The organism is Haloplanus sp. C73 (assembly GCF_051195115.1).
Lineage (GTDB): Archaea > Halobacteriota > Halobacteria > Halobacteriales > Haloferacaceae > Haloplanus.
Window position 1 is genome coordinate 327,628 of sequence record NZ_JBNTJZ010000001.1, and the last position, 109,032, is coordinate 436,659.

Below are 109,032 nucleotides of genomic sequence, written 5' to 3' on the forward strand. Positions count from 1 at the left end.
GGCGAGTCCGCCTACAGCGTCTCCATCGAACCGATGGGCGAGGTCAGTTTCGACGCCGTGCCGGAGACGTGGGTCGCGAACAACGGCAGTTGGGCGGACATGGGCATCGCGCTCGGCCTCGAACCCCCGTCGGCGCTCTGGCTCCCCGAGCGGTATCACACCCGGTACTACGACTCGATTCCGGGCGTCTCGGTCGATACGAGCGAGATGGTCGCGCTCTATCAGGACGGCGTGAGCAAGGAGCGGTTCTACGAACTGAACGCGGACGTTCACGTCATGGACCCGAATTTCCTCATGAACCGCTTCAGCGGGTGGAAGGAGTCCGACGTCGAGGAAATCGAGACGAACGTCGCGCCGCTGTTCGGCAACTGCATCTACGCCCAGCACTACCCGTGGCACGAGGACTACCGCTACTACACGCTCTTCGAAGGCTTCGAGAAACTCGCGCAGGTGTTCAAACGCACCGACCGGTACGAGGCCTTCGTCGACCTCCACGACACCTTCCAGACCAACCTCTCGGAGGCTGTCCCGTCCGAATCCCCTGAAGTCGCCGTCACGTGGGGCGTCGGCGACCAGCCCGAGTCGTACTACCCCTACGTCATCGGTGGCGGAACGGGCTTCAAACATCTACGTGACCTCGGCGTCGACGACGCCCTCGCGGAGTCGGGCGTGAAAGACTTCCACGGAAGTCGCGCGGCCATCGACCTCGAAACCCTCCTCGAAGTCGACCCCGAGGTGCTGTTGCTCCGCGGCTACGAGGCGAAATCCGCGAGCGAGTTCCAAGACACGGTCGTCTCATTCCTCGAATCACACGAGACGGCGAGTCAACTCACCGCCGTCGAGAACGGCGACGTCTACCGTGCCGGCGGACTGTATCAGGGACCGATAACGAATCTCGTCCTCACCGAGCGCACCGCTCGGAACCTGTACGGCGTCGAGGAGGACCTGTTCGACCGTGACCGCGTCGCGGCCATCGTCGAGGGGGACGTCTGAGATGTCGCCCACCCGACGCACGTATCTGGCGACCGGTGCGGCCACCGTCGGCGGCCTGTTCGCCGGCTGTACGAGCGCCACCGACTCGGACGCCGAGGCCACGACCGGGGTCGACTCGTACTCCGTATCGATGGCGCCGGTCGGCGAGGTGACCTTCGATTCGGTGCCCGAGCGGTGGATGGCGTATTTCAGCACCTACGGCGACATGGGTATCGCGCTCGGCCAACTCGACGGGCTTCAGGGCCTGCTCTACACCGAGAACTGGCCGCTCGCGTTCTACGACCACCTCGGCGTCGACGTCTCCTTCGACGGCGTGCCGCAACTCATGGGCGAGAGCGGCCTCGACAAGGAGGCGTTCTACGAGATGGCGTGTGACGTCCACCTGATGGACCCGTCGTTCATCGGCCTCCTCGCCGACGACTGGGAACCTCAGGACACCGAGGAAATCAGCGCCAACGTCGGCCCCGTCCTCGGCAACTCGATTCGGCGCCGGAACGAGGACTGGCACGACTACCCCTACTACTCGCTGTACGACGCCTTCGAACGCGTCGCCACCGTCTTCCAAGAGCGGGAGCGATACGAGGCGCTCCGGGCGGTCCACGACGACCTGCGCTCGACCATCGAGGCGGAGCGCCCCCGTGGCGACGACCGGCCGACTGTCGGGCTTCTGTCCGTCAACTCGGACTTCGAGAACGGCGCGTTCTACGCCTACCCCGTCCACGACGGCAACGGCCACAAGCAGTACCGTGACCTCGGGATGCGGGGCGCCTTTGACGACGCCATCGACGGGAGCTACGCCGAGTGGGACTACGAGCAGATTCTCGACGTCGACCCCGACGCGCTCCTGTTTCAGTACGGCTTCTCACACGTCTCGACCGAGGAGTTCGAGCGCCGGATGGACGCCATGCGCGACGACCCGGTCGGCTCCCAACTCTCCGCAGTCCAGAACGACCGGCTCTATCGCGGCGGCACCTCCTATCAGGGGCCGATTATCAACCTCTTCCAGACCGAGGCGGCGGCCAAGCAGTTCTACCCCGACACCTTCGGCGAGTGGCGCGGCCTCGAAACGCTGGCAAACGAGGACGAACGGCTCTTCGACTACGACCGCGTCGCGGCCATCGTCGACGGAAGCTTCCAGCAATGACGCACACGACTCACAGCTACGACCGCATCGGGCACGTGACGCCCGCGTCGCCGCTCGGGGGTGACACACGTGGCGAGTGAACCCGCGACCGGTGAGACGGCGACGCGCACTGAGTCGCCGCGGTGGGTCGACTCGTCGCTCCTCTCGCTCTGTCTGGGCAGTCTCGCCGTCATCGTCGCCGGCGGGCTGATACAGGTCAGTTTCGGCGCGTACTCGATGACCGTCGCCGAGGCGTGGAGCGCCGTGTTCAACCCGGCGGTGATTCTCGACCCGCAGGCGTGGCAGGCCTTCCTGCTCGGGGGCGTGCTGCCGTCGATGAACAACCAGAGTCTCATCGTCTGGAACATCCGCCTGCCGCGGGTGTTCGTCGCCATCCTCGTCGGCATGAACCTCTCCGTCTCCGGCGCCATCTTTCAGGCGGTGACGCGGAACGAACTCGCCAGCCCGTTCATCCTCGGCGTCTCCTCGGGCGCGGGGCTGATGATTCTGCTCACGCTGGTCGTGTTCTCCGGGCTGTCGACGCTCCTGCCGCTCATCGCGGCGCTCGGCGGTGCCGTCGCCTTTCTCATCGTCTACGTCATCGCGTGGAAAAACGGCACGTCGCCGGTCCGACTCGTCCTCGCCGGCGTCATCGTCGGCACCGTCTTCGGTAGCCTCCAGACGGCCGTGTTCTTCTTCGCGGACGACATCGGCGTCGTCCAGTCGGCCATCGCGTGGACGACGGGGTCGCTCACGGGGACGGACTGGGAACAGGTTCGGCTCGCGCTCCCGTGGTCCGTGCTCGCGATGGTGCTTGCCCTCGTCAGTTCGCGACAGTTGAACGTACTCCTGCTGGGCGAACGCACCGCGAAGTCGCTGGGGATGAGCGTCGAGAAGGTTCGGTTCGCGCTCTCGGGCGTGGCCGTCCTCGCCGCGGCGACGAGCATCGCCGTCGCCGGCATCGTCGGCTTCGTCGGCCTCGTGGTCCCGCACATGGTCCGCACCGTCGTCGGCAGCGACTACAAGCGCCTCGTCGTCGGCTGCCTCTTCGCCGGCCCGGCGCTGATGGTCGTCGCGGACGTGGGCGCCCGCCTCGGGTTACAGGTCTTGACGGGGTCGAACGCACAGATACCGGTCGGGGTCGTCACCGGCCTCGTCGGCGGCCCGTACTTCCTCTATCTGATGCGCAAGCAGGACCGAATCGGTGATGTCTGATGTCGGGAGACACCCAATCGACGGCTGACCCGGCGCTCACCGGCGACGACCTAGTGCTCGCGTACGGCGACGAGCCGATACTCGACGGGGAGTCGCTCACCGTCGAACCGGGGTCGGTCACGGCGCTGGTCGGCCCCAACGGGTCGGGCAAGAGCACCCTGCTGAAGGGACTCGCCGACCAACTCGACCCCCGAGCCGGGTCGGTGCGTCTCGACGGCCGCGAGATGGACGAGTACGGGACGAAGGCCCTCGCCCGTCGGCTCGGACTGCTCTCGCAGGAGCGCACGTCGCCGGGGACGCTCACCGTCGAGGACCTCGTGTACCACGGCCGCTACCCCCATCGGAGCTTCTTCGAGAGCCCAACGGAGGCGGACCGACAGGCGGTCGAACGGGCCATCGACCTCGCGGGCTGTGGCCACCTCCGCGACCGGGAGGTGGGCAGTCTCAGCGGCGGGCAAAAGCAGTTGGCGTGGATTGCGATGGCGCTCGCTCAGGAGACGGACGTCCTCCTCCTCGACGAACCGACGACGTTTCTCGACCTGCACCACCAACTCGAAGTGCTGGAGATAATCGAGACGCTTCGCGACGAGAGCGACGTGACAATCGTCGTCGTCCTCCACGACCTCGAACAGGCGGCGCGGCTGGCCGACCACGTCGTGGCGCTCAGAGACGGCGAGATTCGCGCCCGTGGCCCGCCCTCCTCGGTCGTCACGGAGGGCCTCCTCGCGGACGTGTTCGCCGTCGACGCCGACGTGACGTGGACGGAGAGCGGCCCGCGAATCACGCCGATTCGCGCCCGACACGACGACGCGGTGGAGCGTCCCGACCTTGCTCCTCCGACGGAGTGAGGTTCAACCGCTAGCAATTTTCAACTCCGTTCAAGTTTTAGGCCGACCTAAAATCAGTAGAACTTTATAATATTTAGGCTAGCCTAAAACTGATGCTACCAACGAACTACAGCGGACGAAGTGGCACGGTGCTATCGGTGTTACTCGCGTGTACGATGCTCGTGGCCGGCGGCGTCGGCGTCGCCTCGGCGGGTCCCGCCGCCGTCACGGTGTCGTCGATGGACGTCTCTGACGACGAACCGGAAACCGGCGACGCGATTACCGTCACACCGACGGTGCAGTTTTCTGACTCCGGAACAGGGACGTTCGAAGTAACCGAGGTGGTACTCAAGGATTCGAGCGGGACGGTCTACTCCGAGGCGGACTCGCTCGGGACGCTGGGTCCGGGCGACAGCATCGACGTCCCGCTCAGCGCGTCGTTCGACACCGCCGGACAGAAGAAACTCATCGTCCACGTCCGCGGGGTGCAGTACGACTCCAACGGCAACCGACGCAGCGTTGTCTCGACGACCCATCCCACCTACGTGAGCGTCTCCGAGCCGGACGAGGAAGCGGACCCGGTCCCGCCGCAGCTTAACGTCGACGCCGGCACGCTGGTCGCCGGGTCCGACTCCACCGTCGCCGTCACCGTCTCCAACGGGGCCGACGAGCAGATAACCGACCTCTCGCTCCGACTCTCGGGGCTCGGCGGCATGGAGAACCAGACCCGCCTCCAGCCCGCGCTCGGCGCTCACAACTCGACGACGTTCACCTTCGACGTCACTCCGCCCGAGTCGGGGACGCACTCGCTCAACGCGACGCTCACCTACGGCGACGAGACGGTCGCTACCTCCAACTCCGTCGAGGTGGAGTCGCTCAACGGTGACGCCGTCGTCTACGCGACGACCGTGACGCAGAACGACTCGCCGCATCTCCGCTATCGCGTCGCGAACCACGGCAACGCGCCGCTCGAAAACGTCGTCGTGTCCGGTGCGGCGGTCGGCGAGTCGCTCCCGACGACGGTCATCGGCTCCGTCGAGCCCGGAACCACCGAAACGGCGACGGTCGAACTCAACGAGCGCCCGACCGGCCCGGCGACGGTTTCGGCCACCTACGACGTCGGCTCGACGACCGGCACGGTCGACCAGTCGGTCCGGTTCGGCAACGCGACCAGTGACTCGGCCGAAGCGAGCCAAGCGACCGATGAGTCAGGGTCGGGCACGACGCCGGCCTCCTTCGGCACGCTTCCGCTTCTCACCGGCGGCGTCGTCGCCGCCGGCTCGATAATCGGCTACCGAAGCTGGCGCGGGCGCTTCGAATAGGGCGAAAACGCTTTGTTGTTTTAGGCTAGCCTAAATGTATGGTCGACACTGAAACCGAGCGGACGACGCGCCGGCGAGTCGCGTCCCCCGCTGGAGGTGACCCATGAGGTCCCCGACACTCGCTGAACTCCGAGAGCACATCGAGCGACTCGGAAGCCCCGGCGGCCCGTACTACCTCGCCTGCGGTCGCACGGGCGAGCGCCCGGTGCCCGCCGTGGGGATGCGCTTCGGGAATCGGACGACGGCCCGCGCGGCCGCCCGCGCCGTCGAAGAGTACCGCGCGACCCTCCGCCGGTACGACTCCCGCTTTCCGTACTACGACGTCATCGTCCGTGAGGACGCGAGTGCCGAGGCCGAGACGAACACTGCGGAGTCGTGGTCTCTCTCCCAACCCGTCGTCAACCGACCCGATGCGTCGCGCTCGACGCTCGTCGAGTTCTGCCACCGCGTCGTCGCCGCCGTCTTCGAGGCCGTGGCCGACGCCGGCCACGACGCCGTCGAGGCGGCGGCCATGGACGCGTACTTCGACCTCGCAGAGACGGTCGTCGACCCGGACGCCTTCTGCCTGCGACTGCTCGAACGCCTCGCGACCGAACTCGACCGCCATCTCTCCACCGGGGAGCAGGTGGCCGTCCTCGACGCCGCCGCCGAACGACTGAACCGGGTCGCGTCGACCGGTCGCCCAGTCTCGGAGACGCTCTCGTCGCTCCGGGCACACGGTCTCCTCGGACAGTTCACGCAGTCCGCGCAGTCGGTCGATTCCGACGCGGGCACACGCTCCGTCGTCGTGGAACTCTCCGACTACGCGCTCTCGCCCCAGCGCGGGCGACTCCCCGTTCTCCCGCTCGTCCTCGACCTGTATCGCCGTCGCCCGGACCGGCCGCCCGCCTCCCTCCGCGCCGTCGAGGACGGCGACGGGTGGGAAGTGACAGTCGTGCTCTCCCGGACCGCCGAGCCGACCAACCTCGTCAGCGCGCCAATCGAGGTGAGCGCCTGATGGCGGTGACTACACATGTCTCGCAGGCACGAACCCGCGTGCGCGCCGAGCGGACGGCCGTCGAGCGCCGCCGCGACGCGTTCGAGACGTTCGCCGACCGGGTCCGGTCGCTGTCTCCGGAGCCCGCGTCGGGCTCCGTCGGCGTCACCGCAATGGCGGGCACCCGCACGCAGTCGCCCGCCGACACGTGTCGGACGGTCCGCACCGCCTTCGCGGAGACGGTCCGCCCCCACAGCGTCGCCGACGCCGAGGACGACGAATCCCTGCTCGCGACCATCCGGGCCGAACTCACCGACAGCATCACCGTCGCGCTCGCGCCGACCACCGACTCGGCCTTTACTCCCACGCTCAAGCGCGCCATCCTCTCCGAAGTCGCGACCCGGACGGCCGAGGCGGACCTCCTCGACCACGCGCTCGACCGAGAGGCGACACGCCTCGCCGCCGCCGCCGAGGACGTCGACCACATCACCGGCTGGATTGCCGAGGCCGACGAGACGCCGCTCTCGACGCTCGACTTCGAGTCGCTCGCCGACCGCCACGCCACGCTCGCCGACCATCGCGACCGGTGTTCGGACGTGGCCCGCAAGCGCCAGCGGTTCCTACGTCAGACGACGCGCCGCGGCGCCGAATCCGGCATCGACCACCAGAAGATCGTGTCGTATCTGTATCAGGATTTCCCGGTCGACCACCCGGTCCTCGCGACCGTCGCACGCCTCGACGACGCGTGTGCGTCGTGTCAGCGCGCCGTTCGCGACCATCTGGTGCGGAGGGCCTGAATGCGGGGAACTCCTCGCCGCCGGCGCGCCCGACTGTGGGCGGGCGTCTACGCCGGCCTGTTCGGCACCGGCGACGACCCAGCGGACGACGAGTCGACGCCCGAAGAGGTGGACGAGTGACCTCCCCACTTGCACTGCATCGCTACCGACACCGACGCCGCCCCATAGCAACCGATGAGTGACACGTCTCGCTACCTGCTCACCCTGTACCGACTGTCGGACCGACACGACGGCCCCGTGCCGCCGGGCGCCATCGCCGACGACATCGGTCGTTCGCCGTCCGCGACGACGGAGATGCTCCAGCGACTCGACGCCCGCGGCCTCGTCGACCACGAACCTTACGAGGGCGCGACGCTGACCGCGGAGGGTCGGGACGCGGCGCGTGACCTCCACGACACGTACGTCACGCTCTCGCGGTTTTTCCGCGACGTGCTCGAACTGGACGACCACGAGGAAGAAGCGCTGGCGATTGCGGGAACCGTGAGTCCGGTCGTTGCCGACCGACTCGCGTCGACGCTGCTCGACGACGCGGACGCGTCACCGACGGCTCGGTGGCTCGAATCCGAGCAGTCGTAGCTTACTTCGTCGACGATTCGAGGACGAGCGTGTCGTCTTCGAGGTAGTGTTCGAGGTGGTGGGCGTGCTCCTCGATGTCGACGAGCTGTTCGCGGAGCATGTGTGCCGTCGTCGGGTCGCCCAGACCCTCCGCGAGTTCGATGTGCTCGCGGTAGCTCTCGATGATGTCGCCGTACATCTCGAGGTCGTTCTGGAGCGAGGTGCGGATGTCGTAGACGTCCTCGTCCTCGGGGTCGACGGTCGACGCCTCGGTGAGCGCCGGCATGCTCGCGTGCGGGACGCCGCCGATGGCCTGCAGGCGCTCCGCGACTTCGTCGGCCGCCGCCTCGACGGCCTCGTAGGCCTCCTGAAGGAAGACGTGGATGTCGCGGAACTCCGCGCCCTCGACGTTCCAGTGGTGCTTGTGAAGCTGGTGGTAGAGTACGTACGCGTCCGCGAGGTCCGTGTTCAGCGCCTCGATAATCTGGGCCGTCTTCTCCTCGTCCAGTCGAACCGGGTTCTCGCCAACCGTGCCTGCCTCCTGCCGGAGGGACTTCTGCGTGTTCATCACACTAGGTACGACGCTCCCCACCCTCTTATAACTTATCAATATTTATACAATTTTTCGTGTGGCCTAAAAGTCGACTAGGCGGGCGGTAGGGGCGTTGTAGGTGCGAAAACACATCGAACGTGTTTGTTCACAGCAACGATTCCGCGGGGTGGCTGCGTCACAGTTTGTGGCGACGCGTTTCGATATCGGTGCCGTCGACCGTGAGGCTCCAGACGGACGGTGCGGCGGGCGAGGGGTTGGTGCTGATGTCTTCCGTCGCCCCAGCGTACAGGAACTCGCCGTTCGCCCAGTCCGGGCGCTCCGGGTCGTGGAGATGCCCCGAGACGACGTACTCGAAGCCGCCCGCGCGACCCGCGATTTCGTTCAGGTCGACATCCGCGTTCGCGCGAAACGGCGCGAGCGTCTGGTGGAGCGCGAGAATAGAAACCGAATTCGGCGTCGTCGCCGGGACTGTCACCTCGTCGACGTCGAACGACGACCCCGGTCGGTAGTCGTACCCGTAGACGGTCACACCATCGGCGACCGCCGTGCCGTCCGTATCGAGGTGGGTCGCGACGCCCAGTCGTTCCCACCGCCGGAGCAATCGTCTGCCGCGGTCGCACTCGTGGTTCCCGAGGATGTAGTGAAACCCGATGCCTGCCTCGCTAAGTCGCTCGAAGGCGGCCTCGATCATCTCGCAGTCGGACTCGGTCACGCTATCGTGAAACACGTCACCGGTGTGGACGATGCAGTCCGCGTCGGCGGTCACGGCGGTTTCGACCGCTTCGCGGAACCTCCCCGCACAGTCGATGGCCCGGTAGGCCTTGCTCGGGTGGTCCGCGCGCCCGACGTGGCTATCACCCATGACCATCACCCGACACTCGTGTGACGCGTCGAGGCGGTCGGCGCTCCACTTTCCGGAGCTGTGGAGTTTCTTCTTCCTGCCGTCGTCCCACACCTGCCCGTACCCACCCCGGATTTCGTACGCTGCGCCCGCCTCCCACTCGGTCAACGGGTCGTGTTTCTGCCAGATATCGAGGTCGAACTCTTTCCCCGTCGAGTCCGCGACGGTGAGCTGCCAATCCAGCCGCTCGCCGTCGTGGTGGGTGGCGTCGACGACGGTCACCTCGATGCGGTCGAGAAACGAACGGTCCCGAATCGCCTGCCACGTGGTCATGGGCCGATGACTGGGCCGACCCGTTTCACGGTTCCGGAGCGCGGCTCGTGACCACGCCGTTCTCGATTCGGATTCTAGCTACTCGGAGACTAGCGACTCATCGAGAGTCTGACTACCGCCCGGGCCACCAGTTTATATTTATTCACAGCGTAACTGGCGTATGGTCATTCTCGTCCCGTTCGACGGGTCGACACTCTCCAGAACGGCACTTCTCCACGCGTCTCGGTCGGCAGGCCTCTATAACGAAGCGCCGCTCGCGGTCACCGCCATTCCGGACGGAAACGCGGACTACGCCCGGCGGAAGGGGTGGCTCACCGAGTCCGAGTCGTTCGATAGGAAGACCATCGTCTCACGCCTCCGCGAACAGGTCGCCGAACTCGCTCCCGACGCCGACTTCGAGTACGTCCTCGTCGACGCCCACGCACCCCCGGTACCATGTCGAATCGCATCCGCCAGCTAGCCCGCGCTCGCGACGCCGCGGCCATCTTCGTCGGGAGCGAGAACGCGGGGTTCAGTCGCCTCGGGACCGAAAGCATCGGCGGCCGCGTCGCTTTCGAGAAGGACCGCGACATCGCGATTATCAGGAATCCGTTGCCGGAAGCCGAGGCTGACACGACCGCGGGGCGGGTTCCGTGAGCGAACGACGTGAGCGAACGGGCCAAGAGCCGACCGAAGGGAGGCTCGCAGGCTTTTAATCGAGCTTTTACAAGCGAGCGAAGCGAGCGCAGTAAAAGCTCGTAGTGCGCCGGCCGGGAGTCCCGCGAACGAACGAAGTGAGCGAGTGGGACTACGGGCGGCGCACGAACGAAGTGAGTGCGCCGGCCGGGATTTGAACCACGGTCGTTTCGCTCGCTCCGCTCGCGTCACTCCCTGATTCAAATCCCTCTGGGCGATTTTCCTCGCTTCGCTCGGAAAATGCGCCGGCCGGGATTTGAACCACGGTCGTTTCGCTCGCTCCGCTCGCGTCACTCCCTGATTCAAATCCCTCTGGGCGATTTTCCTCGCTTCGCTCGGAAAATGCGCCGGCCGGGATTTGAACCACGGTCGTTTCGCTCGCTCCGCTCGCGTCACTCCCTGATTCAAATCCCTCTGGGCGATTTTCCTCGCTTCGCTCGGAAAATGCGCCGGCCGGGATTTGAACCCGGGCCATGAGCTTGGAAGGCTCAGGTCCTACCACTAGACCACCGGCGCGCATCCGTCGATTCAGGGCGGTGGGATAAGGCAGTTACGTTTGTGCCTAGTCGTCGGCCGGCGACTCCACCTCGCCCTCGCGAAACGCTCGCGCCGTCTCGCGGAGCGACTGGGAGACAGCAGGCACCTCGTCGGCGTCGACGGAGCCGTACTGTTCGATGTCCTCGACGCTCCGGGGGAACGGGCGGAGGTCCATGTGGGCGGCGATGCCGGCTTTCGCACCCTGCCCCATCGCCACCGGAATCTGGTTGTGGCCGGGGACGATGTCACCGACGGCGTAGACGCCGTCGACGCTCGTGCGCCCGTGGTCGTCGACGGCGACGGTGCCGTCGTCGTTCACGTCACAGCCGAGGTCGATTGCGAGTTCGTTGTTGTAGTTCGAGCCGTACATCGGGAACCCGCCGCGGTACTCGCGGACGGTGCCGTCCTCGAACTCGAAGCTCTCCAGCCAGCCGTCGTCGCCGCGGGTCATGCCCGTGATGTCCTCGTGAATCACGTCGATAGGGTGGGCGCGGAGCATCCGGTCGGTTTCCTCGCTCCACGTCGGGTCGTCGCCGCGGGTGAGGAGGTCCACCTCGTCGGTGAAGTTGAGCATAATCATGGCGACGTAGGCGGCGCTGTCGCCGTGGCCCATCACGTAGACGGACTCGTCGACGAACATGTAGGCGTCACAGTGGAGACAGTAGTGCAGGCCACGACCCGTCGGCGGGAGCGGCGGGTCGGGCTCGGCATCGCTGAACCCGGTGGCGAGGACGACCTGTTTCGTGGTGAGGGCCTCGTCGTCGACGTGGAGCGTGAAGTGGTCGCCCTCGTCGTCGACGTCGCTCACGAAGCCACGCTGGTAGGTAGCGCCGTAGGCCTCGACCTGCGCTTGGGCGGTCTGGAGGAACTCGACGCCGGAGGTGTCCTCGGTGACGCCGATGACGTTGTGGGTGTCCTGCATCATCGCGGCGCGGCCGCCGCCGCGGTTCACGATGAGCGTATCGAGGCCGAGACGGGTGGTGTAGAGCGCGGCGGTCAGTCCCGCCGGGCCGCCGCCGACGACGGCGACGTCGTAGTCGGTGTCGGGCTGGATGTCGCTGTCGGTCATGGGGGGTACTACTGCTGCCGGGGGGTTAAGTCCTGTACGTCTGTGCGCGCTGTCGACCCAGTCGTCAGGGGCCGACCACCGCGTAGCAGTTTCCGCTCGATTCGAATCGCTCGTGGACGGTGAGCGCGCTCATCGCGAGGTCACGGTCGAACTCGTCGGGGTCGTAGACGTGGTAGTATCGCGGCACCGTCTCGCCACCGGGGAGCGTCCAGTCGACGGTCGTATCGAACCCCTCATCGGCGTCGAAGCGGTCGTGGGTCGTGCTCCAGACGCCGAGGAGCGCCCGTCCGTCGGCGGCGAGGACGCGCGCGAGTTCGTCGAGCGAGTCGACGCGAGTCGACCGCGGGCGGAGATGATGGAGGGTGGCGACGTACACCGCGAGGTCGACGGTTGCGTCTCGAATCGGGAGCGTGGCGGCGTCGCCCTGCACGAGATGGGCGTCGAAGCCGCTGGCGGCCTGTCGGCGGCGGGCAGTCTGCAGGAGTCCCCGACTCACGTCGAGCGCGACGACGCGAGCGGCGCTCGTCGCGAGCACTTCGGCGTGGCGACCGTTGCCACAGCCGATATCGAGCGCCAGTCCGGCCGGCTCCGCGTCGGCGACGAAGGACTCTATCTCCGGCCACGGGTACTCCCGCGTCGCGGCGAAGTGGTCCGCGATGCGGTCGTAGGTGGCCTGCGGGTCGCGCGTCATACCGATGCTCGACCCGGGAGGGATATATACTGTTGGCCGACGCGCTCAGAGGAGGAGAAACGCGAACACGACGAACGTGAGGGCCAACAGGCCGGTGGCGTGTTTGACGCCGTCGGCGATGCCCCCTTCGGCGAGTTGACCGGCGATGAGACCGGAACAGACGGCCTGAATCGCCGAGATGTGGAAAAACAGGATCTCGTACGCGTTGGTGTCCACGGACGACCCGCTGAACGCGCTCGTGACGCCGGTGCCGGTACCGGGAGCGCCCGGCGAGAGCGACCCGGTCGCCCCGCCGCCCGTCTGCTGGACCGCGGGGATGAACGCGACGGTCAGAGCGACGATGATGCCGAGGAAGACGAACACCGAGATGTAGATGACGAGGATGTAGGTGAGCATCTCCTGTCGTCGCTCGCGCTGGAGGCGCTGGGTGGATTTGGCCTCGTCGGCGGCGATGCGAAGGACGGGCGCGATGTCGCCGCTCGCGCGCATGGCGTTCGTGATGAGCGTGACCGACTGCGCGACCATCCGGACGCGGGTTCGGGCGGCAAAGCGGTTCAGGGCGGTGCTGACGTCCGCTCCCCAGCGAACGTCCTGCCACGTGCGGTCTATCTCGTCTTCCAGTCCGCCGAGGTCGGTGTCGGCGATGCGGTGGAGGCTCTCGACGATGCTCATCCCCGCCTCGTTGACACTCGCGAGACGGTCGAGGAAGTCGGGGACCGCCCGCTCGATGGCGCGGACGCGTCGCTTGTGTGTCTCGTGAAGCAGGGCAAACACCGTCATGGCGAGCAGGCTGGCCTCGATGACCGGGCCGTCGAGCGTCTGGAGCGCCGAGGGGCCGAGCGGAATCGGCACCGAGCGATAGAACACCCAGAGGACGCCGAGCGGCACCGTGACGGCGAAACTGACCCACGGCTGTTCGAGGACGGTCCGCAGCGGGTCGTTCGCCCACCGACGCAGCACCCGGAAGCGGTCGTAGGCGGCGAGTCGCTCGGCGTTAGGGAGCCACCCGTCGGCCGTCGCCCCGCCGTCGGACCGCGGAACCGCCGTCGATAGGTTCTCGGGCACCCCCGTCGCCGCCGCGATGTCGCGACCGACCTCTCGCGTACCCGTCTCGTCCTGCGTCAGGCTGTCGATGTAGACGATGAAGCCCGCGCTTGCGAGCGGGATGCCGGCGTAGCCGACGAACCGAACGACGCCGAGCGTATCCTCGATGACGAGCCCGATGACGACGAGGACGGTGATGAAAAAGAGCGGGCCGGCGACGAGGACGGTGACGTATATCTCGGCGAGCGTCGAGACGAGTTCGAGATACTGCTCCTGTTGGGCCTCGGCTTCCTCCTGATACCGCTCGTACTGCCCGCGGAGAAACTCAGAGAGGTTGCGCCCGCTCCCGAGGACGCTCGCGAGGTTGTCGGAGAACTCCGAGAGCCCCTCGCTCGGTGTCCGGTCCGCAGTCCGCCGAATCGCCGTCAGGATGTCCGTCGAGAAGGTGTTCATGTCGCGCACCGCGACGCCAACCTCGCGCGCGGCCTCGCCGTAGATGTCCTCGTTTCGGGAGAGCGTCTCCAGCACCGTCGGGAACGGCATCCCGCTCCGCGAGAGCGCGTAGACGAAGGCGATGGTACGCGGCAGCGTCGCCTCGATTTCGCTCCCCCGAGCGCTCGATAACTGGTCGAGATACGCCCACCGCGCCCAGTACGTGATGGCACCGAGCGTCGACCCGACGGTCGCCCCAAAAAAGAGAAAGAGGACGAACAGGCCGAGCAGCGTCAGGTCTTGGAGGCGGGTGAGGCCGCCGAGAAAGGAGAGCGCCGGGGGGACGGCGGCGAGAATCGACTCGCGGCTGATAGCGAGCAAATCGACCAGCCACGTAGCGACGTAGACGCCGAGAATGGCACCGGCCACCCCCGCGAGGCCGCTGATGAACAGGGTTCGCGAGGCGAAGACGCGGTGGGTGGTTCCGATGTGGGTCGCGTGTAGGCGCTCTTGTTGCCAGTCGCGCCGAGGGCTCTGCTCGACGTAGTCGCCGAAGATGGGGACGGCCAGTCGCGAGATGAACAGGCTCGCTCGCTCGCTGACCGGTGACAGCACGATGGGGAGGACGAGGAGGGCGACGACGAGAAGCGGCGCGAGCGTTCCAATCACGGGCTGGCACCGTCGGCGACGGTTTCGATGCGTTCGAGGACGCGGTCGGCGTCGTCGTAGTACTCGTTGACGAGCGCCGTGAACTGGCGGTAGTCCGTAATGTCGCGGTCCTGCAGGGCGCGGAGGAACCGCCGTCGGTTCTTGAGTTCCTCAAGTAGTTGGGTTCGCGTCCACCCGCGTTCGTCCTGAATCTCGTCGAGGAGGGAGCTGTCCTGTCGGTCGAACGTGTCGGTGTCGGCGTCCCACGTGAAGGCGTTCGAGTAGTCGAGTTCGCCCGTCCGCTGGTCGATGCCACCGATTTCGCTGATGGCGTTGCTCCGGCGGACCCGTTCGCCGTCGAGCCGGGTGAGTCGCTGGACCGAGAGCAAATCGAGCGACTGAATCATCGCTCGGGGGACGTTGATGGGTTCGTTCTCCAGCCGGTTGATGACCGTCTCGATGCTGTCTGCGTGCATCGTCGAGAACGTCGTGTGGCCCGTGTTCATCGCCTGGAAGAGCGTCACCGCCTCGTCGCCCCGCACCTCGCCAACGATGATGTACTCGGGGCGGTGGCGGAGCGCCGAGCGCAACAGGTCGTACATGTCGATGTCGGCGCCCTCGTGGAGTCGCTCCCGCGTCACGCTCGACAGCCAGTTGTCGTGATACAGCGACAGTTCGCGGGTGTCCTCGATGGAGAACACCTTCGAGCGCGGCGGGATGAACATCGACACCGCGTTCATCGAGGTGGTCTTCCCCGACGCCGTCCCGCCGGCGAAGATGAGCGACTTGTTGTGCTCGATGGCGAGCCACAGATACGCCATCTGGTCGACGTTGAAGGTGCCGTAGTTGATGAGGTCGATGGGGGTGAACGGCTCGTCGGCGTACTGCCGGATGGTAAAGGCTGAGCCACGAGGAGTCACCTCCTCGCCGAGGGCGAGTTCGATTCGCGAGCCGTCGGGCAGGGTCGTTCCGACGACGGGGTCACCGACGCTGATGTGGCGGCCCGACTGCTGGGCCAACTGCACCACGTAGTTGTCGAGTTCGTCCGAGTCCTCGAAGACGATGTTCGTCTCGATGTCGGTGTAGTCGTCGTGGTAGACGAAGATGGGGAGGTCGTAGCCGTCACACGAGATGTCCTCGATGTGGGGGTCGTGCATCAGCGGGTCGATGCGGCCAAACCCCTGAAACCCCCGCACGAGGTAGTAAAACAGCTTGTAGTAGGTGTGCATATCCACCTCGACACCGTACTCCTCCAGTAGCGACTCCAGTTCCGTCGCCAGCACCGATTCGTCGGGTTCGTCCTCGCCGTCGCGGTAGAGCAACGGGTCGCGGATGTCGGTCAGCACTCGGTCGCGGAGCCGCGACTCGAAGGGGTTCAGGTCGGGTTCGACCGCGTGATACAGGTTCTTGCTCTCCTCCGTATCGCGCGTGACGACGATGTACGCGAAGGGGGCGTTCACCCAGTAGCGGTCGAGTTCGTCGTGTCCCGGCGGGCACTCGAAGTGCGCGAGCGGGCCGTCTTCGTCGGGGCGAAAGGGGCGGACGTCGAGCGCCGACCCACGGAGCATCTCGTACGTTCGGGTGAGCCGTCGTCGGAGCCCACCGAACCGTCCGTCGGTTCTCGACGCCGCGTCCTCTGACATCGTTCGTCGGCGGTATGCGAGGCGGTCACTTAAACATGCGCCCGCGGGCCGCCGTAGCGACGCGCGGACCGTTGCCCCACAATCATAAAGAGACGGCGACGAAATACTCCATATCGATGGCATACTCGACCCCCGGCGTGGTCCCGGTCGACGAGTTCCCACCGGGCACCTCGATTCTGGTCGCCGGGCCTCCGCTCACACGCAAGCGCGACCTCATGATTGACCTCCTCGGCAACGGCGACGACGAGGGGGCCGTCATGGTGACGACGAAGATGGGCGCCGGGAAACTGCTGGAACTGTTTCGGGAGCGAAACGGCGAGCATCCCGCCGACCGGCTCAACGTCGTCGACTGCGTGACCAAAGAGCGCGGTATCGGGCAAGTTCGCGAGACTGAGACCACCTCCTATCTCTCCTCGTCGCGTGACTTGACCGGTCTCAGCATCGAACTGTCCGGGCTGTTTCAGGACTACCACGCGTCGGGGGACCCGATGCGATTCGGCGTTCACTCTCTCTCGACGTTTCTCATGTATCACAACCTCCAGCGCGTCTATCGGATGGTCCACGTCCTGAGCGGGCAGATAGAGAGCGCGGGCGCACTCGGCGTGTTCGTCGTCGACTACCCGACCGACCGCGAACTCAACATGTTGAGCCAGCTGATAGACGGCGTCATCGAGACGCGAGAAACGGACGACGGCTGTGAACTCCGGCTTCGGGGCCTCGGTGGCCGGGGAGCGGGCTGGCAGCCCTACTGACGCATCGACACTTCGTCCAGCGCGTCGAGGCCGACTTCGACGAGCGTGTCAATCGAGGGTATCGCGTCGCCGTCGAACGTTATCGCGAGACCGGTGAACTCGTCGACCGGGAAGTGGAGGACGACGGCTTGGTCGAACTGCCGGACGACGGCGTTCATCTCGCCGAGCATCCGAAACTGGTCGCGTCCACCGCTGCCCAGCCCCTCGATGACGAGTTCTTTCACCTTCTCCTCGAACTCCTCGGGGGAGTACATCTCTCTCACGTCCGACCGGACGTAGACGAGTTCGTGGTCGTCGCCGCCGTACCACACCGCCAGTCGGAGACCGTCCGGTGTAATCGTCTGATAGCGCTCGACGAGCGACTGGGCGGCGTCTTGCATACGCGACAGGAGACACGGTCGAAACAAATACCTTTGTGCGAGAGTCGCCTGCTCCGACGGACAGGTTGGGAGGGACCCCACCCATCGCGAGCGCATCCGAACTGCTCGACGGTCTAGCCCACCCAGAATCCCGGGATGGCGTCGGTGTCGATATCGCCAATTCTGGCCCGGCACAACATTTAAATATCGGGTTCGCCACGACACTTATAATGGAACGTCCCAGCCGCCAACGTCAGCGGAGCCAAGAGACGGAACAGGAAGCGGACGAGTCCGTCGACTGCCCCGAGTGCGGGTCCGACAACATCGTTACGGACGCGGACCAGGGCGAACTCGTCTGTGACGACTGTGGGCTGGTAATCGACGAGCGACAAATCGACCGTGGCCCGGAGTGGCGGGCGTTCAACCACTCCGAGCGACAGAGCAAATCCCGCGTCGGGGCGCCGATTACGGAGACGATGCACGACCGCGGGCTGACGACGACCATCGACTGGAAGGACAAGGACGCCTACGGTCGCTCCCTCTCCTCGGAAAAACGCTCGCAGATGCACCGCCTGCGGAAGTGGCAGGAGCGAATCCGAACGAAAGACGCGGGCGAGCGCAACCTGCAGTTCGCGCTGAGCGAAATTGACCGGATGGCCTCGGCGCTCGGCGTGCCGCGGTCGGTGCGCGAGGTGGCGTCGGTCATCTATCGACGCGCGCTCAACGAAGACCTGATTCGCGGGCGCTCCATCGAGGGCGTCGCCACCGCCGCGCTCTACGCCGCCTGCCGACAGGAGGGCATTCCCCGCTCGCTCGACGAGGTGGCCGAAGTCTCTCGCGTCCCGCAGAAGGAAATCGGGCGCACCTACCGCTACATCTCACAGGAACTCGGTCTCGAACTCAAGCCAGTCGACCCCAAACAGTTCGTCCCCCGGTTCGCCTCGGCGCTCGAACTCAGCGAGGAGGTACAGGCCAAGGCGACCGAGATTATCGATGTCTCCGCCGAACAGGGCCTGCTCTCGGGCAAATCTCCCACCGGCTTCGCCGCCGCGGCCATCTACGCCGCGTCCCTGCTCTGTAACGAGAAAAAGACCCAGCGCGAAGTCGCCGACGTGGCGCAGGTGACGGAAGTCACCATCCGCAACCGGTATCAGGAGCAAATCGAAGCGATGGGCTTCCGCTAACGCCGGACGAACACGACTACTTCTCGGTTCCACAGCGATAGGCGGTAGGTGCTCGACTCGTAGCCCGTGAGTCGCGCCGAGAGCGCAGAGCGCTCGCTCGCGTCCGCGATGACGACGGGCGGGGTCTCCTCCATCGCATCCAGTTCGCTCATCTCACGAACCCCGCCCGTCTCGGCGCCCATCCGCTCCAGATACCACGGGAGCGGGAGCCGATTCCCCCACGCGTCGCTCACGGGGGGTTGCTCCGGGGTGTCGTCGTACGACGCGACGAACGTCGACCCGTAGAAGAGGACGTCGACGCCGTCGTTGCCCTCGATGGCCGCCGACACGTCGTCAACGAACGGGTTGAGGTCGTCGCCCGGTTGGGCGTGGTGAACCAGCGGGTTCGCCGTCGTCGTCGGGCCGTAGGCCGTCCCCGCGACGGCCGCCCCGAGTTGGCCGGCGAGCGCGAGTGCGAGGAGGGCCGCGACGGCGACGGTCACGGCGTCGTCGCGAGCGAGGCCCTGCGACCCGTAGCGAGCGAGGAGGCCGACGGCCGCGGCCGCGGGCACGACGGCCGGGGCGACCGTGTGGACGGTCAGCCATGCCGCGCTCTCCTCGGTGAGGACGGGAAAGACGAGTAGCGACGCGCCCGCCCAGTAGGCGTGGAAGGCGACGACCGGGCGGGTGTCGCCCGTCCCGTAGCGGTCGACGAGGAAGCCCACCGCCGCGAGGCCGACGACGACGGCCGACGCCCCGAGCAGCGTCTCGGCGTGCGCGCTCAGATAGGGGAGGAGTTCGTGTTCGCCACCTCGTCGCCGCCCGAGTATTCGGACGCCGTAAAACGCCCGCGCCGCGCCGACGAACGCGGCTTCGACGGTGCCGAGGGTCGGCCGAATCGACCCGTTCACGCGCGGCGCGTAGAAAAACAGGTGGACGGCCAGAAAGACGCCGAGCGCGCCGAGTCCCTCGCGAGTCGACCCGCGGAGGCGGCCGAGCAACGCGTCGATTCGGTCGCCGACGCCCTCGCCCTCGCCGACGAGTCGGCGCTGGTCGATGGTCAGCGCCGCCGCGGCCAGCACACAGAGGAGCGTCGCGACGACGAGCGCCGACGACGCGACGGCGAGGGCAAGCGCCGCGGCGCCGAGATAGCGGTAGCGCGCCGTCCGGTCGGCTGGCCCGTCGATAACCCGAATCGCACAGCCGACGACGACGAGCGAGAACACCGCGAGCGGAAGGTCGCCCCGGAGGAAGCGCCCGTAGTAGAGGAGCGCGGGACTGGCGGCGAGCAACCCGCCGAGTGCGACCGTCTCGGCGTCGCTCAAGCGGGGTCGGTAGAGGAGGGCGACGAGCGGCGACAGGCCGCCGACGACGGCGACGACGGCGCGGGCCGTAGCGTCTGTCGCGCCGACGAGGCCGAACACGTGGCGCTCGACGATGTAGAGGAAGGGGCCGCCGGCGATGGGGCGATATTCGAACGAGCCGCTGTCGAGATATCGGAGGCTCCAGTAGCCGACGCGCGCCTCGTCCCAGTGGAACGGGCGTGTCCCGAGGCCGACGAGGCGCGCGGCGAGAGCGAGGACGGTGACGACGGCGAGGGCGACGACGACCCGGTCGATGTCGACACCCGCTGACGAGTCGGCCGCGGACATATCGGTGCATCCCCCGGCCACCCGGTGAACCTTTCGGTACTGCCACCGACCGATACAAGCCGGCGGGGGACAGAGGGCGGGTATGGACCTGTTCGGAACCGCGGGCATCCGCGGGAGCGTGCGGACCGACGTGACGCCGGCCCTCGCGATGGCGGTCGGACGGGCGGTCGCTCGCGACGCCGACGCCGAGGACCCGGCTGTCGTCGTCGGCCGCGACGGGCGAACCTCGGGCGCCGCCCTCGCCGCCGCCGTCGAGGCCGGCGTGCTCTCGGGCGGCGCGACGGTCGAGCGCATCGGCGTCGTGCCCACCCCCGCGTTGGCCTTCGCGTCCCGTGGCCGCCACGGCGTGATGCTCACCGCCTCGCACAACCCGCCCGGCGACAACGGCATCAAGTGCTTCGTCGACGGCGTCGAGTACGACCGCGAGCGAGAGCGCGAGGTCGAGCGCCGAGTCGAGACGGACGCGCCGCCGGTCGAGTGGGACGAGTGGGGCGACACGCAGGCGACGGACGTACTCGACGACTACCGGTCCGCAGTCGTCGACTTCGCCCGCCAGTTCGGCGCGCCGCTCGACGGTCTGTCTGTCGTCGTCGACTGCGGCAACGGCATGGGCGCGCTCGCGACGCCCGCCGTCCTTCGGGCGCTCGGCGCCAGCGTCGAGGCGCTGCACGCGAACGTCGACGGCCACTTCCCCGGACGAGAGAGCAAGCCCACGCCCGAGTCGCTGACGGGCCTGTGTCGGTACGTCGCCGACGGCGACGCCGACCTCGGAATCGGGCACGACGGGGACGCCGACCGCATCGTCGTCGTCGACGGCGAGGGCGAAATCGTCCACGAGGACACCGTCCTCGCCATCCTCGCGGAGCGATACGTCCGCGCGAGCGACGCCGCCGATCCGGTGGTGGTGACGACGCCCAACGCCTCGGCGCGCATCGACGACCGGGTCACCGAGGCCGGGGGCCGGGTCGAGCGCGTCCGTCTCGGCGCGCTCCACGAAGGTATCGCGCAGGCCCGCGAAGCGGGCGGTACGGTCGTCTTCGCGGCCGAACCGTGGAAACACGTCCACCCCGCCTTCGGCGGCTGGATTGACGCCGTCGCCAGCGCGGCGGTGTTCGCCCGCCACGTCGCAAGCGAGGGGCTGTCCGAACTCCGCGCTCCCGTGGCGGAGCGACCCTATCGAAAGGTGAGCGTCGCCTGTCCCGACGACGCCAAAGGCGCGGCCATGGAGCGACTGCGGACGACGCTCCCGGAGGCGTTTCCCGAGGCGGCTGTCGACACCGAACACGGGGTTCGACTCGACCGGCCCGACGGGTCGTGGCTCCTCGTCCGCCCCAGCGGCACCGAGGCCTACGTCCGGCTCTACGCCGAGAGCGAGGCGGTCGACGAACTCGTGGCGACGGCGCGGGCGACAATCGAGCGCGCCGTCGAGGCGGCGACCGAGGGCGCCTGATTTCGTCGACTCCGTGGCGACGAAACGGGAATAAAGAGTTTTCCCACCGCGGGCGCGACACAGCACCAATGACCACCCACGAGTACGACGTCGTCGTCGTCGGGGCGGGCACCGCTGGCTGTTACGCCGCGGCGGCCCTCGCTCGCGCCGGCCTCGACGTCGTCGTCGTCGAGCGGAAAGACGAGGCGGAGGCCGGACACATCGCGTGTGGTGACGCGCTGAAAGGCGCCGACGCCTTCCCCGAGGCCATCCCCAAGTCGAAGATTCAAGACGCCTTCACGAACACGGGCGTCGACCACGGCCGATTCGAACTCCCGCAACACGACACGGTGCTCGACATCCCGATTCCGGGCGAACTCGCCGTCATCGACCGCTGGGAGTACGGCCGCCGCATCATCGACGGCGCCGCCGAGGCGGGCGCCGACTTCCACTACGACACCGTCGTTCAGGACGTGTTGCAGGACGGCGCTCGCGTCACCGGCGTTCGCGCGATTCGGAAGGGCGACCCCGTCACCTACGAGGCACGGGTCACCATGGACGCCGCGGGCGCGCTCTCAATCCTGCAGGACAAGGCCGACTTCGACGAGGCCACCTTCGACACCAACGTCTCGTACTCCCAGTTCTGCTCGGCGTACCGCGAAATCGTGGAGGTGCCCGAACCGGTCGAGTGGGACGACGCTCTGGTGTTCAAGCCCACGGAGCGGGCCGCCGGCTACCTCTGGTACTTCCCGCGGACGAGCACGACCATCAACGCCGGCCTCGGCTTCCAGATGACCGAGGAGCCGATGAAACTGGTGCAGGACCTGCGCTACGACCTGCAGAACCGTCCGGAGTTCGAGGGTGCGTCGGTCGAGGACAAACTCGGTGGCGCCCTGCCCACGCGGCGCCCGTACGACTCCGCGGTGGCGCCGGGCTTCGTCGCCGTCGGCGACGCCGCGGGCCACGTCAACCCGACGACCGGCGGCGGCATCGCCGGCGCGGCCTACGCCGGCACCTACGCCGCCGAGGCCATCATCGACGCCATCGACGACCCCACCGAGGCCGCGCTCTGGGAGTACAACGAGCGCGTGATGGACCACTTCGGCGGGCGCTACGCCGGTCTCGACGTCTACAACGTCCTCTCGACGGCTGTCGACGTCGACGACCTGATGGGCCTACTGGCCGCGCTCCCGGGCGAGAAACTCGCCGAGGCGCTCTACTCCGGGTCCACCTCGATGGGCCTCGCGCTGAAGGTCAAGAGCGCGATACAGAGCTTCGGCTACTGGGGCACCATCATCGACTTCTACCGGACGAAACGGCTGGCCGAGGACCTGATGGACCGCTACGACGAGTACCCGAGCCACCCGTCGGAACTCGCGTCGTGGCAGTCCGACCGCGACACCGTCATGGAGCAGGTGTACGAGACGACGGGCGCCGAGCCGAAGTACTAGCTACTCGCCCACTCTGCTCTGGGGCCTGTTTTCAGTCACCGTTCGCTACGTTACGTTATCCTCTACGGCGCACTAAACACCGGTTGCTCGTATGATTTATAACTGAAGGATGAAATATATACAACATGATTGGCGGAATTGGGCCTCAGGTGTGGGACCTCGTTCAGCAGTGGACACCATCCGAGACATACGACCATGAACGCAAGTATCAGGCTGAGTTGCAGGAGTATCTAGACGGACAGCTAAATGAGGGGAGTAGCATGGGTCTCGGAATGGGTGGTCAGCGTAACTATGCTGTCAGTACGGAACGTGGCACTGCACGTGGCGACGTTGTTGTGAACGATACTGTCGGCATAGAATTGAAACGAAATTTTTCCAACAATCAGAAGCGGAAACTCCGTGGGCAACTCGAAGATTACGGTGACAACTACGATTTCGTTATCGCCTGCGCGTGTGGTGTTGAGGATACTGACGGGTGGCGCGAGGTCCAGAACAAATTCACCGGGAATCAGCGTGGAATGTTCGATATGACCGAGTTCCGATTCATAATCAAACGGCGAGAGGATTTCGGAAAGCGGCGTGACGGCGACGGCGATGGGTTGTTCGGCAGCGGTAGCCTATTCTGATCATGCTAGCGTTGACTCCGATTTTCGACAGGCTGTATTATGCAGACGCTCTATATCTCACTCTGTGCTAGTCGCTCGACCGACTCGGAGAACACGTCGATGGCGATACCGATGGTTTCCTCGTCGACGTCGAACGTCGACGTGTGATGCCCGCCGGGGTGGTCGGTGCCGACACAGACGTACGACGCCAGCCCGCCCCGTTCTTGGACGTGTCGCATGAGATAGGTGGCGTCCTCGCTCCCGCCCAGACTGTCGCTGCCGAGGACGGAGTCGACACCCGGCGTCGTCTCGGCGACGGCGCCGACGAGGGCGGCGAGTTCGCCGTCGCTTTTTCCGCCCGGTGCTCGCCCCTCGCCGACCACCTCCACCTCGCAGTCGTGCATCTCGGCGGCGGCCCGGAGGATGCGCTGGGCGTGGTCGTCGACGTACTCCATGAGTTCGGTCGTCTCGCCCCGCACCTCGCCCTCGATGAAGGCGTCTTCGGGGACGATGTTGGAGGCGGTGCCGCCGCCGACGCGCCCGGCGTTGACGCGGGTCGCACCGTCATGATGCCGGGGGATGGCGTAGAGGTTCTGAATCGCCGTCGCCATCGCCTGCACGGCGTTGCGGCCGCGCTCCGGGTGGCCGCCGGCGTGGGCGGTGGCCCCCGCAAACGTCGCCCGAAAGTGGCTCACGGCGAGGAAGCCGTCGACGCCGGCGACGACTTCGCCCGTCGGGTGGTCGAGGCCGACGTGGAGGGCAAGCAGGTAGTCGACGTCGTCGAGGTGGCCGCCCTCGGCCATCGGCTCGCCGCCGGCGATGGCCTCCTCGCTCGGCTGGAAGAATACCTTGAGCGTGCCGGAAAAGTCGCTGTCGGCGATGGCGTCGACGACGCCGACGCCGACGGTGGCGTGGGCGTCGTGCCCGCAGGCGTGCATGAATCCCTCGTTCTCGGAGCGGAAGCCGTCGGCGGCGGGCCGGTGTGACGGGTCGTCGGCCTCCGTGATTGGGAGGGCGTCGATGTCGACGCGGACCCCGACCGTCGGCCCCTCGCCCCGTTCGAGGACGGCCACGAGGCCCGTGTAGCCGCCGTCGAGGCGGTCGACCACGTCCTCGCGAGCGCCGGCGTCGACGGCGAGCCGTGCCCACTCGTCGAGTTCGGCGTCGTCGGGGACGCCCCGCCGGTCTTCGGCCAGTACCTCGGGGCCGACGTAGAGGCCGTCGAGCGGTCGCGTTTCGAGTTCGTCGACGAGGCGCGCGGTGGTGTAGAACTCGCGCCACGCTGGTTCGGGGTGTCGGTGGAGGTCACGGCGAAGGTCGAGCAAGTCGTCGGCTACGTCCATGCTCCGCACACGGACGGCGGGCGGCATAAGTTGTCGGCCGCGGCGTTCCGGTTCCTTTTACTCGGTTCGGCCGGGATACGCGAGCGACATGAGCGAGCACGACCTCCCGGACGAACCGGCCGACGTATCCCGCGTCGAGTTCTACGGCGGGCGAGGGGTTAGCGCCCTCCCGCTCGCGATATTCATCGTGTGGGCCATCGTCCAGAGCGGCCTCCTCGGCATCGGCGACACGTCTGGACTAGTCATCGGCATGCTCGTCGGCCTCATCGTCGGCATGCTGTTCGTGAAGGGCAACTGGAAGACCTACGCCGACGTCATCTTCGAGGGGATGACCCAGCGCGTGGCGGCCACCGCCGTCGTCGCGTGGCTCTGGGCTGGGATGTTCGCCGACACGATTCAGGCCGGCGGCTTCGTCGACGGCCTCGTGTGGGCCGCGGGCGCCGCCGACGTCGGCGCCGCGCTCTTTCCCGCACTCACCTTCATCTTCGCCGCCCTCCTCGCGACGGGCATCGGCACCGGCTACGGCACCGCCGTCGCCTTCACCAGCCTCGTCTTCCCCGCGGGCGTCCTCCTCGGCGCCGACCCCGTCCTCCTGTTCGGCGCCATCCTCTCGGGCGCCGTCTTCGGCGACAACCTCGCGCCCGTCTCCGACACGACCATCGTGAGCGCGGTGACACAGGACGCCGACATCGGCGGCGTCGTCGCCTCGCGGTTCAAGTACGCCATCGTCGCCGCCGTCCTCGCGCTTGCCAGCTACATTATCGCCGGGAACGCGATGGCGGGCGAACCCCTCGACGTGGGCGCACAGGCCACCAGCGGCGCCGGGCCGCTCGGCCTCGTCCACCTGCTTTCGATTGCCGTCGTCATCGGCACCGCCGTGCAGGGCCGACACATCATTGAGGCGGTTTCGTGGGGACTGTTGACCTCAATCGCGCTGAATCTCGTCCTCGGCCTCGCGCCCGCGTCGGCGATGCTCGTCTTCCGCTCGACGTCCGAATCTGGCATCGCGGCGACGCTCGACACGCTTCCCGTCTTCGGGTCGATAGTCGAGGTGGTGCCCGACGCCACCAGCACCGTCGGCGGGAGCCTCTACACCGGTGCGCTCGGCTTCTTCCCGCTCATCGTCCTCGTCTTGCTCATCGTCGGCGCGGCGCAGGTGATGCGTGCCGGCGGTGGCTTCGCCGCCATCGAGGAGTGGTTGCTCGAACACGTCGCGACCACCGTCCGCCGCGCGGAGACGACGATGGTCATCGGCACCGCCATCGTCAACGCGACCATCACCATCAACACCGCGGCGGAAATCGCCATCGCGCCCTTCATCCGCACCCTCGGCCAGCGGTTCAACATCAACGGCTACCGGCGCGCGAACATCCTCGACGCCAACACCTCCGCGCTGGGCTACATCTTCCCGTGGGGCGGGGGCGTGCTCGCGGGCTACGCCGCCATGACCCAACTCCCCCAGCAGTTCGACTGGTTCACCGAAGCAATGCTCGCCAATCCCGCCGCCGTCTGGCCCTACGTCTTCCACGGCTGGTTCCTCGTCGCCGTCTTCCTCGTCGCGGCGTGGACCGGCTACGGGCTGGAGTACGTGCCCGACCGACAGAGCGAGGAGGTGGCTCGCGTATGAACCTCCGCAAACTCGTCGCCGGCTTGACTTTCCGGACGAACACGCCGGCCTACGAGTCGGGCGACGAACTGACGGCCTTCGTCACGGGCTACGCGGACGGCGCGGCGCTGGTCCGCATCGGCGACACGGTGCTGACGCTCTCTGATGCACCGTCGGGACTCGTCGACACCCTCGTGAGAATTCGCGTGACCGAGTTCGACACCGCCGACTCGACCGGTCGCGCCGAGTTGCTGGACGTACTGGACTGACCCGCGGCTACTCCTGTTGGTGGCCGAGCGGCTTCTTGCGGTCGACTTCGATTTCGACGTGGACGTGGTCCGGAAACTCCATGTGGCCGACCCGGCCGGCCACCTCGTCGTTGCCGTGGATTTCGAGGCGGCGCGTGTAGGTGGAGTAGTCCCACGACTCGAACTGATTGCCGGGGACGAGCGAGCGATACTGCGGGACGGTGAGTCGTTGCGGCGGTGCGGAGTGGGGACCCTTGCACTCGGCGCCTTTCCGCTCGACCATCTCCTTGATATCCGTCACGAGCGACTCGAGGGCGTCCCGGTCGCCGCTCTGGAAACTGAGTTTGGTGACGAAGGCCATCGTTACCCCCTACTGCGCGCTCGATGCCCAAAAGCGCACCCGTCCGGCCGCCGGCTCCGCTCCCTTGAAATCTTTATACGTTGTGACCGTTTACTGCCGGTAATGACGGTGGAAGCGACCAGTGCTGGAGCCATCCTCTTCCGCGACACCCGTGGCCACCGGGAGTACCTGCTCCTGAAGAGCCGACCCGGGGACTGGGAGTTCCCGAAAGGCGGGGTCGAAGGCGACGAGGAACTTCAGCAGACTGCGATTCGAGAAGTGAGTGAGGAAGCCGGTATCGAGGATTTCCGCCTCATCGACGGCTTTCGCAAAGAGTACGACTACGTCTTCGAGGCCGGAGGCAACACCATCCACAAGACGGTGCACCTGTTCATCGCACGCTCGTTCGAGGCGAGTGCGGAACTCTCCAACGAGCATCGCGACCTGCAGTGGCGCGACTACGACCAAGCGATAAACACCATCACGCAGGACGGCCCCCGCGAAATCCTCGAAGAGGCCCACGACTATCTGGACGAACTCGTCACCGAGGCGGAGTCTGGTGAAGGGAAGCGGACCTATCTCGGGTAGGCCGCGCGACCCGCCGTGGGCGGCGCCCGACCGTCCATGACCCATCCCGGCGACAGCGAGTTCGGATTCGAACTCGTCACCTGCCGCTGGGCGGAGCGGGCGTGGCCCCCCGACCGCGAGACGGAGGCCGTTCCCGTCGTCGGGCGCCAGTTCGGCACCCAGCGGCGGCGCTGGGACACCGTCGTCGTCGAGGCCGACCCCGACGCTCTCGCCGCCCGTGCCGCCTTCGGTGACGCGGCGCTCGATTCCGACCTCCTGCATATCGTCCGGAACGCACCCGCGGAGTGGGCGTGGTACCGCGACGCCCTCCCGCATCCGGGCTACCCGTGGCGCTACGTCCGCGCGGCGATTCACCGCGCCGCCGACCGCGGTGTCGTCGAGACGCGACGCGACGGCAACCGCATCCAGATTCGCCGAATCGCGCCCTACCCCGACTGGGTTCGGCGCATCGTCGCTATCGAGAACAAACCGGACCTCGACGCGAGCGCGGCGCGGGCGCTCGCCGACCAACTCGACCACGACGTGTCGACGGCGCTCGCCGACGAGGTGTGGGTCGCTACCGCCGCGACGGGCGAGACAGTCGAACCCGCGTTGCTGGAGGACATTCCCGTCGAAGCGGGTGTGTTGGCGCTCGATTTCGGCGGCGAGGGCTTACCGGAGGCGAGCGTCGCGTGGCACCCCGCCGCGCTCGATACCGACACCGCGAGCGACAAGCGACTCGAAATCGCCGAGCGGGTGTACGGCGACGGCTGGCGGTCGTACGTCGACACGATGCGCTCGGACTGTCGGTGGTTCGAACTCCGTGAGGAACACGGAACGCTCGTCCCGTGGTGTGGGTCGAAGACGTGTCACCCGACCGCCGCGGAGTGTTCGGGGTCGTGTCCGGAGTTCCAGCCCGAACCCCCGTCGTGGCGGACGCGTGGCTGGCCAATCGAGGGCGGGCCGGGGAAAGGCATCGAGCGCTTGCTCGACCGGCGGCGGCGCGAGCGGCGCTAGACGATTTCGACGTCGACGTCGTCGCGCTCGACGGCGAGTTTGAACGTCGGCACGGTCCGGTACACTACCTCGACGACGCCCTTGCGCCGGAGGCTCTGGAGCGCCTCGCGGACGGCGTCGACGTCGGGGTCGGCGTCGTACGCCGCTCGGACCTTCTGGAGGACGCTCACGACGCTCTCGGCGCGGTCATCGGGGCCGGCGACCACCTCGAACACCTGCGCTTCGAGTTCGGGGACGCGGATGACCTGCGGGCCGTCCTCGTCGCCTTCGAGGCCGGGTTCGACGCCGGTGATGTCGGCCGCCTCCGGCGTCGCGCAGATGTAGCTGTCGTCGTTGCGGTAGTAGTAGTCGCTCAGATGCTCTTCGAGATAGCCGTGGACCTCGCTACCGCTCTCCATCTCCCACCGCTCCTGTAGTTCCTTGTTCTTCGTCGGCTGGAGGCGGACGATATCCGCCAGCCGGTCGCGCTCCGCTGCCGACAGTGTCATGGCCGGGCGATTCGCGCCTCCCCCATATCGGTGTTCCGCTCCAGTCACGTTCGGATATGCTAGTGACGTTATTGCCACCTCGAAAGCCCCGACTCGCTGGAGTCGGGAGCCTCGCTGCGCTCCTCGGCCTTCGGCCTGCGGTGCTTGCGTCGGCTTCCTTCCTCCAGCAGCGAGGGAGCTTCGCTCCCTCGGGCAACCGGGCGGCTTCGCCGCCCGGTGACGAGTCGCCCCTTTCAGTCCCGCCCTATGGCGGTCGCTCGGCCAACCGACGCGGGCGGGAATGAAAGGGGCCGTCCGCTCGCCAGCCGAGACGACGTAAGCACCGCAACGTAGTGAGGAGCGCAGCGAGTCGCAGGCGGCGAGCGGACGGGGGCTTTCGAGGTGCTACCGAGAGCACCACTCGAATCTAACCAGTATCACCGCTCCGCCCCGAACGTTTACCCTCGTGGCTATCGTCGCCATCTCCATGTCTTGGAACACCGTCACGCTCGACGTCGCCGATGGCATTGCGCGGCTCACGGTCGACCGTCCCGACGCACTGAACGCGATGAACACCGAGACGCTCGACGAAATCGAGGAAGCCGTCGCACAGGCCGAGGACGACGACGCGCGCGTCCTGATTCTCACCGGCGCGGGCGAGAAAGCGTTCATCGCTGGCGCCGACATCGACTACATGAAGGAGTTCTCGACGCCCGAGGCGCTTGCCTACGCGGAGCGTGGACAGGGCGTCGTTCGCGACATTCAGTCCTTCCCCGGCGTCACCATTGCGGCCATCAACGGCTATGCCTTCGGCGGCGGCTGTGAGTTCGCCCTCGCCTGTGACCTTCGGGTGGCGAGCGAGCGAGCCGTCATCGGGCAGACCGAGATTGATTTGGGCATCATCCCCGGCTGGGGGGGGACACAACTTCTCCAGCGGCTCGTGCCCGACGAGACGGCGCGCCGACTCATCTTCTTCGGCGAGCGCCTCGACGCGAGCGACGCCCACGAGCAGGGATTGGTCGGCGAAGTGGTCGCACACGACGAACTGTACGACCACGTCGACGAACTGGCCGTCGAGTTGGCGGCGAAGCCCCGACACGCGCTGTACGCGGCGAAGGAAGCGCTCGACGCCTTCCACGAGACGGGTCGCGAGGGTGGGATGACGGTCGAGCGCCGGGCGTGGAGCGGGCTGTTCGGCACGCCGGACCAGCGCGAGGGGATGGCGGCCTTCGTCGAGAAGCGCGACCCGGAGTTCGAGTGATAGGGCAACCATCTCTAAGTGGCGTGGGCTGTAAGGTTTCAGTATGAGCGAGCGCGTGAAACTGAACCGGGTCGAATCCGTGTTCGAGCGGCTCGATTACCCCGTCACTCGTGACGACGCGGCCGCCGAGTTCGTCGACGTGACGGTCACGTTCGCCGACGGCGAGGCGAATCTGGGCGAACTCGTCTCCGAGGTGGGGGGCGACGCCTTCCACGGCCCGGACGAACTGTACGCCGAACTCCAGAACGTCGTCCCCGTCGAAGCGGTGGGCGAACCCGGCCAGTCCGACGGCGACGCGTAACGTAGCTATTGAAACTATCTGAACACCAGAACACGGGATTCCGGACATCTGGTGTGTAACGGCTTTCAATCGCTACTGTAGTATCCGTGGGTTAAAGAGAATCGAGCCTCTCGGTTCGAGCCACCATGAAGTTCTGCGACGAATGCGGGTCGATGATGCAGACTGAGGACGATGCCTGGGTGTGTACCCAGTGTGGCCACGAGATGGCGCGAGACAGCGGCTCTGAAGCCGGTATGGTCACCACGCAGGCTCAGGAAGAGTCCGAGATTATCGAATCCAGCGGCGGGTCGAGCGGCCTCCCGACGACGAGCGCTAACTGCCCCAACTGCGACAACGACGAAGCCTACTGGTACATGCAACAGATTCGCGCGGCCGACGAATCCGAGACGCGCTTTTTCGTCTGTACCGAGTGCGAACACAAGTGGCGCGAAGACGACCACTAAGCGTCGCCTCGACGTACTCGTCTGCGGCCTGTCTCGCCGTCGATAACTCTTTTTCGTCGAGAACGAGCGCTTGCATTCCACCGTCGATGACGGTCATCAGAGGTCGAGCTACGTCGTCGGCGAAGCCGCCCGCTTCGATGTCGCGGTCGATTGCGTCCGCCAGCATGTGCCGAACCGACTCGTCGCTCTGACGGTTGTACCGCGGGCGACACGGCCGCTCGCGGAACTGCCGAGAGTCGGTCACACGGGGTCGCGGAACGCGATATCGACCCTCACACAACCCTTTTGACTGACTGGTTAGTAAGTCCGATAACATCCGTATGCACGACCTCCACCCCGACCTGCAGGACGCGGGGTGCCGGCCGCCCGGCCGCCCCGAACACGCCGCCCTCCCGAGTCCCGACGCTCGACCGATGCTGTCCGTCGACGAGGTGCCGCGATGACGCTCCGGACCCGGCTCCGCTCGATTTTCGCGGCGCCCGAGGAGATGGACCTGACCACCGGCGACATCGGCTGGCCCCTGCTTGTCCTGTCGCTGCCCATCGTCGTCACGAACCTCTTTCAGACGGCGTACAACCTCGCCGACACCTTCTGGCTCGGCCAGTACGGCACCGGTGCGCTCGCGGCCATCAGCTTCGCCTTCCCGCTCGTCTTCTTGGTCATCTCGCTGGGGATGGGCGTCTCCGTCGCCGGGAGCGTCCTCGTCGCCCAACACACCGGCGCCGACGAGCGCCGACAGGCCGAGTACGCGGCGTCGCAGACGATGACGTTTGCCCTCCTCGTCTCGGGACTGCTCGGAATTGTGGGCTACTTCCTCGTCGAGGAACTGTTGGGCCTGCTCGGCGCGTCGGCCTCTGTCCTCCCCATGGCCACGCGCTACATGGAAGTCGTCCTGCTCGGGATGCCCTTCATGTTCGGCTTCTTCGTCTTCGTCGCGCTCATGCGGGGGTACGGGGACACCGTCACGCCCATGCTCGTCATGTTCGGGTCGGTCGTTCTCAACATCGCCATCGACCCGTTCCTGATTTTCGGCTGGACCGTCGTCGAGAACGCCCCCCTCGTCGGTACCGTCGCGTTCCCGGAGATGGGCATCGAGGGCGCCGCCGTCGCCACCGTCTTCTCCCGCAGTCTGGCGCTTCTGGTCGGCCTCTGGATTATGCTTCGGGGCGGCCGCGGGGTTCGCATCCACCTCCGCGACATGGTCCCCGACCTCTCGTATCTCCGCCGTCTCGCAACCATCGGCCTGCCCGCCTCCATCGAGGGCACGGGTCGAGCGCTGTCGATGAACCTCTTGCTGGTCATCGTCGCGCTCTTTCCGGAGACGGTTGTCGCCGCCTACGGCATCGGTACCCGCGTGTTCTCCGTCGTCTTCCTGCCCGCCATCGCAGTCGCTCGCGGCGTCGAGACGATGACCGGACAGAACGTCGGCGCCGGCGAACCCGCCCGCGCCGAACGGGCGACCACCCTCGCGGCCACGGTGCTGTTCGGCGTCCTCACCGCCGCCGGCGTCGTCATCTGGGTCGCCGCCGCGCCGATTGCCGACCTGTTCACCACCGACCCCGCGGTGGTCGATTCCGCCGCGCAGTTCCTCCGCTACGTCGCGCTCTCCTTTGGATTCATCGGCATCATGCGCGCCTACACCGGGAGTTTCCGCGGTGCCGGCGAGACGCTCACCGCCGCGGCCATCTCCGTCCTCATGCTCGGCGTGATTCGGTTTCCCATCGCGTGGTTCGCCGCCCCGATACTCGGCCCGTCCGGCATCTGGGTCGCCTTCGCCGTCTCGAACGTCCTCGGCGCCCTCATCGCCTACGCGTGGTACCGCCGCGGGACGTGGCGCGAGGGTGACGCCTCGACGGCGGTCCCCGTCGACACCGAGGCGTCGATGGGCGGTGACTGACCCCCGCCAACGTATATCTGCGTCGCGCCGTGAGTTCGTGACATGGTCGCCCCGCCGTCCGTCGCGGCCGACCTCGACGACTGGCGACGCGTGAGCGACGGGACGGAGACGCTCTTTTCGGCCGGCGGCGTCTCCGTCGAGGCCCGCGTACAGGTGTACGAAGACGACCACCTCCGCGCGGCGGTCCGGGAGCGAACCGGCGTCGACCGAAGCTGGCGCTTTTTCCTCGTCGCGCGGCTCGAACTCTCGCCGTCGCCGCCGATATCCGGCCCCCTCCGCGGCCTCGTCGCCTCGCGAGCGAGCCGTGGCTTCGCCGACCGCCTCGAAACCCGCGGGTTCGAGCGCGTGGAGCGCCGGGAGCGTCGGACGCTCCGCATCGGCGACGACGAGGCGCGCCTGTTCGGCTACGACGCCCACTGTCGGGTGGCCGACCTCGACCTGTCGGTGGACGGCTGGCTCGCGGTGTGGGCGCCCGACGAGGCGTTCAGGCTCGCCGGCGGCGCGTATCCGACTGGCGTCGACGGCGAGGGCGAGACGGCGGCGGCGCTCACCGACTGTCTCGACCCATCGGCGTTCCGGTCGGAGCTGTTCGAACTACTCCGTGCGACCGGCTGAGTTCGCGCGCCACTCGGTGAGGGCGGTTAGAAAGAGCCCACCGAAGGCGACCGAGAGCGGGTCGACGCCCAGCGCCCGCGCGACCGGCCCCGCGTCGCGTCCCGGCGTCGCCCGGGCGACGCTCCGGCCGCGGACGCGAACGTCGAGACGCACGTCGGCGCGAAGCAGAGGGTCCAGAACCGCCGTCGTCCGCCCTCGTTTCAGCGCCCGAACCGCGGCGAGCGACGGGGCGTCCACGACGACGAGGTCGCCGTACCCCCGAATCGACACCGCCGCGCCGTCCACGGTGAGCGTCAGGTCGGCGTCGACGTCAAGTGGCGGCGACTCGCTCACTCGTCGTCGCTTCGGTCGCGGGTTCGGATGCGGACGGTGCCGTCGAGTCGCCATCGGGCGTGGTCGGCGTCCGGCCCCATGCGGTCCGGGACGCGTATCTCCAAGTCGTCGAACTCGTAGGTTATTTCGGCGCCTCGACCGGTGAGGCGTTCGTAGAGGCCCACGGCCAGTTCGGGCCACGTCCGCACGTCGTCGATGTCAGCGCGCTCCCGACTCATGGCTCGGGATTTGCCGGCCATCCACTTATACCGTCGGTCGAAACCAGTTGGTAGTATTCAGATTAGCGCGCTCAAACTGGAAGCACCTCGAAAGCCCCGACCCGCTGGAGTCGGGGGCCTCGCTGCGGTCCTCGGCCTCCGGCCTGCGGTCCTTGCGTCGGCCACCTTCCTCCAGCGGGTCGCCCCTTTCAGTCCCGCCCAGCGGCAGCCGGTCGACCAGCCGGCGCGGGCGGGACTAAAAGGGGCCGGCGTCTCGGCGTACCCGGACGACGCAAGCACCGCAACAAAGTGAGGAGCGCAGCGAGTCCCGGGAGCCGAGACGCCGGGGGCTTTCGAGGTGGTCCCAAATTCATCCGCTTATCTAAACAGCGCCCAACCAGTTACTCCCACCGCGCGACGGTGAGGAAGCCAGTGTGGCCCACGCCGCGGGTGTCGGGGCGCGAGCCCCGGTCGTCGAACTGCATCTCGCGCTGTATCGTCTCGTGGGTCGTCACGTCGGTCAGGCCCACGTCTTTGGCGGCCTCGACGGCGGCGCGCGAGCCCTCGACGAACGGCGAGTAGACGACGGCGAACCCGCCGCTCACCAGTAGGTCGGGCGCGTGCCGAATCACGTCGGGAGCGTCTTCCGTGTCGAGCGTTAGCACGTCGAATTCCCCGAGGCCGTCGAGGTGTTCCAAGACGTCCCCGGTTCGCACGTCGACGGTGTCGGACACGCCGGCGAGGCGCATATTCTCGCGAGCCACGTCGGCGAAGTCGGGGTCCTGTTCGTAGGTCACCACGTCGGCGTCGATGCGGCCCAGATAGGCCGCGAGGACGCCCGTCCCCGTTCCGGCGTCGAGGACGCGGTCACCCGCCGCGAGGCCGGTGAACCCGACCACGAGACCGATGTCGCGGGGCATCATCGGCGCGCCCGTGCGCTCGAAATGCTCGAAGAGGTCGGGGCCACGCGGTTCGCGGACGACGAACTCCTCGCCGAGATGCGTCTCCAGCCGCTGACCGGGGCTGACGTCTTCGGGGACCGTGAGCACGCCGAGGTCGGTCTGCAGTTCTTCGCCGGGCGCCCGGAGATACTCCCGGTCGCCGCGGACCAGAAGAATCACTCGAGTCGGGCGATGGCCGCCGCCAAGTCGCCGTCCGCCGCCTCCAGCGCCTCGCGTGCCGCGTCCGTGCTCACGCCGGCCCGGGTCGCGACGAGTTCGACATCGTCGTCGGGAATTCCGCCCGACTCGCTCGCGCTTTCGTCACCGCCGCTCTCGATGGCGCCTGCCGACGCCGACCCACCCTCGCGGTGTTCGGGTTCGCCGACGACCTGATACGTCTCCTGTCCCTGTGCGTCCATCCGCGTCACCTGCGCGTCGGAGAAGACGAGGTCCTCGTCCTCTGTCCGAATGACGACCTCTTCGACGTCGAGTTCCGTCACGTCGATGCCCATCTGTTTCATCATCTGCTTCATCTTTCGCGGGTTCATACCGCCGCCACCAAACATAGCTCGTGGGAGGGTGTGCGTGGGCAAAAGGATGGCGAAGGGGCGTGGTTAACGGCGCCGTGCTACACGTGAGACTTGGGAAGCAGGTCCTCGAACCGCTGGTCGTCCAGCCAGTCACACAGTTGACAGAGCTGTTCGACCGCTTCCTCGAACATCCGCGCCCCCTTCTCGGCGGTGGCGTCGGTCTGGTCGCCGAGGACGCCGTTGCCCGTGTTGTCGGCGGCGTCGTAGAAGGTCCGCGCGCCGTGTTTGACCGTGCCCGCCGCCTCGACGTCCGGAACGCCGCCGTCTCGCGCCGCCGCCAACTTGTCGTCGCGGACGAGATGTGGGTGGAGATGCTGAATCAGTGCCGTCTCCTTCGGGCCGCCGTGTGGCCCGTTCTGCTCGAACAGGTCGTCGACGAGTTCGGGGATGCTGTCGTTCCACATCCACTCGATGGCGTACAGCACCTCGTCGTCGCGGAGGCGACGCCCCACTTCGCGGAGATGCTCGACGTTGCCGCCGTGGGCGTTGACGTAAATGACGCGGTCGATGCCGTGATACGCGAGGTTCCGGGTGAGGGATTCGACGTAGTCCCGAAATACGGGCGCGTCGACCCACATCGTCCCGTTGAATTGGCGGTGGTGGGGGCTGACGCCGACGTTGACCGTCGGCGTGCAGAGATACCCGGTTCGCTCCGCGGCCTCGCGGGCGAACGCCTCGGCGATGAGGTGGTCGGTCGCCAGCGGGAGATGCGGGCCGTGTTGTTCGGTCGAGCCGAGCGGGACGATGGCCAGCGACTCGTTCTCGAAGTAGTCGCCCAGTTCCGGCCACGTCTCGTCTGCGATGTACATCCTACCCGTGTTCCGGGAGGCACGCCCTTCAATCGTGCCACTCGCGGTTCGAACGGCGGGTGGCCGCCCCGTTCAGCCGTCGAGACCGCCGTCGGTCGTGGCCGGTCGGGTGTCGGCCGCTTCGGCCGTTTCCGCGGAGACTCCTCGGGCGTCGGCGGTGAACTGGTCGAGTAGCTCTTGGAGCGAGTCGGCCTGCTCCGTGAGTGACTGTGCGCTCTGGGACACGTCGGCGAGCGTCGAGGTCTGTTCCTCCGCGGCGGCGGAGACGTTCGCCGCCTCCGCACTCGACTGGTCGGCGACCCGTTCGACCTCGTCGAGCATCGAAACCACGTCGCTGGTCGAGGCGGCTTGGTCGTCCGTCGCGTCGCTAATCTCCCGGACGCCAGTGTGGAGGTCGCCGACGTGGTCAGCCACCTCGTCGAGGGAGGTGAGTGCCTCGTCGATGGTCTCGGCCCCGTGCTCGACGCCCTCGCCCATCGTCTGCATGTCGTCGACGGCGCCTTCGGCCGACGCCTGGATATCCCCGATTCGGCGGTCGATCTGCTCGGTGGCGTCGGCGGCCTCCCCGGCGAGCGACTTGATTTCGTCCGCGACGATGGCGAAGCCGTCGCCGTCCACGTCGGCGCGGGCGGCCTCGATAGAGGCGTTCAGCGCCAGCATGTTGGTCTGCTCGGCGATGTCGGCAATCAGGTCGACTATCTCGCTTATCTCGTCGATTTCCTCGGCCAACGAGACGACTTGGTCGACCGTCTCGTCGGTCTGGGTTTCGATTCGTGCCAGTTCGTCGATGGCGTCCGCGGCCGCGTCGCTCCCGGCGTCGCTTATCTCGGCGGCCCGTTCGGCGGTCGACGCCACTTCGTCGGCCGACGACGCCACTTCCTCGATGGCGCCGGAGAGGCTCTGCATCTCGCCCGAAATCTCCGTGAGCCGTTCGTCCTGCCGTTCGGCTCCCGCCGACACCTCCTGAATCGACTCGCTGACTTCGGCGCTCGCGCTCCGGACCTCCTCCGTGCTCGCGGTCACCTGTTGGCTCGCGGTCGCCACCTCGTCGGCGAACGACCGAATCCGACTCAGCGTCCCCTCCATCTCCGTCATCATCTCGTTGAACGACTCGGCGATGGTCTCCATCGCCGTACTCCGACTATCCGCGTCCATCCGCTGGGTCAGGTCGCCGTCGGCGGCCGCCGCCATCGTCTCCCCGAACGTCTCGGCCGTGGCCTCCAAGTCCTCGTTCAAATCTTCGACCTCGCGGCGGGCCGCTTCGGCGCTCTGCTTGGCCTCTTTCGCCTCGCGTTGTGCCTGCTCTACGTCGTCGCTCATGCGGTCGATGGTTGCACCGAACGCGCCCGGCACCTCCTCATCGAGCACCGGCGCGTCGAACCGTTGCTCCGCGACCGCTTCGGCCTGTGCCGCGACCGTCGAGAGGTAGGTCTGCATCTCGGCGAACGCCTCGGTCATCTCGCCGATTTCGTCCTCGCGGTCGGACGTTTCAACTTCGATGTCCAAGTTCCCCTCGGCGATGGCCTGTGCGTCCTCGGTGAGGCGGTCCAGCGCCGACACTGTGTCCCGACCGAGCGTCAGGCCGATCAGGAGGAAGCCGGCGAGGGCGATGCCGATGAGCGACAGGAAATCGCGCGTGACGATGCCGGCCAGCGCGTACGCCTCCGAGCGCGGGATGTGCGTGACGACGACCCAGTCGGCGCCCTCGACCGGTGCGTAGCCGACGACGAGGTTCTGTCCGGGCATGTCCATCACGCCCGTCTCCCCGTTCTGCGCCTTCCGGATGTGTCCGTCGCCGTACTGGTACTGTTCGAGCGCCGCTTCCTCGTTCTGGGCGAACTCGACGACACCGTGACTATCGACGACCTGTGTGAAACTGGATTCGGTCGGCGTTCGGAACCTGTCGGCTCGCGCCCGGGCGTTCGTGGTCAGCATGATGGCCCGCTTCGTCCCCTCGATGCGGCTGAGAAACGCGATTACTTCGGTGCCGTCCTGTCGGTAGCCCTCGGTGACGGCGACGGCCGAGGCGTCGTCCATCTCGAACGAGCCGCTCGCCCACGTCACCTCGGGCACCGTCGTTCCGACGCGGTCGTCCGCGGTACTCTCGACGATTTGCCGGGCTTCGAGGTCGACGTAGTGTATCGACCGAGTCGACTCGAACTGTTCGAGTTCGTGCTGTAGGGTCGCGTCGATGCGCTCCCGGTCGCCGGACCGAACCGATTCGAACTCGGAGAGCAGGCGCGCCTTCTGTCTGTTGCGGTCCAGCCACTCGCCGACCGCGTTCGCCTCCAGTTCGGCGACCGTCTGCAGTTCGTTCTGGCGCTCGTGGCGGAGTTCCTCGGTCACTTCCCCTTGGAAGAAGATGCCGGCGCCGGCCACGACGACCAACACGATAGCGACGATAGCTGCAAACTGTCTCAGGTAACTGTTCCGAACGAACGACGGTAGGAACCTCATTTCCCGTCCCCCACGATTCCTTCGGAACGATGCTCGTTGCTCCGTCTCTGGATTCCCCGATTCGACATACCCCCCAGTTACGACGATGGTATAAAGAGAGCAGGCCGATATTATCAAACGAGAGAACCTGCGACGGCGGCTAGCCCGTCCCGCCGGTCAACCGCTCGCGGCGACGCTCGAACTCCTCCTCGTCCACGTCGCCGGCGGCGTATCGCTCGCGGAGAACCGTGAGCGCGCCGTCCTCGCCGCCTCCGCCCTCACGGGTCGCCAGATACAGCGCCGCGGCGACGACACCGAGGACGAGTAGGACAAGCAGTAGCGCGAACCACCAGCCACCCATGCCGACGGCGGTACCGTGGCCCATACCGGCACCCCAGTGGTGGGCGCCCCCGCCCCAGTGTGGCCCGTGTCCGGGGCCGTGTGGCCCCCACTGTGCGACGGACAGGTCGGTGACGAGTGCTTGCATCCGTCTCACCTCAGTTGAAGATAAAGCGCCCGTCGTCCTTCCCCTTGCGCCGATTTTCGAACGCTGGGAATCGGGCGGCGGCGGGCGCTTCGAACACTTAAGTTGGCGGCCGCCGTCGCCACGGCCATGTTCGACCCCGACGACCTCGAGACGATTCGCGAGGCCAAGGCCGAGTGGGAGGCCGAGACGTACGGGCCGACCGTGAATCGGTTCGGGGAGCGAAAGGAGACGTTCACCACCGACACCGGCGGTCAGGAGGTGGCCCCGCTGTACACGCCCGCCGACGTGGCCGACTTAGATTACGAGCGCGACATCGGCTTCCCCGGCGAGGAACCGTACACGCGCGGCGTCTACTCGACGATGCACCGGGGGCGGCTGTGGACGATGCGCCAGTACGCGGGCATGGGCACCGCCGCCGAGACCAACGAGCGCTTCAACTACCTGCTCGACGAGGGCCAGACCGGCCTGTCGATGGCCTTCGACCTCCCGACGCAGATGGGCTACGACTCCGACGCGGCGATGGCGGCGGGCGAAGTCGGGAAGTCGGGCGTCGCTATCGACTCCCTCCGAGACATGGAGACGGTGTTCGACGGCATCCCGCTCGACGAGGTGTCGACGAGCATGACCATCAACGCGCCCGCCGCCGTCTTGCTGGCGATGTACGTCGCCATCGGCGACCAGCAGGGCGTCCCCCGCTCCGAACTCCGGGGGACCATCCAGAACGACATCATGAAGGAGTACATCGCCCGCAACCTCTACATCTACCCGCCCGAGCCGTCGATGCGGCTCATCACCGACATCTTCGAATTCTGTGCCGCCGAGACGCCGAAGTTCAACACCATCTCCATCTCGGGCTATCACATCCGCGAGGCGGGGTCGACGGCGGCCCAAGAGATTGCCTTCACCCTCGGCAACGGCATCGAGTACGTCAACGCCGCCCTCGACGCCGGCCTCGCTGTCGACGACTTCGCCCCCCAACTCTCCTTTTTCTTCAACGCCCACAACAACATCTTCGAGGAGGTGGCGAAGTTCCGCGCGGCCCGCCGGATGTGGGCCCAGATTATGGAGGAGCGCTTCGGCGCCGAGAACCCCAATTCCAAACAACTCAAGTTCCACGCCCAGACCGGCGGGTCGACACTGACCGCCCAGCAGATAGACAACAACGTCGTCCGGGTGGCGTATCAGGCGCTCGCGGCGGTCCTCGGCGGGACCCAGAGCCTCCACACCAACGGGAAAGACGAGGCGCTGGCGCTACCGACCGAACAGAGCGTCCGCACCGCGCTCCGCACCCAACAGATTCTCGCCCACGAGTCGGGCGCCGCAGACACCATCGACCCGCTGGCCGGGAGTTACTACGTCGAGTCGCTGACCGACGAGTTGGAGCAGGAAGCCTTCGACCTGCTGGACGAAATCGACCAGCGCGGCGGGATGCTCGACGCCGTGAAGTCCCAGTGGGTGCAGGGACAGATTCAGGACGTCGCCTTCGACCGCCAGCAAGAGATAGAGGCGGGCGAGCGAATCATCGTCGGCGTCAACGAGTATCAGGTGGACGAAGACCCCGAAATTGACTTGGAGGAAGTGACTGAGGAGGACGAACGACGACAGGTCGAGCGACTGGAGACGGTCCGGGAGGAGCGCGACGACGAGGCGGTCACGGCTGCCTTGGAGGCGCTTCGCGAGACGGCCCGTAGCGACGACAACCTGCTTCCGCCCATCGTCGACGCGGTCAAGGCCTACGCCACGGTCGGCGAGATATCCAACGTCCTCCGCGACGAGTTCGGGGAGTATCGCCCCGGTCGCTGACCGCTCACTCGCTCGCGGGGTGGACGGTCAGCACGGGCACGTCGAGGGTCCGAACGACCCGCTCCGTGACGCTTCCGAGGAGGGCGTGTTCGACGCCCGTCCGCCCGTGGGTCCCCATCACGACGAGGTCGGCGCCCATCTCGTCGGCGTACGCCTCGATGCAGTCGTGAGGGACGCCGAGTCGGATGGCCTCGACGGCCGGGACGCCCGCTGCCTCGGCCCGGTCGAGCACCGACGCAGTTGGGTCCTCATCGGACTCCTCGACCAGTTCGGCCACCTCGTCGTGGGCCATGCTGCTGTCGATGGGGCTCATCCGCACGTCGACCACGTAGAGCGCGTGGACCGTCGCGCCGTGGGTCGTCGCGAGGTCGACGGCGTGTGCCGCCGCGGCGTCTGCCCCTCGACTGCCGTCGGTCGGCACGAGTATCGTCTCGTACATATCTCGTCCCGACGGGGGCGGCGCCCTTGAAGGTGGCTGGGTGGACGACGACGAGGGGAACAACGTTTAGTTACCCCCGTCCATTCACCGGGTGATGAGCAAGACCGAACCCTCGGGTGACGAACTCGACCGGGACACCATCACGGCTAACACGCTCGCCAACTGGCTGAACGAGCACGGTCCCGACTGGGTCCTCGAAATCGAACCGCTGGACGAGGAGACGGAGTACGTCGGCTTCGTCGACGGGCGCTTCCGGGCCTACACCGAACGCGGAATCAACTTCGTCGCGCTCGACTATCTCGACGACATCGCCGACCGGGCGCGGAAAATCGATTACGTCTCCCTCGAAGACTCGCCGCTCGAACGGAGCGAGGACGAAGACGACGAGTCGTAGTCGGACACCTATAACTCGCCGGCCCCCGGAACTGGGGGTATGCGATTCGACCACGTCGGCATCGCGACGCGCGATGCCGCGACCCTCGCCGACCTGTTCGGCACGCTGTTGGACGCCCCGGTCGCACACCGGGAGACGGTCGACGGCCTCGACGTGACCTTTCTCGACGTCGGCGAGGGCTATCTCGAACTGCTCGAACCGCTCGACGACGAGGGGGCGATACCCCGGTATCTCGACCGCGAGGGGCCGGGCATCCACCACGTCGCGCTGGCGACGCCGGACGTGGGCGCGGCGCTCGAAACGGCCCGCGAGATGGGTGTCGAACTCGTCGACGAACGGCCGCGACCGGGCGCGTGGGGCCACGACGTCGCCTTCCTCCACCCCGAGTCGACCGGCGGCGTCCTCATCGAGTTCGTAGAGCGATGATGCGGGACCCACTCACCCACCGAGCGGCGGCGACGCCCGACGCGACGGCGCTCGTCGACGCCGACGCCGACGAGCGGTGGTCGGTGGCAGACCTCGATTCGGCGGTCGAAGGCGTCGCCGGTCGCCTCGCGGCCCTCGGCGTCCGCCCCGGCGACCGACTCGGCGTCTTGCTCCCCACTCGACCCGCCGCGGTCCAGACGATTCACGCCGCCGTCAGGCTGGGCGCGGTGCTCGTCCCGCTCGGCGTCCGCCTGTCGACCGACGAACTCGCGACGCGGCTGGACCGGGCCGACGTGACGACGCTCGTCTGTGGCGCAACGACCGAATCGGACGCCGTCGCGGCGTCCGAGGCGGCGGCCGCGGACGTGCCCGTCGTCTCCGTCGACGCCGAAACCACGGCGGCGACGGCGCTCGCTTCGCGCTCGCCCGATGCCGTCGTCCCGCACGACTGGCCGCTCGACGCGACGTTGCTCGTCCCCTTCACCTCGGGCACCACCGGGACGCCGAAGGGGGTTCGACTGACGCTCGGGAACGTCCTCGCGAGCGCCGTCGCCTCCACCTTCCGCTTGGGTCTCGACCCCGCGGAGACGTGGCACGTCGCCCTGCCGCTCCATCACGTCGGCGGCCTCACGCCCGTCCTCCGCGGACCGCTGTACGGCATGACCGTCGTCTGTCGCTCCGAGTTCGACGCCGAAGCGGTCGCCGCGGATTTCGAGCGCTACGACGTGACCGCCACCTCGCTCGTGCCGACGACGCTCCGGCGCCTCCTCGACGTGACGGACGGGGACCTCGCGTCCTCGCTGCGGACGGTCCTGCTCGGTGGTGCGCCCGCGACCGAGGAGTTGCTCGACCGATGTCAGGAGCGGTCGGTGCCCGTCTTCCCCACCTACGGCATGACCGAGACGGCGTCACAGATTGCGACGGCGACGCCGGACGAGGCGGCGGCCAACCCGGGGACGGTCGGGCGACCCCTGTTCTGGACCGACGTCTCCGTCCGCGCCGACGACGGCACCGAGCGAGCGCCGGGCGAGGTGGGCGAACTCGTCGTTTCGGGGGCGACGGTGTCGCCGGGGTATCTCGACGACGCGGCGACGGCCGAGGCGTTCGGCGACGACGGCCTCCACACCGGCGACATAGGCTATCGCGACGCAGACGGCCGACTGTGGATACTCGGGCGGACCGACGACCGCATCGTCACCGGCGGAGAGAACGTCGCGCCCGCGACGGTGGCCGATGCGCTCCGCGACCATCCCGACGTCGCCGACGCGGCCGTCGTCGGGGTGCCCGACGAGGAGTGGGGTGAGCGCGTGGTTGCGCTCGTCGTTCCGGACGATACGTCGCTCTCGGAGTCGGCGCTCGTCGACCACTGTCGAGCCAATCTCGCGGACTACGAGGTGCCCAAAGCGATTCGCTTTGCCGACTCGATTCCGCGGACGGATTCGGGAACGGTCGACCGCGACGCGGTTCGCGAGCGGTTCTAGACGCCGTTCTCCGCCGGCGTCACGCGGCGTTCGAGCGCGAACAGGCCGACCGCCAGCCCGGCACAGCCGACGACGAGTGCCGGCCAGAGCAGGGCCGCGAAGCCGAAATCGAAGAAGGCGCCGCCGAGGGCCGCGCCGAGACCCATACCGAGGCGCTTGGCGATTTCGATGAGCGAGAGTCGGGAGCCGCGCCCGTCGGCGTGACCGAGGTCACTCGCGAGCGACGTGACGAGCGGCGAGTGGAAGATTTCGCCGACGGTCCGCAGGACGAGGAAGGCGCCGACGAGGCCGACGCCGAGGAGGGTGGCGTCGACGCCGAGGACTGCTACTCCGCCGGCGATGACGTCGATTGCGGCGACAGCGAGGAAGCTCACCCCCCAGAACGCCGTCGAGGCGAGGAGGCCGCGGGTCCGTCGCCAGTCGTCGATGGCCCCGAGGACGGGCATCTGGAAGACGACGAGAACGAGCGGATTGAGGACGAACAGCGTGCCGATTTGGGCGGAGTCGAGGCCGAGCGTCTCGCTGGCGACGACGGGTACCGTCGCCTGCATCTGTGCGTACATGACGGCGAAGCCGACGTTGAGGAGGGCAAGCGCGACGAGTCGGCGGCGCGAGATGGCGCGCCCCCAGTCGCCGACGCTCTCGGAGAGGCTGGCGGCGGCCCGCCCGTCGTGAACGCGGGGAAGGACCGCGAAGAGGACGACGGCGACGACGGCGGAGGTGAGGCCGTCGGCGACGAAGACGGCGACGCTCGCGAACTCGTAGAGAACACCGCCGACGACGAAGCCGGAGCCGAAGCCGACGTTGCTCGCGACTTTCAGGAGGCCGTAGCCGCGTTCGCGCTCCGCGGGGTCGGTCAGGTCGGCTATCATCGCCTGACTCGCGGGGGCGTACAGGCCCATCGTCAACCCGGCGGCGGTGGCGACGGCGACGAACCCCGCGCCGGTCGTGACGAGGGCGTACGCCGCGAGCGTCAGCGCCGAGAGCGCCATGCTCCCGACCATCACCGGCCGGCGGCCGTAGCGGTCGGCCAGATAGCCGCCGACGGCGGTGCCCGTCGCCGTCGCGACGTTGTTCGCGAGGAGGCCGATGCCGACGATGGAGAGGGCGATGCCCACTTCGAGATGGAAGTGGATGCTCGCGAAGGGGTAGACGAGGCCGGAGCCGAAGACGTTGATGAGTCGACCGCCGGCGACGGCGTAGACGGGGCGACGGAACCCTCGCACGGCGTCGAGCGTCGAACCGAACACGCCGTGAGGTCGGCATCGCCCCTACGTGAGCGATTCGGTTCCGACGCGGCGTGGGAGAGTGGGGCGTGGCGCCGTCACGCTTTTGTCCGCTATCGCTCACGTCCGAGCCGATGGTCCTCTCTCGTCGTGCCCTCCTCCGCGGAGCGGGTGTCGCCCTCGCGGGTAGTCTCGCCGGTTGTGGCATGCCCGACACTCCGTCTCAACTGGGCGCGCTCGACGTCGTGAACCCCGATACGCAATCATACACGGTCCACGTCCTCCTCTTCGAGGGCGAGTCGCTGGTTTACTGGGCCTCGAAGCGCGTGCCAGCCGCGACGGACGACGAACTCGGAACGGCGACGTTCGACGGGTATCCCGAGGGTATCGAGCCGACGCGACTGCTCGCACGACTCGAGGGAGGGTCGCTGTCGACGGCGGCGCGGTTCGATTTCACCGCTCACGACGCCGACTGTCTCGGGTTGCAACTCGAAGTCGACGAGGAGGCGACCCCGACCGACCTCTTGGTCTGGTACACGACCGACCCCGAAGCGTGCGAGACGGCGACCCCGGAGGGGTGACGCCGCTCAGTCGTCCTCGGCGAGGATGCGACTGGCGATGATGCTCGACCCGGTCCCCGACTCCGTGGTGTCACGGAGTGCGAACCGCTGTTTCACCGTATCGTAGGCGAAGACGGCGGTGCCGAGGATGAGCATGGTGTCCCCGGGCAGCCGCGCCCAGAACAGGAACTGAATCAGGTCGCGGTTGTAGAAGGCCAGACTGCGGGCGGCGTCGTAGCTGACGGTGAAGGCCGTCTCGAGTTGCAGGAAGCCCACCGGCAGGACGGAGCCGAACACCATCACCGCGAGGCCGACGTTCCAGAGCCAGAACGACCACTTCAGGCGCCGGGGGTTCCACTGGCCGGGGTCGACGGCGATGCGGAGCATGTAGGCGACCATCCCCAGCGCGAGGAAGCCGAAGGCGCCGAACATGGCCGCGTGGGCGTGGCCGACGGTCAGATAGGTTCCGTGCTCGTAGTAGTTGATGATGGGGAGGTTGATGAAGAAGCCGAGCACGCCCGCGCCGACGAAGTTCCAGAAGCCGGACGCGATGATGAACGCGAAGGGCAACGTGTAGGGGAACGACTCGCCGGCGGTGGCGAGCGCGCGGTACTCGTTGAGCGCCTCGAAGAGGATGAGCACGAGCGGGATGAGTTCGAGGGTGGAGAACACGGACCCGAACGGAAGCCACACGTCGGGCTGGCCAATCCACCAGTAGTGGTGCGAGACGCCGATGACGCCCGACCCCATCACGAACAGCGCTTGGAACATGACCGCCTTCTCGGCGGAGCGGCGCTTGAGCAGGTTCATCGACACCAGCGTGATGCCGACGATGGCGACGATGAAGAACTCGAAGGCGCCTTCGACCCACATGTGCACCACCCACCAGCGCCAGAACTCGGTGACGACGATGTTGGTCTGGGGGGTGTAGAACAGCCCAGCGGTAAAGAGGAGGGCGATGGAGCCGCCGGCGTAGAGTATCATGTGGGCGAGGCCGTAGGGCTGTTCGCGGTCGAGTAGCGGCTTGAAGCCGCGGGCGACCAGCGCCGCCCACCCGACGAAGCCGGCGAGGAGGCCGAGTTGCCAGACGCGGCCGACCTCTAGGTACTCCAGCCCCTCGTTGCCGAGGAGCCACCAGAGCGGGCCGTCGATGTAGCCGTTGGCGCCGAGCCAGATGCCCGCGAACCCACCCACGACGACGACGAGCAAGGCGCCGATGAGCGCGTGGATGTACCGCTTCTGGTTCGCGGGTTCGGTCCCCGTCAGGAGCGGCGGGAGGAACAGGCCGGCGCCGAGCCAGAGCGTCGCAATCCAGAGGATGCCGAGGTCGAGGTGGTAGGTCTTGGCGAGCGCGAAGGGGAGGAGGCTCAGCACGTCGACGCCGAGCAGTTCCGCGATACCGAAGAAGCCGTCGCGCTCGACGTAGTAGTGGGCGAGCAGTCCCCCGAGCAACACTTGTGCGAGGAAGAGTCCAGCCGCGACGGGGATAAACCGCGTCGCCGCGCGCTGACTGGGCAGGAGGTCGATATCGTCGGGATGGGGCACCGAAACGCCGTCCGTCTCGGGTTCGGGCAGTTCGACCGAGCGGTAGAGCCAGACGCCGATGCCCGCGCCGGCGACGAGCAACACCATGGCGACGACGCTCCACGTCATCGTCCCCGCGGTGGGTTCGTTACCGGCGAGGGGGGCGTACGGCCAGTCGTTGGTGTAGGTGTGGTCGGTGTCCGGGCGCTCGGTGTGGGAAATCCACGCGGTCCAGAGCGCGAAGTCCGCGAACAGCCGGGCCTCGTCGGCGGAGTCGATGGTGTCTGCCGGCAGGCCGTGTTCGCGACTGCCTTCGTGATACAGTTGGACGTAGTCCTCGCGGACCTGCTCGTGAGCGTACACTTCGGCCGCGGAGTATTCGACCGGTTCGGTCGTATCCGTCGACGCGAGGTCGTCCTCGACGAGTCGGTCGACGGCGGCCTGTTCGGGGCCGTCGAGCGCGTCGTACTCGCTTCCGTACCGCTCTTGGGCGTAGTACGACTGCATGTATCGGGTTTTGCGGTCCAGCGCGTCGGCGGTGTAGTCGCTGCCGAAGTACGCCCCGTTACCGAGAATCGAGCCGTGATTCATCAGGGCGTCCGACTGGAACACCGTCTTGCCCTCGCGTATCTGTTCGCCCGTCACGACCGTCTCGCCGTCGGGGCCGACGAACTCCTGTGGAATCGGCGGCGCCTGCTGATAGGAGTACCAAGCACCGGCACCCATCACCACGAGGTTGCCGACGAAGACGACGAGCAACAGCTTCGCCAGAGTTTGCCTGCGGACCTTCATAGATGGTGGTCGAGACGCCACCCCGTTGGGCCTTCAGCCGAACATGTTCGGGGAGCCTGCGCTAGAAGGGGAGGATGCCGCGGAGGCGGCCGAGGATGCCGCCGCTGGCCGACGCGCGGTACTCCTCGAAGACCGGGTGAAGCGTATCGAGCAGGTCGGATTTGGAGTCGAAGGTTCGCTTCGGGAGTTGCTCCAGAGCCTCCGACAGCGCGACGGTGTTGCCGGCGCCGTTGTAGGGAATCGCCGGGTCGCCCAGTTCGCGGACGATTTCGTCGCTGGTGGCCGGGTATTCGATATCTGCCCGGTCGAGGTGGCCGACCAGCGCGGCGATACCGAATTCGACCGAGTCCGGCGACGACGAGTTCTGCTGTGGCGGCCTAGCTGCCATTACCGGGCGTTGTCATCGAACCACAAAAAACGACCGCCACGCGACTGCGCCGTCGCGGAGGGTATATCCCGCCGGCGCGCCTCGTGACCAGTATGACCGAGTACACGACGGTTTCTATCCCGAAAGAGCTCGGCGACCGCGTCGAGGAGACCATCGAAGGCACCAGTTTTTCCAGCACGAGCGACCTCGTTCGCTTCTTGCTACGGAGCATCGTCATCCAGCACCAGCGCCGCGGCGAGTTGACGGAATCGGAGTTCGAGGAGATTACCGAGCAGTTGGCCGACCTCGGCTACCTCGACTGAGCGCTCACCTACTCGGGGAGCGACTCGACCGGTGGCTCGGCGTCGACGACGGTCAGCGAGAGTTCTCGCCCGCGCCGGTCGAACGCCAGCACCTCCTCCCACGGCGGGACGGCGAGCAACACGACGCCGGCGAGGTCGTCGCGGCGAGTCAGTCCCGCCGGTCCCTGCGGGTGACTGAGGAAGCGCGCCCGGCCGTTCCCCGCGGGCGTACCGAGGTCGACGCCGAAGACGTCGCTGACCGCGCGCCCCGCCGCGGGGAAGTAGACGTGACTCAACACGGGCGTCGCGGGGTCGAGTTCGAGGTCCGTCTCGAAGTCGGCGACGGGCGTCGCGTCGAGGACGACGTTCACCTGCGAGGGTTCGGCGTCGGCGGCGCGTTCGAGAAGCAGGTCTCTCAGTCCACGGGTGGCGTAGACGGGGCCGCCCTCGTCGTCGTCGCTCACCCGAACACCATCTCGCGGACCATTTTCGCGTACGCGGCTGGCAGCCGTCGGCGCGCGCCGTCGAGTGCGTCCCGGAGCGCGGGCGTCGCGTCCTCGAAGATTCCTTCGCCGTGGCCGACGAGAATCCGGTCCGGCGTCAGGTCGCCGAGTTCGTCTCGGGGTGGCACGGGGCGGAGCATGGGGTGGACGCCGAGTCGCTCGTCGCCCGCGCGGAAGAAGGAGGCCGTACCGACCGCCTCGGCGACGAGGAGCGTGTCGTCCGGGCCGTAGAGCGCGGCTTCCTGCCACGGGGGGAGCGACCCGTCGCGGACGCGGAGAATCTCGTAGCCCGAGTTCCCGAGTTCGGTCCCCACACGCTCGACCGGTGCGTCGAGTTCGGGAGCGACGCCGCCCATCCACCGCGGGAGGGAGACGGGGACGTCGTGACGGGTTGCGAGCGCCGCGGCGTCGCGCTTGTGTCGGTCGAGACAGAGCACGACGCCCGCCACCTCGCCCAAGTCGTCGAGCAAGTCGTCGACGCCGGGGGCGTCCACCGGGTCGACGACCCACACGCCGTCGTCGGTCGCGAGGGCGTGACTCGCCCGTTGCATCCGCTCGTCCGGATAGGCAATCCAGCCGACGCCGCCGTCCCAACGGTCGATTTCGCGAAGGTTCGCGCGGCCGCCCTTCAGAGCCATACGTGCATATGGGTCGGCGCGCGCATAAACCCTCGATGCTACGCGAGGCGGTCGGTGTCGATGCCGACGCCGGGCGGGGTGACGACGAGGAAGCCACGGAAGCGCATGAGCGTCCCGCCGGCGTCGCGAATCTCGCGGGCGAAGCCGGCCGCCAGCCGATTCAGGTCACCCTCGACGTTCAACACGAGTATCTTGCCCGCGCCGATGGCGCGGACCCACTCGTCGGGGTCGGTGCTGCCGTCGAGGATGCCGAGCACCACCTCCGCGTCGCCGTCCTCGACGTCGTCCAGTTGCGCCTCCGCGTTCCGGAGGTCGAGGTCGAACTCGCTCATGCCAGCAGGTGGCTCGGCCGGAAGAAAAGCGTTCGGGGCGGGCGGCGAGACTGCCACCGCTCACCACGTAATCTCGAAGCAGGTCCCGCCCTCGGCACTCTCCGTGATATCGATATCCCATCCGTGACCCGTCACGATTTGATGGACGATAGAGAGCCCGTAACCGGTTCCCTCCCGAGTCGTCGAGTAGCCGTGTTCGAACACCTCCGAGCGAACGGCATCCGGGATTCCGGGGCCGGTGTCCGCGATGTAGAGTCCCGAGTCGCCCGAGAGGCATCCGACGCGAACGGTGACGGCGTCGCCACCGTGCTCGATTGCGTTGCGAAACAGGTTCTCCAGTAGTTCTTGGAACCGGCTTTTGTCGGCGCGCACCGACCCCAGTTCGTCTTCGACCCGTAACTGGGCGTGCTGTGTCTCGACGCTGTTCCACGCTTCGCGGACGCTCTCTTCGATAGCGAGTACCTCGGTGTCGCCGATGGACTGCCCCTCTTTGGAGAGTTCGAGGATGTCGTCGACCAGCGTATCTATCCGCGCCAGCGACTCCGCGACACGCTCCAGTTCCGGGCTGTCGTGTGTCTCCTGCGCGATTTCGGTGTATCCCTGTGCGACGGAGAGTGGGTTTCGAATATCGTGAGTTAGAATATCGGCAAAGTCGTTCAGCCGGTCTTTCTGGTCTCGTAACTGCGTCTCCTGTCGCCGGCGCTCGGTGATGTCCCGTATGATGCCGGTGAAGTACCGCTCGCCGCCGTGTTCGTGTTCGCGTAGGCTGATGAGGGTCGGGACTTCGTGTCCGTCCTTGTGAAGCGCCGGGAGTTCTATCCCGTCCCAGTCGATGTTTCGCTCGCCCGTCTCGACGTACGAATCGAGGGCCGCGGCGTGAACTGCTCGGAGCCGCTCCGGTATGATTTTCATCTTCGAACTGCCGATTAGTTCGTCGGGGGTGTAGCCGAGAATGTCCTCGATTGCGGGGTTCGCATACACGATGTTGCTCTGTTCGTCGATTGTTAACATTCCCTCGGAGGCGTTTTCGACGAGCGTCCGATAGAAGTCGTCAGCGTCGAAAAGAGGCGGGCGAGAGGCCATTTCGGCGGCTAGGGCTGGTTTACAGTTAATGCTTGTTCACGCGTTGACGCCCGAACCTTTGACTTCGAAGCCTTTCGAAATTACGGCGACGCCGCGTGCGTCTTGTTCTCCGGCCCACCGCAACGCATATATGCGGCTCGATGACGACGGCTATATCTCCGCCGACGGCGAAATACACGTGTTCGACCGTGAAAGACCCGAAATTCGGCGTTCTTCCATCGAAACGTTTATAAATAATGTGTGCGTACTTATGGTAAGGACGCCCCTGCCGCACGTCTCGGCTCTTCTCTCACGGGAGGGGTGCCTCGAGAGTCACCATGAGCGACACCACGACCTACCATACGGACGCCGGCGAACGGGAGCAGGAACGAACGGACACCGAGGAGACGGAGACGACGCCAGCCTGTCCCGAGTGTTCCGGGAGCCTCATCACCGACGAGGAACACGGCGAGACGGTGTGTGCCGACTGCGGACTCGTCGTCGAGGAAGACGAAATCGACCACGGTCCCGAGTGGCGCGCCTTCGACTCCAGCGAGCGCGACTCGAAATCTCGCGTCGGCGCCCCGACGACCCAGATGATGCACGACAAGGGGCTGTCGACGAACATCGGCTGGCAGAACCGGGACGCCTACGGCAAGACGCTCTCGTCCAGTCAGCGCGAGAAGATGCAGCGTCTGCGCACGTGGAACGAGCGCTTCCGAACCCGAAACTCGAAAGAGCGCAACCTGAAGCAGGCGCTCGGCGAAATCGACCGGATGGCCTCTGCGCTCGGCCTCCCCGAGAACGTCCGCGAGACGGCCAGCGTCATCTACCGCCGCGCGCTTTCCGAAGACCTGCTCCCCGGTCGCTCCATCGAGGGCGTCGCCACCGCCGCGCTCTACGCCGCCGCCCGACAGGCCGGCACCCCCCGCTCGCTCGACGAAATCGCCACCGTCTCCCGCGTCGAGAAGATGGAACTCACCCGGACGTATCGCTACGTCGTCCGCGAACTCAAACTCGAAATCCAGCCCGCCGACCCCGAGCAGTACGTCCCCCGATTCACCTCTCAACTCGAACTCTCCGAGGAAGTGAGTCGGCAGGCGCGTGACCTGCTCAGCGCCTCGCGCGATCAGGGCGTCCACAGCGGCAAGAGTCCCGTCGGCCTCGCCGCCGCCGCCGTCTACGCCGCCGCCCTCCTCACCAACGAGACGGTGACCCAGAGCGAAGTGAGCGAAGTAGCGAACATCAGCGAAGTGACGATTCGCAACCGCTACAAGGAACTCCTCGAAGCGAAGGGCGCGGCGGACGCGTAAGCGACGCCCGCCCCGTGGATGGCCTACCTTCTTACTTCACGGGCCGCAACCTCCGGTAATGCCCGAAATCGAGATTACCTCCGAACAGCACGAGCGGCTGCGCGCCCTGCAGGAGGAGATTGCGCGCGACGTGGTCGGGAAGTACGGCCACGTTCGCCCCCGCGACGCCGTCGAATACCTTCTCGACCGGTACGAGGCCGACGAGTCGACCCCGACCACGTCGAGCGGCGAGTCCGAGATGGCCGATGGCGAGGCAGTCGACACCGCTTCGGCCTCGACAGCCGACGCGACGACGGCGGACGCGGCGGCCGACGGGGCGGCGGCGCGCGTCGTCGATGCCGATAATGAGGACGGCGACGCCGACGATGATGCGAACGACGGCGACGCCGGCGATGGTGCGGACGCCGACGGCGGCGACGACGCCATGCTCGACGAGATGATGAGCCTCCTCGACACCCACGACGACAAGTGGGGCGAGTCCTCGGGCGACGAGCGCTACGCCGTCGAGTTGCCCGACGGGGAGACGGAGCAGGTGCGGACCAAAGACGACGTGAAGGCCCTCCTCTTCAAACACTACCGATGACGGGACTACTCGGGCGACTGCGGGCGTGGCTTCTCGGCGAGAGCGACGACTCGGAGGATACGGACGAGGCGACCGACGAATCCTCGCGGGTCGTCCACCGCGACGACCGACCGCTGGAGACGCCGGGGACGATGGAGCGACCGAATCCGCCGACGCCGGGCGACGAGTCGACAGATACCGTCGACATCCCCGACGCCGAGAGCGGCGGCGACAGCGCGGTGTCCACGTCCGAGGGAGGCGCCGTCGACGCCGACGTGTCCATCCCCGACGCCGAATCGGCGGTTGCCGATGGGACCGACGCGACGGGAACTGTCGAGACGGTGGCGGACGCGGACGGCGATGCCGCGAGCGCCGACGCCGAGTCGGTGGCGCAGGAGGCCGACGAAACGGACGGGGCCGCCGACTCGATGACAACCGGCGGCGCGGGCGAGGACGCCGAGTTCGCGTGTTCCGTCTGCGGGACGGCCGTCGACGACCCCTCGGTCTCGTGTCCCCTCTGTCGGTCGACGGACGTCGTCCCCGTCGATGACGCGCCGACGGACGAGGACGCGCCTTCACGAGGCGGTCGAACCGCGGTATCGACTGACGACGGCGAGGCGGCCGACCGCCTGAACGACGTTCGAAGCGCGGACGAGCGCTGACAGACACAGGGTTTTTCGCTCCTGACCCCCCATCGGTTGGCGTGAACATCCGGGGGACGATTCTGGACGTGGGCGAGGTGCGGGCCGTCTCGACGCAGTACGGCGAGCGCGACTTGGTGGAGGTTGACCTCCGCCCGGACGAGTCGGCGGCGACGGTCACCGTGACCCTGTGGGGGAAGTGGACGCACACGGCCGACCACGCCGAACCGGGCATGGACTTGCTCGTGACCGACGCGGAGGAAACCGAGTTCCGAGGCGAGTCGGGCTACGCCACGGGCGGGGACTCCTTCGTCGTCCTCGAACCAGACTTCCTCGTCGACGTGACCGACGTTCGCTCGTGGGTGCAGTGTCCGCGGATGTACTATCTGAACAAACTCTCGGGCGTCCCGCTCGCCTACCCGGTGGTCAAGGGGACCATCGTCCACGAGGTGTTCGGCGACCTGTTGCGGGGCCGCGAGTTGGACGCCGCCGTCGCGGACCACGTTGAGGCGGCCGGTTTGGAACTCGGCTTGCTCGGCCGCGAGGCCGCCGAGGTGCGCGACGAGGTGCGGCGCAACGCCGCCGCTATCGAGGGCTGGCTCTCGCAGGGCACCCTCACCGAGACGGACGAGTGGCGCTCGGAGTACACGCTCATCAGCCCGACGTTCGGGGTCAAGGGCCGCGCGGACGCGCTCCGGCGCGGGATGCCCGTCGAACTCAAGACGGGGAAGAACACGAACCGAGAGCCGCGCTTCCACGACAAGATTCAGGCGGCGTCGTATGCCCTCCTCCTCGGCGAGTCGGGCGACCCGCCCGAGACGGGGACGCTCCTCTACACGAAGAACGCGGCGCTCGACCGGAGCGAGGCCAGCGGCGACCTCTCGCCCGCCAAGGAGTTTTCCATCGGCCGCGGACTGCGAGAGTTCGTCGTCCGCACGCGCAACGAAATCGCGGCGGCGGAGGCAAAACGACAGGTTCCGACGGGGTACGAGGCCGACGCCAAGTGCGAATGGTGTTTCGAGCAGGACGCCTGCATGGTCGTCTCCGGGCGCCTCGACCAAGAGTCGAAAGCCGGCCAGATTGGGACGGCGTTGCCCGCCGAGGAACGCGAGTATTTCGACGACATCTATCAGGCCGTCGAGGACGAACGCCGCGCCGTCCACGACGAGTACCGAAAGCTGTGGGAGCAGAGCGCGGCGGAGCGAGCGGCGGCCGACCGGGCGCTCATCGACCTCGAACCCCTCTCACGCCGCGAGTTGCCCGACGGCGACTGGGAACTCCGGGCGGCCGTGCCGGACGGCGCGGTGTCGAAACTCCGCGAGGGCGACGTGGCGCTCGCGAGCGACGGCGACCCAATCGCCGGCGACGCCGAACTCGGGCGCATCCAGTCGCTCGGCGACGAGGCGGTCGTCCGGACGGACGAACCCCTCGACCTCCGACGACTCGACGTCTACCCCTCCGAAATATCCGTCTCCAGACAGCTCACCGCACTCCACGACGCGCTGTTGAAAGGCGACGAGGACCGGAAGGACGTCCTCTTCGGGCGGCGCGACCCCGAGTTCGAGTCGGTCGAGGAGACGTTCATCGACAACAACGAGGCACAGAACGAGGCGGTCAGACGCGCCGTCGGCGCCCGCGATTTCGCCCTCGTCCACGGCCCACCCGGGACGGGCAAGACCTACACCATCGCCCGTCTCGTCCGGGCACTCGTCGACCGGGGCGAGCGCGTCCTCCTCTCGGCGTTTACGAACCGCGCCGTCGACAACGCGCTCGATGCTCTCCGCGACCAAGGGTTCGAGGACGTGGCGCGAGTCGGGACGACCACCGGCGTCCGCGAGGATATGCTCGACGTGCGCCTCGACCGACGAGGGGAGCCGAACGAGCGCGCGGCGGCGCTTCGGAACGCGCCAGTCGTCGCCGCCACCACCGCCACCTGCGGGTCGCGGGTGCTTCGCGAGGCCGAGTTCGACGTCGCCGTCGTCGACGAGGCGTCGCAGTTGACGGAACCGGGGACGCTTGCCGCCATCAACCTCGCCGACCGGTTCGTCCTCGTCGGCGACCACGAGCAACTCCCGCCGGTCGTCCAGTCGGGGACCGAGCGCCTCTCGCGCTCCCTGTTCGAGCGACTGCACGACGAGCATCCCGAGGCCGCGGTCATGCTCGACCGCCAGTATCGCATGAGCCAGCGGATTCAGGCCTTCGCCTCCCGCGAGTTCTACGACGGCGCGCTCCGCCCCGCGACGCCGGCCGTCGCGGGCGGGACGCTCGCGGACCTTCCCATCGACCCTCCGCCCGACCACCTGCGACAGGGCGTGCGCTTCGTCGACCCTGACGGGCGCCGCGAGGGCAACGCCAACCCCATCGAAGCCGACCGCGTGGCCGCAATCGTCCAAGAGTATCTCGACGCCGGCGTCGACCCGGACGACGTGGTGGTCATCGCCCCCTTCCGGGCGCAGGTGGCGGAACTGTCGCGCCGCGTCGACGTCGCCGTCGACACCGTCGACCGGTTTCAGGGGTCGAGCGCCGAAGTGGTCGTCGTCTCCTTCGTCGCCACGGGTGACCTCGACGGTCCCATCTTCGAGGACACCCGGCGCGTGAACGTCGCGCTCACCCGCGCGAAGAAGGCACTCGTCCTCGTCGGCGACGCCGCGGCGCTCGAATCGGAGCCGTTCTACGCCCGGATGCTCGACTGGGCGCGTCGCTGACCGACAGGTTGAGGCGAGTTCCGTGACGACACCGACCGTGCAACTTCCGCTCGGGACCGGAACGGTGGAGGCGTCGCTCCCCGACTGCGAGGTGCGGACCGTCGAGCACCCCGGCGGCGAGACGGTCGACCCCGCAGAAGCCGCGCGGGCGGCGCTCGCGAACCCGCACGGGCCGGCGCTCGACTCGCTCGTCGACCCCGCGGACGACGTGACCATCGTCGTGACCGACGTGACGCGAGCGACGCCCGACGACGTCCTCGTCCGGGCGATGGTCGACCGCCTCCCCGACTGCGACCTCTCGATTCTCGTCGGCCTCGGCCTGCATCGTCCGATGACCGACGCCGAACTCCGGGACGGATTGGGCGAGTTCGCCGCCCACGCGGTGAATCACGACCCCGAGGCAACGGTCGAGGTGGGGACCGTCGGCGGCGTCGCCGGCGACGTTCCCGTCCGCGTCCACTCCCTCGTGGCCGAGGCGGACTGCGTGCTGTCGACGGGCATGGTCGAACCCCACCAGTACGCCGGCTTCTCCGGCGGGGCAAAGACCGTCGCCATCGGCGCAGGCGACGAGTCGCTCATCGGCTACACCCACGGACCCGACGTGCTCTCGCACCCAAATGTCCGACTGGGACGAATCGAGGACAACCCCTTCCGGGACGTCGTCGACCGCGCCGGCGACGCCGTCGGCCTCGATTTCTGTCTCAACGTGACGAAGGGACCGGACGGCATCCTTGGCGCGAGTGCGGGGCGCCCCCGAGATGTCGTGGCCGACCTCGCGGCGACGGCGCGCGACGCCCTCTCCGTCCCGCTCTCGACCACCTACGACGCCGTTATCGGCGGCGTCGGCGCGCCGAAAGACGCCAACCTGTATCAGGCGTCGCGCGCGGCGACGTATCTGCGCCTCGGCGACCACAACCCCGTTCGCGAGGGCGGGCGAATCGTCCTCCCCGCTCGCTTGCCGGAAGGAGCAGGTGAGGGCACGGGCGAGCGTCGCTTCTACGAGCGCCTGCGCGACGCAACGGACCCCGAGTCGCTGTACGAGACCATGCGGGCGGGCTACGACCCCGGCGCACAGCGGGCGTTCGTCGTCGCTCGCGCCCTCCGCGACACCGACGTCTACGTGACGAACGCCGAGCATCCCGAGGTGGTCGAGGAGTGTCTCATGCACGCCGCCGCCGACGTTGCCGAGGCGATTCCGCCGGGGAGTCGGGTGCTGGTCGTCCCCGACGCGCTGAACACGCTACTCGTCGAGCCCTGAATCGAGTTCGTCGAGGACGCGCTCGTGGAAGTTCCGCAGGACCGCGCTCTCGTCGTCTGCGAGGACGGTGTCGCTCGCGGCGAGCGTCGCCAAGCCGAACGCCCGCGGCGACGGCGTCTCGACCGTCTGCGTGACGAGTTCTATCTCGCCGTCGCGAATCCCTCGCAACACCGTCTCGATGCCGGCGACGTGGAGTTTGTCCTCTAGCAGTTCGCGGTCCGTCTCCTCGACGACGGCGAAGTCCTCCAACTCGTCGGCCAGCGAGAGCAGCGTCTCGCTCTCGACCTGTTGCCGCGCCGCCGACTTCTCTTGCCCCTTGTAGCGTTTCAGAATCATGAGCGCGCGGGTGGCGTTGATGCGGAAGTACCGCTGTCGGAGGTCGGTCCCGCGGAGCGCGGCCCGGAGGTCCGCCCGCGCCTCGTCGGGGTCGAGTTCTCGGAGCAGTCCGGGCACGTCGAGCCGACGGTCGAGGGGCATCGAGAGGACGAAGCCGTTGTCGGCGACGGCGACGGTGACGTTCGCGTTCGACTCGCTGGCGCAGGCGGCGGCGAGCAGTCGCGACAGGCCGTCGTTGACTTGGCGTCCGTAGACGGTGTGGACGTAGTAGCGCCGGCGGTAGGTCTCGCGGTCCCGCGCCTCCTCGATGGCGATACGGGTCGGCGTCGAGACGCTCTCGGGGCCGGCGAAGGCCACCTGCTGGTCGTAGAGTCTGGTCAGCGCCCGCACCGCCCGCTCCGAGAGCGACGACTCGCGGAGCCACACCCGGAGGGAGGGTTCGCCGCCCGCGTCGAGACGAGCCAGCACGTCGCGCTGGAACGTGAGTATCTTGCGGGCGAGGTCGTACGACAGCGGGAGGCGCTCGGAGTACCACGAGGGGACGGTCGGGCGCTCGCTCGTCCGGTCGACGTACACCTTCGACCCGCGGCGGTAGCGAAAGGCAAAGCGCTCGCCGCCGATGACGAACACGTCGCCGGGGTCGAGCGTGTCCAGATACCCCTCGTCGAGTTCGCCCACCCACTCGTCGTCGCCGCGGACGAGTACGTCACACGAGAAGGAGTCGGGGATGGTCCCGACGTTCGTCAGGTAGATAACCCGCGCGAGTCGGCCCCGCTTGCCGACGAGACGTTCCCCGACCGGGAAGTCGGGGTGGTGGTGGTCGCCGCCCGGTGGGTCGTTCGTGTCCCGCCACACCTTCGGGTAGACGTTGCGCTCGGCCAGTCCCTCGTAGTCGGCGGTCAGATAGCGAAACAGCGTCTCGAACTGTTCGTCCGAGAAGTTCCGGTAGGGGTAGGCCCGGCGGAGGGTGTCGCGCACGGCCGACTCGCGACGGACGCCGTTGATTGCCATGCCGTAGACGTGCTGTGCGGCCACGTCGTAGGCGTTCTCGGGGACGAACACCCGGTCGACGAACCCCGATTCGGCCGTGCGAACCATCACCGCCGCCTCGACCAAGTCGTCGCGGTCGAGTGCGACGAGTCGCCCCTCGACCACCTCGCCGACCTGATGCCCGGCCCGCCCCACTCGCTGGAGGAGCGCCGCGACAGATTTCGGCGACCCCACCTGCACCACCAAATCGACGTGTGGCATATCGACGCCGAGTTCGAGGCTGGTCGAGGTGGTGACCACGTCGAAGTCGCCGCGCTTGAGGCCCGATTCGACCGCTTGCCGGCGGTCGGCTGACAGGCTCCCGTGGTGGCAGGCGGAGTCGGTTTCGTCGTAGTCGAAGCGCTCGCGGAGCGCCTGCAACGTCCGCTCGGCGCCCGAGCGCGTGTTCGTAAAGACGAGCGTGTTGGTGTGGGCGTCGATTAAATCGGCCAACTGCTCGTAGAAACGGTCCCGAACCTGCGTCGTCGGCGTCTCGGCGAGGTCATCGACCGGGCAGTCGACCCGCAGGTCGAACTCGCGGGCGAAGCGCGCGTCGACCACTTCGCAGTCGCGTGGCTCGCCGCCCTCGCGCCCGACGAGGAAGTCCGCAATCGTCTCGATTGGCTCGACGGTCGCCGAACAGCCGATGCGCGTGGGCGACCCGTCGGCGAGGGCTTCGAGGCGCTCCAGCGACACCGAGAGATGCGTCCCGCGCTTGCTCGCGGCGAGGGCGTGAATCTCGTCCACGACGACGTACTCGACGGTCCGCAGTTTCTCGCGGAACTTCGGCGAGTTGAGCAGGATGGCGAGCGTCTCGGGCGTCGTGTTGAGGACGTGTGGCGTCTCGTCGAGCATCCGCCGGCGAGTGGCGTCGTCGGTGTCGCCGTGGCGGGTGGCGTGACGCACCTCCGTCGATTCGCCTCGGTCGGCGAGTCGTTCGCGGATGCCGTCGAGCGGGTCGCCCAGATTTCGGTGGACGTCGTTGGCCAGCGCTTTCAGCGGCGACACGTAGAGACAGTACACCGCGTTCTCCAGTCCGTCGGCTCGCTCCCGGCGGAACAGTTCGTTGATGATGGCGGTGAAGGCGGCGAGCGTCTTCCCGCTCCCCGTCGGCGCACAGACGAGGGCGTTTCGTCCCTCGTGGACGAGCGGAATCGCCTCGCGCTGGGGCGGCGTGAAGAAGCCGCCGTTCTCGGGGACGAACGCGCCGAACTGCTCGACCCACCACTCCCGAACGGCCGGGTCGAGGAGTTCGAGAACGTCGGTGTCGACGGCGGCGTCGGGGTCGACGCCCGCGGGCAGGTCCACGTCGGCCAGCGGGTCATCCGCGTCGGGGTCCCCCATCGACGTAGCGTTGTCGCGGACGGCCAAGTGGGTTGTGCCGGTAGGGAGGCACAACGGTCAAGTCCGTCCTGCGATAACTGTCGGTATGGCAGACAAGAAGTTCACGCTCCTCGAACTCCACCTCGACGAGATTCAGATTGGTCCCTCGGCACTCGGCAGCGGCACGGCAGACGAGCCGTTGCCCGACGCCGAGAGCGATGCCGAAAGCGACGCCGAGAGCGACGAGACGGGTGGCTGTGGCTGTCCGGGCAAGAAGGCCGGCAAACTCCTCGCCGTCCTCCTCGTTCTCGCACTCGTTGCCCTCGCCGCGAAGAAACTCCTCGGCGGCGGCGTCGAGGACTTCGACGAACTCGACGACTTGGCTGACCTCGACGAGTAGGCGTCTTCGGTTCGCTTAAGCGATGGCCGGGGTATAGGGCGGGTATGACGGTATCGAGCGCACCGGGCAAGGTGTATCTCTTTGGCGAACACGCCGTCGTCTACGGCGAACCCGCCATCCCCTGTGCCATCGAGCGCCGCGCGACCATCAGCGTCGAGTCGCGCGACGACGACCACGTTCGCGTGCAGGCGTCGGACCTCAGCCTCGACGGCTTCACCGTCGAGTACACGGGAACGACCGACGACCGGCCCGACGTCGACGTGCCCGCGTCGCTGGTCGACGCCGCGATGGGCTACATCGACGCGGCGGTGGAACAGGCCCGCGAGGCCGCCGACGCGCCCGACGCTGGCTTCGACATCACCGTCGAGAGCGATATCCCACTCGGCGCCGGCCTCGGCTCCTCGGCGGCGGTGACCGTCGCGGGCATCGACGCCGCGACGCGCGAACTCGGCCAGCCACTCTCGACGGAAGAACTCGCCGACCGCGCGTACCGCGCCGAGGCGGCGGTCCAGAAGGGCGAGGCGTCGCGGGCCGACACGTTCTGTTCGGCCGTCGGCGGCGCCGTCCGGGTCGAGGGCGACGACTGCCGGAGCATCGACGCCCCAGACCTCCCCATCGTCGTCGGCTTCGACGGCGGCGCCGGCGACACTGGCGAACTCGTCGCTGGCGTGCGAGCGCTGAAAGACCGCTACGACTTCGCCGCCGACACCATCGCGACCATCGGCGACATCGTCCGGCAGGGTGAGGGGTTTCTCGACCCCGAGTCGGACTCCGACCTCGATATGGAGGCACGAATCGAGGAAATCGGGCGGCTGATGGATTTCAATCACGGCCTGCTGGAATCGCTCGGCGTCTCCTCTCGCTCCCTCGACAGCATGGTGTGGGCGGCGCGCGAGGCGGGCGCTCACGGCGCGAAACTCACCGGTGCGGGCGGTGGCGGCTGTATCGTCGCCCTCGACCCGACGCCCGAGACGCTGACGGCGCTCCGGTTCACGCCGGGGTGTGAGGAGGCATTCCGCGCCGAACTCGACGACGACGGCGTCCGGAGGGAAGCGTGACGACCGTCCTCAAACTCGGTGGGAGCCTCATCACCGAGAAGGACCGAGCGGAGACGCTCGACGGCGCGGCGCTGGCGGCGGCGGCCGATGCCATCGCCGACTGCGACGACGACTTGGCGCTCGTTCACGGCGCCGGCAGTTTCGGCCACCACTACGCCGACCGCCACGACGTGAGCGTCACCTCTGGCACGACCGACGCCGGCAACGCCCTCGAAATCCACGGGTCGATGACGACGCTCAACCGGTTCGTCCTCTCGCGACTCCACGAGCGCGACGTGTCGGCGCTGCCCGTCCACCCGCTCTCGGCGGGCGCCCGCGACGCCGACGCCGCTCTCGACCTCTCCGTCGCGTCGGTGCGGACGATGCTCGGCGAGGGCTTTCTCCCCGTCAGCCACGGCGACGTCATCGCCCACGAGGGACAGGGCGCGACCATCGTCTCGGGCGACGAGGTGGTGGTGCGCTTCGCGGAGGGCCTCGACGCCGACCGAGTCGGCCTCTGTTCGACCGTCGACGGCGTCTACGGCGCGGACGGCGAGGTCATCGACCGCATCGACGACTTCGACGCCGTCGCGTCGGCGCTCGGCGGGAGCGACGCCACCGACGTGACCGGGGGCATGGCCGGGAAGGTGCGCAACCTCCTCGAACTGGACGCGCCGGCCTTCGTCTTCGGCGCCGACGACCTCTCTACCTTCCTCTCGGGCGGCGAACCGGGCACGCGAATCGACTGACGGCCCGGATAGCCCCCGCACTCATAGGGAGCGGCCGTCTACGACCGCCGATGACCGACGACTCAGTCCGGGTCTGGCTCGTCGAGCGGACCTACTCCGACGACGAACAGAACGTAATCATCCTCACCTACGCCACGACGGACGGGACGCGCTATTTCCGGAAAGAGCGGGCGCTCACATCCTTCTCCGACGTCAGAGACACGACGGCGGCCGTCGACGCCGAACCGAACGACCTCGGCATCGTCGACGACGAACTGCGCGAGGCGTACGCCGCGGAAGCGAAGCGCATGGCGACCGAACACGACCCCGACGACGTCATCTAGCAGTCCACTCGCAGGCCGTCGCGAGCGAAGCGCACGTCGCCGTCGTATCGCGACTCGATTGCCGCCAGCATCTCCTCGTGCCGCCCCTCCGTGTGCGGGTAGAGGTGGGTCAGATACACCCGCCCGTAGTCGTGGCCGGCGATGGCGTCGCCGAGCGTCGACGGCGTCGGGTGGTTGTCGACGTCGACGTCGTCCGGGAACGAGCAGTCGTGGACGAACAGCGCCGACCCGTCGGCGAAAGCCGCCAGCGACTCGAAGGCCTCGGTGTCGCTGCTGATGGTGAGGTCACCCTCGCCGTCGGTCCCCGCGAACCGATAGGCGAGGCCGTCGACCGAATGTCGCGTCTCGCGGGCCGTCACGTCGAAGCCGGCGACCGAGAAGTCGTAGGCGCCCACCTCTCGAATCTGGAGGTCGACCCGGCCGTCGAGGTAGTCGAAGGCGTCGAACAGGTCGTCGACGAGGCGTTTCGTCCCGCGGGGGCCGACGACTTCGAGGTGGTCGTCGCCGGACAGCCACCGCGCTTTCAGGAGGGGAAGGAGGTCCGCGACGTGGTCGAGATGGAGATGTGTGAGAAGGACCGTCGAGACGCCCTCGTATCCGGCGTCGGTCGCCGCGAGGCGGTGGAGGACGCCCGCGCCGCAGTCGACCAACACCCGGCGGTCGTCGCGCTCGACCACCAACCCAGTCTGTGCCCGGTCCGGGAGTGGCATCGCGCTCCCGGTGCCGAGAAACGTGAGTCGCATGGGCGCAGGTGTCGCGGCCGGGCCGAAAGCGTTCGGATTCCTACAGCCCGAACTCCGAGTCGACGACGTCGCCGCGCGCGAAATTCGAATCGACGTCGGTTATCTCGATTTCAACCGTCTCGCCCAGCGTCGCCTCGTCGACGAGGACGGCGAAGTCGTCGACGTAACCGACGCCGTCGCCTTCCGAGCCGAGTTCTTCGATAGCGACGACGTACGTCTCACCGGGAGTCACTGGCGATTCTGGCATGGGAACCAGTACCGCACGGAGACGGAAATAAGTCGGGGCAGTAACACGTCGCCGCGGCTATCGCTCGCCGTCAGCGGGGTTGCTATCGCCGTCTGCCGATGTCTCGTCCCTTCCCGCTTCGTCCGCCTTCGCCGTCGTCTGGAAGGATTCGGGTGGCGAGAGAAAGCCCCACGCCGCCCCGGCGGAGTGGAAGGCGACGACGAGCGGATAACACAGGAACACCGGAAGCGTTCGGAGCGACGGCCCCTCGTAGTAGCGCCACCCGCGCCACACCCATATCAGCGAGAAGCCGAACATCAGCCACGCGACGATGCGAAAGGGAACCTGTCCCGGCGTCGTCGTCGGAATGGCGCCGCTGAACAGGATGAGAAACGCCGTGAGCGGGCTGAACGCCCACGCGACGTTTCGAATCGTCATCAGCGCCTCGAACCGGCGCGAGAGATACGCCTCGTCGCGGAGCGTCCCCGTCAGCCAGCGGCGGCGTTGCTCGAACATCGCCCGCAGCGACGGCGGCGCCTGATTTCGAAACTTCGTGTCCAGCACCTCGAACTCCGCTCCCGCGCGGACGGCCTGCCACGCGAACACCGTGTCCTCGATGAGCGTCTCGAAGTTCCACGTCACCGAGTCCTCGACCGATTTCCGGACAGCGATGCCGCCACCCCACGCGTACAGCGGGATGTTGAGGGCGGGGAAGCCGGTCTGTTCGGTCTGATACCCCATCCGGAGCACCTCGGCCCAGTAGGTGAGATACGACCCCGTGAAGGTGGGCCACTCCCGAAACTGGACGATGTCGGCGTCGGGCAGCCCCTCGAACTCCGGGACGAGGGTGTCCTCGTCCAGAAAGAGGACGAACTCCTTCTCACAGGGGAGTTCGCGACGCGCCCACTCCAGCGCGCGGCCCTTGTCCGAAGCGACCGACGAGAACTCGTCGGGGACGACGTGGACCGCCGCCCCGTCCACGTCGATGTCCGCTTCGGCGACAACGTGGCAGTCCGCGAGTTCGTCGGGTAGCGTCTCGACTGTCTGCTGGACGACGTCCGCGGCGTCGACGGTCAGAATCCGGACCTGCACGTCGTCCGGGCCGTACGCCAACGGTGGCGAGTCGTGCGCCCAACCGAGGTAGGCCTCGTAGGCCCAGACGCCCGTCGCGACGGCGTACATCCCCACGAAGAGCCACAGTCCGAGGTAGACGAATCCGCGAAGCGTCGGGCGGTAGGGAAGCCACGTCGGACTCCCGAGAGTCACGACCAATCCGGCGACGAAGACGGCGAGGAAAAAGAGCGCGAGCAGACGGTCGGCGGCGAACGGATTGGTGCGCCCGTCGTCCTCGTCGCCATCGTCCGTCATCGTGAGCGGCACCGCCTCACTGCCGGGGGTACGAGTATTCGAGAATCTCCTCCCCGTCGGCGTCGAGTACGAGTATCGTGTCGCCGTCGTCGTCCCAGACGGAGTGCTCGACGTCCCAGTAGAGGTCGGTGTCCGTCCACTCGCGGTCACCGGTGTGGAGTCGGAAGCGCTGGCCGGCCTCCAGCGTGAACCCATCGGGCAGATGGAACGTCCACCCCTCCTCGTCCCTGATGTCGTGGCCGGTCAGGTCGAGGGGTTCGTCGCCGTCGTTCTCGAACTCGACGTACTCGTCGACGAGGGTCTCACTCTCCGGGGCGACGTTGAGGTCGGTCACGACCAACTGGGGCTGTTCTCGCTCGACGTTGTCGAACCCGCCGGGGCGGACGACGTCGCGCCCGCGGACGAACGTGTCCTCGCCCGTCTTGGTCACCAGATAGCCGTAGGCCGAGTCGAGCGAGAAGTTCGCGGCACGGGCCGTGTATTCGAGATAGAGCGTGCCGTCCTGCGAGAAATGTCGCTGGGGCTGGGCGGCGTTCTGCCCGGCGAGATACTCCTTCGAGCCGAAGTTGACCGCGTAGTTGCCGGGGTCGAGGGCAGACGGCGCGACCCAGTTGCTCGGGTCGGCGACGTCCGGCGGTGCCCTGACCGCGACGACCAGCGGCTCCTCCGCGTAGGGGTCGAACTCGTTCGACTCCGAATCGGGCATGATATCGACGTTCGCACGCTTCACCGTCCGGCCGCGCGCCGGCTTGAGTTTCGCCGGCTTCGACTGCGAGAGTTCGTAGGTGTCGAGACTCCCGAGTTCGCCCGAGCGAAAGCGCCACAAGTCGACCCCCCGTAGCTCCGTCGGCGTGATGCTAATCGTGAAATCGGAGCGGTCGAGGACGCCCCAGTACGCGCCCCCGTCGGTTGCGTTGGCACCCCACTCCCAGCGCACTTTCGCGTTGCCGCCGTTCCACGGGTCGAAGTCGTCGTCGATTCCCTCGGGGTCGTCGCGAACCGCCCACTCGCCTCGGTCGCGGCTCAGGCCGGAGAAGGAAAAGGTCGCCGAGCCACCGTGGTCGACCGCCGGACTCCCGTGGAGGAAGACGAGCGAGCGGTCCACCGGGCCGTCGTAGACGAACAGACGCGAGGCGGCGTCGTCCTCGATGACCGACGCCTCGGGGCTGGCCGTCCCGTCCTGATAATCGTAGAACTCCTCGACGGTGTCGCCATCGTGAGAGATGGGCTCGACCGTCCAGCGGAGATACCCCTGCTGGAGGAGATACGTCTCGTCGGCGGTCGAGGACTGCGAGGAGAGGTAGGCACCGGCGCCGCCGAGCGCCACGACACCGATTGCGCCCCCGAGTGCGAACCGCCGCCGCGAAATCGACGCGTCCCCATCCCGCTCGTCAGCGTCGTCTTCGGTCACTAGCGCGTCGGTACCGATTTCACGTGTAAAAGGGGTTCCCCTAATATCGCCGCCGAAACGGAGCGCCGCCTCGAAGCCGGCGGCTCAGGGCGCGAGACGGTTCTTCCGGCCCTTCATGTGTTTCTCGTAGTGGTCGAACGTCATCGGGCACCACTCGGCGGCCCGGTCGAGGATGGCTTCGGTCATCTCGCGAATCTCCCACTGGCTGTCGGCGGCGGCACGCATGTCCGCGACGTGCATCAGCATGCGTGCGTTCAGCGACATCACGATGTTGACCTCCGTGCCGATTGGGAGGACGAACCGAGCGTCTTCGGGCGGCATCCCCAAATCGAGGAGGTCCTGATACGACTCCACCGCGTTCCGGACCGTCTCGCGGAAGATGCGCTCTCGCTCCGCGACCGTCTCCTCGTCGACGGGGCCGCTCGACTGGTTGCGGCCTATCCACTCCGGGTCGGTCGCCGACGGCGGCGTCACCACCATCGCGCCGTCCTCGACTTCGGCGGGGTCGACCTCGTCGAACGAGACGTAGCGCATGCTCTGGATGTCGAAACTGACGTGGCGGTGACGCGTAATCTGGGCCATGCACGACCGGCTGACACCCTTGATGGCGAACGTCGCCTGCGGGTGTTCGAACGGGCCGAAGTGGCCGTGGTCGAGCAAGTGACCGATGAGCGTCCGCTGTTTCTCCTCTATCGTCTCTCCCTCGATGTCCGCCATCGCCTCCTCGAAGGAGATGTCGCCGACGAACTCGGAGAGGTAGTCGTTTCGCGCCGCCGTACAGATGACACGCTCCGGGTCGGGCGTCGCTTCGAGCAGTGTGACCTCCATACGCCTGCAGGGGTAGCGTGGCACGTAAACGTTGCCGACGCGGGATGGATTCGAACAGCGGCGACCACACCCACCGAGCGCTCCGTTCTGACACCCACTATTTTGATGACAAAAAATAAATACAACGTTCCGATTGGCGTACGATGTGGTCCGGCTATCGGCAAAGTCAATCTGGCAACCGCGGACACTTCTCGCCGGTTCAGCAGTCGCCGACCTCGTCGTTCGCCTTCCCGAGGACATCATCCTCCCGCTCCTTTCGATTGGGAGCGGGGTCTTTGGAACGCCCGCCGCTGGCTTTCTCACCACGTGGGCGATGTTCGCAGCCGCAGTGTACGCGTTCACTCCCCTCGTGTTTGAGCGGACCGACCCGCCTCTTCCCTCCGAGGCTCCCGGATTCAAACTATCTTTCACGCTCGGAACGATTGCGGCGGCCATTCTCATCACGCGGGTCTTCACCAGCGACGGTGACACCGCCCTTCTCGTCCTGTCTCTTGTCGTTGCACTGGCCGGTGGTTGCTTACTGACTGCCTATCTGGTGTTTTCTCGCGGCTGGGAGTTATACGCCGAAGACGGCCGATTCGTCGGACTTCTCGGGGTTATCGTCCCCGGTTCCGACGAAGAGTACGAATCGGAAGTGAGTGCGGATTTCGCCCGTGAGGGATGGCTGGGACGTTTCGCACGTTCACTGTATCCGATAGGTGCGACGATGTCTTTCAGCATCGTCGTTTTACTGGCCTCGTTTGCGATAGCGAATTCGACGCTGATTTTTCCGTTTCCGGACATTTTCTTTCTGGCGTGGGCCATCTCGACAATTGTCGTGCCTCGTTTCGCGGTCGGCCCCGGGCGCGACCGAATCCTGAATCTCGAATTCGAGTTCGACCGGTACCTACTCGACGCGCTGGAGCACATGTCACGCGGAATGTACGGCATGGCCGGAACGTTCTACCTGATGTTCGGTCTCATAAGCGGCCTCCTTCCACTCGTCGTCATCACGGCCGGCGGATATCTCTCTGCCCTCCCCAGACTAGCGAGTTTCGTCCTGCTCGGAATCGAGAGCGGAGTTCGTCTGGAACTTCTCGTGGTGCTCTGGAACGTTCTCGGCGTGTTTTTCGTCGCGACGTTCGGCGGCTTGTTCGGTGGGTGGATATGGATCCGGGAGTTCCAACGGTTTCCTTACTTCCTGAACCGAGTGGACGGGACGATTTCGGAGGGGGACCCACCAGCACGGGCAACAGGATTCGTCCTCATTCCGATCCTCAGTGTGTTGGGGTCGTACGGCTTCGCAGCAGTGTTCGCTTCGGACCGAATTAGTGCCACCGTCCAGTGGAGCTACGCTGTCCTCTGGCCGACGCTCATTCTTGTTGGGTTGGCAACGTATTGGCACACGCTTCGGCGGCCATGTCAGTCGATTAAACGAGAGTACGCTTGGGTCGTGGGCGGCGTCGTCGGACAGGTGGCAGTCATAGCCGTCGATTACGAGGCTGTGAGACGCACCCGGGATATTGGTTCGGTAATGGCAGCAGTAGACGGGGGAATCTTCACAGGGGTGCTCTTGATTCTGCTGTCGGCCATCCCTCTCTGCTCGAATTCTGTAGGTAGGCCCGACGGAATTCGTCGATACGATTTCGTACTGCTCGTCATTATCCTCGGTGGCGTCTTCCTGTACGGTGCGACAGCTATGTCGTTCGGCCCATCTGCGATGTTCGCCGTAGGAACGGCGGTCTGTTGGATTGGCGCCATCCTCTGTACCATAGGCATCTACTATTCGTGACCACGAATCACCCGTTTCCCGCCTCTCCCTATCGAGACGCTGTCGACCGGAACGAGAACCGTCAAGTCCGCACATCTCGCATCGTCGCCCATGTCTATCGAGAACCTCTCGGCGGGCGTGAGTGCCTTCACCAGCAACGTCTTTCTCGTGACCGGCGAGCGGACCGCCCTCGTCGACGTCGGCGCCAACTACGACGTCGTCTCGGCGGTCGAGTCCCGCGTCGACGGCCTCGACACCGTCGTTCTCACCCACACCCACCGCGACCACGTCGAGAACGTCGACGTCGTTCGCGCGGCGTTCGACGTCGAGACGGTCGGCTACGACACGACACACCCCGCCGTCGACGCCGAACTCGGGGCGACGGTTCGTCTCGGCGACCACGACTACACCGTCCTCCACACGCCGGGCCACAAGAACGACCACGTCTGTCTGTACGCGCCGACGGCGCAGGTGTGTTTCGCGGGCGATTTGGTCTTTGCGGACGGGGCGTTCGGGCGAACGGACTTGGAGGAAGGCGACCGCGAGACGCTCGTCCGGAGCATCGACCGCCTCCTCGACGCCGTCGACTCGGACCTCGACGCGCTCTACGCGGGCCACGGGCCGAGCGTCACCGACGGCGCCTACGCGACAATCGAACAGGCCGGGCGGGCGGCGCGGCGCTAGTTCGTCTTGCGTCCGTAGTACCCGGGGTCGTCGTCGGTCGGTGGCTCGGCGATGACCAAGTTCTCGGCGTTGACCATCACCCACGGCACCGCCCAGTCGACGAGGACGGCCTCCGTCCCCTCGTCGAGTTCGGCGTCGGGGTCGAGGCCCTGTAACAGCCGGCCGATTTCGGAGATGGTGTACATCTGGTCGGATTCGAGCAACTCCTCGGGCGTGTAGAACTCACAGGGGTAGAGTTCATCGAACGCGTCTTTCGGTCGCGGCATACCGGTCGTTGTCGGCGCGGGCCGTAAACGCTACCGACTGCGGAGCGTCGCCACTCGCCGCGCGGCGTCGAAAGAAATGTCGGGGTTGGGGAGCCGTTACTCGAAGAGTTCGACGGCCTGCTCGTAGCGGGCGCTCGGCTCTTCCCAGTCGACGACTTGGAAGAAGTTGTCCACGAAGTCGCCACGGGCCGGGCCGTAGTCGTGGTAGTACGAGTGCTCCCAGACGTCGAGCGCGAGGATGGGGTGGGAACCCCAGAGCGCGCCTTGGTCGTGCTTGTCGACCACGACGTTGCGGAGCTGGTTCGAGAAGCTGTCGTACACCAAGAGTGCCCAGCCACCGGCGGCGCCGGCAGCGGCTTCGAATTCGCCCTTCCAGGCCTCGTAGGATCCGAAGTCCTCCTCGATACGGTCGGCAAGGTCACCGGTCGGCTCGTCGCCACCCTCCGGCGACATCGAGTTCCAGAACAGGTCGTGGAGGATGTGACCGGAGCCGTTGTGGGTGACGTTGCGGATGGCGCCCGGCGAGGAGCCGAAGTCGCCGTCCTCGCGGTTCGCTTCGAGCGTCTCCTCGGCGCTGTTCCAGCCGTTCACGTAGCCCTGATGATGGGTGTCGTGATGCCAGATGAGCACCTGTTCGGAGATGTGCGGCTCGAGGGCGTCGTAGTCGTACGGCAGGGGGTCAAGTTCGTAGCTCATAATGTAGCCTCCACCGGAATGATGTATCGGGACGCTGTTAAGCTTTGAGGAACCGTACGCTACTCCCTCTCATGGTCTGCCGAGCGAGTGGGACGCCCCCCTCGTCGAGACGGCGGTGACACTTCGGCGGGCCGAGTAGAGTCGTTAAAATTGCTTCACGAGACCGGTACGGGCGGCTTCAACCCCGAAGGGGCGTGTCTGAAACTGCGGGCTCCAGCTGATAGATGTAAAGAACCGATGCCAGTAGCACCACCGCAAGAGCGGCGAGGAACCAAGTTGGGTTGGCATAAGCGACGTACAGTCCGCCCAGTCCACCAACTCCACCGATACCGCCGTACAGCGCCGCGTTAGTGATTCCCATGCACGCAATATTCGACACTTTAAGAAAAATCTTTGGGTGAGTTCTTCGCGGAGCGCAGACACACCCCGCTCGGTCGAGTTGCGAACGGCACGACCCGCTCAGGACGATTGCACGGCCCCGAGGACTATACTGCAGGGCGGCGAAGTGACCATATGGCGACGATTAAGGACAGCGTCCACGACCACATCGAGGTGACGGGCGTCGCCGAGGCGTTGCTCGACACGCCGGCGATGCAACGGCTGCGCCGAATCCGCCAACTCGGCACCGTCTCGCTGGTGTATCCGGCCGCCAACCACACCCGGTTCGAGCACAGTCTGGGCGTCTATCACCTCGCGTCCGAGGCGCTCGACCACCTCGGCGTGGCGGGGCAGGCGGCCGAACGCGTCCGCGCCGCCGCCCTCCTCCACGACGTGGGCCATCCGCCCTTCAGCCACAACGTCGAACACCTCCTCTACCGACACACGGGGAAGTTCCACGACGACGTGTCGGACCTCCTCGCGAGCGGTCGCGTCGGTGCCGTCCTCCGGGACCACGACCTCGACCCCCGCACCGTCGCCGACCTCGTCGCCGGCGAGGGCCACTACGGACCGCTCGTCTCCGGCGAACTCGACGTGGACCGGATGGACTATCTCGTCCGCGACGCCCACCACACCGGCGTCCCCTACGGCACCATCGACCACGGGCGACTGGTCCGCGAACTCACCTTCGTCGACGGCGAACTCGTCCTCGCCGAAGGGAACGTCCAGACAGCCGAGAGCCTCCTGCTGGCGCGGGCGCTCATGAACCCGACCGTCTACACGCACCACGTCGCCCGCATCGGCAAGGCGATGCTCCGCCGAGCGACCGAGCGCCTCATCACCGAGGCCGGCTACGACGCCGAGACGGTTCGGCGGTGGGACGATTCTGACCTGCTGGTCACGCTCCGGCGCACGGACGCCACCGCCGGCTTCGCCGACCGACTCTCGACGCGTGACCTCTACAAGCGGGCGGTGTGGGCGGAGCTATCGGACGTGCCCGACGACCTCCTGACGGCGGACCACGACCGAGTCCGTGCCCTCGAACGCGACATCGCGAGCGAGGCGGACCTCGACTCCGATTCGGTCATCCTCGACATCCCGCCGGAGCCGGAGATTCGCGAGTCGTCGTCGCGGGTGGTCGTCAACGGCGACATCCGGCGTCTCGACCGCCAGTCACCGCTCGTGAGCGCGCTCCGAATCGCCGGCCGCAACCAGTGGCGCCTCGGCGTCTACGCCCCGCCCACCGCCGTCGACCGCGTCGGGCGCATCGCCGTCCGAACGCTCGGCCTCGACATCGATGGCGCGCCCATCTCCGAGGTTCGGGGTGGCATCGACGCGACCCTCGACGAGTTCGGGTAAGTTCAAGGCGAACGCGACGCCTGTGTCGGTATGGAACTCGAAGGTCTCGTCCTCCGCGGCCGGACGTTCGACCCCATCGAGGGTCGCGTCGTCGTCGACGACGGCGAAATCGTCGCCATCGAGGAGACTGAGACGGACTCGGACGCCATCATCTGCCCCGCGTTCGTCAACGCACACACCCACATCGGCGACTCGATAGCCAAAGAGGCCGGCGCCGGCCTCTCGCTCGATGACCTCGTGGCGCCGCCGGACGGACTCAAACACCGACTGCTTCGCGCCGCCTCGACCGAGGAGAAAGTCGAGGCGATGCGGCGCTCGCTTCGCTTCATGGAACGGTCGGGAACCGCCCGAACCATCGAATTCCGCGAGGGCGGCGTCGAGGGGGTCCGAGCGATTCGGGAGGCGCTCGACGGCCTCGACATCGAGGCGACGGTGCTCGGACGCGAGACGGTCGACGCGATGGAGGCGGGCGACGGCTTCGGCGCCAGCGGCGCCCGCGACGACGACTTCGCTGAGCGTCGTGCCGCCACCCGCGCCGCGAACAAGCCCTTCGGCATCCACGCGGGCGAGCGTGACTCCCACGACCTCTCGCCGGCCCTCGACCTCGACCCCACCTTCCTCGTCCACGTCGTCCACCCGGAACCGCATCATCTCGACCGCATCGAGCGCGAGGGCGTCCCCGTCGTGGTCTGTCCGCGCTCGAATCTCGTCACCGGCGTCGGCACCCCGCCCATCGCCGACCTCTGTGACCGAACGACCGTCGCGCTGGGCACGGACAACGTCATGCTCAACAGCCCGTCGATGTTCCGCGAGATGGAGTTCGCGACGAAGGTTGGCGACGTCCCCGCCGAGGAGGTGCTTCGGATGGCGACGATACACGGCGCCGAACTCGTGGACCGGAACTGCGGGCTGATAGAGACGGGTCGAGACGCGAAGTTGCTCGTCCTCGACGGCGACTCGGACAACCTCGCCGGCGCGCGGGACCCCGTTCGGGCCGTCGTCCGCCGGGCGGGCGTCGCCGACGTCGAGCGCGTCGTGTTGTAGTGGCCACGCCGACCTCCCGTGTCAAGAGTTATGTAGCGTAGCCTGATACCGATACACATGGGCGCGTACGACCGGATTCTCGTTCCGACTGACGGCTCGGAAGGCGTGGAGCGAGCCATCGAACACGCCGTCGAGGTGGCGAGCATCAACGACGCCGAAATCCACGGGCTCTACGTCCTGAGTACGGACGCCTACGCGGGACTGGGGATGGAGTCGTCGTGGGAGAGCGTCGACCAACTCCTCCGCGAGGACGCCGCCGAAGCCGTAGAGCGCGTCAGAGAACTCGCCGACGGCGTCGACACCGACGTATCCGTCGAGACTACCGTCGTCGAGGGGAAGCCGAGTCGCGAAATCGTCCGCTACGCCGAGGACGAGGGCTGTGACCTCGTGGTGATGGGCACCCACGGCCGGGGCGGCCTCGACCGTCTCCTCCTCGGGAGCGTCGCCGAATCCGTCGTCCGCGCGTCCTCGATTCCGGTGACGACCGTTCCCGTGGCGGAAGGCGACGACTGACGGCAATCAGTCGCCCGCCGGCCGGAGATGCTCGCAGTCCCCGGCGTGGACGGTTCGCTCCCCTTCTTCCGTGCGGACGACGAGCGCCCCCGGGAACTCGATGTCGACGGCCTCGCCCTCGACGACGCCGCCGGGCGTCTCGACACGCACGTCCCGGCCGAGCGTGACGGCGTGGTCGCGCCACGCGGGGAGTACCTCCTCGGCGTCTATGTCGTGAATCACTTCGACGACCCGCTGGCAGAAGCGCCGCCGGTCGGCGGTGCCGCCCGCCTCGCGAACGCTCGTCGCCGTCTCGGGCAGGTCGGCGGCGGCCACGTCCACGTTCGCACCGATGCCGACGAGTAGCCACGAGATGCGGTCGGCCTCGCCTTCCATCTCGGTAAGGATGCCCGCGAGTTTCCGCTCGTCGTCGGCGAGCAACACGTCGTTCGGCCACTTGATGACCGCGTCGACGCCCGCCTCGCGGCAGGCGCGCGTGACGGCCACGGCGGCGGCGAGCGTGAATATCGGTGCGTGAGCGGGCGGGCGCTCCGGGCGCCGGAGGAGGCTGGCGTAGACGCCGCCAAGTGGCGACGACCACTCCCGGTCGAGTCGGCCGCGGCCCCCCGTCTGCTCGCCCGCGACGACGAGGACGTCGCTCGCGCCCTCCATTGCTAGTTCTCGCGCGCGGTCGTTCGTACTCGCGAGTCGGTCGTGATACTCGACAGCGTAGGGGGCGTCGAGGCCGAAGGCGATGGCGTCGCCGCCGTAGTCGGGCACCGAACGAACGGCGTAGCCGTCGGTCCCGCTCTCGATATCGAACCCCGCCTCTCGGAGCGCCTCGACGTGTTTCCATATCGCCGCTCGCGAGACGCCGAGTTCCTCGGCGAGCGCCGGCCCCGACACCGGGCCGTCGGCGTCGGCCAGCGCCCGACAGAGGCGTCTCCGGGTGTCCGTCATTCCAGGACGATAAGGGGGTCACCCATGTCGACGCTCTCGCCCTCGCCCACCAGCACCTCGGTGACCGTCCCGCCGTTCTCGGCGACGATGTCGTTTTCCATCTTCATCGCTTCGAGGACGAGGACGACGTCGCCGGGCGCCACCTCGTCGCCCGCGGCCACCTCGACGGAGAGGATGGTGCCCTGCATCTCGGCGTGTATCTGCTCGCCCTCGCCGGGGGCGACCGACTCCTCGTCGTCTTCGGTAGCGGCGTCGGGGCGGCTCAGTCCGCCACCACCGCCGCCGTCACCACCGCCGGTCGGGATGGCCGGCGCGCCGCGCTCCTCCAGTTCCACGTCGAAGCGCTTGCCGTTGACCTCGACGGTGAACTCGCGTTCGGTCACCGTCTCGTCCTCGTCGTCGGCCTCCGCCTCGTCCGGTCCCCAGCGTTCGACCGCTCGTTCGATGCGCTCGGGGTCGAGTTCCTCGTCGAGGTAGTTCGTCGTGTGGGTGCCCGCGGTGAACTGCTCGTCGGTCACCATCAGTCGGTGGAACGGGATGACGGTGTGGAAGCCCTGAATGTCGAACTCGCGGAGCGCCCGCTCCGCGCGGGCGAGACACTCGTCGCGGTCACCGGCGCTGACGATTAACTTCGCTATCATCGAGTCGTAGTCGCCGCCGATGTCGTCGCCCTGTCGGACGGCGTCGTCGACCCGAACCCCGATGCCGCCCGGCGGGTCGTACGTTTCCAGACGGCCCGTCGCGGGGGCGAAATCGCGAGCCGCGTTCTCGGCGTTGATGCGGAACTCCATCGCGTGGCCCTCGATGTCGACGTCCGCTTGGGCGAACCCGATTTCCTCGCCCGCGGCGACGCGGAGCTGTTCTTTCACGATGTCGATGCCCGTGATTTCCTCCGTGACAGGATGTTCGACCTGAATCCGGGTGTTGACTTCGAGGAAGTAGAACTCGCCGTCTTCCACGAGGAACTCGACGGTGCCGGCGTTGGTGTAGTCCGTCTCGCCGACGCCCGTTCGGGCCGCGTCGCCGATGCGCTCGCGCAGGTCGTCTGAGAGCGCCGGACTCGGCCCCTCCTCGACGACCTTCTGGTGGCGGCGCTGGAGCGAGCAGTCGCGCTCGCCCAGATGGCGCACGTTGCCGTGGTGGTCGGCGACGATTTGGACTTCGATGTGTCGCGGCGCTTCGAGGAAGCGTTCGAGATAGACCGAATCGTTGTCGAAGTAGGCCTCGCCCTCGCGTTTGGCCGCGGCGAACTGCTCCTCGATTTCGTCCGGCGACTCGACGATTTTCATCCCGCGCCCGCCGCCGCCGCCTTCGGCCTTGATGGCGATTGGGTAGCCGTGTTCCTCGCCGAACGCCTCGACTTCCGACGGGTCCTCGACGGGGTCGGTCGTCCCCGGCACGACGGGGACGCCGGCCCCCTGCATCACTTTCCGGGCCTTGGTCTTCTCGCCGAGTCGCTCCATCGCCTCGGCGGGCGGCCCAATCCACGTGCACTCGCTGTCCTCGACGCGGGCGGCGAATCTGGCGTTTTCGGCCATGAAGCCGTAGCCGGGGTGGATGGCGTCGGCGTCGGCTTTCCGCGCCGCCTCGAGAATCGCGTCTTGGTCCAGATACGAGTCCGCGGCGCGGGCCGGGCCGACGTTGTACGCCTCGTCGGCGTAGCGGACGTGGCCCGCGTGCTTGTCGGCCTCGCTGTAGACGGCGACGGTCCGAACCCCGAGTTCCTCGCAGGCGCGCATGACGCGAACGGCTATCTCGCCGCGGTTCGCGACGAGGACCTTCCTGAACATGAACGGCAGTAGGACCAATTGCCCCGTTAGTGTATCGGTCACGGAGCCGGTGTTGACGACTGACGGGTTCTGTGTCCCATCTGTACCCGAATCGGGTTTCAAATCCGAGTTTGGTTTCGCCCCGTCGTGTCGATACTGCCGAGCCGTTCGTTCGGTCACTTTCCGACTGGCGATAGGCTGTCCCGGAATCCAAACGGCCTTATGCGAGTGACCCACACGGGAACGTAATGTCAGTACGAGTCGGCATCCTCGGTGCGACCGGTGCGGTCGGACAGCGATTCATCCAACTACTCGACGACCACCCGACGTTCGAACTCGCGGCGCTCACCGCCAGCGACGAGAGCGCGGGCAAGCCCTACCGCGAGGCGGCGAAGTGGCGAGTCGACACCCCCATCCCCGTCGACGTGGCGGAGATGACGGTCCGCCGCACCGACCCCGACGCGGTGCCGGACGACCTCGACCTGCTCTTCTCGTCGCTCCCCTCCGGCGTCGCCGTCGACGTCGAGGAGGACTTCGCCCGCGACGGCTACGTCATCTCCTCGAACTCCTCGAACGACCGACTGGCCGAAGACGTCCCGCTGACGATTCCGGAAATCAACCCGGGCCACCTCGACCTCATCGAGGTGCAGCGAGACGAACGCGGCTGGGACGGCGCACTGGTGAAGAACCCGAACTGCTCGACGATAACCATGATTCCGCCGCTGGCGGCGCTCGACGAGGCGTTCGGTCTCGACCGAATCAACGTCTCCACGCTGCAGGCCGTCTCCGGCGGCGGCTACTCCGGGGTCACCTCAATGGAGATTATCGACAACGTCCTCCCGCACATCGGCGGCGAGGAGGACAAGATGGAGACGGAGTCCCGGAAACTGCTCGGCGACTTCGACGGCGCCGAAATCGAGTGGCACGACGTCGACGTCGCGGCCTCCTGTAACCGCGTCCCGACGCTCGACGGCCACCTCGAAAACGCCTTCGTCGACCTCGCCGAGGACGACCTCGAAGTCAGCGAGATTGAAGACGCGATGCGCGAGTTCCCCGGCGTCGACCTACCGAGCGCGCCGAACCAGCTGATTCACGTCTTCGACGACCCCGAGCGCCCCCAGCCCCGGATGGACCGGATGCGCGGGCAGGGGATGCAGATTTGTGTCGGCGGCGTGCAGTCGACGCCCCACGGTGTGAAGTTCAACTGCCTCGCTCACAACACCGTCCGCGGCGCCGCGGGCGCCAGCCTCCTCAACGGCGAACTCCTCCACGAGAACGGCTACCTGTAGTCAGTCGGTCGTGACGCTGACCGTCGCTCCGGCCCCGCCGGACAACGCAGACAGGGGCGAGTGGTCCTCGATGCGGGCGACGACGTTCACCGGCGACGCGGCCCGTGGCTCCGTGCCCGTACTCGCCGGCGTCGGTCCCCAAAACAGACACAGCGCGTTCCCGCTGGGCCAGTAGGCAATCGTCCCCGGTTCGACCTCCGCGCGCGCCGTCGGTTCGGCGTCGACGTCGACCGGAATCCGGAAGTAGAGTTCGTCTCCCCAGCGCGTGGCTTGGCCGTCGATGGGCAAGGCATCCGCGATGGCCCGCCGCGTCTCCGGGCTCTCGTCGAGCCATGTCGCGTCCATCTCGGTGCCGTCGACGGCGACGACGAAATCTGACATGGCGTGGCCGTCCACGTGAGCGGGCATATATCCTTTGTCGCCGCTGACGAGCGGACAGAGACAGGTTTATATATCAGGCAGGGACTCTGGTAGGATACAATGTCTAACGACATGGAGGATTCGTCGGACACCCCGGCGGATCGAGTTCTTCCAGGGCACGTTGGCCCGCACCGGCGAAATTGACGGTGTACGAATTTTCGACACGACGCTCCGAGACGGTGAGCAATCGCCACGCACGTCGTTCAGCTACGACGAGAAGCGAGACATCGCCGCAGTCCTTGACGAGATGGGCACCCACGTCATCGAGGCGGGGTTCCCGGTCAACTCCGATGCGGAGTTCGAGGCCGTTCGAGACATCTCGAACGCCACCGACACGACGGTGTGTGGCCTCGCCCGCGTCGTCGACAAGGACGTGGAGGCGGCGCTCGACTCGGGCGTGGACTTGGTTCACGTCTTCGTGAGTACGAGCGACGTGCAGTTGCAAGACTCCATGCACGCCTCGCGCGAGGAGGCGGTCGACCGCGCCGTCGAAGCGGTCGAACGCGTCAAAGAGGCGGGCGTGGAGTGTATGTTCTCGCCGATGGACGCCACCCGGACGGACGACGACTTCCTCGTCGACGTGGTGGAGGCCGTCAGCGAGGCGGGGACCGACTGGATCAACATTCCTGACACCTGCGGGGTTGCGACGCCCACGCGGTTCATGGACTTGGTTCAGATGGTCCGCGAGAACACCGACGCCAGAGTCGACGTGCACGCGCACGACGACTTCGGACTGGCGACGGCCAACGCCATGGCCGGCTTCGAGGCAGGCGCCGCACAGGCGCAGGTATCGGTCAACGGCATCGGCGAACGCGCCGGCAACGCCGCGTTCGAGGAGGTCGTCATGGCCTCCGAGGCGCTGTACGACGTCGACACCGGTATCGACACGACCCGCATCACGGAACTGTCCCGGATGGTCGAGGAGTACAGCGACATCCCCAACCCGCCGAACAAGCCCGTCGTGGGCCGCAACGCCTTCTCTCACGAGAGCGGCATTCACGCCGCGGGCGTCATCGAGAACTCGGACACGTTCGAGCCGGGCGTGATGACGCCGGAGATGGTCGGTGCGACCCGCGAGTTCGTCCTCGGGAAGCACACGGGGACCCACTCGGTCCGAAAGCGCCTCGAAGAAATCGGCTACGCGCCGACCGACTCCGAGGTGCGGGCCGTCACGCGGCTGGTCAAAGATTACGGTGCCGACAAGCAGCGCGTGACCATGGCCGACCTCCGTCGCTTCGCCCGCGAGGAGAACGTCACTCGCGAGGAGGAGGTCCGCGCCTGAGCGTGCCCGTCCGCTCGCTCCGTGTGAGCGACGGGCGTCGCCCGCTATCGGGACGCGACGGAAACAGTTATACGGCCAGAGAGGCACCCAACGGGTACGATGCGAGGGTTCGGTCACGTCCGCGGCAGTGTCGCGGACGCGGGTCGCCGGCGCGGGCGCGGAGCCGGTGGTCCAATCGACCCCATTGTAGGGGCTGTATAGCCCCCTACACTCCCTTCCTCGGACCCGACCGTACCGTACATAGCCAGACGGCCACACGACCATGAACCATCCACACCGACAGCGACCGACCGATTCACGACCATGAGCGAACGAACGACCAAACCACCGGAGACAGAGGAGACGGAGGCCGACACCGACGCGACGCCGACGCCGGTGACGTCCGGCGCCACGTCCACCGTCCGCGCCCTGGAAAATGCCGGCATCAACGTGATGTTCGGCGTTCAGGGCGGGGCAATCATGCCCGTGTACGACGCCCTCTGGGACTCCGACCTCCGGCACGTCATGATGGCACACGAACAGGGCGCGGCCCACGCCGCCGACGCCTACAACGTGGTGTCCGGTGAGCCGGGCGTCTGTCTGGCCACGTCGGGTCCCGGCGCGACCAACCTCGTGACGGGACTCGCCGACGCCAACATGGACTCCGACGCCGTGGTGGCGCTGACCGGCCAAGTGCCCCAGCACATGGTCGGCAGCGACGCCTTCCAAGAGACGGACACGACGGGCATCACCGCCCCCATCACGAAGAACAACTACTTCGCGAGCGACCCCGACACCGTCGGCGACACCGTCGGCGAGGCAGTGGCGCTCGCGGGGAGCGGTCGACCCGGGCCGACGCTGGTCGACCTCCCGAAAGACGTCACCAACGGGGAGACAGACCGGGAACCGGGAATGGCCCAGACGCCGGAGACGTACACGCCCCAGAGCGAGGCGGACACGGACGCCGTCGAGACGGCGGCCAGCGCCATCGAGTCGGCGGAGAAACCGCTGCTCCTGTTCGGCGGTGGCGTCGTGAAGGCGGACGCCGCGGACGTGGCCCGCGAGTTCGCCATGGACTACGAGATTCCGGTCGTGACGACGATGCCGGGTATCGGCACCATGCCCGAGGACCACGAACTCTGCCTATCGTGGGCGGGTATGCACGGCACCGGCTACGCCAATCTCGCCATCAACCACACGGACCTGCTGATAGCGGTCGGCACCCGGTTCGACGACCGCCTGACCGGCGGCATCGAGTCGTTCGCGCCCGGCGCGGAGATTATCCACGTCGACATCGACCCCGCCGAGATTAGCAAGAACATCCACGCGGACTACCCGCTCATCGGCGATGCGGGGCGCGTCCTCGAACAACTCGACGAGGCGCTGACGACGGTGCCCGACGTCGACGAGTGGCGCGAGCAGTGCCAGACGTGGAAAGACGAGTACCCGATGGATTACGCGGCGCCGGACGACGAACCGCTCAAACCGCAGTTCGTCGTTGAGGCGCTCGACGAGGCCACGAGCGACGAGGCCGTCGTCACCTCGGGTGTCGGCCAACACCAGATGTGGGCGTCGCAGTACTGGACGTTCCGAGAGCCGCGCAAGTGGATTTCCTCGCACGGGCTCGGGACGATGGGCTACGGCCTGCCCGCGGCCATCGGGGCGCGGCTGGCGGCCGACGACGGCGAGGAAGTCGTCTGCATCGACGGCGACGGCTCCTTCCTGATGACCGTCGAGGAGCTTTCGGTCGCGGTTCGCGAGAACCTCGACATCACGATAGCCATCCTGAACAACGAGTACATCGGGATGGTCCGGCAGTGGCAGGACGCCTTCTTCGACGGCCGCCACATGGCCGCCGGGTATAGCTGGATTCCGGAGTTCGACAAACTCGCGGAGGCCTTTGGCGCCCGCGGCTGGCGCGTCGACGACTACGACGAGGTGGCCGACGCCATCGAGGAGGCGCTGAGCTACGACGGCCCCTCGGTCATCGACTTCCACATCGACCCCGAGGAGAACGTCTACCCGATGGTGCCAAGTGGCGGCGCAAACGACAAGTTCGCACTCTCGGAGGACCAACTATGAGCGGCGGACTCGAAGGCCCCGAGCCGGAGGAACGCGAGACGCCGGAGGGCCGACGCAACTCGCAAGGCATTCGTATCGACCCCGAAGTCGAGGCAGAGCCGGAGGCCCAGCGAGCCGTCCTCTCGGCGCTCGTGAAACACGAACCGGGTGTGCTGGCGAACGTGTCCGGGCTCTTCCGGCGCCGGCAGTTCAACATCGAAAGCCTCACCGTGGGGCCGACCACTGACCCGGACAGGGCGCGGATTACGCTCGAAATCGAGGAGCCCGAACCGGGCATCGAACAGGCGAAAAAACAGCTACAGAAGCTCATCCCCGTCATCTCCGTCACCGAACTCGAATCCAACGCCATCCGGCGCGAACTCGCGCTCATCAAGGTGGACGGTAGCGACCCCGACCAAGTCGGGGCCGTGGCCGAGATGTACGACGGCAAGACCGTCGACGTCTCACAGCAGTCGGTGACGGTCGAAATCACGGGTAGCGAGCAGAAAATCGAGGCTGCGGTCGAGACGTTCGGCCGGTTCGGCATTCACGAAATCGTCCGAACCGGGACGGCAGCGCTCGAACGCGGCACGCGGAAGACGACATAACCATGACAGAAACCGAATTCACCGTTCCAGTGTACTACGACGACGACGCGGACAGTGACGCAATCGCCGGCAAGACCGTAGCCGTCCTCGGCTACGGCAGTCAGGGTCACGCCCACGCTCAGAACCTCGCCGATAGCGGGGTCGACGTGGTCGTCGGCCTGCGAAAGACCTCCGACTCGTGGGCACAGGCCGAAGACGACGGCCTGCGCGTCGCGACGCCGGACGACGCCGCCGCGGAGGCGGACATCGTCTCGATGCTCGTCCCCGACACCGTCCAGCCGGCGGTGTTCGAGGCCATCAGCGACGGGCTGGAGGCCGGCGACACCCTCCAGTTCGCCCACGGGTTCAACATCCACTACAACCAGATTCAGCCCCCCGAGGGCGTCGACGTGACGATGATTGCGCCCAAGACGCCGGGCCACCTCCTGCGCCGGAACTACGTCGAGGACACGGGCACGCCGGCCCTGCTCGCCGTCTATCAGAACGCGACGGCGGACGCGAAGGCTGAGGCGCTGGCCTACGCACAGGCCATCGGCTGTACGCGCGCCGGCGTCGTCGAGACGACGTTCCAAGAGGAAGTCGAGACGGACCTCTTCGGCGAGCAGGCCGTCCTCTGTGGCGGCATCACGGCGCTCATCAAGCACGGCTACGAGACGCTGGTCGATGCGGGGTACAGCCCCGAGATGGCCTACTTCGAGTGTCTCAACGAGATGAAGCTCATCGTCGACCTGATGTACGAGGGCGGGATGGCCGAGATGTGGGAGTCCGTCTCGGACACCGCCGAGTACGGTGGCCTGAAGGTCGGTCCCGAAATCGTCGACGAGGGCGTCCGCGAGAACATGGACGAGGCGCTCGAAGCGATTCAGAACGGCGAGTTCGCCCGTGACTGGGTCCTCGAAAACAAGGCTGGCCGCCCGGCCTACACGCAGCTGCACGAGGCCGACCGGAACCACGACATCGAGGACGTGGGCGCCCGACTGCGCGCGCTGTTCTCTTGGGCCGAGGAGTCCCCGGAGGAAGCAGAGGCACCGGCCGATGACTGAATATCGCGACGGCTCGGTTCGCGCCGGCCGACGGGTACGACGATGAGCGAGGGGACGCTCTACGACAAGGTGTGGGACCGTCACAAGGTGGCGGACCTGCCGAACGGACAGGACCAACTGTTCATCGGCCTGCACCTGATTCACGAAGTCACGAGCCCGCAGCCGTTCTCCGAGTTGCGCGAACGGGGCATCGAGGTACCCTACCCCGAGCGCAACATCGCCACGGTGGACCACATCGTGCCGACGCGTCCGGAGGGCCGCGAGCGACCGCTGGCAGACGAGTCGGCGGAGGGCATGCTCACGGCGCTCGAACGCAACACGTCGGAGACGGGTATCCAGTTCTACGGACTGGACTCGGACAAGCAGGGCATCACGCACGTCGTCGCGCCCGAACTGGGCTTGACCCAGCCGGGCATGACCGTCGTCTGTGGCGACTCCCACACCGCCACCCACGGTGCCTTCGGCTCCATCGCGTTCGGTATCGGGACGAGTCAGGTTCGGGACGTGCTCTCGTCGCAGTGTGTCGCGGCCGACAAGGCCGAGGTTCGGCGTATCGACGTCGACGGCACGCTCGACGAGGGGGTGTACTCGAAAGACCTCATCCTGAAAATCATCGCCGAACTCGGCGTCGACGGCGGCGTCGGCTACGTCTACGAGTACGGCGGCGAGGCCGTCCACGACCTCTCCATGGAGGAACGCCTCGCAGTGTGTAACATGTCCATCGAGGGCGGTGCACGTGCGGGGTACATCAACCCCGACGAGACCACCTACGAGTTCCTGCGCGGGCGGGAGTTCGCCCCCGAGGGCGAGGCCTTCGAGGAGCGCAAAGAGTACTGGGAGTCCATCGCGAGCGACGACGACGCCGACTACGACGACGTCGTCCACCTCGATGCGTCGAACCTAGAACCGATGGTCACGTGGGGCACCAACCCCGGACAGGCCGTCGGCATCAGCGACCCCGTTCCGGCGCCGGAAGACCTGCCGGAGGACAAGCGCGACGCCGCCCGGACCGCACAGGAACACACGGGCGTCGAACCCGGCGAGACGATGTCGGGCTACGACATCGACGTCGCCTTCCTCGGGACGTGTACGAACGGTCGCGTGAGCGACTTCCGCGAGGCGGCGGCCGTGCTGGAAGGTCGGACGGTCGACCCCGACGTGCGCGCGCTCGCAGTTCCCGGCTCGCAGACGGTGAAATCGAAACTCGAAGCGGAGGGTGTCGACCAAATCTTCCGCGACGCGGGCTTCGAGTGGCGCGAGGCCGGCTGTTCCATGTGTCTCGCGATGAACGACGACTCCCTCGAAGGTGACGAGCGGTGTGCCTCCTCGTCGAACCGCAACTACGTGGGTCGACAGGGGAGCAAGGACGGTCGAACGGTGTTGATGAGTCCCGCGATGGTCGCCGCCGCCGCCGTCGAAGGCGCGGTGACAGACGTGCGCGACATGGAGGTGGACGCATGAGCGATGTGGCCGTCGACGAGATGAAGGTGCGACGCGTCGCGGGCACGGGCGTCCCCCTCCGCGGTGACGACATCGACACGGACCAGATTATCCCCGCGCGATTCCTCAAGACCACCACGTGGGAGGGCCTCGACGAGTACGCGTTCTACGACGCGCGCCGCGACGACGACGGCAATCTCAACGACCATCCCTTCAACGAGTACAAGGGAGCGAACGTCCTCGTCGTCAACGACAACTTCGGCTGTGGCTCGTCCCGAGAGCACGCGCCGCGTGCGCTGGCTCGCTGGGGCGTCGAAGCCATCGTCGGCGAGTCCTTCGCCGAAATCTTCGCCGACAACTGCAAGTCGCTGGGGATTCCGGCCGCGACGGCCGACCCCGAGACGGTCGAGGAGCTACAGAACTTCGTCGAATCGAACCCCGGCGCCGGTATCGAACTCGACGTGGCCGACGAGCAGGTCACCTACGACGCCAAGACCGTCGACGTCGACATCGACGAGGCGATGCGGGGGGCGCTGGTGCAGGGCATCTGGGACACCGTTGCCCTGCTCCGGTCGAACATGGACGCCATCGACGAGACGGCGGCGGACCTGCCGTACGTCGACTCCCGATGAGCGAGCGCATCGCGGTCCTGCCGGGCGACGGCATCGGGCACGAAGTCGTCCCCGCGACCCTGCGCGTCCTCGACGCCGTCGCGGACTTCGAGTACGACCACGTCGAGGCGGGCGACGCCGTCGCGGAGCGAACAGGCACGCCCCTCCCCGAGGAGACGCTCGACGCCGTCGAAACCGCGGACGCGACGCTGTTCGGCGCGACTGGCGAGACATCGGCCGACGTCATCCTCCCACTTCGCGACGCGGTGGACTCGTTCGTCAACATCCGCCCGGCGCGAACGTATCCCGGCGTCGACGCCGTCCAGCCCGAGACTGACATCGTCATCCTCCGGGAGAACACGGAGGGCGTCTACGCGGGTATCGAGGACCGACTGTCGGAGGACGTGTCGACGCTGACGCGTCTGGTCACGCAGTCGGCCTCGCGCCGACTCGCGGAGTTCGCCTGCGAGTACGTCGACTCGAACGGGCACGACGGCTTCACCATCGCCCACAAGAACAACGTGATGCGCGTGACCGACGGCCTGTTCGTCGACACGGTCAGCGAGGTGGCCGCCGAACACGGCGTCGACGCCGACGAGGCGTACATGGACGCCATGGCGACGCATCTCGCGATGGACCCGAGTCAGTACGATGTCATCGTCTGCCCCAATCTCGCGGGCGACGTGCTCTCTGACCTCGCGGCGGGACTGGTCGGCGGCCTCGGCCTACTTCCGAGCGCGAACGTCGGCTCCGAGCGGGGCATCTTCGAACCCGTCCACGGCTGTGCGCCCGACATCGCGGGCGAGGGCGTCGCCAACCCGGCGGCGACGATGTTCTCGGCGGCAATGTTGCTCGACTTCCTCGACTACACCGAAGAAGCGACGGCGGTGCGCACCGCCGTCGAGACGACGCTCTCGGACGGGCCGCGGACGCCGGACCTCGGCGGGTCGGCGACGACCGACGAAGTCGCCGACGCTGTCGTGGACCGGCTGTAACTACCCGTCGTAGGCGTCGCGAACGTCGTCCCACTTTCCTTTCTCTTCGAGATGTTGCTGGAGCGCGGCGGCGTACTCGTCGACGAGGCGTTCCGCGGCATCCAGTCGCTCCTCGCTGTCGTCGCCGAGTCCGAGGGCGCCGCGGACGGCGTCCAAGACGCCCGTCCCGCTGTCCCGTTGCTGGTTCCCGCCACCGGGGCCGCCGGGAGTGGCGCCTCCCTCCTGCACTTTCTCCAGTTCGGGCATCATCTCCGGGAGGTTCTCGGTGTCGGCGACGACCCGTGCCGCCTCGGGGTCGTCGGCGTGTTCGATTTCGAACTCGACGGCGGTCATAATCAGGCCCCACTCCTGATTCGAGAACTCGGAGCTCCGGACCCGGTCACCGAACTTTTGGTCGACGGCCATCCGGTCGCCGACAATCCTGTCGGTCCAGTTCGACATATCCGCTCGTACGCCAACCCGACGTATCAGGGTTTCCCACCGCGTACGTGCGCCGAACACCACGCATAACTTATGCGTCAGAGAGGTGTGGGAGACGCCCCGCATCGGCGTGGTTCTGGTGGGTGTGGATGCTCTTTCCCCGAATCGCGGCGCTCGGCATAATCGACAGACAGCGACGGGGTATCCCCGTCAGACGGACGGGAAAGCTTATATACGCCGGTCGCCGGAGGCACGTCTACGCAGATGCTCGAACCACTGTATCGTGCTGGCGCGCTCGCGGCGTATCAGATTGCGCTCGTCCTCGGCATCCTGTTGATGCCGCTGGCGCTGTTCGCCCGCCAACTCGGAGTCACGCTCCCGGTTGGCAACCTCGTGGCGGCGACGGGGGACGTCTACGACCGTGTGAGTCGATAGGGTCGAAGGGTTGCATTTATCAGCGCGCCTCCGCAAGACCAAGTGATGCGTACCCCGACGAATCAGGACTTTTCACAGACCCAGGACCAACTCGACGGGAACGACCGACCGGTGTTCGGGCCGGAAATCGGCGAGTTCACCAACACGGACGAACGCCTCGCTGCTGCGGAAAGCGAGGACAAGGAGATGAAAACCGGAACGACGACCGTCGGTCTCTCGACCGAGAACGGCGTCGTGATGGCGACCGACATGCGCGCGAGCGCGGGTCGGATGGTCTCCAGTAAGGACGTCCAGAAGGTCGAACAGATTCACCCGAACGCCGCCCTCACCATCGCAGGGTCGGTGTCGGCCGCCCAGTCGCTCATCCGCTCGCTCCGCTCGGAGACGAGCCTCTACGAGACGCGACGCGGCAAGGACATGAGCATGGAGGCGCTGTCGACGCTCACGAGCAACTTCCTTCGCTCCGGCGCCTTTTTCATCGTCTCGCCCCTCCTCGGTGGCATCGACGAAGACGGCGCTCACGTCTACAGCCTCGACCCCCTCGGCGGCATGATGGAAGAGGACTACGCCGTCTCCGGCTCCGGCAGCCAGTACGCGCTCGGTGTCCTCGAACAGGAGTATCAGGACGACCTGTCGATGGACGAGGCGAAGTCGGTCGCCGCCCACGCCATCCAGAGCGCCGTCGAGCGTGACTTGGCGTCCGGCAACGGCATCAACGTCGCCGTCGTCACCGACGAGGGCGTCGAAATCACGAAGCACAAAGACTTCGAGTCGCTCCTATAGCCAGTCGGTGAAGTCGCCGTCGAGGAGCGTTTCGGTCTGATTGCCGACGTACGCTCGTTGCATCGCGGGGACTGCGGTTCCGAGTGGCTCGCCACTCTCGACGCGTTCTCGAACTTCGTCGCGTTTCCATCCCGCAGGTGTGACGCCCGACTCCACCCGTTCTCGGAGCGGGTCGACGTAGTGCTTGGCCTGTTCAGCGGTGCAGCCGGCGTTTCGTAGCCCCGCCTCGGCGTGAGAGAACAGGTCGGCGTACAGCCGGGCGGGGTCGGTCGTCTCGACGCCGTCGTTGGTTATCCATCGCTGCTCGCTCGCGAGTCCCTCGCGGGCCGCGTCGTAGAAGTTCTCGCGAGCGACGCGCCAATCTTGGTCGATGACCGGGTGTTCGTTCTGCGGGAGGCTCTCCATCAGGCCGGCGAAGGTCGCCATGAACGCCATGGAGTCACGGACGGTCGGCTGGGCGGCGATGGGTCGGAACTCGATGCGGGCGTTGGCGGAGGAGCGGTCGGCGCCGTCGAACACCGGCCGCACCCACCGCCAGAAGGTGCCGTGTTTGCGCCGGAGCGTCGCGAACTGGTCGTCGAAGCGGTCGCCGCGGTCGACGGGCATCGGGACGACGGTCGGGTCGTTCGCGACCCGGTCGACCGCCTCCTCGACGGTATCGAGGTCCTCGGGGAACTGCACTTTCTTCGCCTCCTCGCTGTTGAGGACGGACTCGAAGACGAAGATACGGTTCTCGGCGCGGGCGTCGGCGACGACGGTTTCGGGCGCGACCCCCTCCTCGTAGAGGTCGGGTGGGAAAAACGGCGAGTTGACGCCGAGTGCGAGCAACGGCCCCGCGACCCGGAGCGCGTAGTTGTGGTAGGTCGGCAGGTCGGGGGCGTGGGGCACCTGATAGTGGGGCTGGATAGAGGTGATGAGACTTTCGGGCATCACGGTGTCGGCTTCGAGATCGACGTGTGGCGCGTCGATGCTGAACGGCGAGGGCGTGTTCGGCCCGTTGGCCATGGCGTGATACCGCACCGCGTCGGTCATGTTGGTCGCGATGCGGACCCCGTCGTCGGTGATGCTATCGGTGAGGTAGTCACGAGCCGTTTCCCCCGACGGCGGGATGGTCCACATGCCGTCGCTGACGAGGCGCATCCCCTCGATGCGCGTCGTTTCGAGCGCCGAAAGCAGGTGCGAGCGGACGCCGGCGGCCTGCGCTCGGAGCCCCTCGGCGTTCAGGGGCTGGGGGCTCGTCGTCAACTCGGCGTTGTGGAGGCCGAGTTCCTTCTCGAACCGGATGAGTTCGAGGAGGCGCCGCGGGACGCGGACGAGTTCCGTCCCCGTCTCTGCGGCGTCTCCCTCGCGACGCCATCGCCCGTCGGCGACGGCGTAGAACTCGTACTCCAGTCCGATGATGGAGCGATGGTTGTCGAACGTCCCGTCTCTGAGTTCGGTCTTGACCACTTCGGCGTCGGCGCGGGCCTGTGCCCGGAACTCCGAGACGTCGACGTCGAGAACCGCACGGACCTGTGCCGCCAGGTCGCTGTTCATACCACCTCCTGTACGACACAGCGTCTTGAATCCGATGCTCCCACCGAACCCGTCGCGCTTATCCGGCCCCCGGACCCATCTCGGAGCGATGGAGTTTGCCGACTTCGCTGACCGCGTCGCCGCCATCGAGGCCGAGACTGCCGACCTCGAAATCACGTCGCTCGTGGCGGACCTGTTCGTCGAGGCGGGCGACGACCTGCCCGTCGTCGCTCGCCTGTTGCTCGGACGGGTCGTCCCCGCGTGGGAGTCGACGACGCTCGATGTCGGCCCGAGTCTCTGTCACGCGGCGCTCGCACGCGCCGCGGGACCGAACGTCACCGCCGACGACGTGGCCGACCGCCTCGCCGAGGCGGGCGAAATCGGTGCCGTCGCGGAATCGCTCGACCTCGACGGCCAGCAAGGACTGGCGGCGTTCGGTGCCGACGGCCCCGACTCGCTGACCGTCGCCGAGGTGGCCGCACAACTCCGCGACCTCGCGACTGCTTCGGGGTCGGGGAGTCGCGACCGCAAGGTCGACCTCCTCTTCGACCTGTTCAACCGGGCCGACCCGCTCGGCGCGCGCTATCTCGCCCGACTCGTCCTCTCGGAGATGCGCATCGGCGTCGGCGAGGGGACGGTCCGCGACGCCATCGCGTCGGCGTTCGACGTCCCCGTCGACGCCGTCGAACGCGCGTTGCAAGTGACGAACGACTACGGGGCGATGGCAGTTCGCGCCCGTGACGAGGGCGAGGCGGGGTTGGACGCGGCGGACCTCGAAATCGGGCGCCCGGTGCAGGCGATGCTCGCGGAGACGGGGACGGCCGCCGACGCCGTCGAGGCGTGGGAGCGCGTCGCCGTCGAAACCAAGTACGACGGAGCGCGGGTGCAGGTGCATCACGACCCCGCGGGCGAGACGCGGGTGTTCTCCCGGAATCTCGAAGACGTCACCGACGCCCTGCCGGAACTCGTCGAGTTCGCCGAGGACCTCGACGTGCCCGCCATCCTCGACGGCGAGGCGCTGGCCGTCGACGACGCGGGCGACCCGCTTCCGTTTCAGGAGGTCCTCCGGCGCTTCCGCCGGAAACACGACGTCGCCCAGATGCGCGAGGAAATCACCGTCGAGTTCCGCGCGTTCGACTGCCTGCACGCCGACGGGGTCGACCTCCTCGATACGCCGTTGCTCGACCGGCGCGACCACTTATCGAACGTACTCGCTCCTGTCGACAGCGACGCCGGCGGCCTCTCGCCGCTCACCGTCGCCGAGGACGTCGACGCCATCGCTGACCACGAATCACGGGCGCTGGAGGCCGGCCACGAGGGCATCATGCTCAAAAACCCCGAATCGACGTACACGCCGGGGAAACGCGGGCAGAACTGGCTGAAGCGCAAGCCGGACGTCGAGACGCTCGACCTCGTGGTCACGGGTGCCGAGTGGGGCGAGGGGCGGCGCGCCAACCACCTCGGCACCTTCCTGCTCTCGGCGCGCGTCGACGGAGACGACTTCGCGACCATCGGCAAGGTGGCGACGGGGATTACCGACGAGCGACTGGCGGAGCTGAGCGACCGCCTCGAACCGCTCATCACCGAGCAAAACGGGACCGACGTGACAATCGAGCCGAAAGTTGTCTTCGAGGTGGGGTACGAGGAGATTCAGACCTCGCCCACCTACGAGTCGGGGTACGCGCTTCGCTTCCCGCGTTTCGTCGCCGTCCGCGAGGACAAGTCGCCGGCGGACGCGGATTCGCTGGCGCGAATCGAGGGGCTGGTCGAGTCGTAATTACAGCACGCCCATCTCGGCCAGTCGCGTCGGCAGATACTCGTCGGTCACGAAGTCGAGGCCGCGCGAGGCGAGCGCCTGCTGTTCGGCCTTCTTCCCGATGTCGAGTTGGAGCTCTATCTGTTCCTCCCAGTAGTCGGTCATGAACCGGGGGTCGTCGAGTTCCGACTCCAGAGCGTTCACGTCGGAGTCGGCGAGGGGGTCGGTCGGCAGGTCGTACTCGACGATGTCTTCGGGCTGGATGCCGATAAATCGGGCCTCCGGCGTGGCGAGGTATTCGGAGAGGTGGGCGCTCTTGATGGAGCCGTAGGCGACGGAGCCGTAGATGCGGTAGGACCACGGGTCGCCGTCAGTGAAGACCACGACCGGCAGGTCGAGTTCGTCGTGGAGGCGCTTCGTGATGCGCCGGGTCGCTCGCGCCGGTTGGCCCTTCAGGTGGACGATGAGGGCGTTGTGCTCCGTGTCGAAGCCGTTTTCGACCAGTCGGTCGCGCATCCCACCCGTCTCGACACAGAGGATGAAGTCGATGTCGTGGTCGAGGAAGTCGATTGTGTCGGGGTTGTTGGGAATCTGGTAGCCGCCCTCCCCGACGTCTTCCTGACAGTGAATCTCGCGCTCGCCGCGACGGGTCTGCTCGCGGAGTTCGAGCGGTCCCATCAGCGTCGCTCCCGACTCCTCGGGGCGCATGTGGAAGTCCTCTCGGGTCACTTCCGAGACGATTTCGAGGTCCTCGACTAACTGGTTGGACTCGTCCTGACTGGAGAAGGCGGCCTCGTCGGCGTCCCACGACTCCGAGAGGTAGTAGAGTTCTCGGAGCGTCGAAGAACGGCCTTCCTCCAACTGGCGAGCGAGGAAGTCGATGGTGTAGGTGGCCTTGAGAAGTTTGCGAGCGCCCTGCACCGAGTTGGCAGAGCGGGTCGACGTGCGGTCGCCGTACACCCACACGCCGCTGTCCTCGTCGTATTCGATGTTGCTTTTCGTCCGCGTCGGGAGCGTCATCTCCGGCACTTCGCCGCTCGCGAACTGGTCGTAAAACTCCGCCGCGAGGTCTATCAACTGCTGTCTGGCGCGTTCGTCCTGTGAGCTCATGCGTTCACCGTGAGTTTCTCCGCTTCGACGCCATCCACGTCGACGTCGAACGTCGCGTCGTCGCCCACCTCGTAGGTGAGCGTCGCCGTTTCACCCGCCGACACCGACGGGGACCACTGTACGAACCACTCGTCGTCTAGGTCGACGACGGACCCGCCGTCGCTCACCGCCGTCGGTTCGGCGCTGACGATGTCCGTGAGGTCCAGTTCCTCCGTCCGGTCGGAGTGGTTCTGGATGCGAAGGGTGACCGTCCCGTCCTCGACGGTTCGCTCGACGATGACGTTGTTCATGATGCGGCCGAGTGCGCCGTCGATGTTCGGCCGGTCGCGGCCGGTCACCGACGCGAGTTTGTCGGCCATCTGCGGCAGGATGCGGCCGAGGACGTCCTGTTTCTCCCGGCGCTTCTCCAGCGAGCGCCGCCGGTTGAGATAGGATTTCAGGTCGCGGGCCGCCTCGCGGATGGCGAGTTCGATTTCGTCCTCTATTTCGGGGACGTTCGCCACCGCGTCCTTCGATTCGCTGGTGAAGGGGACGTTCGTGGAGGCGACGTGGACCATGATGACCGCCGGGCCGGAGGGGAGGCCGCTGCCGCCGGGTTGGTCCAGCCCGTAGTTGCGCCAGCCGATGCCTTTCACCACGTCGGTGATGGCACACGCGCCGCGCTGGTAGACGAGGGGGACGCGGTTGGCAAAGCGCATCACGTCGACCGAGCCGTCGTGGTCGAGGTCACCGCCGTAGGCGATACCGGCCTCGACGATGAACGGGTCGCCGCCGTGGACTTCGGCGTCTCGCGTCGCCGCCGCGTAGAAGTCGGCGTCGAACTCCTTGCGCAGGCCCGCCTCGACGAGTTCGGCGGTGATGGGCGAGAGACAGTCCGTCGGCGGCGCGAGGATGTCCGTCTCGCGCATCGCATCGAGGAGTTCCGAGGCCGTGTCCCGGTCGTCCGCGATGACGCCCACGTTCGGCAGGTCGTCGGGAACGGTTCGCATCCCGGACCAGACGGCTTCGACGACGTTCTCGCGAGCCGTCTCGCCGAACGTGGCATCGATGGCCTCCTCGACGCGGTCGGCCGAGCGGTCGACGTAGCCAGCGAGGGTGTCGCGGGTCGCGCGGTGTCGCGAGTCGTCGGCTTCCGCGAACTTCGCGGCCAGCCGCTCGGCGATGCCCTGCACCGTCGCGTCGTCTTTCTGCGTGCTGGTCGCGCCGTCGACGTGGTCGTACAGCGACGCCGTCAACAGGTCGGTGTCTGTCAGCGCCGTCCACGCCGCCTCGACGGCCTTTTCTCGCACCGTGTCGCCGAAGGTTTCGTCGTGTTCGTCCTCGGCCGCGTCGGCGAGATTGTGTACGAGGTCGACGAGTTCGTGGTGGGCGAGTCGCTCGCGCTCACCAATCGTCTCGGCGACGCGGTCGGCGAACCACGCCGTCGCCGTCGCGCTCTTGTTGGCGACGGCGTCGGTGACGGCGGCCTCGATATCTGCGGTCGTCTCGGGCGTCGCCCACGCCATCTCGCGGCCGAAGTGGCGGTCACGAAACCGGTCACACACCTTGGTCGCCGTCTTGCCGCCGACGCGCGTGAACTCGCCCTGCAGGAAGCCGGAGACGGAGTACGACTCCGTCGCGTCCAGCATCTTCAGGAGCGTCCCGAGTTCGACGCCGTGGGGGTGGGGGCGAATCTCCTCCGTCTCGGCGGGGAGTTGGTCGGTGCCGCGCTCGAACTTCAGCGGTTCGTCGAGTCCCGGTTCCCGGAGTTCGACGCGGGCGTGAGGGTTGACGACCGCCGTGTGCTTGATGTAGTCGTGGAGTTGGGCGCGGGCCCGCATGTTCGCCTCCATCTCCAGTTCGATGCGCGTGCCGTGGGGGCGGTCCCACGTCGTCGTCTTCTCGTTTCGAATCTCGGGTTCGTTGTCGTCGGTGTCGACGACGAGTTCGAAGTACTGCGCGTCGGCGCTCCCTTGGGTCCGGCTGGTAATCTTCGCGGGCTTGCCGGAGGTGAGCTGTGAGTAGAGCACCGCGGCGGAGATACCGATACCCTGCTGGCCGCGGCTCTGTTCGCGAGCGTGGAACCGGGAGCCGTAGAGCAGTTTCCCGAACACGCGCGGAATCTGTTCTTTGGTGATGCCCGGCCCGTTGTCCTCGACGACGAGCCGGTAGTAGTCGCCCGCCTCGCTTATCTCGACGTAGATGTCGGGCGCGATACCGGCTTCCTCCGTCGCGTCGAGGGCGTTGTCCACCGCCTCCTTGACGGCGGTCACCAACCCTCGGGCCCCGGAGTCGAAGCCGAGCATGTGCTTGTTCTTCTCGAAGAACTCGGCGATGGAGATGGCCCGCTGGTTCTCGGCCAGCTCCTCGGCGATGCCCCCCTCCTCGCCGAGTGTCGACTGGAACGATGTCATCCGTGGGTGGTCTACCGCGACGACGTTTAAAAGGCCACCGCCAGCGTGGCGAAAGTGAAACTGCCAGCGTCGGGTCGCGGCGCGCGCGCCACCGGGAGCGACGCCCGAATCGCGGGGGTGTCCAGCGTGTGAACGTCGCGGTACCGGTGAACACCGAACTCGGCTTGTGGATATCCGAGCCGAACTTCCGATTGCGACAAGCGTATCTCGCGCCGCGCGCACGCGTGCGAGTTTTTAAGGGGCGTGACCGTCTACGACGAGTACGTTCTATGGCTGACGAACAAGAGTACGGAGCCGGGCAGATACAGGTACTGGAGGGTCTCCAGGCGGTGCGGAAGCGCCCGGCGATGTACATCGGGTCGACCGACACGAGGGGGTTGCACCACCTCGTCTACGAGGTCGTCGACAACGCTATCGACGAGGCGCTTGCGGGCCACTGTGACGCCATCCAAGTGACCGTCCACGAGGACGCGTCCGTGAGCGTCACGGACAACGGCCGCGGCATCCCCGTCGACGTCCACGAACAGTACGACCGGCCGGCGGTGGAGGTCATCATGACCGTCCTCCACGCTGGCGGGAAGTTCGACAACAAGTCCTATCAGGTGTCGGGCGGGCTCCACGGCGTCGGTGTCAGCGTCGTGAACGCCCTCTCGGAGCGACTGACGGTCGAAGTCAAACGCGACGGTGGCGTCTGGACACACGAGTTCGAGCGCGGCGAACCCGTCGAGGGCGCCTTCGAGCGCGTCCGTGACCTCGACGAGGACGAGGAGACGGGCACCCAAATCCGCTTTTGGCCCGACGAGGACATCTTCGAACACACGAACTTCTCGTTCGACACGCTGTCGACGCGGCTTCGCGAACTCGCCTTCCTCAACTCCGGGGTCCAAATCGGCCTCGACGACGAGCGCGACGACGAATCCGTCTCCTTCCGCTACGAGGGCGGGATTCGGGAGTTCGTGGAGTATCTCAACGAGACCAAGACCGCGCTCCACGACGACGTCGTCTACTTCGAGGCAGAGGAGCAGGACATCTCCGTCGAGGTGGCGATGCAGGGCACCGACGAACTCCAAGGGTCGATTCACGCCTTCGCCAACAACATCAACACCCGCGAGGGCGGCACCCACCTCACGGGATTCAAGACGGCGCTGACACGCGTCGTCAACGACTACGCGACGGACAACGGTCTGCTCGGTGACCTCGACGGCACCCTGAAGGGCGAGGACGTCCGCGAGGGGCTGACCGCGGTCATCTCGGTGAAACACCCCGACCCGCAGTTCGAGGGCCAGACCAAGACCAAACTCGGCAACAGCGAGGTCCGGGGCATCGTCGAGAGCGCCGTCCACACCAACCTCGGCACCTTCTTCGAGGAGAACCCGAACACGGCACAGGCCATCGTCGGCAAGGCCGTCGAGGCGGCGAAGGCGCGACAGGCGGCCAAGAAAGCCGAGGAACTCACCCGGCGCAAGAGCGCGCTGGAATCGACGGCCCTCCCCGGCAAACTCGCGGACTGCCAGTCGAAAGACCCCACCAAGTCCGAACTGTTCGTCGTCGAGGGCGACTCGGCGGGGGGGAGTGCAAAGCAGGGTCGCGACCGCGAGTTTCAGGCCATCCTCCCGCTGAAAGGGAAGATTCTGAACGTCGAGAAACACCGGCTCGACCGGATTCTGGAGAACAACGAGATTCGGGCGCTCATCACTGCCATCGGGACGGGCATCGGCGAGGAGTTCGACATCGAGGAGGCCCGCTACCAGCGCATCATCCTCATGACCGACGCCGACGTCGACGGCGCACACATCCGGACGCTCCTGTTGACGCTACTCTACCGGCACATGAAGCCTCTGCTGGAACGGGGCTACGTCTACGCCGCCCAACCGCCGCTCTATCGCGTCCGGTATCGCGGCGAGACGTACGACGCCATGAGCGAGGCGGAGCGCGACGAAATCGTCGCGGAGAAGTGTAACGGGAACCCCGACCAAGTCCAGCGATTCAAGGGCCTCGGCGAGATGAACCCCGACCAGCTCTGGAACACGACGATGAACCCCGAGAACCGGATTCTCAAGCAGATTACGGTGGAGGACGCGGCGGCGGCCGACCGGATGTTCTCCATCCTGATGGGTGACGCCGTCGAACCCCGGAAGCAGTTCATCAAAGAGCACGCCGGCGACGCGGAGTGGGTGGACATATGAGCTCGGATGCTCCCGAACCGGAGGACGAGGCGCCCGCCGCGCGCGTCGACACGGCGCGCATCGAGCAGGAGATGGAGCAGTCGTACATCGACTACGCCATGTCCGTCATCGCTGGGCGAGCGCTCCCCGACGCGCGTGACGGCCTGAAGCCCGTCCATCGGCGCATCCTCTACGCGATGCAGGAGGCGGGCGTCACCGCACGCGCCTCCCACCGGAAGTCGTCGTCCGTCGTCGGCGAGACGATGGGTGACTTCCACCCTCACGGCGACAGCGCCATCTACGACGCGCTGGCGCGGATGGCACAGGGCTTCTCGATGCGAGCGCCGCTCGTCGACGGGCAGGGTAACTTCGGCTCTATCGACGGCGACCCGCCCGCAGCCATGCGATACACCGAGGCGCGGATGTCGCCCATCGCCGAGGAGTTGATGGCCGACATCGAGAAAGACACCGTCGACTTCTCCGCCAACTACGACGGCCGCAAGCAGGAGCCGGACGTGTTGCCCGCCGCCTTCCCCAACCTGCTCGTCAACGGGTCGTCGGGCATCGCCGTCGGGATGTCGACAAACGTCCCGCCGCACAACCTCGGCGAGGTAATCGACGCGACCATCCACCTCATCGACAACCCCGACTGCGACATCGACGACCTGATGGAACACGTCGTCGCGCCCGACTTCCCGACGGGCGCGAACATCGTCGGCCGCAACGCCATCTACAAGGCGTACAAGACGGGGCGGGGGCGCCTGCGCGTCCGCGCCGAGATAGAGACGAGCGAGGACCGAATCGTCGTCACGGAACTGCCGTATCAGGCGAACAAGGCGCGTCTCATCGAGCGCATCGCCGACGACGTCAACGAGGGCGCGCTCGAAGGGATTCGGGACCTGCGCGACGAGTCCGACCGTGACGGCATCCGCATCGTCATCGAACTCAAGCGCGGCGCGAACCCCGACGTGGTCGAGAATCAGCTACTGGAATCCCACCTCGAAACCACGTTCGGCGTCATCAACCTCGCCTTGGTCGACGGCCAGCCGAAGGTGCTCGACCTCAAAGAGACGCTCTCGGTGTATCTCGACCACCGTCGCGAGGTCGTTCGCCGCCGGAGCGAGTACGACTTGGCCGAGGCCGAGGACCGCGCACACATCCTCGAAGGCCGGCTGACGGCGCTCGAACACGCCGACGAAGTCGTCGAGGTCATCCGCGACGCCGAGGACCGAGACAGCGCGAAAACGGCGCTGAAAGCCGCCTTCGACTTCTCGGACGACCAAGTCAACCACATCGTCGCGATGCAACTCGGCAGCCTCACCTCGATGGAGACGACGGCCATCGAGGAGGAGTACGAGGAAGTGCAGGCGCGAATCGAGCGTCTGACCGAGATTCTGGAAAACGAGTCCGAACTCCTCGGCGTCATCAAGGACGAACTCCGCGACATCAAAGCCGAGTACGCCGACGAGCGTCGCACCCGCATCATCGAGGACACGGGCGAGGTGACCGACGAGGACCTCATCGCACAGGAGGACACCCTCGTCGTCGTCAGCGAGGACGACTACATCAAGCGGATGTCCCTGTCTGCGTTCCGCGCCCAGAACCGCGGCGGGAAAGGCATCATCGGCGCCGACCTCAAGGAAGGCGACCGGGTCTCCTCAGTCTTTCTCGCAAACACCCACGACTACCTGCTCTGTTTCACCAACCACGGGCAGGTGTACAAACTCAAGACCTACCAAGTGCCGGAGATGAGCCGCACCGCCCGCGGCAAGTCCGCGGTGAATCTCCTCGATTTGGACGATGGCGAGGAGATAGAGTCCGTCGTCGACTGCGAGAATCTGGAGGAAGGCGCCGGGCGCTATCTCACGATGGCGACCCAGAACGGGCGGGTGAAACGCACCGCCGTCGAGGAGTTCGGCAACATCCTCTCGACGGGGATTCGCGCCATCCGACTGGAGGAGGGCGACGAACTCGTCGACGTGGAGTTGACCGACGGCGACCGCGACCTCGTCGTCGCCACCGCCGACGGGATGAGCATCCGCTTCGACGAGTCCGAGGTCCGGCCGATGGGCCGCGACGCCCGCGGCGTCGGCGGCATCAAACTCGAAGGCTCGGACCACGTTGTCGGCCTCGCCGGCGTCTCGACCGACGACCACGACTGGGTGCTCACCGTCACCGACAACGGCTACGGCAAGCGGACGCCGGTCGACGCCTACCGCCAGCAGTCCCGGTACGGCAAGGGCCTCATCGACATCAAGACGAGCGACCGCAACGGGCCGGCGTGTGCCATCGACGCCGTCGCGCCCGGTGACCATCTCGTCGTGATGAGCGAGGACGGTCAGATAATGCGCACGCCGGTCGAGGACGTCTCCTCGGTCGGTCGCAACACGATGGGTGTGACCGTGATGGACCTCGACGCCGGCGACTCGGTGGCGTCGGTGGCCGTGATTCCGGCCGACCGCGTCGACAGCGTCGACAGCGAGGACTGACCCCGCTACAGCGTCCGTTTTCCGAGCGCGCTCGCGGCGAGTTCGACCGCCATCTCGGCGGTTCGATTGTGGTCGTCGAGAATCGGATTGACTTCCACGAGTTCGAGCGACCGCACCGCCGCGGCGTCGGCAACCCGTTCGAGCGCCGCGTGCGCCTCGCGGTAGGTGGCGCCGCCGCGAACGGGCGTCCCGACGCCCGGCGCTTCCGACGGGTCGAGCCAATCGAGGTCGAAACTGACGTGGACGCCGTCGCGCCCGCTCGCGGTTTCGACGGCGTCGTCGACGACGCTCGTCACTCCGCGGCGGTCGATGTCGGTCATGGTGTAGGTAGCGATGTCGTGGTCGCGAATCGCCTCGCGCTCACCGGGGTCGAGGTCACGGACGCCGACGAGGGCGACGTTTTCGGCGTCGACGCCCGCGTCGGCCCACGGGTGTGACGCGAACTCGCCGAGGCCGAGAATCACGGCCAGCGCCATCCCGTGGACGTTCCCGCTCGGCGTCGTCGCCGGCGTGTTCAGGTCGCCGTGGGCGTCGAACCACACGACGCCGATATCGGCGTCGCGGGCCGCGCCGACGACGCTCCCGATGGCGACGGAGTGGTCGCCGCCGAGAACGAGCGGTCGCTCGCCCCGCGCCAGCGTGTCGCTCACGGTATCGGCCAGTTCGGTACAGACCGCCTCGACTGCCTCCAGATACTTCGCGTCGGTGCGGGCGGGGGCGTCCGTCCACGCTCTCGTGACCGGGACGTCGCCGCCGTCGTCGACGTCGAGTCCGAGGTCAGTCAGCGTCGCCACGAGGTCGGCGTAGCGAACCGCCGCGGGTCCCATGTTGACGCCGCGACGACTCGCGCCGTAGTCGGTGGGCGCGCCGACGATGTGGGCGGGGTGCATGGGAAGCGGTTCGGTGCGAGTGGGTAAAAGCGTGGTCGCGCTCGGAAAATCAGTCCTTATACAGAGCGCTCGGGCGACCTACTCCTTGTACGGCTCACACACCCGCGCGACACCCTCCTCGAACCCCACCTCGGGCTCCCACCCCGTCGCCTCGCGGAGTTTGGTGGCGTCGGCCATCGTGTCGTGGACGTAGACCGGCAGCGGGTTCTCGATGTATTCGGGGTCGATGTCCGCCCCGAGTTCGTCGTTTATCATCTCGACCATCGTGTTGAACGTGTAGCTCTCGCCGGTGCCGACGTTGTAGATGCCGTCGAGTTCGTGGTCGGCGGTGAGTTCGATGGCGCGTGCCACGTCGTCGACGTGGGTGAAGTCTCGGGTCTGCGTGCCGTCGCCGAACAGCACCGGCGCCTCGCCGTTGGCGATTTTGTCGGCGAACTGCGCGATGGTGTTTGCGTACTCGCCTTTGTGTTCCTCGGCGCCGCCGTAGCCCTGATACACGGAGAAAAAGCGCAGGCCGGCGAGGGTCATGTCGTAGTGGTTGCCGAAGTACTCGCCGTAGCGCTCGCGAGCGAGTTTCGACGCCTCGTAGCAGGTCCGGGCCTCGACTGCCATATCCTCCGGCGACGGCTCGGTTCGCGAGCCGTAAATCGAGGAGGTGGAGGCGTAGACGACGGTGTCACAGCCGTCCTCGCGGGCCTGTTCGACCGTGTTGACGAAGCCCTCGACGTTGACGCGCGTGGCCTCGCGTTTGTTCTCCTCGACCATGGTGTACGAGGAGTACGCCGCGAGGTGACAGACGACGTCGACGTCGGTCGGGAGGTCGTCGTCGAGGACGCTCCCGCGGACGAACTCCACGTCGTCGGAGAGGTTCTCGGGCGTCCCGAGATGGCAGTCGTCGAGTGCAATTACCTCGTTGTCGGTGGCCAGTCGATTCGCCAGGTTCGAGCCGATGAACCCCGCGCCGCCGGTGACGAGGACACGCTTGCCTTCCATGACTCACGCCACTACAGGCGGATGCAAAGCCGTGTCGCTTTCCTGTCGACTCCACGGGTATCAGCACCGAAACCGGCATCCATCGAATTTAATAACGCTAGCGACTAACCGTGAAGTATGTCATCAATTGAACTAACGTCGAGCCAGAAGACGATACTCACTGCACTCATCAACCTCCATCGCGAGACGGAGGACGCAGTGAAAGGCGAGGACATCGCGGCGGAAGTCGACCGGAATCCGGGGACGATTCGTAACCAGATGCAGAGTCTGAAAGCACTGCAACTCGTCGAGGGTGTACCGGGTCCGAAGGGTGGATACAAGCCGACGGCGAACGCCTACGAGGCCCTCGACGTCGACCAGATGGACGAACCCGCCGCCGTGCCCCTCCTCCACAACGGCGAACCGGTCGACACCGCGAACGTGGGCGAAATCGACCTCTCCTCGGTTCATCACCCCGACCTGTGCCGAGCGGAGATTCACGTTCAGGGGTCGGTCCGCGAGTTCCACGAGGGCGACAGCGTCCGCGTAGGCCCGACGCCGCTCTCGAAACTCGTCATCGACGGCACCGTCGACGGCAAGGACGACACCGACAACATCCTCATCCTCCGTATCGACGATATGCGCGCCCCGGCAGGCGAGCCGAGTCACTGACTCTCTCTGACTGCGCTTTTCGTATCCACGCTCTTCGACGGCCGGCAGAAGGAGATTATCGGCGCTGTCTCACATGTCGGACCAGGCGTCGATGGCCCGGCCGATAGAGGAGACGTCCGCAATCCAGCGTGCCGCGACGATTTTCTTGAGCGTCTCGGCGCCGATGCCGCCGAAGGTGTCGATGGGGAGGATGTCGACGCCGTGGGCGACGGCGTCGTCACCGACGGAGATGAGCGTCCCCTTGTCCTTGTGGGTCCACGTTTCGAGCGGTTCCCCACGGACGGCGTGAGCAAGGTTATCGCCGGCGACTTCCGCGGCCTGCCACGCCGCCTGTGCGGTCGGTGGCGCGACTTCCTCCGGCCCTTGGTCGATGAGTGCGGTGTCGCCGATGGCGAAGACGCGCTCGTCGCTCGTCTGGAAGTCCCGGTCGGCGTAGACGCGGTTGCTCCGGTCGTCCTTGTCGATGTCCGCGTCGGCCAGTTCGTCCTGTCCCGTGATGCCGCCCGTCCAGAGGAAGACGTCGTAGTCGAGTTCGGCCGGGTCCTCGTCCTCGCCGCCGCCGACGTAGATGGTGTCGTCGTCGACGCGGGAGACGAACTCGCCACACATGATGTCGACATCGGCCTCTTCGAGCCGGGTGCGGAGCGCACCCTGCAGTTCGGGGTCCATGCCCGGCAGTACCTCGTCGAGACCCTCGACGAGTGTCACGTCGATGGGCGCGTTGTTCTCGTCGCGATACGCGGCGACTTCGCCCGCGGACTGGATGCCCGAGAGGCCGGCACCGCCGACGACGACCTGTGCGGGATCCGAGCGAGTGGCGTCGCTGGCGGCGGCGGCCACGTCCGCGTGAATCTGCTGCGCGTCATCGAGGCTCTTGAGCGTGTGGGCGTACTCCTCCAGCCCCTCGATACCGTAGAAGGCCGTCTGGCTCCCCAGCGCGACGAGGAGATAGTCGTAGTCGACCGGGTCGCCGCCCTCGCACTGGACCGTCCGCTCGTCGACGTCGATACCCGTGACGCGGCTCTGCCGGAATGTCGTCTCCGGAGATTTGATTTCGTCGACGGGGATGGTGATTTTCGAGGCGACGCTCGTGTCGCGTATGACGCGATGGGATTCGTGGAGGACGAGATGATAGTCGTGTTCGGATATCCACGTCAACTCGGCACTACCGTCGTTTGCCTTCTGAAACTGTTTTACTGCGCCAGCACCAGCGTAACCAGCACCGATAACAACGACTTGAGTAGTCATACCACACGCTCATCGATGGACCGTTATAGACGTGTTGCATCGGCAGCGAGAGGCGCTAAAACGGCTGTTTGTCGACATTGTGTATCGACATACGTCGAATGTAACGGAGATAGATTACATCGAGAGGTCGGCGTGCCAAGTGTCGGCACCCGCCTCGTCCCGCCGTTCGTCCATTCGATGCAGGAGCGCCGCGGCGAGGCTGCCCACTTCCGCGGCGCGTCCCTCGCCTTCGGTCCGGAACTCGCCGGTCGAGCGGTTGGCGAAGACGGTGCAGACCGCCCCCGCGCGGAGACCGTAGACGTTCGCCAGCGTGAGAATCGAACTGGCCTCCATCTCGACGTTTTTCACGTTCGCGGCGCGGAGGTCATCGAGCAGCGAGTCGCTCCCCGCGGCTTCGAACCCCTCGAAACCCGACCGCGCTTGGCCGGCGTAGAAACTGTCGGTGCTCATCGTCACGCCGCAGTGGTAGTCGTAGTCGAGTCGTTCGGCGGCGGCGACGAGCGCCGAGACGACGGCGTGGTCGGCAGTCGCGGGGTAATCCTCCCGGACGTACTCCGCGCTCGTTCCCTCGCTTCTGACGGCGCCGGTCGTGATAACTAGGTCGCCCACGTCCATCTCTGGCTGGAGCGCGCCACAGGAGCCGACGCGAAGAAACGTCTCGGCCCCCACGCGAGCGAGTTCCTCGACGGCGATAGCCGCCGACGGACTTCCGATACCGGTCGAGGTGACCGAGAGGGGCGCCCCCTCGTAGCGACCCGTTGCAGTACGATACTCGCGATGGTCGGCCATCGTCTCCGCCTCGTCCCAGCGGTCGGTGACGATGTCGACCCGGTCCGGGTCGCCGGGGAGCAAGACGGTGTCGGCGACGTCGCCCGGCGCGACTTCGAGATGATACTGTCGGTCCGTCGTGTCGTTCGCCATGACAGACGGTACAGCGAGCCCCGTGAAATATCGTCGGGCTACCGGTGCTCGGGCGTGACCCAACTACAGGTCGAACAGGTTTCGATACCGTGGACGCTCAACACGTCGTTCTTACAGGCCGGACAGGTCGACCGGGCCACGTCGGCTTCGGGCTTGGCGAGGGGTGTCATCTTCGAATACAACATCTCACTAGAATCACAAAAAACTTCTGCTCATACGAACGCCTATATAGAGTTATTTCCTTCTAAGTTAATCTCTATTCGAGTGTTTCCAAACACTCGTTATTTGAATGCCTATTCAGAGTCACGAATCGCCGATTCGAGTGTCTCCGGGCCAATCGTGTTCGGTAACAGGTCACCGAGAACGTACTCCGTCGTCGCCTCGCCGCCCTCGTCGCAGACGATGGGAAAGTCGTCGTCGCAGAACTCCGCGAGCGTCTGGCGACACATGCCACAGGGCGTGATGCCGTCACGGGCGCCGGAGGTGACCGCGAGGCGGTCGAGCTCCCGATGGCCGCGCTTGACCGCCTCGGCGATGGCGACTTCCTCCGCGTGAAGGCTGTTGCTGAAGTTCGCGTTCTCGATGTTACACCCGGTGAACACCGTGCCGTCGGCGGTCCGGAGCGCAGCGCCAACCGTGTACTCGGAGTAGGGCACGTACGCGGCGTCAAGGGCCGTCCTCGCCCGTTCGATAAGGTCGTCGGTCACGAACGACGGTACGCACCACCCGGACATATATCTCCGCCCGACGCCCCGACCCGAGGGGCTTTTGGTCGCCGCCGCCGCAGTGTGGGCATGGCTCTCTCGCAGGACGAGGACACGCCCAACCGACGGCGAGCGCTCCTCGCCGTGACGCCGTTCCTGTTGCTCGGCCTCGCCGACGTACTCCTGCTCCTGTTCTGGGGTATCGAGCCGCTGTGGGCGTTCGCTATCCTGCCGCCCATCCTCTTCTGTACGGTGCTCGCGTGGCTCGCGTTCAGCACCGACTTCCTCGACGACCGAACTTAGCGCCCGGTGTCGTACTTGTACGTCGCGCTGTCGGGGTCGATACCGAAGTCCTCGGCGTCCTCGGGCGGCGTCTCCGCCTCCGCCTCGTGTGGCGCCGCGTTCTTGAACGCCTCGCGAAACCGGTCCGGCATGGCGAAGTCGTCGATGTCGATGCTCGTCGCGACGGCGTCGGGCTGAACCGTCTCCCGCTTGGTCTCTAGTCGCTCTCGAATCTTCTCCGGCACGTCGCTCGAATCGACCGGTTCGAAGCCGAACTGCGCGAGATACCCCGGCTCGTCGGTCAGTGAGTACACCGTCTCGAACCCCTTCGCGCGCGCCGTCTCGATGAGTCGCTCGATGACGTGGGCGCCGACGCCTTGCTCGCGCCACGCGGGCAGGACGCCGATGCCGGTGAGTTCGCAGAGTTCGCCCGAGTCGGTCTTGTGGATGCGAATCCGGCCGAAGCCCGCCCGCTCGTTCGAATCCTCGTCGACCGCGATGACGTAATCCCGGGACCGGAAGGCGGCGTCGTCCAGCGCCATCTCCTCGATGTGGTCGAGCAACCAGGCCTCGTCTCGGTTCTTGGCGTCCCGGACGTACATGTCCCGACCTTGTGAACCCGACACCAAAAGGATTTGCTGGCCCCGCGATTCGCCCGCGGGACCCGCGTCACCCGTCCAGCGACACGTCGGCGACCCGAACCGTCGCGTCGGCGCCGGTGCCGACGACGACGTCTGCGGCCCCGTCGTCGTCGACGACTGTTCCGCCGGCGACGAGGGGGGCGACGACACCGGCGACGACCGCTCGGGGGTCGGTGAGCGACGCCCGGAGCGCCACCGCCGTCTCGGCGTCGATATCGGCGTCTTCGACGACGCGACCCGCCGCGGTCAGAATCTCGCGGTGCGTGAACGTCCGCCCGTCACTCGCAAGCACCGCGTCGTCTGCGGACCGCTCGCCCGGCGGAACGACGGGGTTCTCGCTCCAGACGACGCCCTCCCAGTGTGTCACACCGGGGTCGTCGGGAGCGTCGCCGTAGCCGACGCGTTTCCGACCCAGTCGCTCGCCCATCTCTTCATCGGTGGGAGCGACGACGGCCCGCGCCTCGCCGTCGACGTCGAAGGTCACACAGGCCCCGAGACACGCGGCGCCGAACAGCGTCGTCAGGACTGGCAGTGACGGGTCGGGCGCGAGCGCGACCCGCGACCCCGCGTGGACGCCGAGGTGGCTGAGCGCGTGGCCGGCCTTCCACGCCGTGGTGCAGAAATCGCGATAGCTGTGGTCTCGGTCGGCGCGGAGCGCCACGCGGTCGGAGCGGCGGTCACGCCCGACGACGTCGCCGAGGACGCGCATCTAAAAACTGCTCTTGATTCGCTCGAAGAAGCCCTCGTTCACGTCGACTTCTTCGCCGCCGGCCTCGGCGAACTGCTCCAGCGCTTCGCGCTGTTCCGAGTTGAGCGAGTCGGGCGTCACGACCTGTACCTGCACGTAGAGGTCGCCACGACCCCGCCGCCGGAGTCGGGGCATGCCCTTCCCCTTCAAGCGGAACGTCTCCCCGCTCTGGGTGCCCGAAGGGACGTCCATCTCGACGGTGCCGTCGAGCGTCGGCACTTCGACGGTATCGCCGAAGGTTGCCTGCGGGAAGGAGATGGGGTACTGGTGGTGGAGGTCGTCGCCTTCGCGGTCGAACTCCGGATGGTCGGCGACCGACACCTCGATGAGGAGGTCACCCTTCGGACCGCCGTTCGGTCCCGGCGCCCCCTCTCGCTCCATGCGGAGCGTCTGACCGTCGCGGATGCCGGCGGGGATGTCGACCGAGAGCGTCGACTCCTCGCGCACCTGTCCGTCGCCGTTACAGGTCGAACACGTCTCGCTGTAGAGGGTCCCGTCACCACCACACCGGCGACAGGTGCTTCGCTGTTGCATCCGACCCAGCGGCGTCTGTTGCACCTGCGTGACCTGTCCCTGTCCGTCGCAGTTGGTACACGTCTTCGCGTCGGCGTCCGGCGGGTGGCCGGCGCCGTCACAGTCGTCACAGCGGGTGGGGCGTGTGACGGTGAACTCCCGTTCGACTCCTTCGAACGCCTCCTCCAAGTCCAACTGGAGCGACGTTCGGAGGTCCTGTCCCTGTCGGGGTCGGTTCTGGTTTCCAGCGCCACCGCCGCCGAAGAACTGGTCGAAGATGTCGCCGAAGCCGCCGCCTCCGCCCCCACCGAAGGGGTTGCCGCGGGCGCCGCCGGCCCCGCCGCCGCCGTCGAAGCCGCCGCGCTTCTCGGCCTGTTCGAATCGCTCGTGACCCATCTGGTCGTACGCCTGCCGTTTCTCCTCGTCCGTGAGGACCTCCTTCGCCTTCTTCGCCTTCTTGAATTTCTCCTCGGCGTCGGGGTCGTCGCTCACGTCGGGGTGGTACTCGGAGGCTTTCTCGCGATACGCCTGCTTGATGTCGTCCTCGTCGGCGTCGCGAGACACCCCGAGTACGTCGTAGAAGTCCTCTGTCATTTGTGTGAGTTACTGTCGCTACCTATTTGAAAAACGCGGCTCGGCGTCGCTACGAGTCGTCTTCGTCGTCGTCTTTCTCTTCGAAGTCGGCGTCGACGTACTCCTCACCGTCGGCTTCCGGGCCGCCAGCCCCGCCGGGGCCGGCACCGCCCATACCGCCCATGCCACCCATGCCGCCGGCACCGCCTGCCGCGCCGGCCTGCGCCTGCTGGGCCTGATCCTGATACATCTGCTTGCCGATTTCCTGCAGTTCGTCGGAGAGGGCTTCGGTGACCGACTGGAGTTCTTCGGTCGTCGCCTCGTCGTCTTCGAGGGTCTCCTCGACGTCCTCGATGGCGCTCTCGATGTCGGCGACGAGGTCCTCGTCCACGTTCTCCTCGTTCTCTTCGAGCAGGGTCTCGGCGCGCTGAATCGCGCTCTCGGCCTCGTTGCGCGCCTCGATGCGCTCTCGGCGCTCTTGGTCCTCTTCGGCGTGTTTCTCCGCCTCCTCCTGCATCTTCTCGATTTCCTCGTCGGAGAGGCCGACGCCACCCTCGATGGTGATGGACTCGGCCGTGCCGGAGCCTTTGTCCTCGGCTTCGACGTTGACGATGCCGTTCTCGTCGATGTTGAAGCCGACTTCAATCTGCGGCGTGCCGGCGGGTGCGGGCGGGATGCCCGTCAGTTGGAACTCGCCGAGCAGTTCGTTCTCCTCGGCGATTTCGCGCTCGCCTTGGAACACACGCACCTGAACGGAGGTCTGGTTGTCCGCCGCGGTGGTGAAGATTTTCGACTCCTCGGTCGGGATGGTGGTGTTCTTGTCGATGAGACGCTCGAACAGCCCACCCTTGACCTCGATACCGAGCGAGAGCGGCGTCACGTCGAGCAGGACGATGTCGTCGACTTCACCGCCGAGGACGCCACCCTGAATCGCCGCGCCGAGCGCGACGGCCTCGTCGGGGTTGACGTTTTTCTTCGGCGACTTGCCGACG

General features: G+C 66.9%; 112 protein-coding genes and 1 tRNA gene (2 of these 113 cut by a window edge). 60 read left to right on the forward strand and 53 right to left on the reverse strand.

Annotated features, from left to right (window positions below):
- The 8 genes from ACQUSQ_RS01700 to ACQUSQ_RS01735 form a co-directional block, all read left to right on the forward strand.
- Window positions 1-993: the 3' portion of an ABC transporter substrate-binding protein gene (locus tag ACQUSQ_RS01700; protein ID WP_435066767.1), read on the forward strand. It extends 120 nt beyond the left edge of the window; the window shows 993 of its 1,113 coding nt (coding positions 121-1,113); its start codon lies off the left edge, out of view; its stop codon occupies window positions 991-993.
- Between the two features lies 1 nt (window position 994).
- A complete protein-coding gene (locus ACQUSQ_RS01705; RefSeq protein WP_435066768.1) occupies window positions 995-2,137 on the forward strand; it encodes an ABC transporter substrate-binding protein in 1,143 nt (380 codons plus the stop codon).
- A 69-nt stretch (window positions 2,138-2,206) separates the two neighbouring features.
- On the forward strand, window positions 2,207-3,331 hold the full coding sequence (locus tag ACQUSQ_RS01710) for a FecCD family ABC transporter permease (RefSeq protein ID WP_435066769.1): 1,125 nt from the start codon (window positions 2,207-2,209) through the stop codon (window positions 3,329-3,331).
- Window positions 3,331-4,179 (forward strand): ABC transporter ATP-binding protein, encoded by an 849-nt coding sequence (locus ACQUSQ_RS01715; RefSeq protein ID WP_435066770.1) that lies wholly within the window; start codon window positions 3,331-3,333, stop codon window positions 4,177-4,179. The genes ACQUSQ_RS01710 and ACQUSQ_RS01715 overlap by 1 nt, the downstream gene beginning before the upstream one ends.
- Before the next feature lie 92 nt (window positions 4,180-4,271).
- Window positions 4,272-5,480 carry a hypothetical protein gene (locus tag ACQUSQ_RS01720; protein ID WP_435066771.1) on the forward strand — a complete coding sequence of 403 codons (1,209 nt, stop codon included), beginning with the start codon at window positions 4,272-4,274 and terminating at the stop codon, window positions 5,478-5,480.
- Between the two features lie 103 nt (window positions 5,481-5,583).
- Complete coding sequence (locus ACQUSQ_RS01725) at window positions 5,584-6,477, forward strand: DUF7551 domain-containing protein (protein WP_435066772.1); 894 nt, start codon at window positions 5,584-5,586, stop codon at window positions 6,475-6,477.
- On the forward strand, window positions 6,477-7,253 hold the full coding sequence (locus ACQUSQ_RS01730; protein ID WP_435066773.1) for a DUF7260 family protein: 777 nt from the start codon (window positions 6,477-6,479) through the stop codon (window positions 7,251-7,253). Before ACQUSQ_RS01725 ends, ACQUSQ_RS01730 begins: the two co-directional genes overlap by 1 nt.
- Before the next feature lie 174 nt (window positions 7,254-7,427).
- Entirely contained in the window at window positions 7,428-7,829 is a 402-nt protein-coding gene (locus ACQUSQ_RS01735) for a metal-dependent transcriptional regulator (RefSeq protein WP_435066774.1), read from the forward strand.
- A 1-nt stretch (window position 7,830) separates the two neighbouring features.
- On the opposite strand, the gene dpsA is transcribed toward ACQUSQ_RS01735, so the two are convergent.
- Together dpsA and ACQUSQ_RS01745 are read right to left on the reverse strand one after the other, a co-directional pair.
- Window positions 7,831-8,376 (reverse strand): DNA starvation/stationary phase protection protein DpsA, encoded by a 546-nt coding sequence (gene dpsA, locus ACQUSQ_RS01740; protein ID WP_435066775.1) that lies wholly within the window; start codon window positions 8,374-8,376, stop codon window positions 7,831-7,833.
- A 160-nt stretch (window positions 8,377-8,536) separates the two neighbouring features.
- Window positions 8,537-9,535 (reverse strand): metallophosphoesterase, encoded by a 999-nt coding sequence (locus ACQUSQ_RS01745; RefSeq protein ID WP_435066776.1) that lies wholly within the window; start codon window positions 9,533-9,535, stop codon window positions 8,537-8,539.
- Window positions 9,536-9,695: 160 nt separating this feature from the next.
- Here ACQUSQ_RS01745 and ACQUSQ_RS01750 point away from each other — a divergent pair, with 160 nt between their 5' ends.
- On the forward strand, window positions 9,696-9,995 hold the full coding sequence (locus ACQUSQ_RS01750; protein ID WP_435066777.1) for a universal stress protein: 300 nt from the start codon (window positions 9,696-9,698) through the stop codon (window positions 9,993-9,995).
- Window positions 9,971-10,171 carry a hypothetical protein gene (locus ACQUSQ_RS01755; protein WP_435066778.1) on the forward strand — a complete coding sequence of 67 codons (201 nt, stop codon included), beginning with the start codon at window positions 9,971-9,973 and terminating at the stop codon, window positions 10,169-10,171. The genes ACQUSQ_RS01750 and ACQUSQ_RS01755 overlap by 25 nt, the downstream gene beginning before the upstream one ends.
- A 484-nt stretch (window positions 10,172-10,655) precedes the next feature.
- Here ACQUSQ_RS01755 and ACQUSQ_RS01760 read toward each other — a convergent pair.
- From ACQUSQ_RS01760 to ACQUSQ_RS01780, 5 genes are all read right to left on the reverse strand, one after another.
- A tRNA-Gly gene (locus tag ACQUSQ_RS01760) sits at window positions 10,656-10,726 on the reverse strand.
- A 46-nt stretch (window positions 10,727-10,772) separates the two neighbouring features.
- Complete coding sequence (locus tag ACQUSQ_RS01765; protein ID WP_435066779.1) at window positions 10,773-11,816, reverse strand: NAD(P)/FAD-dependent oxidoreductase; 1,044 nt, start codon at window positions 11,814-11,816, stop codon at window positions 10,773-10,775.
- Between the two features lie 64 nt (window positions 11,817-11,880).
- Complete coding sequence (locus ACQUSQ_RS01770; RefSeq protein ID WP_435066780.1) at window positions 11,881-12,507, reverse strand: class I SAM-dependent methyltransferase; 627 nt, start codon at window positions 12,505-12,507, stop codon at window positions 11,881-11,883.
- A 45-nt stretch (window positions 12,508-12,552) separates the two neighbouring features.
- Entirely contained in the window at window positions 12,553-14,652 is a 2,100-nt protein-coding gene (locus ACQUSQ_RS01775; RefSeq protein WP_435066781.1) for a type II secretion system F family protein, read from the reverse strand.
- Complete coding sequence (locus ACQUSQ_RS01780; RefSeq protein WP_435066782.1) at window positions 14,649-16,274, reverse strand: type II/IV secretion system ATPase subunit; 1,626 nt, start codon at window positions 16,272-16,274, stop codon at window positions 14,649-14,651. Before ACQUSQ_RS01780 ends, ACQUSQ_RS01775 begins: the two co-directional genes overlap by 4 nt.
- A 116-nt stretch (window positions 16,275-16,390) precedes the next feature.
- Between ACQUSQ_RS01780 and ACQUSQ_RS01785 the strand changes: the two genes are divergently transcribed.
- Complete coding sequence (locus tag ACQUSQ_RS01785; protein ID WP_435066784.1) at window positions 16,391-17,026, forward strand: RAD55 family ATPase; 636 nt, start codon at window positions 16,391-16,393, stop codon at window positions 17,024-17,026.
- Here the strand turns inward: ACQUSQ_RS01785 and ACQUSQ_RS01790 are convergent.
- Entirely contained in the window at window positions 17,020-17,406 is a 387-nt protein-coding gene (locus tag ACQUSQ_RS01790) for a hypothetical protein (RefSeq protein WP_435066785.1), read from the reverse strand. The two genes, ACQUSQ_RS01785 and ACQUSQ_RS01790, sit on opposite strands and share 7 nt — an antisense overlap.
- Before the next feature lie 209 nt (window positions 17,407-17,615).
- Between ACQUSQ_RS01790 and ACQUSQ_RS01795 the strand changes: the two genes are divergently transcribed.
- Window positions 17,616-18,569: a transcription initiation factor IIB gene (locus ACQUSQ_RS01795; RefSeq protein ID WP_248896880.1), complete on the forward strand. Its 954-nt coding sequence runs from the start codon at window positions 17,616-17,618 to the stop codon at window positions 18,567-18,569.
- Here the strand turns inward: ACQUSQ_RS01795 and ACQUSQ_RS01800 are convergent.
- Window positions 18,566-20,200 (reverse strand): flippase activity-associated protein Agl23, encoded by a 1,635-nt coding sequence (locus tag ACQUSQ_RS01800; protein WP_435066786.1) that lies wholly within the window; start codon window positions 20,198-20,200, stop codon window positions 18,566-18,568. The two genes, ACQUSQ_RS01795 and ACQUSQ_RS01800, sit on opposite strands and share 4 nt — an antisense overlap.
- Window positions 20,201-20,282: 82 nt before the next feature.
- Between ACQUSQ_RS01800 and ACQUSQ_RS01805 the strand changes: the two genes are divergently transcribed.
- The 3 genes from ACQUSQ_RS01805 (at window position 20,283) to ACQUSQ_RS01815 (ending at window position 23,706) form a co-directional block, all read left to right on the forward strand.
- Entirely contained in the window at window positions 20,283-21,650 is a 1,368-nt protein-coding gene (locus ACQUSQ_RS01805) for a phosphomannomutase (RefSeq protein WP_435066787.1), read from the forward strand.
- Window positions 21,651-21,718: 68 nt separating this feature from the next.
- Window positions 21,719-23,080, forward strand: coding sequence for a geranylgeranyl reductase family protein (locus tag ACQUSQ_RS01810; protein WP_435066788.1), 1,362 nt, complete (start codon window positions 21,719-21,721; stop codon window positions 23,078-23,080).
- Between the two features lie 125 nt (window positions 23,081-23,205).
- On the forward strand, window positions 23,206-23,706 hold the full coding sequence (locus tag ACQUSQ_RS01815) for a hypothetical protein (protein WP_435066789.1): 501 nt from the start codon (window positions 23,206-23,208) through the stop codon (window positions 23,704-23,706).
- 50 nt (window positions 23,707-23,756) lie between these two features.
- Here the strand turns inward: ACQUSQ_RS01815 and ACQUSQ_RS01820 are convergent, their stop codons facing one another.
- On the reverse strand, window positions 23,757-25,028 hold the full coding sequence (locus ACQUSQ_RS01820) for an amidohydrolase (protein WP_435066790.1): 1,272 nt from the start codon (window positions 25,026-25,028) through the stop codon (window positions 23,757-23,759).
- A gap of 88 nt (window positions 25,029-25,116) precedes the next feature.
- On the opposite strand from ACQUSQ_RS01820, the gene ACQUSQ_RS01825 reads away from it, so the two are divergent.
- The gene (locus ACQUSQ_RS01825; RefSeq protein WP_435066791.1) at window positions 25,117-26,655 is read left to right on the forward strand and encodes a Na+/H+ antiporter NhaC family protein; all 1,539 of its coding nucleotides are present in this window, start codon (window positions 25,117-25,119) and stop codon (window positions 26,653-26,655) included.
- Window positions 26,652-26,903, forward strand: a complete 252-nt coding sequence (locus ACQUSQ_RS01830) for a DUF7513 family protein (RefSeq protein WP_435066792.1) — start codon at window positions 26,652-26,654, stop codon at window positions 26,901-26,903. The genes ACQUSQ_RS01825 and ACQUSQ_RS01830 overlap by 4 nt, the downstream gene beginning before the upstream one ends.
- A 7-nt stretch (window positions 26,904-26,910) precedes the next feature.
- Here ACQUSQ_RS01830 and ACQUSQ_RS01835 read toward each other — a convergent pair whose 3' ends face one another.
- Window positions 26,911-27,243: a 30S ribosomal protein S10 gene (locus ACQUSQ_RS01835; RefSeq protein WP_435066793.1), complete on the reverse strand. Its 333-nt coding sequence runs from the start codon at window positions 27,241-27,243 to the stop codon at window positions 26,911-26,913.
- 102 nt (window positions 27,244-27,345) lie between these two features.
- On the opposite strand from ACQUSQ_RS01835, the gene ACQUSQ_RS01840 reads away from it, so the two are divergent.
- Both ACQUSQ_RS01840 and ACQUSQ_RS01845 read left to right on the forward strand, forming a co-directional pair.
- Window positions 27,346-27,810 (forward strand): bis(5'-nucleosyl)-tetraphosphatase, encoded by a 465-nt coding sequence (locus ACQUSQ_RS01840; RefSeq protein WP_435066794.1) that lies wholly within the window; start codon window positions 27,346-27,348, stop codon window positions 27,808-27,810.
- Between the two features lie 36 nt (window positions 27,811-27,846).
- The gene (locus tag ACQUSQ_RS01845) at window positions 27,847-28,806 is read left to right on the forward strand and encodes a DUF5787 family protein (protein WP_435066795.1); all 960 of its coding nucleotides are present in this window, start codon (window positions 27,847-27,849) and stop codon (window positions 28,804-28,806) included.
- Here the strand turns inward: ACQUSQ_RS01845 and ACQUSQ_RS01850 are convergent.
- Window positions 28,803-29,294 carry a DUF5797 family protein gene (locus tag ACQUSQ_RS01850; RefSeq protein ID WP_435066796.1) on the reverse strand — a complete coding sequence of 164 codons (492 nt, stop codon included), beginning with the start codon at window positions 29,292-29,294 and terminating at the stop codon, window positions 28,803-28,805. The genes ACQUSQ_RS01845 and ACQUSQ_RS01850 overlap by 4 nt on opposite strands.
- A 466-nt stretch (window positions 29,295-29,760) precedes the next feature.
- Here ACQUSQ_RS01850 and ACQUSQ_RS01855 point away from each other — a divergent pair, with 466 nt between their 5' ends.
- The 6 genes from ACQUSQ_RS01855 (at window position 29,761) to ACQUSQ_RS01880 (ending at window position 33,790) form a co-directional block, all read left to right on the forward strand.
- A complete protein-coding gene (locus ACQUSQ_RS01855; protein ID WP_435066797.1) occupies window positions 29,761-30,534 on the forward strand; it encodes an enoyl-CoA hydratase/isomerase family protein in 774 nt (257 codons plus the stop codon).
- A 43-nt stretch (window positions 30,535-30,577) separates the two neighbouring features.
- Window positions 30,578-30,835 carry a hypothetical protein gene (locus ACQUSQ_RS01860; RefSeq protein ID WP_435066798.1) on the forward strand — a complete coding sequence of 86 codons (258 nt, stop codon included), beginning with the start codon at window positions 30,578-30,580 and terminating at the stop codon, window positions 30,833-30,835.
- A gap of 125 nt (window positions 30,836-30,960) precedes the next feature.
- Window positions 30,961-31,278 (forward strand): transcription factor S, encoded by a 318-nt coding sequence (locus tag ACQUSQ_RS01865; RefSeq protein WP_435066799.1) that lies wholly within the window; start codon window positions 30,961-30,963, stop codon window positions 31,276-31,278.
- Window positions 31,279-31,598: 320 nt separating this feature from the next.
- Entirely contained in the window at window positions 31,599-31,721 is a 123-nt protein-coding gene (locus tag ACQUSQ_RS01870) for a hypothetical protein (RefSeq protein WP_435066800.1), read from the forward strand.
- Window positions 31,718-33,175, forward strand: a complete 1,458-nt coding sequence (locus ACQUSQ_RS01875; protein WP_435066801.1) for an MATE family efflux transporter — start codon at window positions 31,718-31,720, stop codon at window positions 33,173-33,175. The genes ACQUSQ_RS01870 and ACQUSQ_RS01875 overlap by 4 nt, the downstream gene beginning before the upstream one ends.
- Window positions 33,176-33,217: 42 nt before the next feature.
- Window positions 33,218-33,790, forward strand: coding sequence for a DUF6517 family protein (locus ACQUSQ_RS01880; protein ID WP_435066802.1), 573 nt, complete (start codon window positions 33,218-33,220; stop codon window positions 33,788-33,790).
- Here ACQUSQ_RS01880 and ACQUSQ_RS01885 read toward each other — a convergent pair.
- The 7 genes from ACQUSQ_RS01885 to ACQUSQ_RS01915 form a co-directional block, all read right to left on the reverse strand.
- A complete protein-coding gene (locus tag ACQUSQ_RS01885; protein ID WP_435066803.1) occupies window positions 33,770-34,123 on the reverse strand; it encodes a hypothetical protein in 354 nt (117 codons plus the stop codon). The two genes, ACQUSQ_RS01880 and ACQUSQ_RS01885, sit on opposite strands and share 21 nt — an antisense overlap.
- On the reverse strand, window positions 34,120-34,341 hold the full coding sequence (locus tag ACQUSQ_RS01890; protein ID WP_435066804.1) for a hypothetical protein: 222 nt from the start codon (window positions 34,339-34,341) through the stop codon (window positions 34,120-34,122). The genes ACQUSQ_RS01885 and ACQUSQ_RS01890 overlap by 4 nt, the downstream gene beginning before the upstream one ends.
- A 380-nt stretch (window positions 34,342-34,721) precedes the next feature.
- A complete protein-coding gene (locus tag ACQUSQ_RS01895; protein WP_435066805.1) occupies window positions 34,722-35,441 on the reverse strand; it encodes a methyltransferase domain-containing protein in 720 nt (239 codons plus the stop codon).
- Window positions 35,438-35,827 (reverse strand): nascent polypeptide-associated complex protein, encoded by a 390-nt coding sequence (locus ACQUSQ_RS01900; protein ID WP_435066806.1) that lies wholly within the window; start codon window positions 35,825-35,827, stop codon window positions 35,438-35,440. The genes ACQUSQ_RS01895 and ACQUSQ_RS01900 overlap by 4 nt, the downstream gene beginning before the upstream one ends.
- A 62-nt stretch (window positions 35,828-35,889) precedes the next feature.
- Window positions 35,890-36,660: a creatininase family protein gene (locus ACQUSQ_RS01905; RefSeq protein ID WP_435066807.1), complete on the reverse strand. Its 771-nt coding sequence runs from the start codon at window positions 36,658-36,660 to the stop codon at window positions 35,890-35,892.
- A gap of 72 nt (window positions 36,661-36,732) precedes the next feature.
- Window positions 36,733-39,117: a methyl-accepting chemotaxis protein gene (locus ACQUSQ_RS01910; protein ID WP_435066809.1), complete on the reverse strand. Its 2,385-nt coding sequence runs from the start codon at window positions 39,115-39,117 to the stop codon at window positions 36,733-36,735.
- Between the two features lie 139 nt (window positions 39,118-39,256).
- Window positions 39,257-39,583, reverse strand: a complete 327-nt coding sequence (locus ACQUSQ_RS01915) for an SHOCT domain-containing protein (RefSeq protein WP_435066810.1) — start codon at window positions 39,581-39,583, stop codon at window positions 39,257-39,259.
- 126 nt (window positions 39,584-39,709) lie between these two features.
- On the opposite strand from ACQUSQ_RS01915, the gene ACQUSQ_RS01920 reads away from it, so the two are divergent.
- A complete protein-coding gene (locus tag ACQUSQ_RS01920; protein ID WP_435066811.1) occupies window positions 39,710-41,386 on the forward strand; it encodes an acyl-CoA mutase large subunit family protein in 1,677 nt (558 codons plus the stop codon).
- A 4-nt stretch (window positions 41,387-41,390) separates the two neighbouring features.
- On the opposite strand, the gene ACQUSQ_RS01925 is transcribed toward ACQUSQ_RS01920, so the two are convergent.
- Window positions 41,391-41,825 carry a universal stress protein gene (locus ACQUSQ_RS01925; protein WP_435066812.1) on the reverse strand — a complete coding sequence of 145 codons (435 nt, stop codon included), beginning with the start codon at window positions 41,823-41,825 and terminating at the stop codon, window positions 41,391-41,393.
- A 94-nt stretch (window positions 41,826-41,919) separates the two neighbouring features.
- Between ACQUSQ_RS01925 and ACQUSQ_RS01930 the strand changes: the two genes are divergently transcribed.
- The 3 genes from ACQUSQ_RS01930 to menE are packed head-to-tail and all read left to right on the forward strand — an operon-like array spanning window position 41,920 to window position 44,126.
- Entirely contained in the window at window positions 41,920-42,219 is a 300-nt protein-coding gene (locus ACQUSQ_RS01930; protein ID WP_435066813.1) for a hypothetical protein, read from the forward strand.
- A 39-nt stretch (window positions 42,220-42,258) separates the two neighbouring features.
- Window positions 42,259-42,645, forward strand: coding sequence for a methylmalonyl-CoA epimerase (gene mce, locus ACQUSQ_RS01935; protein ID WP_435066814.1), 387 nt, complete (start codon window positions 42,259-42,261; stop codon window positions 42,643-42,645).
- Entirely contained in the window at window positions 42,642-44,126 is a 1,485-nt protein-coding gene (menE, locus tag ACQUSQ_RS01940; RefSeq protein ID WP_435066815.1) for an o-succinylbenzoate--CoA ligase, read from the forward strand. The genes mce and menE overlap by 4 nt, the downstream gene beginning before the upstream one ends.
- Here the strand turns inward: menE and ACQUSQ_RS01945 are convergent.
- Entirely contained in the window at window positions 44,123-45,376 is a 1,254-nt protein-coding gene (locus tag ACQUSQ_RS01945; RefSeq protein ID WP_435066816.1) for an MFS transporter, read from the reverse strand. The genes menE and ACQUSQ_RS01945 overlap by 4 nt on opposite strands.
- Before the next feature lie 110 nt (window positions 45,377-45,486).
- Between ACQUSQ_RS01945 and ACQUSQ_RS01950 the strand changes: the two genes are divergently transcribed.
- Window positions 45,487-45,933: a hypothetical protein gene (locus ACQUSQ_RS01950; RefSeq protein ID WP_435066817.1), complete on the forward strand. Its 447-nt coding sequence runs from the start codon at window positions 45,487-45,489 to the stop codon at window positions 45,931-45,933.
- A gap of 6 nt (window positions 45,934-45,939) precedes the next feature.
- Here ACQUSQ_RS01950 and ACQUSQ_RS01955 read toward each other — a convergent pair whose 3' ends face one another.
- Entirely contained in the window at window positions 45,940-48,228 is a 2,289-nt protein-coding gene (locus tag ACQUSQ_RS01955) for a nitric-oxide reductase large subunit (protein ID WP_435066818.1), read from the reverse strand.
- 61 nt (window positions 48,229-48,289) lie between these two features.
- Window positions 48,290-48,616, reverse strand: a complete 327-nt coding sequence (locus tag ACQUSQ_RS01960) for a hypothetical protein (protein WP_435066819.1) — start codon at window positions 48,614-48,616, stop codon at window positions 48,290-48,292.
- Between the two features lie 92 nt (window positions 48,617-48,708).
- Between ACQUSQ_RS01960 and ACQUSQ_RS01965 the strand changes: the two genes are divergently transcribed.
- Window positions 48,709-48,918, forward strand: a complete 210-nt coding sequence (locus ACQUSQ_RS01965) for a ribbon-helix-helix domain-containing protein (protein WP_435066820.1) — start codon at window positions 48,709-48,711, stop codon at window positions 48,916-48,918.
- Between the two features lie 8 nt (window positions 48,919-48,926).
- On the opposite strand, the gene ACQUSQ_RS01970 is transcribed toward ACQUSQ_RS01965, so the two are convergent.
- The 4 genes from ACQUSQ_RS01970 to ACQUSQ_RS01985 are packed head-to-tail and all read right to left on the reverse strand — an operon-like array spanning window position 48,927 to window position 51,453.
- Entirely contained in the window at window positions 48,927-49,361 is a 435-nt protein-coding gene (locus ACQUSQ_RS01970) for a hypothetical protein (RefSeq protein WP_435066821.1), read from the reverse strand.
- Window positions 49,358-50,038: a hypothetical protein gene (locus ACQUSQ_RS01975; RefSeq protein WP_435066822.1), complete on the reverse strand. Its 681-nt coding sequence runs from the start codon at window positions 50,036-50,038 to the stop codon at window positions 49,358-49,360. Before ACQUSQ_RS01975 ends, ACQUSQ_RS01970 begins: the two co-directional genes overlap by 4 nt.
- Window positions 50,039-50,076: 38 nt before the next feature.
- Window positions 50,077-50,370 carry a DUF5779 family protein gene (locus ACQUSQ_RS01980; RefSeq protein ID WP_435066823.1) on the reverse strand — a complete coding sequence of 98 codons (294 nt, stop codon included), beginning with the start codon at window positions 50,368-50,370 and terminating at the stop codon, window positions 50,077-50,079.
- Window positions 50,371-50,430: 60 nt separating this feature from the next.
- Window positions 50,431-51,453, reverse strand: a complete 1,023-nt coding sequence (locus ACQUSQ_RS01985) for a two-component system sensor histidine kinase NtrB (RefSeq protein ID WP_435066824.1) — start codon at window positions 51,451-51,453, stop codon at window positions 50,431-50,433.
- 317 nt (window positions 51,454-51,770) lie between these two features.
- Here ACQUSQ_RS01985 and ACQUSQ_RS01990 point away from each other — a divergent pair, with 317 nt between their 5' ends.
- Genes ACQUSQ_RS01990 through ACQUSQ_RS02010 form a run of 5 tightly spaced genes read left to right on the forward strand, consistent with a single transcriptional unit; the run spans window position 51,771 to window position 57,911 of the window.
- Window positions 51,771-52,745, forward strand: a complete 975-nt coding sequence (locus ACQUSQ_RS01990) for a transcription initiation factor IIB (RefSeq protein WP_435066825.1) — start codon at window positions 51,771-51,773, stop codon at window positions 52,743-52,745.
- Between the two features lie 58 nt (window positions 52,746-52,803).
- Window positions 52,804-53,328: a hypothetical protein gene (locus tag ACQUSQ_RS01995; RefSeq protein ID WP_435066826.1), complete on the forward strand. Its 525-nt coding sequence runs from the start codon at window positions 52,804-52,806 to the stop codon at window positions 53,326-53,328.
- Window positions 53,325-53,969, forward strand: coding sequence for a hypothetical protein (locus tag ACQUSQ_RS02000; RefSeq protein ID WP_435066827.1), 645 nt, complete (start codon window positions 53,325-53,327; stop codon window positions 53,967-53,969). The genes ACQUSQ_RS01995 and ACQUSQ_RS02000 overlap by 4 nt, the downstream gene beginning before the upstream one ends.
- A gap of 41 nt (window positions 53,970-54,010) precedes the next feature.
- A complete protein-coding gene (locus ACQUSQ_RS02005; protein ID WP_435066828.1) occupies window positions 54,011-56,653 on the forward strand; it encodes an AAA domain-containing protein in 2,643 nt (880 codons plus the stop codon).
- Between the two features lie 37 nt (window positions 56,654-56,690).
- Window positions 56,691-57,911 (forward strand): lactate racemase domain-containing protein, encoded by a 1,221-nt coding sequence (locus tag ACQUSQ_RS02010; RefSeq protein WP_435066829.1) that lies wholly within the window; start codon window positions 56,691-56,693, stop codon window positions 57,909-57,911.
- Here the strand turns inward: ACQUSQ_RS02010 and ACQUSQ_RS02015 are convergent.
- The gene (locus ACQUSQ_RS02015; RefSeq protein ID WP_435066830.1) at window positions 57,894-60,620 is read right to left on the reverse strand and encodes an ATP-dependent helicase; all 2,727 of its coding nucleotides are present in this window, start codon (window positions 60,618-60,620) and stop codon (window positions 57,894-57,896) included. The genes ACQUSQ_RS02010 and ACQUSQ_RS02015 overlap by 18 nt on opposite strands.
- Before the next feature lie 85 nt (window positions 60,621-60,705).
- Here ACQUSQ_RS02015 and ACQUSQ_RS02020 point away from each other — a divergent pair, with 85 nt between their 5' ends.
- The 4 genes from ACQUSQ_RS02020 to ACQUSQ_RS02035 are packed head-to-tail and all read left to right on the forward strand — an operon-like array spanning window position 60,706 to window position 63,108.
- Complete coding sequence (locus ACQUSQ_RS02020) at window positions 60,706-60,999, forward strand: hypothetical protein (protein ID WP_435066831.1); 294 nt, start codon at window positions 60,706-60,708, stop codon at window positions 60,997-60,999.
- Window positions 61,000-61,043: 44 nt separating this feature from the next.
- Window positions 61,044-62,057 (forward strand): mevalonate kinase, encoded by a 1,014-nt coding sequence (gene mvk / locus ACQUSQ_RS02025; protein ID WP_435066832.1) that lies wholly within the window; start codon window positions 61,044-61,046, stop codon window positions 62,055-62,057.
- Window positions 62,054-62,785, forward strand: a complete 732-nt coding sequence (locus tag ACQUSQ_RS02030; protein ID WP_435066833.1) for an isopentenyl phosphate kinase — start codon at window positions 62,054-62,056, stop codon at window positions 62,783-62,785. Before mvk ends, ACQUSQ_RS02030 begins: the two co-directional genes overlap by 4 nt.
- A 50-nt stretch (window positions 62,786-62,835) precedes the next feature.
- A complete protein-coding gene (locus ACQUSQ_RS02035) occupies window positions 62,836-63,108 on the forward strand; it encodes a hypothetical protein (RefSeq protein ID WP_435066834.1) in 273 nt (90 codons plus the stop codon).
- On the opposite strand, the gene ACQUSQ_RS02040 is transcribed toward ACQUSQ_RS02035, so the two are convergent.
- The 5 genes from ACQUSQ_RS02040 to thyX all read right to left on the reverse strand — a co-directional run bounded on the left by ACQUSQ_RS02040 (window position 63,105) and on the right by thyX (window position 67,684).
- Entirely contained in the window at window positions 63,105-63,851 is a 747-nt protein-coding gene (locus ACQUSQ_RS02040; RefSeq protein WP_435066835.1) for an MBL fold metallo-hydrolase, read from the reverse strand. The two genes, ACQUSQ_RS02035 and ACQUSQ_RS02040, sit on opposite strands and share 4 nt — an antisense overlap.
- Before the next feature lie 40 nt (window positions 63,852-63,891).
- A complete protein-coding gene (locus tag ACQUSQ_RS02045) occupies window positions 63,892-64,098 on the reverse strand; it encodes a TRAM domain-containing protein (RefSeq protein WP_435066836.1) in 207 nt (68 codons plus the stop codon).
- A gap of 57 nt (window positions 64,099-64,155) precedes the next feature.
- Window positions 64,156-65,445 carry a glycosyltransferase family 2 protein gene (locus ACQUSQ_RS02050; RefSeq protein ID WP_435066837.1) on the reverse strand — a complete coding sequence of 430 codons (1,290 nt, stop codon included), beginning with the start codon at window positions 65,443-65,445 and terminating at the stop codon, window positions 64,156-64,158.
- 16 nt (window positions 65,446-65,461) lie between these two features.
- Window positions 65,462-66,856 (reverse strand): lamin tail domain-containing protein, encoded by a 1,395-nt coding sequence (locus ACQUSQ_RS02055; protein ID WP_435066838.1) that lies wholly within the window; start codon window positions 66,854-66,856, stop codon window positions 65,462-65,464.
- 84 nt (window positions 66,857-66,940) lie between these two features.
- Window positions 66,941-67,684 carry an FAD-dependent thymidylate synthase gene (gene thyX, locus ACQUSQ_RS02060; protein ID WP_435066839.1) on the reverse strand — a complete coding sequence of 248 codons (744 nt, stop codon included), beginning with the start codon at window positions 67,682-67,684 and terminating at the stop codon, window positions 66,941-66,943.
- Between the two features lie 145 nt (window positions 67,685-67,829).
- On the opposite strand from thyX, the gene ACQUSQ_RS02065 reads away from it, so the two are divergent.
- Together ACQUSQ_RS02065 and ACQUSQ_RS02070 are read left to right on the forward strand one after the other, a co-directional pair.
- Window positions 67,830-69,455 (forward strand): hypothetical protein, encoded by a 1,626-nt coding sequence (locus ACQUSQ_RS02065; RefSeq protein WP_435066840.1) that lies wholly within the window; start codon window positions 67,830-67,832, stop codon window positions 69,453-69,455.
- A gap of 90 nt (window positions 69,456-69,545) precedes the next feature.
- Window positions 69,546-70,118 carry an MBL fold metallo-hydrolase gene (locus ACQUSQ_RS02070; protein WP_435066841.1) on the forward strand — a complete coding sequence of 191 codons (573 nt, stop codon included), beginning with the start codon at window positions 69,546-69,548 and terminating at the stop codon, window positions 70,116-70,118.
- On the opposite strand, the gene ACQUSQ_RS02075 is transcribed toward ACQUSQ_RS02070, so the two are convergent.
- The 3 genes from ACQUSQ_RS02075 to ACQUSQ_RS02085 form a co-directional block, all read right to left on the reverse strand.
- Window positions 70,115-70,384, reverse strand: coding sequence for a DUF5827 family protein (locus ACQUSQ_RS02075; protein WP_435066842.1), 270 nt, complete (start codon window positions 70,382-70,384; stop codon window positions 70,115-70,117). The genes ACQUSQ_RS02070 and ACQUSQ_RS02075 overlap by 4 nt on opposite strands.
- 96 nt (window positions 70,385-70,480) lie before the next feature.
- Entirely contained in the window at window positions 70,481-71,080 is a 600-nt protein-coding gene (sod, locus tag ACQUSQ_RS02080) for a superoxide dismutase (RefSeq protein ID WP_435066843.1), read from the reverse strand.
- 178 nt (window positions 71,081-71,258) lie between these two features.
- The gene (locus ACQUSQ_RS02085; RefSeq protein ID WP_435066844.1) at window positions 71,259-71,441 is read right to left on the reverse strand and encodes a hypothetical protein; all 183 of its coding nucleotides are present in this window, start codon (window positions 71,439-71,441) and stop codon (window positions 71,259-71,261) included.
- 152 nt (window positions 71,442-71,593) lie between these two features.
- Here ACQUSQ_RS02085 and ACQUSQ_RS02090 point away from each other — a divergent pair, with 152 nt between their 5' ends.
- From ACQUSQ_RS02090 to ACQUSQ_RS02100, 3 genes are read left to right on the forward strand one after another with little or no spacing between them, the layout of a single operon-like run.
- The gene (locus ACQUSQ_RS02090) at window positions 71,594-72,817 is read left to right on the forward strand and encodes an HD domain-containing protein (protein WP_435066845.1); all 1,224 of its coding nucleotides are present in this window, start codon (window positions 71,594-71,596) and stop codon (window positions 72,815-72,817) included.
- Between the two features lie 30 nt (window positions 72,818-72,847).
- The gene (locus ACQUSQ_RS02095) at window positions 72,848-73,861 is read left to right on the forward strand and encodes an amidohydrolase family protein (protein ID WP_435066846.1); all 1,014 of its coding nucleotides are present in this window, start codon (window positions 72,848-72,850) and stop codon (window positions 73,859-73,861) included.
- Between the two features lie 57 nt (window positions 73,862-73,918).
- Window positions 73,919-74,374, forward strand: a complete 456-nt coding sequence (locus tag ACQUSQ_RS02100; RefSeq protein WP_435066847.1) for a universal stress protein — start codon at window positions 73,919-73,921, stop codon at window positions 74,372-74,374.
- Between the two features lie 6 nt (window positions 74,375-74,380).
- Here ACQUSQ_RS02100 and ACQUSQ_RS02105 read toward each other — a convergent pair whose 3' ends face one another.
- Window positions 74,381-75,313, reverse strand: coding sequence for a biotin--[acetyl-CoA-carboxylase] ligase (locus tag ACQUSQ_RS02105; protein WP_435066848.1), 933 nt, complete (start codon window positions 75,311-75,313; stop codon window positions 74,381-74,383).
- Entirely contained in the window at window positions 75,310-77,103 is a 1,794-nt protein-coding gene (locus tag ACQUSQ_RS02110; RefSeq protein WP_435066849.1) for an acetyl-CoA carboxylase biotin carboxylase subunit, read from the reverse strand. Before ACQUSQ_RS02110 ends, ACQUSQ_RS02105 begins: the two co-directional genes overlap by 4 nt.
- A gap of 227 nt (window positions 77,104-77,330) precedes the next feature.
- Here ACQUSQ_RS02110 and asd point away from each other — a divergent pair, with 227 nt between their 5' ends.
- Complete coding sequence (asd, locus tag ACQUSQ_RS02115) at window positions 77,331-78,371, forward strand: aspartate-semialdehyde dehydrogenase (RefSeq protein WP_435066850.1); 1,041 nt, start codon at window positions 77,331-77,333, stop codon at window positions 78,369-78,371.
- Here asd and ACQUSQ_RS02120 read toward each other — a convergent pair whose 3' ends face one another.
- Complete coding sequence (locus ACQUSQ_RS02120) at window positions 78,372-78,752, reverse strand: cyclophilin-like fold protein (RefSeq protein ID WP_435066851.1); 381 nt, start codon at window positions 78,750-78,752, stop codon at window positions 78,372-78,374. It lies immediately after the preceding gene.
- Between the two features lie 94 nt (window positions 78,753-78,846).
- On the opposite strand from ACQUSQ_RS02120, the gene ACQUSQ_RS02125 reads away from it, so the two are divergent.
- The 7 genes from ACQUSQ_RS02125 to ACQUSQ_RS02155 all read left to right on the forward strand — a co-directional run bounded on the left by ACQUSQ_RS02125 (window position 78,847) and on the right by ACQUSQ_RS02155 (window position 86,810).
- The gene (locus ACQUSQ_RS02125; RefSeq protein WP_092630106.1) at window positions 78,847-80,073 is read left to right on the forward strand and encodes a LeuA family protein; all 1,227 of its coding nucleotides are present in this window, start codon (window positions 78,847-78,849) and stop codon (window positions 80,071-80,073) included.
- Between the two features lie 303 nt (window positions 80,074-80,376).
- On the forward strand, window positions 80,377-82,134 hold the full coding sequence (gene ilvB / locus ACQUSQ_RS02130; protein WP_435066852.1) for a biosynthetic-type acetolactate synthase large subunit: 1,758 nt from the start codon (window positions 80,377-80,379) through the stop codon (window positions 82,132-82,134).
- Complete coding sequence (gene ilvN, locus ACQUSQ_RS02135) at window positions 82,131-82,721, forward strand: acetolactate synthase small subunit (RefSeq protein ID WP_435066853.1); 591 nt, start codon at window positions 82,131-82,133, stop codon at window positions 82,719-82,721. Before ilvB ends, ilvN begins: the two co-directional genes overlap by 4 nt.
- A 2-nt stretch (window positions 82,722-82,723) precedes the next feature.
- Window positions 82,724-83,764: a ketol-acid reductoisomerase gene (gene ilvC, locus ACQUSQ_RS02140; protein ID WP_435066854.1), complete on the forward strand. Its 1,041-nt coding sequence runs from the start codon at window positions 82,724-82,726 to the stop codon at window positions 83,762-83,764.
- Window positions 83,765-83,806: 42 nt separating this feature from the next.
- Window positions 83,807-85,225 carry a 3-isopropylmalate dehydratase large subunit gene (gene leuC / locus ACQUSQ_RS02145; RefSeq protein ID WP_435066855.1) on the forward strand — a complete coding sequence of 473 codons (1,419 nt, stop codon included), beginning with the start codon at window positions 83,807-83,809 and terminating at the stop codon, window positions 85,223-85,225.
- Window positions 85,222-85,836: a 3-isopropylmalate dehydratase small subunit gene (leuD, locus tag ACQUSQ_RS02150; protein ID WP_435066856.1), complete on the forward strand. Its 615-nt coding sequence runs from the start codon at window positions 85,222-85,224 to the stop codon at window positions 85,834-85,836. The genes leuC and leuD overlap by 4 nt, the downstream gene beginning before the upstream one ends.
- On the forward strand, window positions 85,833-86,810 hold the full coding sequence (locus tag ACQUSQ_RS02155) for an isocitrate/isopropylmalate dehydrogenase family protein (RefSeq protein WP_435066857.1): 978 nt from the start codon (window positions 85,833-85,835) through the stop codon (window positions 86,808-86,810). Before leuD ends, ACQUSQ_RS02155 begins: the two co-directional genes overlap by 4 nt.
- Here the strand turns inward: ACQUSQ_RS02155 and ACQUSQ_RS02160 are convergent, their stop codons facing one another.
- Window positions 86,811-87,251, reverse strand: coding sequence for a DUF5799 family protein (locus ACQUSQ_RS02160; RefSeq protein WP_435066858.1), 441 nt, complete (start codon window positions 87,249-87,251; stop codon window positions 86,811-86,813).
- Window positions 87,252-87,494: 243 nt separating this feature from the next.
- On the opposite strand from ACQUSQ_RS02160, the gene ACQUSQ_RS02165 reads away from it, so the two are divergent.
- Window positions 87,495-87,665 (forward strand): hypothetical protein, encoded by a 171-nt coding sequence (locus ACQUSQ_RS02165; protein WP_435066859.1) that lies wholly within the window; start codon window positions 87,495-87,497, stop codon window positions 87,663-87,665.
- 45 nt (window positions 87,666-87,710) lie between these two features.
- Window positions 87,711-88,448, forward strand: a complete 738-nt coding sequence (gene psmB, locus ACQUSQ_RS02170) for an archaeal proteasome endopeptidase complex subunit beta (protein WP_435066860.1) — start codon at window positions 87,711-87,713, stop codon at window positions 88,446-88,448.
- Here the strand turns inward: psmB and ACQUSQ_RS02175 are convergent.
- Window positions 88,443-89,984, reverse strand: coding sequence for a hypothetical protein (locus tag ACQUSQ_RS02175; RefSeq protein ID WP_435066861.1), 1,542 nt, complete (start codon window positions 89,982-89,984; stop codon window positions 88,443-88,445). The two genes, psmB and ACQUSQ_RS02175, sit on opposite strands and share 6 nt — an antisense overlap.
- Window positions 89,985-90,072: 88 nt before the next feature.
- Between ACQUSQ_RS02175 and ligA the strand changes: the two genes are divergently transcribed.
- Entirely contained in the window at window positions 90,073-91,740 is a 1,668-nt protein-coding gene (ligA, locus tag ACQUSQ_RS02180; RefSeq protein ID WP_435066862.1) for an ATP-dependent DNA ligase LigA, read from the forward strand.
- On the opposite strand, the gene ACQUSQ_RS02185 is transcribed toward ligA, so the two are convergent.
- Together ACQUSQ_RS02185 and ACQUSQ_RS02190 are read right to left on the reverse strand one after the other, a co-directional pair.
- A complete protein-coding gene (locus tag ACQUSQ_RS02185; RefSeq protein WP_435066863.1) occupies window positions 91,741-92,829 on the reverse strand; it encodes a DNA topoisomerase IV subunit A in 1,089 nt (362 codons plus the stop codon). It lies immediately after the preceding gene.
- Window positions 92,826-95,222, reverse strand: coding sequence for a DNA topoisomerase VI subunit B (locus ACQUSQ_RS02190; protein ID WP_435066864.1), 2,397 nt, complete (start codon window positions 95,220-95,222; stop codon window positions 92,826-92,828). Before ACQUSQ_RS02190 ends, ACQUSQ_RS02185 begins: the two co-directional genes overlap by 4 nt.
- A 269-nt stretch (window positions 95,223-95,491) precedes the next feature.
- On the opposite strand from ACQUSQ_RS02190, the gene gyrB reads away from it, so the two are divergent.
- Both gyrB and gyrA read left to right on the forward strand, forming a co-directional pair.
- Window positions 95,492-97,408 carry a DNA topoisomerase (ATP-hydrolyzing) subunit B gene (gyrB, locus tag ACQUSQ_RS02195; protein WP_435066865.1) on the forward strand — a complete coding sequence of 639 codons (1,917 nt, stop codon included), beginning with the start codon at window positions 95,492-95,494 and terminating at the stop codon, window positions 97,406-97,408.
- Complete coding sequence (gene gyrA / locus ACQUSQ_RS02200) at window positions 97,405-99,876, forward strand: DNA gyrase subunit A (protein WP_435066866.1); 2,472 nt, start codon at window positions 97,405-97,407, stop codon at window positions 99,874-99,876. The genes gyrB and gyrA overlap by 4 nt, the downstream gene beginning before the upstream one ends.
- A gap of 5 nt (window positions 99,877-99,881) precedes the next feature.
- On the opposite strand, the gene rocF is transcribed toward gyrA, so the two are convergent.
- Window positions 99,882-100,766, reverse strand: coding sequence for an arginase (gene rocF / locus ACQUSQ_RS02205; RefSeq protein ID WP_435066867.1), 885 nt, complete (start codon window positions 100,764-100,766; stop codon window positions 99,882-99,884).
- Between the two features lie 78 nt (window positions 100,767-100,844).
- Window positions 100,845-101,759, reverse strand: coding sequence for an NAD-dependent epimerase/dehydratase family protein (locus tag ACQUSQ_RS02210; RefSeq protein WP_435066868.1), 915 nt, complete (start codon window positions 101,757-101,759; stop codon window positions 100,845-100,847).
- Between the two features lie 117 nt (window positions 101,760-101,876).
- Between ACQUSQ_RS02210 and ACQUSQ_RS02215 the strand changes: the two genes are divergently transcribed.
- Window positions 101,877-102,410 carry an Rrf2 family transcriptional regulator gene (locus ACQUSQ_RS02215; RefSeq protein WP_435066869.1) on the forward strand — a complete coding sequence of 178 codons (534 nt, stop codon included), beginning with the start codon at window positions 101,877-101,879 and terminating at the stop codon, window positions 102,408-102,410.
- A gap of 69 nt (window positions 102,411-102,479) precedes the next feature.
- On the opposite strand, the gene ACQUSQ_RS02220 is transcribed toward ACQUSQ_RS02215, so the two are convergent.
- The 4 genes from ACQUSQ_RS02220 to cdd form a co-directional block, all read right to left on the reverse strand.
- Window positions 102,480-103,658 carry an NAD(P)/FAD-dependent oxidoreductase gene (locus ACQUSQ_RS02220; RefSeq protein WP_435066870.1) on the reverse strand — a complete coding sequence of 393 codons (1,179 nt, stop codon included), beginning with the start codon at window positions 103,656-103,658 and terminating at the stop codon, window positions 102,480-102,482.
- Window positions 103,659-103,772: 114 nt separating this feature from the next.
- Complete coding sequence (locus ACQUSQ_RS02225; protein ID WP_435066871.1) at window positions 103,773-104,579, reverse strand: nucleoside phosphorylase; 807 nt, start codon at window positions 104,577-104,579, stop codon at window positions 103,773-103,775.
- 38 nt (window positions 104,580-104,617) lie between these two features.
- Complete coding sequence (locus tag ACQUSQ_RS02230) at window positions 104,618-104,749, reverse strand: hypothetical protein (protein WP_435066872.1); 132 nt, start codon at window positions 104,747-104,749, stop codon at window positions 104,618-104,620.
- A 123-nt stretch (window positions 104,750-104,872) separates the two neighbouring features.
- On the reverse strand, window positions 104,873-105,286 hold the full coding sequence (cdd, locus tag ACQUSQ_RS02235; RefSeq protein ID WP_435066873.1) for a cytidine deaminase: 414 nt from the start codon (window positions 105,284-105,286) through the stop codon (window positions 104,873-104,875).
- An 87-nt stretch (window positions 105,287-105,373) separates the two neighbouring features.
- Here cdd and ACQUSQ_RS02240 point away from each other — a divergent pair, with 87 nt between their 5' ends.
- A complete protein-coding gene (locus tag ACQUSQ_RS02240; protein ID WP_435066874.1) occupies window positions 105,374-105,586 on the forward strand; it encodes a hypothetical protein in 213 nt (70 codons plus the stop codon).
- On the opposite strand, the gene ACQUSQ_RS02245 is transcribed toward ACQUSQ_RS02240, so the two are convergent.
- From ACQUSQ_RS02245 to dnaK, 4 genes are all read right to left on the reverse strand, one after another.
- The gene (locus ACQUSQ_RS02245) at window positions 105,583-106,167 is read right to left on the reverse strand and encodes a GNAT family N-acetyltransferase (RefSeq protein ID WP_435066875.1); all 585 of its coding nucleotides are present in this window, start codon (window positions 106,165-106,167) and stop codon (window positions 105,583-105,585) included. The genes ACQUSQ_RS02240 and ACQUSQ_RS02245 overlap by 4 nt on opposite strands.
- A gap of 67 nt (window positions 106,168-106,234) precedes the next feature.
- Window positions 106,235-106,915, reverse strand: a complete 681-nt coding sequence (locus ACQUSQ_RS02250; RefSeq protein ID WP_435066876.1) for an acetyl-CoA synthetase — start codon at window positions 106,913-106,915, stop codon at window positions 106,235-106,237.
- Window positions 106,916-108,061, reverse strand: a complete 1,146-nt coding sequence (dnaJ, locus tag ACQUSQ_RS02255; protein ID WP_435066877.1) for a molecular chaperone DnaJ — start codon at window positions 108,059-108,061, stop codon at window positions 106,916-106,918.
- A 49-nt stretch (window positions 108,062-108,110) separates the two neighbouring features.
- Window positions 108,111-109,032 carry the 3' end of a molecular chaperone DnaK gene (dnaK, locus tag ACQUSQ_RS02260; protein ID WP_435066878.1) on the reverse strand. Its footprint extends 989 nt past the window's final position, so 922 of the gene's 1,911 nt are visible here — the last part of the coding sequence; its start codon lies off the right edge, out of view — the gene reads right to left on this strand; the stop codon is at window positions 108,111-108,113.

What these genes read in the sequence shown, in the direction of transcription:
- ACQUSQ_RS01705 (WP_435066768.1), top strand. Translation starts at nt 995, where the DNA reads ATGTCGCCCACCCGACGCACGTATCTGGCGACCGGTGCGGCCACCGTC.
- ACQUSQ_RS01715 (WP_435066770.1), top strand. Translation starts at nt 3,331, where the DNA reads ATGTCGGGAGACACCCAATCGACGGCTGACCCGGCGCTCACCGGCGAC.
- ACQUSQ_RS01720 (WP_435066771.1), top strand. Translation starts at nt 4,272, where the DNA reads ATGCTACCAACGAACTACAGCGGACGAAGTGGCACGGTGCTATCGGTG.
- ACQUSQ_RS01725 (WP_435066772.1), top strand. Translation starts at nt 5,584, where the DNA reads ATGAGGTCCCCGACACTCGCTGAACTCCGAGAGCACATCGAGCGACTC.
- ACQUSQ_RS01730 (WP_435066773.1), top strand. Translation starts at nt 6,477, where the DNA reads ATGGCGGTGACTACACATGTCTCGCAGGCACGAACCCGCGTGCGCGCC.
- ACQUSQ_RS01735 (WP_435066774.1), top strand. Translation starts at nt 7,428, where the DNA reads ATGAGTGACACGTCTCGCTACCTGCTCACCCTGTACCGACTGTCGGAC.
- dpsA (WP_435066775.1), bottom strand. Translation starts at nt 8,376, where the DNA reads ATGAACACGCAGAAGTCCCTCCGGCAGGAGGCAGGCACGGTTGGCGAG.
- ACQUSQ_RS01745 (WP_435066776.1), bottom strand. Translation starts at nt 9,535, where the DNA reads ATGACCACGTGGCAGGCGATTCGGGACCGTTCGTTTCTCGACCGCATC.
- ACQUSQ_RS01750 (WP_435066777.1), top strand. Translation starts at nt 9,696, where the DNA reads ATGGTCATTCTCGTCCCGTTCGACGGGTCGACACTCTCCAGAACGGCA.
- ACQUSQ_RS01755 (WP_435066778.1), top strand. Translation starts at nt 9,971, where the DNA reads ATGTCGAATCGCATCCGCCAGCTAGCCCGCGCTCGCGACGCCGCGGCC.
- ACQUSQ_RS01765 (WP_435066779.1), bottom strand. Translation starts at nt 11,816, where the DNA reads ATGACCGACAGCGACATCCAGCCCGACACCGACTACGACGTCGCCGTC.
- ACQUSQ_RS01770 (WP_435066780.1), bottom strand. Translation starts at nt 12,507, where the DNA reads ATGACGCGCGACCCGCAGGCCACCTACGACCGCATCGCGGACCACTTC.
- ACQUSQ_RS01780 (WP_435066782.1), bottom strand. Translation starts at nt 16,274, where the DNA reads ATGTCAGAGGACGCGGCGTCGAGAACCGACGGACGGTTCGGTGGGCTC.
- ACQUSQ_RS01785 (WP_435066784.1), top strand. Translation starts at nt 16,391, where the DNA reads ATGGCATACTCGACCCCCGGCGTGGTCCCGGTCGACGAGTTCCCACCG.
- ACQUSQ_RS01790 (WP_435066785.1), bottom strand. Translation starts at nt 17,406, where the DNA reads ATGCAAGACGCCGCCCAGTCGCTCGTCGAGCGCTATCAGACGATTACA.
- ACQUSQ_RS01795 (WP_248896880.1), top strand. Translation starts at nt 17,616, where the DNA reads ATGGAACGTCCCAGCCGCCAACGTCAGCGGAGCCAAGAGACGGAACAG.
- ACQUSQ_RS01800 (WP_435066786.1), bottom strand. Translation starts at nt 20,200, where the DNA reads ATGTCCGCGGCCGACTCGTCAGCGGGTGTCGACATCGACCGGGTCGTC.
- ACQUSQ_RS01805 (WP_435066787.1), top strand. Translation starts at nt 20,283, where the DNA reads ATGGACCTGTTCGGAACCGCGGGCATCCGCGGGAGCGTGCGGACCGAC.
- ACQUSQ_RS01810 (WP_435066788.1), top strand. Translation starts at nt 21,719, where the DNA reads ATGACCACCCACGAGTACGACGTCGTCGTCGTCGGGGCGGGCACCGCT.
- ACQUSQ_RS01815 (WP_435066789.1), top strand. Translation starts at nt 23,206, where the DNA reads ATGATTGGCGGAATTGGGCCTCAGGTGTGGGACCTCGTTCAGCAGTGG.
- ACQUSQ_RS01820 (WP_435066790.1), bottom strand. Translation starts at nt 25,028, where the DNA reads ATGGACGTAGCCGACGACTTGCTCGACCTTCGCCGTGACCTCCACCGA.
- ACQUSQ_RS01825 (WP_435066791.1), top strand. Translation starts at nt 25,117, where the DNA reads ATGAGCGAGCACGACCTCCCGGACGAACCGGCCGACGTATCCCGCGTC.
- ACQUSQ_RS01830 (WP_435066792.1), top strand. Translation starts at nt 26,652, where the DNA reads ATGAACCTCCGCAAACTCGTCGCCGGCTTGACTTTCCGGACGAACACG.
- ACQUSQ_RS01835 (WP_435066793.1), bottom strand. Translation starts at nt 27,243, where the DNA reads ATGGCCTTCGTCACCAAACTCAGTTTCCAGAGCGGCGACCGGGACGCC.
- ACQUSQ_RS01840 (WP_435066794.1), top strand. Translation starts at nt 27,346, where the DNA reads ATGACGGTGGAAGCGACCAGTGCTGGAGCCATCCTCTTCCGCGACACC.
- ACQUSQ_RS01845 (WP_435066795.1), top strand. Translation starts at nt 27,847, where the DNA reads ATGACCCATCCCGGCGACAGCGAGTTCGGATTCGAACTCGTCACCTGC.
- ACQUSQ_RS01850 (WP_435066796.1), bottom strand. Translation starts at nt 29,294, where the DNA reads ATGACACTGTCGGCAGCGGAGCGCGACCGGCTGGCGGATATCGTCCGC.
- ACQUSQ_RS01855 (WP_435066797.1), top strand. Translation starts at nt 29,761, where the DNA reads ATGTCTTGGAACACCGTCACGCTCGACGTCGCCGATGGCATTGCGCGG.
- ACQUSQ_RS01860 (WP_435066798.1), top strand. Translation starts at nt 30,578, where the DNA reads ATGAGCGAGCGCGTGAAACTGAACCGGGTCGAATCCGTGTTCGAGCGG.
- ACQUSQ_RS01865 (WP_435066799.1), top strand. Translation starts at nt 30,961, where the DNA reads ATGAAGTTCTGCGACGAATGCGGGTCGATGATGCAGACTGAGGACGAT.
- ACQUSQ_RS01870 (WP_435066800.1), top strand. Translation starts at nt 31,599, where the DNA reads ATGCACGACCTCCACCCCGACCTGCAGGACGCGGGGTGCCGGCCGCCC.
- ACQUSQ_RS01875 (WP_435066801.1), top strand. Translation starts at nt 31,718, where the DNA reads ATGACGCTCCGGACCCGGCTCCGCTCGATTTTCGCGGCGCCCGAGGAG.
- ACQUSQ_RS01880 (WP_435066802.1), top strand. Translation starts at nt 33,218, where the DNA reads ATGGTCGCCCCGCCGTCCGTCGCGGCCGACCTCGACGACTGGCGACGC.
- ACQUSQ_RS01890 (WP_435066804.1), bottom strand. Translation starts at nt 34,341, where the DNA reads ATGAGTCGGGAGCGCGCTGACATCGACGACGTGCGGACGTGGCCCGAA.
- ACQUSQ_RS01900 (WP_435066806.1), bottom strand. Translation starts at nt 35,827, where the DNA reads ATGTTTGGTGGCGGCGGTATGAACCCGCGAAAGATGAAGCAGATGATG.
- ACQUSQ_RS01905 (WP_435066807.1), bottom strand. Translation starts at nt 36,660, where the DNA reads ATGTACATCGCAGACGAGACGTGGCCGGAACTGGGCGACTACTTCGAG.
- ACQUSQ_RS01910 (WP_435066809.1), bottom strand. Translation starts at nt 39,117, where the DNA reads ATGAGGTTCCTACCGTCGTTCGTTCGGAACAGTTACCTGAGACAGTTT.
- ACQUSQ_RS01915 (WP_435066810.1), bottom strand. Translation starts at nt 39,583, where the DNA reads ATGCAAGCACTCGTCACCGACCTGTCCGTCGCACAGTGGGGGCCACAC.
- ACQUSQ_RS01920 (WP_435066811.1), top strand. Translation starts at nt 39,710, where the DNA reads ATGTTCGACCCCGACGACCTCGAGACGATTCGCGAGGCCAAGGCCGAG.
- ACQUSQ_RS01925 (WP_435066812.1), bottom strand. Translation starts at nt 41,825, where the DNA reads ATGTACGAGACGATACTCGTGCCGACCGACGGCAGTCGAGGGGCAGAC.
- ACQUSQ_RS01930 (WP_435066813.1), top strand. Translation starts at nt 41,920, where the DNA reads ATGAGCAAGACCGAACCCTCGGGTGACGAACTCGACCGGGACACCATC.
- mce (WP_435066814.1), top strand. Translation starts at nt 42,259, where the DNA reads ATGCGATTCGACCACGTCGGCATCGCGACGCGCGATGCCGCGACCCTC.
- menE (WP_435066815.1), top strand. Translation starts at nt 42,642, where the DNA reads ATGATGCGGGACCCACTCACCCACCGAGCGGCGGCGACGCCCGACGCG.
- ACQUSQ_RS01950 (WP_435066817.1), top strand. Translation starts at nt 45,487, where the DNA reads ATGGTCCTCTCTCGTCGTGCCCTCCTCCGCGGAGCGGGTGTCGCCCTC.
- ACQUSQ_RS01955 (WP_435066818.1), bottom strand. Translation starts at nt 48,228, where the DNA reads ATGAAGGTCCGCAGGCAAACTCTGGCGAAGCTGTTGCTCGTCGTCTTC.
- ACQUSQ_RS01960 (WP_435066819.1), bottom strand. Translation starts at nt 48,616, where the DNA reads ATGGCAGCTAGGCCGCCACAGCAGAACTCGTCGTCGCCGGACTCGGTC.
- ACQUSQ_RS01965 (WP_435066820.1), top strand. Translation starts at nt 48,709, where the DNA reads ATGACCGAGTACACGACGGTTTCTATCCCGAAAGAGCTCGGCGACCGC.
- ACQUSQ_RS01975 (WP_435066822.1), bottom strand. Translation starts at nt 50,038, where the DNA reads ATGGCTCTGAAGGGCGGCCGCGCGAACCTTCGCGAAATCGACCGTTGG.
- ACQUSQ_RS01980 (WP_435066823.1), bottom strand. Translation starts at nt 50,370, where the DNA reads ATGAGCGAGTTCGACCTCGACCTCCGGAACGCGGAGGCGCAACTGGAC.
- ACQUSQ_RS01985 (WP_435066824.1), bottom strand. Translation starts at nt 51,453, where the DNA reads ATGGCCTCTCGCCCGCCTCTTTTCGACGCTGACGACTTCTATCGGACG.
- ACQUSQ_RS01990 (WP_435066825.1), top strand. Translation starts at nt 51,771, where the DNA reads ATGAGCGACACCACGACCTACCATACGGACGCCGGCGAACGGGAGCAG.
- ACQUSQ_RS01995 (WP_435066826.1), top strand. Translation starts at nt 52,804, where the DNA reads ATGCCCGAAATCGAGATTACCTCCGAACAGCACGAGCGGCTGCGCGCC.
- ACQUSQ_RS02000 (WP_435066827.1), top strand. Translation starts at nt 53,325, where the DNA reads ATGACGGGACTACTCGGGCGACTGCGGGCGTGGCTTCTCGGCGAGAGC.
- ACQUSQ_RS02015 (WP_435066830.1), bottom strand. Translation starts at nt 60,620, where the DNA reads ATGGGGGACCCCGACGCGGATGACCCGCTGGCCGACGTGGACCTGCCC.
- ACQUSQ_RS02020 (WP_435066831.1), top strand. Translation starts at nt 60,706, where the DNA reads ATGGCAGACAAGAAGTTCACGCTCCTCGAACTCCACCTCGACGAGATT.
- mvk (WP_435066832.1), top strand. Translation starts at nt 61,044, where the DNA reads ATGACGGTATCGAGCGCACCGGGCAAGGTGTATCTCTTTGGCGAACAC.
- ACQUSQ_RS02035 (WP_435066834.1), top strand. Translation starts at nt 62,836, where the DNA reads ATGACCGACGACTCAGTCCGGGTCTGGCTCGTCGAGCGGACCTACTCC.
- ACQUSQ_RS02040 (WP_435066835.1), bottom strand. Translation starts at nt 63,851, where the DNA reads ATGCGACTCACGTTTCTCGGCACCGGGAGCGCGATGCCACTCCCGGAC.
- ACQUSQ_RS02045 (WP_435066836.1), bottom strand. Translation starts at nt 64,098, where the DNA reads ATGCCAGAATCGCCAGTGACTCCCGGTGAGACGTACGTCGTCGCTATC.
- ACQUSQ_RS02050 (WP_435066837.1), bottom strand. Translation starts at nt 65,445, where the DNA reads ATGACGGACGATGGCGACGAGGACGACGGGCGCACCAATCCGTTCGCC.
- thyX (WP_435066839.1), bottom strand. Translation starts at nt 67,684, where the DNA reads ATGGAGGTCACACTGCTCGAAGCGACGCCCGACCCGGAGCGTGTCATC.
- ACQUSQ_RS02070 (WP_435066841.1), top strand. Translation starts at nt 69,546, where the DNA reads ATGTCTATCGAGAACCTCTCGGCGGGCGTGAGTGCCTTCACCAGCAAC.
- ACQUSQ_RS02075 (WP_435066842.1), bottom strand. Translation starts at nt 70,384, where the DNA reads ATGCCGCGACCGAAAGACGCGTTCGATGAACTCTACCCCTGTGAGTTC.
- sod (WP_435066843.1), bottom strand. Translation starts at nt 71,080, where the DNA reads ATGAGCTACGAACTTGACCCCCTGCCGTACGACTACGACGCCCTCGAG.
- ACQUSQ_RS02085 (WP_435066844.1), bottom strand. Translation starts at nt 71,441, where the DNA reads ATGGGAATCACTAACGCGGCGCTGTACGGCGGTATCGGTGGAGTTGGT.
- ACQUSQ_RS02090 (WP_435066845.1), top strand. Translation starts at nt 71,594, where the DNA reads ATGGCGACGATTAAGGACAGCGTCCACGACCACATCGAGGTGACGGGC.
- ACQUSQ_RS02095 (WP_435066846.1), top strand. Translation starts at nt 72,848, where the DNA reads ATGGAACTCGAAGGTCTCGTCCTCCGCGGCCGGACGTTCGACCCCATC.
- ACQUSQ_RS02100 (WP_435066847.1), top strand. Translation starts at nt 73,919, where the DNA reads ATGGGCGCGTACGACCGGATTCTCGTTCCGACTGACGGCTCGGAAGGC.
- ACQUSQ_RS02105 (WP_435066848.1), bottom strand. Translation starts at nt 75,313, where the DNA reads ATGACGGACACCCGGAGACGCCTCTGTCGGGCGCTGGCCGACGCCGAC.
- ACQUSQ_RS02110 (WP_435066849.1), bottom strand. Translation starts at nt 77,103, where the DNA reads ATGTTCAGGAAGGTCCTCGTCGCGAACCGCGGCGAGATAGCCGTTCGC.
- asd (WP_435066850.1), top strand. Translation starts at nt 77,331, where the DNA reads ATGTCAGTACGAGTCGGCATCCTCGGTGCGACCGGTGCGGTCGGACAG.
- ACQUSQ_RS02120 (WP_435066851.1), bottom strand. Translation starts at nt 78,752, where the DNA reads ATGTCAGATTTCGTCGTCGCCGTCGACGGCACCGAGATGGACGCGACA.
- ilvB (WP_435066852.1), top strand. Translation starts at nt 80,377, where the DNA reads ATGAGCGAACGAACGACCAAACCACCGGAGACAGAGGAGACGGAGGCC.
- ilvN (WP_435066853.1), top strand. Translation starts at nt 82,131, where the DNA reads ATGAGCGGCGGACTCGAAGGCCCCGAGCCGGAGGAACGCGAGACGCCG.
- ilvC (WP_435066854.1), top strand. Translation starts at nt 82,724, where the DNA reads ATGACAGAAACCGAATTCACCGTTCCAGTGTACTACGACGACGACGCG.
- leuC (WP_435066855.1), top strand. Translation starts at nt 83,807, where the DNA reads ATGAGCGAGGGGACGCTCTACGACAAGGTGTGGGACCGTCACAAGGTG.
- leuD (WP_435066856.1), top strand. Translation starts at nt 85,222, where the DNA reads ATGAGCGATGTGGCCGTCGACGAGATGAAGGTGCGACGCGTCGCGGGC.
- ACQUSQ_RS02155 (WP_435066857.1), top strand. Translation starts at nt 85,833, where the DNA reads ATGAGCGAGCGCATCGCGGTCCTGCCGGGCGACGGCATCGGGCACGAA.
- ACQUSQ_RS02160 (WP_435066858.1), bottom strand. Translation starts at nt 87,251, where the DNA reads ATGTCGAACTGGACCGACAGGATTGTCGGCGACCGGATGGCCGTCGAC.
- ACQUSQ_RS02165 (WP_435066859.1), top strand. Translation starts at nt 87,495, where the DNA reads ATGCTCGAACCACTGTATCGTGCTGGCGCGCTCGCGGCGTATCAGATT.
- psmB (WP_435066860.1), top strand. Translation starts at nt 87,711, where the DNA reads ATGCGTACCCCGACGAATCAGGACTTTTCACAGACCCAGGACCAACTC.
- ACQUSQ_RS02175 (WP_435066861.1), bottom strand. Translation starts at nt 89,984, where the DNA reads ATGAACAGCGACCTGGCGGCACAGGTCCGTGCGGTTCTCGACGTCGAC.
- ligA (WP_435066862.1), top strand. Translation starts at nt 90,073, where the DNA reads ATGGAGTTTGCCGACTTCGCTGACCGCGTCGCCGCCATCGAGGCCGAG.
- ACQUSQ_RS02185 (WP_435066863.1), bottom strand. Translation starts at nt 92,829, where the DNA reads ATGAGCTCACAGGACGAACGCGCCAGACAGCAGTTGATAGACCTCGCG.
- ACQUSQ_RS02190 (WP_435066864.1), bottom strand. Translation starts at nt 95,222, where the DNA reads ATGACATCGTTCCAGTCGACACTCGGCGAGGAGGGGGGCATCGCCGAG.
- gyrB (WP_435066865.1), top strand. Translation starts at nt 95,492, where the DNA reads ATGGCTGACGAACAAGAGTACGGAGCCGGGCAGATACAGGTACTGGAG.
- gyrA (WP_435066866.1), top strand. Translation starts at nt 97,405, where the DNA reads ATGAGCTCGGATGCTCCCGAACCGGAGGACGAGGCGCCCGCCGCGCGC.
- rocF (WP_435066867.1), bottom strand. Translation starts at nt 100,766, where the DNA reads ATGCACCCCGCCCACATCGTCGGCGCGCCCACCGACTACGGCGCGAGT.
- ACQUSQ_RS02210 (WP_435066868.1), bottom strand. Translation starts at nt 101,759, where the DNA reads ATGGAAGGCAAGCGTGTCCTCGTCACCGGCGGCGCGGGGTTCATCGGC.
- ACQUSQ_RS02215 (WP_435066869.1), top strand. Translation starts at nt 101,877, where the DNA reads ATGTCATCAATTGAACTAACGTCGAGCCAGAAGACGATACTCACTGCA.
- ACQUSQ_RS02220 (WP_435066870.1), bottom strand. Translation starts at nt 103,658, where the DNA reads ATGACTACTCAAGTCGTTGTTATCGGTGCTGGTTACGCTGGTGCTGGC.
- ACQUSQ_RS02225 (WP_435066871.1), bottom strand. Translation starts at nt 104,579, where the DNA reads ATGGCGAACGACACGACGGACCGACAGTATCATCTCGAAGTCGCGCCG.
- ACQUSQ_RS02230 (WP_435066872.1), bottom strand. Translation starts at nt 104,749, where the DNA reads ATGACACCCCTCGCCAAGCCCGAAGCCGACGTGGCCCGGTCGACCTGT.
- ACQUSQ_RS02240 (WP_435066874.1), top strand. Translation starts at nt 105,374, where the DNA reads ATGGCTCTCTCGCAGGACGAGGACACGCCCAACCGACGGCGAGCGCTC.
- ACQUSQ_RS02245 (WP_435066875.1), bottom strand. Translation starts at nt 106,167, where the DNA reads ATGTACGTCCGGGACGCCAAGAACCGAGACGAGGCCTGGTTGCTCGAC.
- ACQUSQ_RS02250 (WP_435066876.1), bottom strand. Translation starts at nt 106,915, where the DNA reads ATGCGCGTCCTCGGCGACGTCGTCGGGCGTGACCGCCGCTCCGACCGC.
- dnaJ (WP_435066877.1), bottom strand. Translation starts at nt 108,061, where the DNA reads ATGACAGAGGACTTCTACGACGTACTCGGGGTGTCTCGCGACGCCGAC.